Source organism: Enterobacter sp. DNB-S2 (assembly GCF_019443845.1).
Taxonomy (GTDB): domain Bacteria; phylum Pseudomonadota; class Gammaproteobacteria; order Enterobacterales; family Enterobacteriaceae; genus Enterobacter; species Enterobacter asburiae_B.
Genome location: NZ_CP050520.1, coordinates 2,624,851 through 2,738,990, shown reverse-complemented (window position 1 = coordinate 2,738,990; position 114,140 = coordinate 2,624,851). Strand labels below are relative to the sequence as shown.

109 protein-coding genes and 2 pseudogenes (2 of these 111 only partly in view) are annotated in these 114,140 nt (G+C 56.3%); 74 read left to right on the top strand and 37 right to left on the bottom strand.

The window, feature by feature from the left end:
* On the top strand, positions 1–120 hold the end of the coding sequence (locus HB664_RS13070) for a GntR family transcriptional regulator (protein ID WP_219939573.1). Its footprint begins 567 nt before the window's first position; 120 of the gene's 687 nt are visible here — the last part of the coding sequence; its start codon lies off the left edge, out of view; its stop codon occupies positions 118–120.
* A 33-nt stretch (positions 121–153) separates the two neighbouring features.
* Here the strand turns inward: HB664_RS13070 and HB664_RS13065 are convergent, their stop codons facing one another.
* Positions 154–585: a universal stress protein gene (locus HB664_RS13065; protein ID WP_033145406.1), complete on the bottom strand. Its 432-nt coding sequence runs from the start codon at positions 583–585 to the stop codon at positions 154–156.
* 288 nt (positions 586–873) lie between these two features.
* On the opposite strand from HB664_RS13065, the gene ydfZ reads away from it, so the two are divergent.
* Positions 874–1,077, top strand: coding sequence for a putative selenium delivery protein YdfZ (gene ydfZ / locus HB664_RS13060; protein WP_014883679.1), 204 nt, complete (start codon positions 874–876; stop codon positions 1,075–1,077).
* 43 nt (positions 1,078–1,120) lie between these two features.
* Here the strand turns inward: ydfZ and HB664_RS13055 are convergent.
* The 3 genes and pseudogenes from HB664_RS13055 to HB664_RS13045 form a co-directional block, all read right to left on the bottom strand.
* Positions 1,121–2,047 (bottom strand): annotated as a pseudogene (locus tag HB664_RS13055) (mannitol dehydrogenase family protein); the annotation flags it as partial.
* A pseudogene (locus HB664_RS13050) lies at positions 2,047–2,652 on the bottom strand (bifunctional D-altronate/D-mannonate dehydratase); the annotation flags it as partial. The pseudogenes HB664_RS13050 and HB664_RS13055, both read right to left, overlap by 1 nt.
* 110 nt (positions 2,653–2,762) lie before the next feature.
* Positions 2,763–3,089 carry a YnfA family protein gene (locus tag HB664_RS13045; protein WP_021241222.1) on the bottom strand — a complete coding sequence of 109 codons (327 nt, stop codon included), beginning with the start codon at positions 3,087–3,089 and terminating at the stop codon, positions 2,763–2,765.
* Positions 3,090–3,241: 152 nt separating this feature from the next.
* Here HB664_RS13045 and HB664_RS13040 point away from each other — a divergent pair, with 152 nt between their 5' ends.
* On the top strand, positions 3,242–3,580 hold the full coding sequence (locus HB664_RS13040) for a DUF1283 family protein (protein ID WP_023311550.1): 339 nt from the start codon (positions 3,242–3,244) through the stop codon (positions 3,578–3,580).
* Entirely contained in the window at positions 3,580–4,140 is a 561-nt protein-coding gene (gene speG, locus HB664_RS13035) for a spermidine N1-acetyltransferase (RefSeq protein ID WP_023311549.1), read from the top strand. Before HB664_RS13040 ends, speG begins: the two co-directional genes overlap by 1 nt.
* A gap of 17 nt (positions 4,141–4,157) precedes the next feature.
* On the opposite strand, the gene HB664_RS13030 is transcribed toward speG, so the two are convergent.
* The gene (locus tag HB664_RS13030) at positions 4,158–4,868 is read right to left on the bottom strand and encodes a YnfC family lipoprotein (protein ID WP_033145401.1); all 711 of its coding nucleotides are present in this window, start codon (positions 4,866–4,868) and stop codon (positions 4,158–4,160) included.
* Positions 4,869–4,972: 104 nt separating this feature from the next.
* Between HB664_RS13030 and HB664_RS13025 the strand changes: the two genes are divergently transcribed.
* The 3 genes from HB664_RS13025 (at position 4,973) to dmsD (ending at position 8,517) form a co-directional block, all read left to right on the top strand.
* Positions 4,973–5,239 (top strand): DUF1161 domain-containing protein, encoded by a 267-nt coding sequence (locus HB664_RS13025; RefSeq protein WP_029739394.1) that lies wholly within the window; start codon positions 4,973–4,975, stop codon positions 5,237–5,239.
* Between the two features lie 131 nt (positions 5,240–5,370).
* Positions 5,371–7,809 carry a selenate/tellurate reductase subunit YnfE gene (ynfE, locus tag HB664_RS13020; protein ID WP_219939572.1) on the top strand — a complete coding sequence of 813 codons (2,439 nt, stop codon included), beginning with the start codon at positions 5,371–5,373 and terminating at the stop codon, positions 7,807–7,809.
* A gap of 93 nt (positions 7,810–7,902) precedes the next feature.
* Positions 7,903–8,517 (top strand): Tat proofreading chaperone DmsD, encoded by a 615-nt coding sequence (gene dmsD / locus HB664_RS13015; RefSeq protein ID WP_033145399.1) that lies wholly within the window; start codon positions 7,903–7,905, stop codon positions 8,515–8,517.
* A gap of 39 nt (positions 8,518–8,556) precedes the next feature.
* Here dmsD and HB664_RS13010 read toward each other — a convergent pair whose 3' ends face one another.
* Together HB664_RS13010 and HB664_RS13005 are read right to left on the bottom strand one after the other, a co-directional pair.
* Positions 8,557–10,272 (bottom strand): SulP family inorganic anion transporter, encoded by a 1,716-nt coding sequence (locus HB664_RS13010; RefSeq protein WP_219939571.1) that lies wholly within the window; start codon positions 10,270–10,272, stop codon positions 8,557–8,559.
* Positions 10,273–10,441: 169 nt separating this feature from the next.
* Positions 10,442–10,867 carry a VOC family protein gene (locus HB664_RS13005; RefSeq protein WP_219939570.1) on the bottom strand — a complete coding sequence of 142 codons (426 nt, stop codon included), beginning with the start codon at positions 10,865–10,867 and terminating at the stop codon, positions 10,442–10,444.
* A gap of 252 nt (positions 10,868–11,119) precedes the next feature.
* Here HB664_RS13005 and HB664_RS13000 point away from each other — a divergent pair, with 252 nt between their 5' ends.
* Positions 11,120–11,668, top strand: a complete 549-nt coding sequence (locus tag HB664_RS13000; RefSeq protein ID WP_258235783.1) for a hypothetical protein — start codon at positions 11,120–11,122, stop codon at positions 11,666–11,668.
* 122 nt (positions 11,669–11,790) lie between these two features.
* Here HB664_RS13000 and HB664_RS12995 read toward each other — a convergent pair whose 3' ends face one another.
* Entirely contained in the window at positions 11,791–12,627 is an 837-nt protein-coding gene (locus HB664_RS12995; RefSeq protein WP_219939569.1) for a MipA/OmpV family protein, read from the bottom strand.
* A 202-nt stretch (positions 12,628–12,829) separates the two neighbouring features.
* On the opposite strand from HB664_RS12995, the gene HB664_RS12990 reads away from it, so the two are divergent.
* The 3 genes from HB664_RS12990 (at position 12,830) to HB664_RS12980 (ending at position 15,512) form a co-directional block, all read left to right on the top strand.
* The gene (locus HB664_RS12990) at positions 12,830–13,507 is read left to right on the top strand and encodes a response regulator (protein WP_039262676.1); all 678 of its coding nucleotides are present in this window, start codon (positions 12,830–12,832) and stop codon (positions 13,505–13,507) included.
* Positions 13,507–14,895, top strand: a complete 1,389-nt coding sequence (locus HB664_RS12985; RefSeq protein ID WP_047061713.1) for a HAMP domain-containing sensor histidine kinase — start codon at positions 13,507–13,509, stop codon at positions 14,893–14,895. The genes HB664_RS12990 and HB664_RS12985 overlap by 1 nt, the downstream gene beginning before the upstream one ends.
* 137 nt (positions 14,896–15,032) lie before the next feature.
* Positions 15,033–15,512, top strand: a complete 480-nt coding sequence (locus HB664_RS12980) for an Rrf2 family transcriptional regulator (RefSeq protein ID WP_029739386.1) — start codon at positions 15,033–15,035, stop codon at positions 15,510–15,512.
* 98 nt (positions 15,513–15,610) lie between these two features.
* On the opposite strand, the gene oqxB is transcribed toward HB664_RS12980, so the two are convergent.
* On the bottom strand, positions 15,611–18,766 hold the full coding sequence (gene oqxB, locus HB664_RS12975; protein ID WP_047061712.1) for a multidrug efflux RND transporter permease subunit OqxB: 3,156 nt from the start codon (positions 18,764–18,766) through the stop codon (positions 15,611–15,613).
* Between the two features lie 23 nt (positions 18,767–18,789).
* Positions 18,790–19,965 carry an efflux RND transporter periplasmic adaptor subunit gene (locus HB664_RS12970; RefSeq protein ID WP_023335530.1) on the bottom strand — a complete coding sequence of 392 codons (1,176 nt, stop codon included), beginning with the start codon at positions 19,963–19,965 and terminating at the stop codon, positions 18,790–18,792.
* Between the two features lie 336 nt (positions 19,966–20,301).
* Here HB664_RS12970 and HB664_RS12965 point away from each other — a divergent pair, with 336 nt between their 5' ends.
* The 4 genes from HB664_RS12965 to HB664_RS12950 all read left to right on the top strand — a co-directional run bounded on the left by HB664_RS12965 (position 20,302) and on the right by HB664_RS12950 (position 25,501).
* On the top strand, positions 20,302–20,655 hold the full coding sequence (locus tag HB664_RS12965) for a helix-turn-helix domain-containing protein (RefSeq protein WP_039262679.1): 354 nt from the start codon (positions 20,302–20,304) through the stop codon (positions 20,653–20,655).
* A gap of 70 nt (positions 20,656–20,725) precedes the next feature.
* Entirely contained in the window at positions 20,726–21,043 is a 318-nt protein-coding gene (locus HB664_RS12960) for a YebG family protein (RefSeq protein WP_143347093.1), read from the top strand.
* Between the two features lie 1,914 nt (positions 21,044–22,957).
* Positions 22,958–24,586, top strand: coding sequence for an autotransporter outer membrane beta-barrel domain-containing protein (locus tag HB664_RS12955; RefSeq protein WP_165356695.1), 1,629 nt, complete (start codon positions 22,958–22,960; stop codon positions 24,584–24,586).
* A gap of 714 nt (positions 24,587–25,300) precedes the next feature.
* A complete protein-coding gene (locus tag HB664_RS12950; RefSeq protein ID WP_219939568.1) occupies positions 25,301–25,501 on the top strand; it encodes a helix-turn-helix domain-containing protein in 201 nt (66 codons plus the stop codon).
* Positions 25,502–25,569: 68 nt separating this feature from the next.
* On the opposite strand, the gene HB664_RS12945 is transcribed toward HB664_RS12950, so the two are convergent.
* The gene (locus HB664_RS12945) at positions 25,570–26,181 is read right to left on the bottom strand and encodes a helix-turn-helix transcriptional regulator (RefSeq protein ID WP_219939567.1); all 612 of its coding nucleotides are present in this window, start codon (positions 26,179–26,181) and stop codon (positions 25,570–25,572) included.
* Between the two features lie 14 nt (positions 26,182–26,195).
* A complete protein-coding gene (locus HB664_RS12940) occupies positions 26,196–26,825 on the bottom strand; it encodes a hypothetical protein (RefSeq protein WP_219939566.1) in 630 nt (209 codons plus the stop codon).
* Between the two features lie 352 nt (positions 26,826–27,177).
* Here HB664_RS12940 and HB664_RS12935 point away from each other — a divergent pair, with 352 nt between their 5' ends.
* From HB664_RS12935 to clcB, 7 genes are all read left to right on the top strand, one after another.
* Complete coding sequence (locus tag HB664_RS12935; RefSeq protein ID WP_219939565.1) at positions 27,178–27,801, top strand: glutathione S-transferase family protein; 624 nt, start codon at positions 27,178–27,180, stop codon at positions 27,799–27,801.
* 155 nt (positions 27,802–27,956) lie between these two features.
* The gene (locus tag HB664_RS12930) at positions 27,957–28,694 is read left to right on the top strand and encodes a YoaK family protein (RefSeq protein ID WP_219939564.1); all 738 of its coding nucleotides are present in this window, start codon (positions 27,957–27,959) and stop codon (positions 28,692–28,694) included.
* A 276-nt stretch (positions 28,695–28,970) separates the two neighbouring features.
* Positions 28,971–29,681 carry an osmoprotectant ABC transporter permease OsmY gene (osmY, locus tag HB664_RS12925; protein ID WP_047061706.1) on the top strand — a complete coding sequence of 237 codons (711 nt, stop codon included), beginning with the start codon at positions 28,971–28,973 and terminating at the stop codon, positions 29,679–29,681.
* Between the two features lie 18 nt (positions 29,682–29,699).
* Positions 29,700–30,599 carry an osmoprotectant ABC transporter substrate-binding protein OsmX gene (gene osmX / locus HB664_RS12920; RefSeq protein ID WP_023327329.1) on the top strand — a complete coding sequence of 300 codons (900 nt, stop codon included), beginning with the start codon at positions 29,700–29,702 and terminating at the stop codon, positions 30,597–30,599.
* 8 nt (positions 30,600–30,607) lie between these two features.
* Positions 30,608–31,255, top strand: a complete 648-nt coding sequence (gene osmW / locus HB664_RS12915; RefSeq protein WP_006808875.1) for an osmoprotectant ABC transporter permease OsmW — start codon at positions 30,608–30,610, stop codon at positions 31,253–31,255.
* Positions 31,255–32,403 (top strand): osmoprotectant ABC transporter ATP-binding protein OsmV, encoded by a 1,149-nt coding sequence (gene osmV, locus HB664_RS12910; RefSeq protein WP_219939563.1) that lies wholly within the window; start codon positions 31,255–31,257, stop codon positions 32,401–32,403. Before osmW ends, osmV begins: the two co-directional genes overlap by 1 nt.
* Positions 32,404–32,504: 101 nt before the next feature.
* Positions 32,505–33,815, top strand: a complete 1,311-nt coding sequence (gene clcB, locus HB664_RS12905; protein ID WP_219939562.1) for a voltage-gated ClC-type chloride channel ClcB — start codon at positions 32,505–32,507, stop codon at positions 33,813–33,815.
* On the opposite strand, the gene bioD is transcribed toward clcB, so the two are convergent.
* The 3 genes from bioD to HB664_RS12890 all read right to left on the bottom strand — a co-directional run bounded on the left by bioD (position 33,750) and on the right by HB664_RS12890 (position 36,823).
* Entirely contained in the window at positions 33,750–34,445 is a 696-nt protein-coding gene (gene bioD, locus HB664_RS12900; protein WP_023311511.1) for a dethiobiotin synthase, read from the bottom strand. The genes clcB and bioD overlap by 66 nt on opposite strands.
* A 130-nt stretch (positions 34,446–34,575) precedes the next feature.
* Complete coding sequence (gene mlc, locus HB664_RS12895) at positions 34,576–35,796, bottom strand: sugar metabolism global transcriptional regulator Mlc (protein ID WP_023311510.1); 1,221 nt, start codon at positions 35,794–35,796, stop codon at positions 34,576–34,578.
* Positions 35,797–35,890: 94 nt separating this feature from the next.
* A complete protein-coding gene (locus HB664_RS12890; RefSeq protein ID WP_087822472.1) occupies positions 35,891–36,823 on the bottom strand; it encodes a LysR family transcriptional regulator in 933 nt (310 codons plus the stop codon).
* A 121-nt stretch (positions 36,824–36,944) separates the two neighbouring features.
* Between HB664_RS12890 and HB664_RS12885 the strand changes: the two genes are divergently transcribed.
* The 8 genes from HB664_RS12885 (at position 36,945) to HB664_RS12850 (ending at position 43,672) form a co-directional block, all read left to right on the top strand.
* Entirely contained in the window at positions 36,945–38,198 is a 1,254-nt protein-coding gene (locus tag HB664_RS12885) for an MFS transporter (protein WP_219939561.1), read from the top strand.
* A 173-nt stretch (positions 38,199–38,371) separates the two neighbouring features.
* On the top strand, positions 38,372–38,854 hold the full coding sequence (locus HB664_RS12880; RefSeq protein ID WP_219939560.1) for a type VI secretion system tube protein TssD: 483 nt from the start codon (positions 38,372–38,374) through the stop codon (positions 38,852–38,854).
* Positions 38,855–38,867: 13 nt separating this feature from the next.
* A complete protein-coding gene (locus HB664_RS12875) occupies positions 38,868–39,317 on the top strand; it encodes an STM2901 family protein (protein ID WP_219939559.1) in 450 nt (149 codons plus the stop codon).
* A complete protein-coding gene (locus tag HB664_RS12870) occupies positions 39,317–39,646 on the top strand; it encodes a DUF1493 family protein (protein ID WP_087822471.1) in 330 nt (109 codons plus the stop codon). Before HB664_RS12875 ends, HB664_RS12870 begins: the two co-directional genes overlap by 1 nt.
* A 101-nt stretch (positions 39,647–39,747) precedes the next feature.
* Positions 39,748–41,235: a carboxypeptidase M32 gene (locus HB664_RS12865; RefSeq protein WP_182071229.1), complete on the top strand. Its 1,488-nt coding sequence runs from the start codon at positions 39,748–39,750 to the stop codon at positions 41,233–41,235.
* 171 nt (positions 41,236–41,406) lie between these two features.
* Positions 41,407–41,931, top strand: a complete 525-nt coding sequence (locus HB664_RS12860) for a thioredoxin fold domain-containing protein (protein WP_232960369.1) — start codon at positions 41,407–41,409, stop codon at positions 41,929–41,931.
* Between the two features lie 174 nt (positions 41,932–42,105).
* Positions 42,106–42,570 (top strand): acid resistance repetitive basic protein Asr, encoded by a 465-nt coding sequence (gene asr, locus HB664_RS12855; RefSeq protein ID WP_069302731.1) that lies wholly within the window; start codon positions 42,106–42,108, stop codon positions 42,568–42,570.
* A gap of 280 nt (positions 42,571–42,850) precedes the next feature.
* Positions 42,851–43,672, top strand: a complete 822-nt coding sequence (locus HB664_RS12850) for a serine protease (protein WP_219939558.1) — start codon at positions 42,851–42,853, stop codon at positions 43,670–43,672.
* Position 43,673: 1 nt separating this feature from the next.
* On the opposite strand, the gene HB664_RS12845 is transcribed toward HB664_RS12850, so the two are convergent.
* The 3 genes from HB664_RS12845 to mdtJ all read right to left on the bottom strand — a co-directional run bounded on the left by HB664_RS12845 (position 43,674) and on the right by mdtJ (position 46,598).
* A complete protein-coding gene (locus tag HB664_RS12845) occupies positions 43,674–45,836 on the bottom strand; it encodes a bifunctional diguanylate cyclase/phosphodiesterase (RefSeq protein ID WP_219939557.1) in 2,163 nt (720 codons plus the stop codon).
* An 83-nt stretch (positions 45,837–45,919) separates the two neighbouring features.
* A complete protein-coding gene (mdtI, locus tag HB664_RS12840) occupies positions 45,920–46,249 on the bottom strand; it encodes a multidrug/spermidine efflux SMR transporter subunit MdtI (RefSeq protein WP_024909144.1) in 330 nt (109 codons plus the stop codon).
* On the bottom strand, positions 46,236–46,598 hold the full coding sequence (mdtJ, locus tag HB664_RS12835) for a multidrug/spermidine efflux SMR transporter subunit MdtJ (protein WP_029739354.1): 363 nt from the start codon (positions 46,596–46,598) through the stop codon (positions 46,236–46,238). Before mdtJ ends, mdtI begins: the two co-directional genes overlap by 14 nt.
* Before the next feature lie 422 nt (positions 46,599–47,020).
* Here mdtJ and HB664_RS12830 point away from each other — a divergent pair, with 422 nt between their 5' ends.
* Entirely contained in the window at positions 47,021–48,055 is a 1,035-nt protein-coding gene (locus tag HB664_RS12830) for an AI-2E family transporter (RefSeq protein ID WP_194399080.1), read from the top strand.
* 98 nt (positions 48,056–48,153) lie between these two features.
* Here the strand turns inward: HB664_RS12830 and HB664_RS12825 are convergent, their stop codons facing one another.
* Positions 48,154–49,179, bottom strand: coding sequence for an LLM class flavin-dependent oxidoreductase (locus HB664_RS12825; protein WP_048980463.1), 1,026 nt, complete (start codon positions 49,177–49,179; stop codon positions 48,154–48,156).
* Between the two features lie 195 nt (positions 49,180–49,374).
* Between HB664_RS12825 and HB664_RS12820 the strand changes: the two genes are divergently transcribed.
* Positions 49,375–50,268 carry a PhzF family phenazine biosynthesis protein gene (locus HB664_RS12820; protein ID WP_064672387.1) on the top strand — a complete coding sequence of 298 codons (894 nt, stop codon included), beginning with the start codon at positions 49,375–49,377 and terminating at the stop codon, positions 50,266–50,268.
* Positions 50,269–50,345: 77 nt separating this feature from the next.
* Positions 50,346–50,693: an HNH nuclease YajD gene (gene yajD, locus HB664_RS12815; protein ID WP_003857471.1), complete on the top strand. Its 348-nt coding sequence runs from the start codon at positions 50,346–50,348 to the stop codon at positions 50,691–50,693.
* Between the two features lie 28 nt (positions 50,694–50,721).
* Here the strand turns inward: yajD and HB664_RS12810 are convergent, their stop codons facing one another.
* Positions 50,722–51,507: a MipA/OmpV family protein gene (locus HB664_RS12810; RefSeq protein ID WP_219939556.1), complete on the bottom strand. Its 786-nt coding sequence runs from the start codon at positions 51,505–51,507 to the stop codon at positions 50,722–50,724.
* A gap of 124 nt (positions 51,508–51,631) precedes the next feature.
* Here HB664_RS12810 and HB664_RS12805 point away from each other — a divergent pair, with 124 nt between their 5' ends.
* The 4 genes from HB664_RS12805 (at position 51,632) to HB664_RS12790 (ending at position 57,821) form a co-directional block, all read left to right on the top strand.
* Positions 51,632–52,327: a response regulator gene (locus HB664_RS12805; protein ID WP_219939555.1), complete on the top strand. Its 696-nt coding sequence runs from the start codon at positions 51,632–51,634 to the stop codon at positions 52,325–52,327.
* Positions 52,324–53,520, top strand: coding sequence for a cell wall metabolism sensor histidine kinase WalK (locus HB664_RS12800; RefSeq protein ID WP_219939554.1), 1,197 nt, complete (start codon positions 52,324–52,326; stop codon positions 53,518–53,520). The genes HB664_RS12805 and HB664_RS12800 overlap by 4 nt, the downstream gene beginning before the upstream one ends.
* Positions 53,521–53,598: 78 nt before the next feature.
* The gene (locus HB664_RS12795; RefSeq protein WP_219939553.1) at positions 53,599–54,747 is read left to right on the top strand and encodes an efflux RND transporter periplasmic adaptor subunit; all 1,149 of its coding nucleotides are present in this window, start codon (positions 53,599–53,601) and stop codon (positions 54,745–54,747) included.
* Positions 54,744–57,821: an efflux RND transporter permease subunit gene (locus HB664_RS12790; RefSeq protein ID WP_219939552.1), complete on the top strand. Its 3,078-nt coding sequence runs from the start codon at positions 54,744–54,746 to the stop codon at positions 57,819–57,821. Before HB664_RS12795 ends, HB664_RS12790 begins: the two co-directional genes overlap by 4 nt.
* 22 nt (positions 57,822–57,843) lie before the next feature.
* Here the strand turns inward: HB664_RS12790 and HB664_RS12785 are convergent, their stop codons facing one another.
* Positions 57,844–58,611 carry an arylamine N-acetyltransferase gene (locus HB664_RS12785; RefSeq protein ID WP_219939551.1) on the bottom strand — a complete coding sequence of 256 codons (768 nt, stop codon included), beginning with the start codon at positions 58,609–58,611 and terminating at the stop codon, positions 57,844–57,846.
* A gap of 96 nt (positions 58,612–58,707) precedes the next feature.
* Here HB664_RS12785 and HB664_RS12780 point away from each other — a divergent pair, with 96 nt between their 5' ends.
* The gene (locus HB664_RS12780; protein WP_219939550.1) at positions 58,708–60,162 is read left to right on the top strand and encodes a PLP-dependent aminotransferase family protein; all 1,455 of its coding nucleotides are present in this window, start codon (positions 58,708–58,710) and stop codon (positions 60,160–60,162) included.
* On the opposite strand, the gene HB664_RS12775 is transcribed toward HB664_RS12780, so the two are convergent.
* Positions 60,134–61,018 carry a LysR family transcriptional regulator gene (locus tag HB664_RS12775; protein WP_214575647.1) on the bottom strand — a complete coding sequence of 295 codons (885 nt, stop codon included), beginning with the start codon at positions 61,016–61,018 and terminating at the stop codon, positions 60,134–60,136. The genes HB664_RS12780 and HB664_RS12775 overlap by 29 nt on opposite strands.
* A gap of 135 nt (positions 61,019–61,153) precedes the next feature.
* Between HB664_RS12775 and HB664_RS12770 the strand changes: the two genes are divergently transcribed.
* On the top strand, positions 61,154–62,134 hold the full coding sequence (locus tag HB664_RS12770) for a nitronate monooxygenase family protein (RefSeq protein ID WP_094935355.1): 981 nt from the start codon (positions 61,154–61,156) through the stop codon (positions 62,132–62,134).
* Positions 62,135–62,173: 39 nt separating this feature from the next.
* Here HB664_RS12770 and HB664_RS12765 read toward each other — a convergent pair whose 3' ends face one another.
* Entirely contained in the window at positions 62,174–63,229 is a 1,056-nt protein-coding gene (locus HB664_RS12765) for an SDR family oxidoreductase (RefSeq protein WP_219939549.1), read from the bottom strand.
* Between the two features lie 97 nt (positions 63,230–63,326).
* Between HB664_RS12765 and HB664_RS12760 the strand changes: the two genes are divergently transcribed.
* On the top strand, positions 63,327–64,214 hold the full coding sequence (locus HB664_RS12760) for a LysR family transcriptional regulator (RefSeq protein WP_219939548.1): 888 nt from the start codon (positions 63,327–63,329) through the stop codon (positions 64,212–64,214).
* An 83-nt stretch (positions 64,215–64,297) separates the two neighbouring features.
* On the top strand, positions 64,298–64,567 hold the full coding sequence (locus HB664_RS12755) for a hypothetical protein (protein WP_058840731.1): 270 nt from the start codon (positions 64,298–64,300) through the stop codon (positions 64,565–64,567).
* 12 nt (positions 64,568–64,579) lie between these two features.
* Here the strand turns inward: HB664_RS12755 and umuC are convergent, their stop codons facing one another.
* A complete protein-coding gene (gene umuC, locus HB664_RS12750; RefSeq protein ID WP_214578850.1) occupies positions 64,580–65,842 on the bottom strand; it encodes a translesion error-prone DNA polymerase V subunit UmuC in 1,263 nt (420 codons plus the stop codon).
* Positions 65,826–66,260 (bottom strand): translesion error-prone DNA polymerase V autoproteolytic subunit, encoded by a 435-nt coding sequence (gene umuD / locus HB664_RS12745; RefSeq protein ID WP_023335488.1) that lies wholly within the window; start codon positions 66,258–66,260, stop codon positions 65,826–65,828. Before umuD ends, umuC begins: the two co-directional genes overlap by 17 nt.
* A gap of 287 nt (positions 66,261–66,547) precedes the next feature.
* Between umuD and HB664_RS12740 the strand changes: the two genes are divergently transcribed.
* Positions 66,548–66,748 carry a hypothetical protein gene (locus tag HB664_RS12740; protein WP_023311485.1) on the top strand — a complete coding sequence of 67 codons (201 nt, stop codon included), beginning with the start codon at positions 66,548–66,550 and terminating at the stop codon, positions 66,746–66,748.
* Positions 66,749–66,793: 45 nt separating this feature from the next.
* Here HB664_RS12740 and HB664_RS12735 read toward each other — a convergent pair whose 3' ends face one another.
* Complete coding sequence (locus tag HB664_RS12735) at positions 66,794–67,660, bottom strand: aldo/keto reductase family oxidoreductase (RefSeq protein ID WP_048976938.1); 867 nt, start codon at positions 67,658–67,660, stop codon at positions 66,794–66,796.
* A 144-nt stretch (positions 67,661–67,804) separates the two neighbouring features.
* Between HB664_RS12735 and HB664_RS12730 the strand changes: the two genes are divergently transcribed.
* On the top strand, positions 67,805–69,466 hold the full coding sequence (locus HB664_RS12730) for a methyl-accepting chemotaxis protein (protein WP_064672375.1): 1,662 nt from the start codon (positions 67,805–67,807) through the stop codon (positions 69,464–69,466).
* Between the two features lie 27 nt (positions 69,467–69,493).
* On the opposite strand, the gene smrA is transcribed toward HB664_RS12730, so the two are convergent.
* Together smrA and HB664_RS12720 are read right to left on the bottom strand one after the other, a co-directional pair.
* A complete protein-coding gene (gene smrA / locus HB664_RS12725; protein WP_047061681.1) occupies positions 69,494–70,057 on the bottom strand; it encodes a DNA endonuclease SmrA in 564 nt (187 codons plus the stop codon).
* A gap of 354 nt (positions 70,058–70,411) precedes the next feature.
* The gene (locus HB664_RS12720) at positions 70,412–71,323 is read right to left on the bottom strand and encodes a LysR family transcriptional regulator (protein WP_219939547.1); all 912 of its coding nucleotides are present in this window, start codon (positions 71,321–71,323) and stop codon (positions 70,412–70,414) included.
* A gap of 175 nt (positions 71,324–71,498) precedes the next feature.
* Here HB664_RS12720 and HB664_RS12715 point away from each other — a divergent pair, with 175 nt between their 5' ends.
* The 7 genes from HB664_RS12715 (at position 71,499) to uspE (ending at position 78,672) form a co-directional block, all read left to right on the top strand.
* A complete protein-coding gene (locus tag HB664_RS12715) occupies positions 71,499–72,809 on the top strand; it encodes a M20 family metallo-hydrolase (protein WP_219939546.1) in 1,311 nt (436 codons plus the stop codon).
* On the top strand, positions 72,809–74,254 hold the full coding sequence (locus HB664_RS12710) for a M20 family metallopeptidase (protein WP_214538336.1): 1,446 nt from the start codon (positions 72,809–72,811) through the stop codon (positions 74,252–74,254). Before HB664_RS12715 ends, HB664_RS12710 begins: the two co-directional genes overlap by 1 nt.
* 41 nt (positions 74,255–74,295) lie before the next feature.
* The gene (gene abgT, locus HB664_RS12705) at positions 74,296–75,822 is read left to right on the top strand and encodes a p-aminobenzoyl-glutamate transporter (RefSeq protein WP_094935361.1); all 1,527 of its coding nucleotides are present in this window, start codon (positions 74,296–74,298) and stop codon (positions 75,820–75,822) included.
* 10 nt (positions 75,823–75,832) lie between these two features.
* Positions 75,833–76,348 (top strand): methylated-DNA--[protein]-cysteine S-methyltransferase, encoded by a 516-nt coding sequence (gene ogt / locus HB664_RS12700; protein ID WP_039262722.1) that lies wholly within the window; start codon positions 75,833–75,835, stop codon positions 76,346–76,348.
* A 183-nt stretch (positions 76,349–76,531) separates the two neighbouring features.
* Entirely contained in the window at positions 76,532–77,284 is a 753-nt protein-coding gene (fnr, locus tag HB664_RS12695; protein WP_006174991.1) for a fumarate/nitrate reduction transcriptional regulator Fnr, read from the top strand.
* Between the two features lie 145 nt (positions 77,285–77,429).
* On the top strand, positions 77,430–77,612 hold the full coding sequence (locus HB664_RS12690; RefSeq protein WP_014883604.1) for a hypothetical protein: 183 nt from the start codon (positions 77,430–77,432) through the stop codon (positions 77,610–77,612).
* A 109-nt stretch (positions 77,613–77,721) separates the two neighbouring features.
* Positions 77,722–78,672: a universal stress protein UspE gene (gene uspE / locus HB664_RS12685; protein ID WP_023335478.1), complete on the top strand. Its 951-nt coding sequence runs from the start codon at positions 77,722–77,724 to the stop codon at positions 78,670–78,672.
* Positions 78,673–78,792: 120 nt separating this feature from the next.
* On the opposite strand, the gene pntB is transcribed toward uspE, so the two are convergent.
* Together pntB and pntA are read right to left on the bottom strand one after the other, a co-directional pair.
* Positions 78,793–80,181, bottom strand: coding sequence for a Re/Si-specific NAD(P)(+) transhydrogenase subunit beta (gene pntB, locus HB664_RS12680; RefSeq protein WP_024909329.1), 1,389 nt, complete (start codon positions 80,179–80,181; stop codon positions 78,793–78,795).
* 10 nt (positions 80,182–80,191) lie between these two features.
* Positions 80,192–81,721: a Re/Si-specific NAD(P)(+) transhydrogenase subunit alpha gene (pntA, locus tag HB664_RS12675; RefSeq protein ID WP_023311474.1), complete on the bottom strand. Its 1,530-nt coding sequence runs from the start codon at positions 81,719–81,721 to the stop codon at positions 80,192–80,194.
* Between the two features lie 535 nt (positions 81,722–82,256).
* On the opposite strand from pntA, the gene ydgH reads away from it, so the two are divergent.
* From ydgH to folM, 3 genes are all read left to right on the top strand, one after another.
* Positions 82,257–83,201: a DUF1471 family protein YdgH gene (ydgH, locus tag HB664_RS12670; RefSeq protein ID WP_033145347.1), complete on the top strand. Its 945-nt coding sequence runs from the start codon at positions 82,257–82,259 to the stop codon at positions 83,199–83,201.
* Between the two features lie 185 nt (positions 83,202–83,386).
* Positions 83,387–84,769, top strand: coding sequence for an amino acid permease (locus HB664_RS12665; RefSeq protein ID WP_048980409.1), 1,383 nt, complete (start codon positions 83,387–83,389; stop codon positions 84,767–84,769).
* 39 nt (positions 84,770–84,808) lie between these two features.
* A complete protein-coding gene (gene folM, locus HB664_RS12660; RefSeq protein ID WP_047652168.1) occupies positions 84,809–85,531 on the top strand; it encodes a dihydromonapterin reductase in 723 nt (240 codons plus the stop codon).
* Here the strand turns inward: folM and HB664_RS12655 are convergent.
* Positions 85,528–85,863 (bottom strand): GlpM family protein, encoded by a 336-nt coding sequence (locus tag HB664_RS12655; protein WP_219939545.1) that lies wholly within the window; start codon positions 85,861–85,863, stop codon positions 85,528–85,530. The two genes, folM and HB664_RS12655, sit on opposite strands and share 4 nt — an antisense overlap.
* Positions 85,864–85,991: 128 nt before the next feature.
* On the opposite strand from HB664_RS12655, the gene rstA reads away from it, so the two are divergent.
* The 4 genes from rstA (at position 85,992) to tus (ending at position 89,599) form a co-directional block, all read left to right on the top strand.
* Positions 85,992–86,708: a two-component system response regulator RstA gene (gene rstA / locus HB664_RS12650; protein WP_021241154.1), complete on the top strand. Its 717-nt coding sequence runs from the start codon at positions 85,992–85,994 to the stop codon at positions 86,706–86,708.
* A gap of 253 nt (positions 86,709–86,961) precedes the next feature.
* Positions 86,962–87,222 carry a hypothetical protein gene (locus tag HB664_RS12645; RefSeq protein ID WP_033145345.1) on the top strand — a complete coding sequence of 87 codons (261 nt, stop codon included), beginning with the start codon at positions 86,962–86,964 and terminating at the stop codon, positions 87,220–87,222.
* Positions 87,223–87,297: 75 nt separating this feature from the next.
* Entirely contained in the window at positions 87,298–88,596 is a 1,299-nt protein-coding gene (gene rstB / locus HB664_RS12640) for a two-component system sensor histidine kinase RstB (RefSeq protein ID WP_033145344.1), read from the top strand.
* A 73-nt stretch (positions 88,597–88,669) separates the two neighbouring features.
* The gene (tus, locus tag HB664_RS12635; RefSeq protein ID WP_033145343.1) at positions 88,670–89,599 is read left to right on the top strand and encodes a DNA replication terminus site-binding protein; all 930 of its coding nucleotides are present in this window, start codon (positions 88,670–88,672) and stop codon (positions 89,597–89,599) included.
* Here the strand turns inward: tus and fumC are convergent, their stop codons facing one another.
* Positions 89,600–90,994, bottom strand: coding sequence for a class II fumarate hydratase (gene fumC / locus HB664_RS12630; protein ID WP_219939544.1), 1,395 nt, complete (start codon positions 90,992–90,994; stop codon positions 89,600–89,602).
* Positions 90,995–91,176: 182 nt separating this feature from the next.
* Positions 91,177–92,823, bottom strand: a complete 1,647-nt coding sequence (gene fumA / locus HB664_RS12625; protein WP_029740299.1) for a class I fumarate hydratase FumA — start codon at positions 92,821–92,823, stop codon at positions 91,177–91,179.
* A gap of 199 nt (positions 92,824–93,022) precedes the next feature.
* Between fumA and manA the strand changes: the two genes are divergently transcribed.
* On the top strand, positions 93,023–94,207 hold the full coding sequence (gene manA, locus HB664_RS12620; protein ID WP_219939543.1) for a mannose-6-phosphate isomerase: 1,185 nt from the start codon (positions 93,023–93,025) through the stop codon (positions 94,205–94,207).
* 214 nt (positions 94,208–94,421) lie between these two features.
* On the top strand, positions 94,422–95,954 hold the full coding sequence (locus HB664_RS12615; protein ID WP_143347159.1) for a YdgA family protein: 1,533 nt from the start codon (positions 94,422–94,424) through the stop codon (positions 95,952–95,954).
* Positions 95,955–95,993: 39 nt separating this feature from the next.
* Here HB664_RS12615 and HB664_RS12610 read toward each other — a convergent pair whose 3' ends face one another.
* Together HB664_RS12610 and HB664_RS12605 are read right to left on the bottom strand one after the other, a co-directional pair.
* Complete coding sequence (locus HB664_RS12610; RefSeq protein WP_196354522.1) at positions 95,994–96,848, bottom strand: alpha/beta fold hydrolase; 855 nt, start codon at positions 96,846–96,848, stop codon at positions 95,994–95,996.
* A gap of 15 nt (positions 96,849–96,863) precedes the next feature.
* The gene (locus HB664_RS12605) at positions 96,864–97,844 is read right to left on the bottom strand and encodes an MBL fold metallo-hydrolase (RefSeq protein WP_219939542.1); all 981 of its coding nucleotides are present in this window, start codon (positions 97,842–97,844) and stop codon (positions 96,864–96,866) included.
* 107 nt (positions 97,845–97,951) lie between these two features.
* On the opposite strand from HB664_RS12605, the gene HB664_RS12600 reads away from it, so the two are divergent.
* Positions 97,952–98,848 (top strand): LysR family transcriptional regulator, encoded by an 897-nt coding sequence (locus tag HB664_RS12600; protein WP_219939541.1) that lies wholly within the window; start codon positions 97,952–97,954, stop codon positions 98,846–98,848.
* A 2-nt stretch (positions 98,849–98,850) separates the two neighbouring features.
* Here HB664_RS12600 and HB664_RS12595 read toward each other — a convergent pair whose 3' ends face one another.
* Positions 98,851–99,879, bottom strand: coding sequence for a Mal regulon transcriptional regulator MalI (locus HB664_RS12595; protein ID WP_219939540.1), 1,029 nt, complete (start codon positions 99,877–99,879; stop codon positions 98,851–98,853).
* A 177-nt stretch (positions 99,880–100,056) separates the two neighbouring features.
* On the opposite strand from HB664_RS12595, the gene malX reads away from it, so the two are divergent.
* From malX to add, 3 genes are all read left to right on the top strand, one after another.
* The gene (gene malX, locus HB664_RS12590; RefSeq protein WP_219939539.1) at positions 100,057–101,649 is read left to right on the top strand and encodes a maltose/glucose-specific PTS transporter subunit IIBC; all 1,593 of its coding nucleotides are present in this window, start codon (positions 100,057–100,059) and stop codon (positions 101,647–101,649) included.
* Between the two features lie 48 nt (positions 101,650–101,697).
* Complete coding sequence (locus tag HB664_RS12585; protein WP_219939538.1) at positions 101,698–102,870, top strand: MalY/PatB family protein; 1,173 nt, start codon at positions 101,698–101,700, stop codon at positions 102,868–102,870.
* A gap of 96 nt (positions 102,871–102,966) precedes the next feature.
* Positions 102,967–103,968: an adenosine deaminase gene (add, locus tag HB664_RS12580; RefSeq protein ID WP_033145337.1), complete on the top strand. Its 1,002-nt coding sequence runs from the start codon at positions 102,967–102,969 to the stop codon at positions 103,966–103,968.
* Between the two features lie 53 nt (positions 103,969–104,021).
* Here add and HB664_RS12575 read toward each other — a convergent pair whose 3' ends face one another.
* Positions 104,022–105,062, bottom strand: a complete 1,041-nt coding sequence (locus HB664_RS12575; protein WP_094935205.1) for an oxidoreductase — start codon at positions 105,060–105,062, stop codon at positions 104,022–104,024.
* Positions 105,063–105,305: 243 nt separating this feature from the next.
* Here HB664_RS12575 and blr point away from each other — a divergent pair, with 243 nt between their 5' ends.
* The 11 genes from blr to dtpA all read left to right on the top strand — a co-directional run.
* A complete protein-coding gene (gene blr, locus HB664_RS12570; RefSeq protein WP_168112406.1) occupies positions 105,306–105,431 on the top strand; it encodes a division septum protein Blr in 126 nt (41 codons plus the stop codon).
* 231 nt (positions 105,432–105,662) lie between these two features.
* Positions 105,663–105,878: a transcription modulator YdgT gene (gene ydgT / locus HB664_RS12565; protein WP_219939537.1), complete on the top strand. Its 216-nt coding sequence runs from the start codon at positions 105,663–105,665 to the stop codon at positions 105,876–105,878.
* An 86-nt stretch (positions 105,879–105,964) separates the two neighbouring features.
* A complete protein-coding gene (locus HB664_RS12560) occupies positions 105,965–106,405 on the top strand; it encodes a DUF2569 domain-containing protein (protein ID WP_063441734.1) in 441 nt (146 codons plus the stop codon).
* A gap of 76 nt (positions 106,406–106,481) precedes the next feature.
* Complete coding sequence (gene rsxA, locus HB664_RS12555) at positions 106,482–107,063, top strand: electron transport complex subunit RsxA (protein ID WP_014883581.1); 582 nt, start codon at positions 106,482–106,484, stop codon at positions 107,061–107,063.
* Positions 107,063–107,641: an electron transport complex subunit RsxB gene (gene rsxB / locus HB664_RS12550; protein WP_023311378.1), complete on the top strand. Its 579-nt coding sequence runs from the start codon at positions 107,063–107,065 to the stop codon at positions 107,639–107,641. Before rsxA ends, rsxB begins: the two co-directional genes overlap by 1 nt.
* Positions 107,634–109,781: an electron transport complex subunit RsxC gene (rsxC, locus tag HB664_RS12545; RefSeq protein WP_219939536.1), complete on the top strand. Its 2,148-nt coding sequence runs from the start codon at positions 107,634–107,636 to the stop codon at positions 109,779–109,781. Before rsxB ends, rsxC begins: the two co-directional genes overlap by 8 nt.
* Positions 109,782–110,834, top strand: a complete 1,053-nt coding sequence (gene rsxD / locus HB664_RS12540) for an electron transport complex subunit RsxD (RefSeq protein WP_219939535.1) — start codon at positions 109,782–109,784, stop codon at positions 110,832–110,834.
* A 10-nt stretch (positions 110,835–110,844) separates the two neighbouring features.
* Positions 110,845–111,465: an electron transport complex subunit RsxG gene (gene rsxG, locus HB664_RS12535; protein WP_048977465.1), complete on the top strand. Its 621-nt coding sequence runs from the start codon at positions 110,845–110,847 to the stop codon at positions 111,463–111,465.
* A 2-nt stretch (positions 111,466–111,467) separates the two neighbouring features.
* On the top strand, positions 111,468–112,154 hold the full coding sequence (locus HB664_RS12530; RefSeq protein WP_219939534.1) for an electron transport complex subunit E: 687 nt from the start codon (positions 111,468–111,470) through the stop codon (positions 112,152–112,154).
* Positions 112,151–112,786 carry an endonuclease III gene (nth, locus tag HB664_RS12525; protein ID WP_219939533.1) on the top strand — a complete coding sequence of 212 codons (636 nt, stop codon included), beginning with the start codon at positions 112,151–112,153 and terminating at the stop codon, positions 112,784–112,786. The genes HB664_RS12530 and nth overlap by 4 nt, the downstream gene beginning before the upstream one ends.
* A 591-nt stretch (positions 112,787–113,377) precedes the next feature.
* Positions 113,378–114,140, top strand: the 5' portion of a protein-coding gene (gene dtpA / locus HB664_RS12520; RefSeq protein ID WP_033145330.1) for a dipeptide/tripeptide permease DtpA. Its footprint extends 746 nt past the window's final position; the window shows 763 of its 1,509 coding nt (coding positions 1–763); the start codon lies at positions 113,378–113,380; its stop codon lies off the right edge, out of view.

Sequence of the window (114,140 nt, the reverse complement as noted above, 5' to 3'; positions counted from 1 at the left end):
GCGCTGGAAAAACGCGACCCGGACGGTGTGGTAAAAGCGATGACGCTGCATCTGCAGGAAATTAGCGAATCCGTGCAGCTTATTCGTCAGGAAAATAGCGAGTGGTTTAGCGAAGAGTAATATGCGCCGCCCCTTTCGGGTGCGGCGAGGTGATTAGCGAACGACTAACACCGGGATCGTGGCGTAGCGCAGAATAGATTCCGCATTTGAACCCAGCAGATGCGTGGAGATGCTCGGATTTTTCGACCCGATGACAATCGCATCATATTTCCCCTCCTTGCTCAGCTTGATAATTTCATCCCGGACGTTGCCAAAACGCACCATGCTGTGAATATTCTCAGGGGCAATATCGAACAGTCTTTTTAACTCGTTCATTTTCTTGCCGGATTCTGCGGTCATATACTCTTCAAATTTTTTAATATCGGCGTTGAAACCGCGCAGCAGAGACCGGCTGCTGGCAGGCAGAATATTGACCAGGGTAATCGACGCGCCCTCAGCCTTCGCAAGGCTTGCCGCGTGGCGAACCGCTTTGTCGCTCAAATCCATTTCAAACACGTCTACAGGCATCAAAATGTTCTTATACATAAGCCTGACTCCTTATTCCGATGAAAGGGTTATTTCCTGCACACAGGATGACATCCGGAATATAAACCAACCCTCAACGCTTCCCTGTCGAAACTATCAATTAATGAAAATAACGGTCCACTTTGTAAATTACCGTCCTGAACCGTCAGCGCCCGACGAAATAAAGAAAAAAGTGTGAGTTTGATCAAAAACAAAAACATGAAGCGCGGACAGGCGTATTTATATGCCCCGTGAACGGCATAACCCGAAATAGCGCCGTAACGAACAGGTTAGAGAGGAGAAAATACCATGATGACATACGACCGTAACCGCAATGCAATCACCACCGGCAGCCGCGTCATGATTAGCGGCACGGGCAAAACCGGCGTGATTAAAGCGATCCACAGCGACGGGCTGGATGCCGCGCAGGTGCGCCGCAGCAAAACGGTTGAAGTGGAAGGATGCGAAGGTAAGTTCGAACCGATTGAGCTGATTCGCCTGGGAATGCACTAAGCTGTGCGCAGCCATGCCGCCGCGCACGGCGGCATGTGCTGAACTACCGTTGAGACGCGTACTGCGCGACGGTCGCTTTCGCGCCTTTTTGCAGCAACGACCGGTACGCGGCTATCACCGCAGCCACAAAGCGCGGCTCCTTCGGTAACTCGTTACCAAAGATGGCCTCAATGCCGAGCAGCGCGTTAACCCGACTTTCCCCTTCCGCACTTCCCTTCACCGCCGCCTGAATCACCGCCAGCTGCGGATCGCTCACGTCAATGGCGTTACCCTGCTCGTCAATGCCGCCGACATAACGCATCCAGCCAGCCACCCCCAGCGCCAGCAGCGGGAAAGGCGTCTGGTGCACCAGGTGCCAGCGCACGGAGTCCAGCATACGCTGCGGGAGCTTCTGGCTGCCGTCCATCGCGATTTGCCATGTCCTGTGGCGCAGGGCCGGGTTGCTGTAGCGGGCAATCAGGAGATCGGCATAGCGACCTAAATCAACGCCCTTCACTTTCAGCGTGGGCGCCTGCTCGTTAAGCATCAGCGCACGCGCGGCGAAGCGGTAGTTCTCATCTTCCATACAGTCGTTGATATGCGGGTAGCCAGCCAGATAGCCCAGGTACGCCAGGAACGAGTGGCTACCGTTGAGCATGCGCAGCTTCATTTCTTCAAACGGGATCACGTCTGACACCAGCTCGGCTCCGGCCTTTTCCCACTCGGGACGTCCTGCCACAAAGTTATCCTCGATCACCCACTGGCGGAACGGTTCACAGGCGACTGCCGCCGGGTCACGCACGCCGGTCAGCTGTTCGATTTTATCCAGCGTATCGGGCGTGACCGCCGGCACGATGCGATCCACCATGGTTGACGGGAAGGTGACGTTAGCCTCGATCCAGTCCGCCAGCTCGCCGTCTACCGCACGGGCGTACGCGCAGGTCACATTGCGCATCACGTGGCCGTTCTCCGGCATGTTGTCGCAGGACATTTACTGCGCACCGCGTCGAACAGCTTCGGTGTGAAATCGAGGTATTTTTCGGTGGACCAGAGCTGCTCTTCCGGCCAGTCGCCTTTGGTCGCAGGCTCGTAGGCCAGCCCCTTCCCTTTGGCCATGCCGTAGGTGGTTTTCATACCCGGCACCCCGCACTGAACGCGGATCGCCTTAAAGCCCATCTCTTTATGGCGGGCGTAATCTTCCAGCACGTCGTCAATGGTGTGACCGGTCGTGTGGCAGTAAACCATCACGCCTTCGCGGGATGCGCCGCCCAACAGCTGGTAGAGCGGCATGTTGGCCGCTTTGGCTTTGATGTCCCACAGCGCCATGTCCACGGCGGAGATGGCCGACATGGTGACCGGGCCGCGACGCCAGTAGGCGCCTTTATAGAAGAACTGCCAGATGTCTTCGATGCGGTGCGCATCGCGGCCAATCAGCTGCGGGCAGAGATGGTCTTTCAGGTAGGAAGCCACGGAGAGTTCTCGCCCGTTCAGCGTAGCGTCACCGAGGCCGACAATCCCCTCATCGGTGGTGATTTTAAGGGTGACAAAGTTCCGCCCCGGGCAGGTAACAAACACGTCAGCCGCGACAATCTTCATAATTCCTTTCCTTACATCATTCGTTGTGATGCTGGAAACTTACCCACTAACCAGACTACCATACAAGTATAATGATCATAAAATCCGCTAACGATCACAAAACCGGGGCCTCAGGCCCGCCCCCATCCCGCCACAATAATCAGCATTCCGCACAGGGCAATCAGCGCGCCGGCCCAGTCGTACGCGCTGAGCTTGACGCCGTCCACCACGCGTAGCCACAGCAGCGCGGTACAGACATAGACACCACCGTAAGCGGCGTAGACGCGGCCGCTGGCAGCCGGATGCAGCGTTAACAGCCAGACAAACAGGGCCAGCGCGACGCTTGCCGGGATGAGAAGCAATACGGATCCCCCCTTCTTCAGCCAGAGCCAGGGCAGGAAGCAGCCGATGATTTCGCATAGCGCGGTGGCAAAAAAAAGCAGCGTCGTTTTGAGCATATTTCACGTCAGGTGAGGATTTATTTAGACATCATACCTGATGATATCCTTTACTTTTCCATACTTGCACCGCGGGTATGACGTCTTTTCGCTTTGGTGTAGAATCTGTTCGGGGTAACTTGATTATCTGCACCCGTTTAAAAGGAAACGCTATGACCACATTAAGCAAACGCCTTTGTCTGACAGCCCTGCTGGCGCTGTCATCGTTCGCCTTTGCCGCCTCTGCGACAGCGGAAACCAGCAAGCTCATTATTGAGTCTGGTGACAGCGCGCAAAGCCGCCAGAACGCCGCCATGGACAAAGAACAATGGAATGACACCCGCAGCCTTCGTCACAAGGTCAACAAACGTGCTGAAAAAGAGTGGGACAAAGAAGATGTCGCTTTTGACGCGCGCGATAAGTGTCAGCAAAGTGCAAACGTCAACGCCTACTGGGAGCCAAACACCCTGCGCTGCCTGGATCGCCGCACTGGCCGCACGGTAGCACCATAATGTCGGCGCCCTGCGACGTTAAGCTCCGTCCGCTGGAGCGTGAAGACCTGCGCTTCGTCCACCAGCTCGACAATAACGCCAGCGTGATGCGCTACTGGTTCGAAGAGCCGTACGAGGCTTTTGTTGAGCTGTCCGATCTCTACGATAAGCACATTCACGATCAGAGTGAACGTCGTTTTGTGGTGGAGTGTGAAGGCGAAAAAGCCGGTCTTGTGGAGCTGGTTGAAATCAACCATGTTCACCGTCGGGCGGAGTTTCAGATCATTATTTCCCCTGAGCATCAGGGAAAAGGCCTTGCCTCACGGGCAGCGAAGCTGGCGATGGATTACGGATTCAACGTTCTGAATCTCTACAAGCTTTACCTGATTGTGGATAAAGAGAACGAGAAAGCGATCCATATCTACCGCAAGCTGGGCTTTATGGTGGAAGGCGAGCTGATTCACGAATTCTTTATCAACGGCGAATACCGCAATACCATTCGCATGTGCATCTTCCAGCATCAGCATCTTGCCGGGCACAAGCCGTCAGGCGCCAGCCTGCTGAAACCGACCGCGCAGTAACCTGCGCGGTTTTACTCTCAGTAATATTCAATCGTGTTTTTGATGGTGTATTTGTGCTCAACGGCAGGTTTGACGCTATCGTCCGTGATCGTCAGATCGCAGCTCACCGGATTATTGTGTCGATCGTAGTCGCAGCTCTGCTTCACGTTGCCCAGCGGCTTGTCATTCAACATGCTCACTGCCGAGTAATCCATTCTTTTGCGAACGTCTTTAGACGGCGTCGACTGGACGGACAGGTGCTGATCCCCCGAGACGGTGGTTTTGCCCAGCGGGTAGCCATCCGCATCGTAACGATACTTCACTTCCATCTCTTTGCCGTGCGCCGCCACCACAAAACCGTTGTCGTCGGTATCCCACGTTATCCCGGCTGACGGCAGTTCGGCCAGCTGGCATTTCCCCTGCAGCTTCACTTTTCGCTGCTGGGTTTCCGCATCAAGGTAGTAATTGGCATCCAGCACCAGCGCCACGCCGGTATTGGCCTCCAGGTCGTGCAGTTCCAGGGTATCGAAACACCCTTCCGCCGACACGGTGCCGGTCACCCGTTTGGACACTTCGCCCTTCTCGTTGAGCAGCGTCTGGGTGAAGTCTTTCACCGGGCCGCGCAGCGGATCAAAATCAAATTCGTTCGAGAAACTCGCCATCTCGGGCGTAAACGACAGCGGCGCGGAGCTGTTATCGCACCCCACCAGTGTTGCTGCCAGTAGCGTTATCGCTGCGTATTTCTTCACATTTATTACCGTACAGGGAGATTATTCCCAATCATATTAGCAAATACAGTTGTTTACACGAAGCCTGCTAAAATTAATCTCTACACAGAGAAAAGGAGCTAGAGATGAAACGGTTACCCTGGATTACCGCCCTGCTGTTAATGAGTGCCTCAACGGCCGCGCTGGCGGCACCGGATTCCTGCGAGCGCGTGAAAAGCGACATTCAGCAGAAAATTATCAACAACGGCGTGCCTGAATCAGGTTTTACGCTGAGCATTGTGCCGAACGATCAGGCTGACCAGGCGGGCACGCAGGTGGTAGGCCACTGCGCCAATGACACCTTTAAAATTTTGTACACCCGCACAGGCAACGGGGCTGCTGAAGCGCAGTAATTTACCCTCAATCCCCTTTGATTTGATGAGGATTAAGATTTAATACCCCCAAATCAGTAACACTCACCCCATCATTAGCCCGGTTATCATTTCGGGAAAAATAATACGTAATTATAATGATGGGGTGAGCCATGTCCGATACTGAACATCACGGCGGAATTAGCCGTCGAACTCTCGTGAAATCTACGGCAATAGGGTCTCTGGCGCTGGCCGCCGGCGGGATCTCGCTTCCTTTCGGCTTAAAAAGCGCCGCCGCGGCGGAGAAGAACGCCGTCCAGCCTGCTGGAGATAAAGTGGTGTGGGGCGCCTGCTCGGTCAACTGCGGCAGCCGCTGCGCGCTGCGTCTGCACGTCCGCGACGACGAAGTGTACTGGGTCGAAACGGATAACACCGGTGAAGATATTTACGGTAACCATCAGGTGCGCGCCTGCCTGCGCGGACGTTCTATTCGCCGTCGGATCAATCACCCTGACCGTCTCAACTACCCGATGAAACGCGTGGGCAAACGCGGTGAAGGCAAGTTCGAGCGCATCACATGGGATGAAGCGCTGGACGCCATCACCGCCAGCCTGAAAGAGGTGGTCAGCAAATACGGCAACGAAGCAGTTTACATCAACTACTCTTCCGGCATCGTCGGCGGCAATATCACCCGCTCCTCCCCTTACGCTTCGCTGGTGGCGCGCCTGATGAACTGCTACGGCGGTTTCCTGAGCCACTACGGCACCTACAGCACGGCGCAAATCGCCTGCGCGATGCCCTACACCTACGGCAGCAACGATGGCAACAGCACCTCGGATATTGAAAACAGCAAACTGGTGGTGATGTTCGGCAATAACCCGGCGGAAACCCGCATGAGCGGCGGTGGGATCACCTATTATCTGGAGCAGGCCCGCGAGCGATCCAATGCGCGCATGATCGTCATCGACCCGCGCTATACCGATACGGCAGCCGGACGCGAAGATGAATGGATCCCGATCCGTCCGGGTACCGATGCCGCGTTGGTGGCGGGAATCGCGTGGGTATTGATCGACGAAAACCTGGTCGACCAGCCGTTTCTGGATAAATACTGCGTGGGCTATGACGAAAAAACGCTGCCGGAAGGCGCGCCCGCTAACGGCCACTACAAAGCGTACATTCTCGGCCAGGGCGATGACAACACGGCGAAAACGCCGGAGTGGGCCTCACGCATCACAGGCATTCCCGCGGATCGCATCATCAAGCTTGCTCGTGAAATCGGCTCCGCGAAACCGGCCTATATCTGCCAGGGCTGGGGACCACAGCGCCAGGCGAACGGCGAGCTGACGTCGCGCGCCATCGCCATGCTGCCGATCCTCACCGGAAACGTAGGAATCAACGGCGGTAACAGCGGCGCGCGCGAGTCGACCTACACCATTACCATCGAACGTATGCCGATACCGGATAACCCGGTCAAAACGCAAATCTCCTGCTTCAGCTGGACGGACGCCATCGCCCGCGGGCCGGAGATGACCGCCTTACGCGACGGCGTGCGTGGTAAGGATAAGCTGGACGTGCCGATTAAGTTCATCTGGAACTATGCGGGCAACACCATCATCAACCAGCACTCTGATATCAATAAAACTCACGAGATCCTACAGGATGAAAGCAAGTGCGAAATGATTGTCGTCATCGACAACTTCATGACCTCGTCAGCGAAGTACGCCGATATCGTGTTGCCGGACCTGATGACCGTCGAGCAGGAAGACATTATTCCTAACGATTACGCCGGGAACATGGGCTACCTGATTTTCCTCCAGCCCGTGACCGCACCGAAGTTCGAGCGTAAGCCGATCTACTGGATCATGAGCGAAGTGGCGAAACGCCTCGGGCCGGATATCCATCAGAAATTCACCGAAGGACGCACGCAGGAACAGTGGCTGCAGTTCCTGTATGCCAAAATGCTCGAGAAAGACCCTAAGCTTCCGTCCTATGACGAGCTGAAAAAAATGGGCATTTATAAGCGTAAAGATCCGAACGGACACTTTGTGGCCTATAAAAATTTCCGCGAGAACCCGGAAGCCCATCCGCTGAAAACGCCATCGGGCAAGATTGAGATTTACTCCAGCAAGCTGGCGGAGATTGCGGCTACCTGGGAGCTGGAAAAAGATGAGACCATCAGCCCTCTGCCCGTCTACGCGTCGACCTTTGACGGCTGGGATGCGCCCGAGCGCGCGCAGTTCCCGCTGCAGCTGTTTGGCTTTCACTTCAAGGCCCGTACCCACTCGAGCTACGGTAACGTCGACGTGCTGAAAGCGGCCTGTCGCCAGGAGGTGTGGCTTAATCCTGTCGATGCTGCAAAACGCGGCATTAAGAACGGCGATACGGTGCGCGTATTTAACGATCGCGGCGAGGTGCGAATTGAAGCGAAAGTCACGCCACGCATCATGCCCGGCGTGAGCGCCATGGGCCAGGGAGCGTGGCATGATGCCAATATGAATGGCGATCGTATCGATCACGGCTCATGCATCAACACGCTGACGACCCATCGACCTTCTCCGCTGGCAAAAGGCAACCCGCAGCACACCAATCTGGTGCAGATTGAGAAGGTGTAGAGGGTGAAACGCGAGACCCTGGTTTATTCTGTGGTCAGTATTATCGGTTAACACAGTCGCGCGGGCGTCATCCGCGCGAGCAAGGAAGGTTTAATGAAAGACGTCTCACATCGTGAATCGTTCGCGTTCAGCGCCCGGGTGCTGGGCGCGCTGTTTTATTTCGCTCCCGACAGCGAGCAGGCCGCGCCGCTGGTGAAAGCGCTCACCGCTGGCGAATGGGTTCAGGACTGGCCCCTGCCTTCGGAAACGCTGCAGCCGGTTGCCGATACGTTTGCTTCATCTTCCGATGAACCGCTGGCGGACGCCTGGCAACGGCTGTTTATTGGTCCGTATGCCCTGCCCGCTCCGCCGTGGGGTTCCGTCTGGCTGGACCGTGAATCCGTATTGTTTGGCGACTCGACCCTCGCGCTGCGCCAGTGGATGCGGGAGAACAATATCGCGTTTGAGATGCAGCAGAATGAGCCGGAAGATCATTTCGGTACTTTGCTGCTGCTGGCGGCGTGGCTGGCCGAGAACGGCCGCGAGCCGGAGTGCAATCAGCTTCTGGCGTGGCACCTGCTGCCGTGGAGCACCCGCTTCCTGTCGGTGTTTGTCGACAACGCCGGGCATCCGTTTTATGCCGCGCTGGGCAGGCTTGCGCAGCTGACGCTCGCGGACTGGCGATCCGGTCTGCTTATTCCGGTTACGGAAAAGACGCTGTATCGCTAAGGGTGTGGCTTGCTCGCGGTTGGCGGGCAAGCCTTTAGCTTATACCTCGCCACCTGATTCAATCGCACTCTCTTTGCTTTGAATGAACCGAAGTGCCAGATAGAGGTCTGGCGCCAGAATCATGTCATCATCATTCATCGTTGGTCGGCTATCTTTAAACCAGCGCGTTAATTCCGTTTTTCTGCCCGCAAGGATTAACGTAATTTCTCGACCTTTCAGATCGCGCTTTAACTCATTTATGGTTGCCAGAACGCTGATATCTGAATAGGTGAAGCAAGCAACGGCATCAATGACCACCCATTTAGGCTGTACTGCTGCACCATCAACCAGGTTCAATACCCGACGTTTAAAATAAGCCACGTTAAAATAGGTCAACGGGGAGTTAAATCGATACATCAGCACGCCCGGGACCATTTTAATATCGGTTGTATTCCCTAATGAGTGAATCATTCCATCTTCGTCGGTTCCCAGTAAGTGCTCAGAGGGACGAAACACCGTACGCAGGAACTGTAACAGGCCAAGCAACACCGCAAGGCCGATCCCCTGGATAACGCCGATAATTAACACACAGCCAAACGTGAAAAAGGCCAGGCGAAATGCCTGTTTATTTCTTCGCCTCAGATTCCATAACCCGCGCAGATCAATTAATGACCAGGATGCGTACATCAGAACAATTCCTAATGCAGATACCGGAATAAATTGTAATGGCTGAGTGAAAAACACCACCACGATACCGATGAGTAAGGCTGCGACGATGGAAACCAGCTGGCTTTTCCCACCCACTGAATCATTAACCGCTGTCCGGGAATCGGCTCCACTGATAGCAAACCCATGAGATAACCCAGACATAATGTTCGCAATACCCAGCGCTCTGAACTCTGCATCAGCATTAATTTCATAGCCATTTTTCGCGGCGAAACTGCGGGCGGTCAGCATCAGGCTGACAAAACTGACCAACGCCAGGTTCAGTGCCGGGATCACTAAATCACGCATCGGACCGGGCTGGAACGCGCCCCAGTTAACGACGGGTAAACCAGGCTGGAAGCCTTCACCCCCAATAGTGGCAATACCGTACTGTTGCGCAGATGTCGCCCATACCAGTAGCGTTGTCATCACAATGGCAATCAACGGTGCCGGCCAGTGGCTGCGATACGTTTTGATCGCCATTAAAATAATTAACGTTAAAAGTGATATGCCAACGGTTAATAAATGGCTGTCTGAAAGACGGCCTGGCAAGGCCATTATTTTCTCAATAACCTGCGCTTCGTCGAGTTTTATCCCCAACACCTTGCCTAATTGCCCGACAATAATCGTTACGGCAACGCCATTAAGCAAACCCGTAAGGATGGGATGAGAAAGTAAATCGGCAAGTGCGCCCAGACGAAATTTACTGGCAAGCAGGCACCACCCGCCCATCATCAACGTCATGATAATGGTCAGCTGCCAGTGCAGTTCGGAATTACCTGCAGAAAGCGGAAACACGACGGCCGCGATCACCGCGCAGGTCGTGGCATCAGGGCCCACAATAAGCTGACGTGAAGAACCAAAGAGTGCATACGCTATCATCGGTAAAACGCAGGAATAGAGCCCCACTATTGCCCCAACACCCGCCAATTCAGCATAAGCAATAGCCACGGGTAGCGCGACAGCCGCAACGGATAACCCGGCTTTAATATCATGTTTTAGCCAGCTTTTATCGTAGGCTAACAAAGTTTGTAAACCTGGCATGAAGTTTAGCAATTGTTTTCCGAACACGTTGTTCTCCGGATAAGGATATTAGCCACGTCATGCTGGCACACTTCTCAGTGAGGTTCTGGTTTTCAAATGCTCCGGATTAAGGCGCCACTGTTCAGAATCTAATAACAGTTCAACTATTTATTATTCTGACTGGTGTTAAACATAGTTCAAAAACGACCGCTTGTGACTATTCTTCGTCTGGGAACGTATCGGCTTCAGGAGAATAATGCTGAAAAACGCATGCCAGCTTATGCCCGTCAGGATCGCGCAGATAGGCAACATAAAAATCGGGGCCGTATGCGGTTCGTGTCCCTGGCATGCCTTCACTCCTCCCTCCCGCAAGAAGGCCTGCGGCATGGAAACGTCTGACTAGCTCCGCGTTAGCTGCACGGAATGCGAACATTGTCCCGTTTCCCGCCGTTGCGGGTTGTCGGTCAAATGGAGGACAAATACAGAAGCTAAACCCCTCATCCGGATTATTTTCATCTCCCCACATTGCCCAGTCCTCGGTCCAGGCAGGCAAACGTGAATAGCCAAGCACGTTAAAAATAGCGTCATAAAACGCCGCGGCGCGCTGAAGATCCTTTGTACCTATGGTGATATAAGTCAGCATCTTGTCACATCCTCTTTGCCGTTTTCTGAACAGCGATTATACCTCAGAGGCTATGATTTTAGCGGCGGCAAAAGGCTGATTTTCACTCCTGTAAGCGCGTGGGGTAAGGGTTCGCAGAACATGTTCTATGTAATTTTAGCCCCCAATCCGTGACGTGAATATCTCGAGTTTTGGTATGTATGCTAAAATTTATCCAGCTGAAGACCGAAAACAGTCCTTATAATTTCAGTACGTTAGCCAAAGTGAGCGAATATGGATAATATTCCACATAAGCAGACAGTTCGGAAAAGATGCCCCACATGGCTGTGGTGCGGAAGTTTTTATCTTTTTACGTTGCATTCCTCTGCAGATGAAATAAATCTGTATTCAATAAACACCGGCTCATACGTTTATCATCTGACCCATAATCGAGGACAATACACGGAGAACTTTGAAAATAAGTTCATATCCGTGGAGAGGAAATTCTCGGATACGTCGAAATACAGTCTTGTGCTAGGGACAATGAAAAACAGCTTTAATGACAGATGCCTGGCTGCCGGCGTAAGAAGAGACTGGGCTGGATGGGATAACGGTTGGGTTTTTAAAGGAATCTATGGATATGTAGGTGAATTTTTCTTTGATACTTTCGATGATTGTGGTGACCATGGTTCATACCATGATTTTAAAAAAGCAACGGGGATAGGATTTTCGCCCTATATATATCATGGGTTCCAGTATAATTTTACGTCTTATTTTGGAATGGATGTGGGCATTATCATACCTTCCGTGTTTGTCATTACGGCACAATGGAGCTTTAGATAAATCCGTCAACCACGTGTGCAGTGCTGTAACTGTCTGCAAAGGGAACCGCCCCGCCATCTCAACCGGAGCGGCTTTAATTACCGCAAGTGCCTGCTCAAAACGTTAAGCCACCGCAGCCAACATCAAAAACAGTACGTTACCTTCAAACTCCCCGTGGGCGACGTTTTGCGTTGAACAATGGGGCTATCACCCGCATCCCCCGTCAGCTGCGTCACGCCCGCTGAGGCAAGGACGCTCCAGCGCGAGGTGAGCCTGTGGGTCCAGTCCAGATTCATCGACCACGCATAAATCCCCGCCCCGGCGTCATGTCGGGCAAATCCCGATGCGCTCGACTGAGCGGCGCTGACGCCGTAGTAGGTCTGCATATACTTGTCGGATCCCCAGCTGCCGGTCAGCGCCAACGTCACCTCATTTTTTGGTGAGGTATAGAACGGGCTGGAAATGCCGAAATGCACCGCTTCACCGTTGTCCCTCTCAGAAACCGGAACCTCTGCCTGCAGCTGCAGGTGAAGCCAGTCGGTCACCCTGTACTCAAGCCCGGGCACAACGATTGCCGAGCCTTTTATCTCGCCCATTCCCCGCAGCTCGTCGCTGCCGGAGCTGATGGAATCGCTGCTCACGTCTTTATCTTTACGCCCAACTCGATAGCTCAGCGCGGCGCTGTAATCAAGATTGCCAAAGTTGTTGCCGTAACCGATCCCTCGCGTGGTGCCGATAAAGAAGCCGTTTGCCATGGCGTACTCCACCACCTGAGCTGCGGAAACGCGGGTTTTATCGGAACCCGAGTAGCGCGGCGCGACGTCCACGCCGCCGCCCAGGGTTAAGACGTTACCCTGGCTCTGCTCTGCCGCAAGTGCAGGCGTGGCCAGTAACGCCAGAACGACGCCCGACACGAGGTTTTTCAGGCTGCGGCCCGGAAGTAAATGGGGGAACGTATGACGCAGTTCGATGTTTCTCATTAAAGAAGCCCTTCTGGATTCAAATGATGACGATGCATGCGGTTAACCGCCAGAACGCCCATTTTGAATACCGACCCTAAGGTTCTTATGAGCCGAACATGAAGAAACACTGAAGCGCGAGCCGACGCTGTAAACCGGGCAGGTTTCCTGATACCGTTTTTTCTTAAGAAGTTCTTCATTCACGGTTGATACAGTTACCAGTGTGAAAATTCTACTAATCGAAGACGACCTGGATCTCGGCAACGGCGTACGTATCGCCCTCTCCGATCAAGGGTTTGACGTCATATGGGTTCGCCGCAAAGAGGATGCGCTGCATCAGCTGGACGTCTGCGTGCCGGAACTTATTTTGCTCGACCTGGGGCTGCCCGACGGCGACGGCATGAGCCTGATGGCGCGTTTGCGTCAGCAGCTCAAGGGGATCCCGGTCATCATTCTGACGGCGCGAGGTACGCTGCAGGATCGGCTGAGCGGGCTGGATGCCGGTGCGGACGATTATCTCGTCAAGCCATTTATTCTCGCCGAGCTGCTGGCGCGGGTGAGAGCCCTGGCGCGGCGCAGCTACGGTTTCGAAAATGAGGCGATAGAAATCCGAGGCTTATCGCTTCATGTTCCGACGCGTCGCGTGACGGTGAGCGCGCGGCACGTAGACCTGACGGCGAGTGAATATGCGCTGCTGGAAACGCTGATGCTGCGCGCTGACCGCGTTATTACGCGACGGTTTCTGGAAGAACGGATATTCGGCAACAAAGAGAACCTCAGCAATGCGCTCGACGTGCATATGGGAAATTTGCGGCGAAAAATCGGCGATGGCTATGTGCGAACGGTGCGGGGCGTCGGGTATGTCATTGATACCGTTTCAGTCCAGAAGGTGACAGGGTAATGCAAAACGTCTGGTACCACCTGAGACGCCCAACGCTGGTACGGCGAATTATTATCGCCCAGTTGCTGCTGCTTACCCTGCTGTGGTGTCTATTTTTAACCTTTATTCTGTGGGAGGACCTGCGCAGCCCTCCCATCCTTACGGGCAGTCATACCTACGACACCCTTTTTACCCTGGTCGAGCGGATGGACGAACACCCGCAGGATCGCACCGCGGTGCTGGAAGCCTTTAGCAAAGCGCTGCGTGAGGGCTATGGCGGCGGCGAAGATCCCGCGCTGTCAATCAACTTCATCGTGCGCAAAAATAACGCGATTATTTTTTCATCGCCTGATGCGCCAACGGGGGTAACCAACACCCGGTTTGGGGAAATGCAGCGTGTTCAGAGCGATGGTCGTACCTGGACCAGCCGAACCCTTAAATCCGCTCATTCCGACGTGGAGGTTACCCTTTTCACCCCGGCCGGCGGCTGGAACTTCTTTATCTACCTGAACTCGCGCGGCTACTACATCATGCCGCTGCTGGTCTGCTTCCCTTTTCTTCTTTTTCCCGCGTGGCTGTCAATCCGCATTGCGATGCGTCCCTGGAACAAGGTGGTCAATGAAATTACGCTACGCACGCCTGACGATCTTTCCCCTTTAAAAGCCGTTCCCGGACACAGGGAGCTTCGCCAGATGGTGGATGCGATCAATGACTTCCTTGCCAGGGTGCGTGAAAGCGCGGAAAGGGAACGGGTTTTCATTGCGGATGCCGCGCACGAGCTGCGTACGCCCCTCGCGGCGATGCGCATCAACGTGGAAGCGCTGCAGTCCTGGGTCATTAGCGAGAGCCAGCAGGAGCTGCTTGCGGGGGTGATTCGCAGCAACAGCCGGGCAGCGCGTCTCGTCAACCAGCTGCTGCTGATGATGCACAGCGAAGCGCGCATTGATACGGAAATGGAGACCGTGCCGCTGACGACGCTCATCCAGGAGCGAATGGCCGAGCTGGAACCGCTGGCGTCTGCGCGCAGGATTGAGCTGGAATTCTTCGCCGAGGATGACATCTGGATCCCCGGCGTCAGGGAACGCCTGGTATCGCTTATTGATAACCTCATTGAGAACGCCGTGAAGTACAGTCCCGAGGGCGGGCGGATTCAGGTCGATGTCTGCATAGCAGATGGCTTCGCGCGGCTTCGCGTTTCAGATGCAGGGCCCGGTATTCCGGTTGAACTGCGCGAGCGCGTGTTCGACCGGTTTTTCCGCGATCCCAATCAGGTGCAAAGCGGGAGCGGGCTGGGGCTTGCCATCGTCAAAGCGGTGGCGCAGCAACACAACAGCAGCGTAAACCTGAGTACTTCCGCTGAAGGTGGCCTGATGGTGACGGTTGACTTCCCGAACCGCACGTTTTGCTAAATCAGAACAGGGAGTTCGATCGCAAATGCCGCAGATTGCTTCAAAATAATTACCGTATTTGTTATATTGTTGTTTATTGCTTATTCACCTCTGCGGTGCCAAAAAGAACAAGATTCACCGCAACCCAGGACAGAGAAATGTTAGATTACCGCTTCCCGACAGCTTTGCAGATGGTTCTCAGCGTAGCGATGGCGGAGCAATTGGGTGAACGTTCCACGAGTGCGATTCTGGCCTACGGCCTGGAAGCGAACCCGAGCTTCATCCGCAAATTGATGGTTCCGCTGACGCGTGACGGCATTATCGTCTCAACGCTTGGCCGTAACGGCTCAATTCATCTTGGTCGCCCGCCGGAAGAGATTACCCTGCGCGACATCTACCTTTCGGTTATCGAAGATAAAAAGCTGTGGGCGTCGCGCCCTGACGTGCCGGCCCGCTGCGTGGTCAGCGCTAACGCCTGCTGGTACTTCAAATCGATATCCGAAGAAGCCGAGGAGGCTTCGTTAGCGGTACTGGCCCGCCATACCGTGGCCAGCGCCCTGGAAGCGGTCAAAAACGCCGATAGCAGCGGATGGGATCCCCTCCCGGACCTTATTGCCCAGTATCAAAAAACGTCTTAACGATCTCGCCGGGTGGCGCTGCGCTTACCCGGCCTACATTCAGATGTAAAAAAAACCGCCTTCACAATGAAGGCGGTTTTTTATTATCGGCAACGTCCCTATGCGGGCAGAACGTCCCTTTCCTCTTTTTTCCCGCGCGTCACGAATTTACGCAGCGTCACGTAAAACACCGGCGTCAGGAACAGACCAAACAGCGTCACGCCCAGCATCCCGGAGAAGACCGTGATCCCGGTGACGCCGCGCACTTCTGCGCCCGCGCCGTGGCCGAGGATCAGCGGAATAGTCCCGGCAATAAAGGCGATGGAGGTCATCACAATCGGACGTAAACGCAGGCGGCACGCCTCCAACGCGGCTTCCATAATGCCTTTGCCCTGAATTTCCAGCTCGCGGGCAAACTCCACGATAAGAATCGCGTTTTTACACGCCAGCCCCATCAGCACCACCAGCCCCACCTGCACGAAGACGTTGTTATCGCCTCCGGTCAGCCAGACGCCAAACAGCGCGGAGAGCATGGTCATCGGCACGATGAGGATCACCGCCAGCGGCAGCGTCCAGCTTTCATACAGCGCCGCCAGGACCAGGAACGCCAGCAGCACCGCGACCGGGAAGACGATCAGCGCCGTGTTGCCCTGCGTCGCCTGCTGGAAGCTCAGGTCCGTCCATTCAATGTTCATCCCGTTTGGCAGGATCTGCTTAGACATCGCGTCCAGCTGCGTCATCGCCTGCGAGGACGAGAGCACGCGCGGGTCGGCATCGCCAATCAGATCCGCCGCCGGGTAGCCATTGTAACGGATCACCGGATCCGGCCCGTAGGTGGTCGTGATTTTCACCATACTGCCAATCGGCACCATTTCGCCCTGACTATTACGGGTGCGTAAATTCGCAATATCTTCAACGCTGTCGCGGAACTGCCCGTCGGCCTGCGCCATCACGCGCCAGGTACGGCCGAACTGGTTGAAGTCATTCACGTACGACGAGCCCAGATAGGTTTGCAGCGTTCCGAAAAGATCGGTCAGCGACACGCCCTGCGCTTTCGCCTTGTCACGGTCGACCTGCACGTCCAGCTGCGGAACGTTAGCCTGGTAGGTTGAAATCGGGAAGTGCATTCCCGGGGTCTGCATAATCGCGCCGGACATGGTGTTCACCGCGTTTTGCAGCGCGCCATACCCCAGACCGCCGCGGTCCTGGATGTACAGAGAATAGCCCGACCCCTGACCCAGCCCTAAAATCGGCGGCGGCAGAATGGAGAAGCCAAAGCCTTCCTGAATTTGCGCGATTTTCGCGTTAATCTCCGCGTTTATTTCCGCCGCAGTATGTTTGCGCTGGTCGAACGGCTTCAGGCCAAAGAAGACCGTCCCGGTATTCGGCGTATTGGTGAACTGCAGCGCGTTCAGCCCCGGGAACGCAACCGCGTAATCCACCCCTTCGGTATTCATCCCGATTTCGCTCATTTTGCGGATCACCGCGTCGGTGCGCGCCAGCGAAGAACCTTCCGGCATTTTCACGCCGCCAATCAGGTACAGCTTATCCTGCGTCGGAATAAACCCGCCGGGCACCGCTTTAAACATCACGCCAGCGGCACAGAGCAGCAGCAGATACACCACAAATACCGAGCCGCGCCGTCCCAGCGTTTTGCCCACCAGCCCCTGATAGCCGTTCGAGCTGCGGTGGAAAAAGCGGTTAAACGGACGGAAAATCCAGCCGAACAGACGATCGATAAGCCGGGTCGGGAAATCTTTCGGCGCGCCGTGCGGTTTTAACAGCAGTGCCGCCAGCGCCGGAGAGAGCGTCAGCGAGTTAATAGCGGAGATGACCGTGGAAATCGCGATCGTCACCGCAAACTGCTTGTAGAACTGACCGGTAACGCCCGAGAGAAACGCCATCGGCACAAACACCGCGCACAGCACCAGCGCAATCGCGATAATCGGCCCGGACACTTCGCGCATCGCCTGATGCGCCGCCGCAAGCGGAGCAAGCCCCTCTTCTATGTTTCGCTCGACGTTTTCCACCACCACGATGGCGTCGTCCACCACGATGCCGATGGCCAGCACCAGCCCGAACAAACTCAGGGTGTTCAGCGAGAAGCCGAGCAGGTAGAGAATGCTGAAGGTACCCACCACCGAAACCGGCACCGCGATCAGTGGAATGATCGACGCGCGCCAGGTTTGCAGGAACAGGATCACCACCAGCACCACCAGCACCACCGCTTCCAGCAGCGTTTGCACCACCGCACGGATCGAATCGCGCACGAAAACGGTTGGATCGTAAGGTGCCGCCCACTTCATGTCCGCAGGGAAGCGCGTGGACAGTTCGTCCATTTTCGCGCGCACCGCGTTAGACAGATCGATGGCGTTCGCCCCAGGTGACTGGAAGATACCAATCCCGACCGCGTCTTTATTGTTCAGCTGGGAACGCAGCGCATAGCTGCCGGACCCCATTTCGATACGCGCCACGTCGCGCAGGCGGACGACCGTACCGTCCTGCGTCGTTTTCAGGACAATATTGCCGAACTCTTCTTCGGTATGCAGACGCCCCTGGGCGTTAATGGAGATCAGGAAATCGCTCTCTTTCGGAAGCGGCTCGGCGCCAAGCTGCCCGGCGGATACCTGCACGTTCTGCTCCTGCATCGCCGTCACCACGTCCGACGCGGTCAGCCCGCGGGCCGCCACCTTGTTGGGATCCAGCCAGACGCGCATTGCGTATTCACCCGAGCCGAAAATCTGGATCTGGCCGACGCCGGGCAGGCGCGCCAGCTCGTCCTTCACCTTCAGCGTGGCGTAGTTACGCATATACAGGGAATCGTACTTACCGTTGGGCGAAAACAGATGCACCACCAGCGTCAGCGTCGGGGACTGTTTCTGGGTGGTAATGCCCAAACGCCGCACGTCTTCCGGCAGACGCGCTTCGGCCTGCGCGACGCGGTTTTGCACCTGCACCTGCGCCTGATCCGGGTCGGTTCCCGGACGGAAGGTGACGGTGGTGACCAGCACGCCGTCGGAGCCCGCAACGGACTTCATGTACATCATGTTCTCAACGCCGTTGATCGCCTCTTCCAGCGGCGTCGCCACCGTCTCGGCAATCACTTTCGGGTTGGCGCCCGGGTACTCCGCGCGCACCTGCACGCTTGGCGGCACGACGTCAGGATATTCGCTCACCGGCAGCAGCGGGATGGCGATTAACCCTGTGATAAAAATCAGAATCGACAGCACCGCGGCAAAAATCGGCCTGTCGATGAAAAAGCGGGAAAAGTCCATGGATGGATTCTCAGGTCAAGGGATCAGTTGAGGGCGCTGGTGGCGGTCATGGCAACGGTTTTCGCGTTAACCGGCATCCCCGGCATAAACACTTTTTGTAAACCCTCGACGATGACTTTATCGCCAGGGTTCAGCCCCTGCCGCACGATGCGTAAACCGTCTGCCAGACGGCCCGGCGTAATGTCACGGCGCTGCGCTTTCCCCTCTTTATCGACGATATAAACGTACTTACGATCCTGATCGGTCAGCACCGCTTTGTCGTCGATAAGCGTGGCTTTGAACTCCGCGCTGCCCGGCAGGCGGACGCGGGCAAAAAGTCCCGGCGTGAACTGACGCTGGGCGTTATCCAGCAGCGCGCGCATGCGGATGGTGCCGGTACTCGGCGTCAGCTGATTATCAAGGAAGTCCACTTTGCCCTGATGGGGATAACCCTCCTCGCCCGTCAGGCCAATCTCAACCGGAAGCGCCGTGTGATTGCTGGACGCCCCCTGCCCGCTGCGGGCCAGATTCTGGTAGTGAAGGTAGGTCGACTCGTCCACGTCAAAGTAGACGTAAACCGTTTTCTGCGAGACCAGCGTGGTAAGAACGCTGGCGGTGTCGCCCGCAGTCACCAGGTTGCCGCTGGTGATCAGCGCCCGGCTGGCGCGACCGTCGATAGGCGCGGTGACTTTGGTGAAGTCCAGGTTGAGCTGCGCCGCGTCAACTGCCGCCTGCGCGGCACGGATATCGGCCTGCGCCTGAGTGGCGGCCGAACGACGCTGCTCCCACTCTTCACGGGAGACAACGTTGGTATTGACCAGCTTATCGGTACGGTTAGCCTCACTCTGCGCCAGGCTGGCCTGCGTTTTAGCTCTCGCCAGGTTCGCCTGCGCCTGTTCCAGCGCCGCGCGATAGGTTCGGTCATCAATCGTGAACAGCACCTCGCCCTTCTTCACTTCCTGGCCGTCGGTGTAATTCACTTTATCAATGTAGCCGGACACGCGCGGACGGAGCTGAACGCTCTCCACCGCTTCAATCCGGCCGTTAAAGCTATCCCACTGGCTAATGGATTTCACCACCACATCAGCAGCGCTGACGGCGGGCGCAGGCGGCGCGGCGTTTTGCGCGACGCTGTTGTCGCATCCGACGAGCAGCACGGAGAGCAACATGACCCCCAGCGCGTTCAGATGAAAGTTACCCCAGGTTTTTTGCAGGCTCATTATTTTTATTCCGGTAATTGTCGCCGCCGGGCAAGACGCAGCAGGAGGCACTGCGCCACTTCCTTTGTCCGGTGGCTGTCTCAAGGCCATTTGTGTCGTTCATCGCCACAAAACTGTAACAGTTGCGAATACACTATCGCGGCGATTGTAGGAAGGCGCTTAACTAAGTGCAAGAATAATTGTTGCACTTTATGTGCTATTTGAGCGTATGTGAAAAGACCCGTTTCGGTCAGGGATTTAAATGCAACAATAAAACTTGCAATTAATACAAAAACGCGCCACCTTTTAATGCAACAGACAAAGATACCTTTTAACAGGCAGCGTGGGAGTAACCCGATGAACACTGGCGCATTTATGCATGATTTACTCGACTGGATCGACAACAACCTGGATAGCCGTCTGGACATTGAGTCCGTTGCCAGGCGATCCGGCTACTCAAAATGGCACCTCCAGCGCCTGTTTAAAGAGCATACGGGCTATCCCCTCGCCGGGTATATCCGTGCGCAAAAGCTGCAAAAATCGGTTGAGCGCCTAACCCGCAGCGATGAGCCGATTCTGAACGTGGCGATCGCGCTGGGCTTCGACTCCCAGCAGTCCTTCAACCGCAGCTTTAAGCGTCAGTATGGTCAGGCGCCCGGGGCGTGGCGGCGGAGTATGGGTGGCCCGGAATCGCAGCAGCTTTGCCAGTGATGCATATTTTGCTGCAACTTCTATCGGGAGCTGCTATACTGTATATAAATACAGTATAGCGAGGTGCACGATGGCTGTTGAAACTAAATTTGTTGTCGTAAGAAAAGGTGAAGAGAAAATGACATTTGCCAGTAAGAAAGAGGCTGACGCTCACGACAAGCTGCTCGATATGGCAGACGCGTTCACCGACTGGCTGTTGCAAAGCGGAATGCAAATGGATGAAACGCAGGCTGAAAATCTTGGCCTGTATCTCGCCGAGCAGAAAGATACCGTGCAGCATATTCTGCGTACCAGCAAGCTTCCCGATCTCAATGCTTCAGCTGCAGCGGGTAAAACAGAATCCGATGCGGCTGACACGAAAAAAATCAGGGCCGTGAAAGCGGCCTGATTGTCAGAAAAACCATCACCGATCCTGGCGCCGTAAGCAGATAACTGCTTACGGCTTTTTTGCTGTCTGTCGGGATCCACTGCTGGTTGATGGTAACAATGTCATTGTTTCATATTCAGAACATAAATAAGGAGATGGCGTGCGCCAGGAAATGAAGGCGAAAATCATCAGGATCTGTGATTCAAAAATTGCCTCTTCAGCAACCTCGTCTCAGCCCTGTAACACGCTAATGGGGGATGGCAGGTGAGGACAAAACCGGAATATGAATCCCCCCGCTCGGTCAGGGCGGGAATTCTTCTACCACAGGCCATGACGACGCGCTCTGTATCCCGTTTCTCCCGAGAGGACAGGACGCCAGCTTACACGTCAACTTTTCGTTCAAAGCAGACATTTTTTCTGCTGCAGTGCGCTTTGTACCGTGAGTTCAAATGCTTAATGAGGTCGCCCGGCGTTTAGCGCGTTCGGTGCCGAATCAGCTCTATCGCACCTTTCCAGGTTAATAATAGAACCTGTAATGCGTCCCGTAATAATAGATGCCGTTCAGTTTATTCTGAACGGAATTTTTCTTTTTATTTTCGTTTTATTAAAGAAATATTAACATCATTTTCGCATTAAAGTGCAATCCTGTTACCTGGATAAACCCAAGGTAATAACGTCAAAAAACGACAACCCTATCAGTCGCTTGTAACAATCATCTGACCTTTTAGGGGAAAAAGTACTAAAGTGGACTTTTTTTTCTGAGTGTTTCTTTTTAATTGTAAGTAAAATTTGCCAACTTTTTAGTCGGCCGCAATTAATATTGCTCGCCGCAATATATCGGTGCCATTTTTATGGCGAAATTATTATCTATGGTGCATTATGGCAAACGCAAAACAGCAGTCTCCAAATACTTTTAAACCAAAAATCAAGGCAATTAATATTGTTATTTTAGGCGCCCTTTATTCCTGGGGTTCCTGCGCATCTGCACAAACCATCAGTGCCGATACCGATGTTACAGGTAAAAATGTTACTGATGGCGTGCTGATAGACACTGCTGGTGTCACTGCCAATATCAATGGCGGTAGCAAAATAAGTAATGCCCCTGATAAAGATAGTGTAACCATTAATCTTACAGATCCTACGAAAGGCGCAACACTGAATGTCAGCGGTACAGGGACCACTATTTCTGGTGGAAAAATTGGTATAGATGTTGCCAGCTCCACAGGGGCTGCGGTTAACGTCACGGATAACGCGTATGTTGAAGGCGTGGAAACCGGTTTATTCGTCCGTAATAATGTTAATGGTCAGGCTAACGCGAACCTGAAGGTTGAAAACTCAACAATCAAGGGTGGGAAAAACGGAGTGTATGTTTGGGAAGCAACGGGAAAAAGTGGCAGCAATATAGATATTTCTAATTCCCTGATAGAGGCCAGCGGTGGCGGTTATGGCGACGCGGCCGTATTTATGAGCGAAGGGAGTAGTGTTGTCCATATCACTAACAGCACGATTAAATCGGACGATCGCGGCATCTCGTCCAATGGTGGTTATTCCGGTATAATGGATATCACGGACTCCACTATTTCAGCTCAGTCTGGCTTAAGATTAACACAAAATAACGGAAGCGCTTATAACATTTCTAACACAACTATAAATGGCGATGATACAGGTGTTTATTATACAGCATCCGGTAATAAAAATACCAATGTAACGCTGTCTAATGGCACCACTGTATTCGGGGCTAAAAATGGGATAGCCACTGAGGATTCTGATAATGAAAATAATATTATCAATATTGATGGCTCCACGGTACGTTCCTCGACCGGCAATGGTATTTCACTGGGCGGCGGTTTCACGTTAAATTCTAGCGCCGGGTCAACGATCGAAGGTGATAAAGCCATCATCCTTAAAGGGGATACCACTGGCAGCACCATCAACGTGAAAGATTCGACCGTCACCGGCAAAACCAATTTGCTGAAGATTTCCGGTACCAGTGCGGTGAATACGGTCGGTTTCAGCGGCTCCACCCTTTCCGGCGCCATCACCAGCTCTTCAGGTGCTGACCAGTCGGTGAACATCGACAGCTCAGCCTGGAACGGCAGTGCCGGGAAAACCGGTACCGGCGCGCTGGCGCTGAATATCAGCAATGGCTCAACCTGGATCAACAACGCGGCCACGGATGTCGATGCCATCAGCCTGACCGGTGCCAGCAACATCGTCATGGACGGCGGGAATATCCACACCGCAAGTCTTTCCGACAGCGCACCGACCACGCTGCTAGCGGCGGCCAGCCCGACGGCGTCAACTATTTACTCCACGTACAACGCGGAAACCGGTTCAGCCTACGTGCTCACGGCCGACAAGGCCACCGGCAGCTTCAATGCCGGCGTGACCTCCAACTCCAGCGGTGCAGCGGGCGATATGACCGGCAACACCATTGTTCAGGTGACGGACGGTTCCGGTGCGACCTTCAACTCCATGCAGAACGATGTCGGGGTTTACCGTTACGAATCACACAGCGTGGCTAACGCTGACGGGTCAACCAGCGTGATCCTCGATAACTTTACGCCAGAACCGACGCCAGAACCGACGCCTGGCCCGAACCCGAACCCAAACCCGAACCCGAATTCGCGCACGCTCTCGACCGCCGCGCAGGCTGCGGTGAATACCCGTGCGGCAGCGATGAGCATCTGGAGCGACGAACAGGATGCGCTGAACCGCCGTCTGGATCACGAGCGCCTCACCGGCAGCAGCGACGGCACGGTGAACGCCTGGGGCAGCTACTACGGCGGCTACCACCGTCAGCAGATGGAGCAGACCAGTACTGCCTACGATCAGACCAACAACGGCTTTATGTTAGGTGCTGACAAGCGTGTCGATATCGCCCCGGGCAACCTGCTGTTCGGTTTTGCCGCCACCCGCGGGTATTCGGATGTGAACATGCATGACGGCGGCAGTGCAGGCACAGATGTCGACAGCTACGGCGCCTCACTGTATACCTCACTGCGTCTGAACAACGGTCTGTTCTTTGATGCCAGCATCAAGGGTACGCACCTGAAAAACGACATCAGCGTGACGTCTCTGGACGGCGGTCATACTACCGGCGACTATAACAACAATGGCTTCGGCGGGGCTTTCAAAACGGGCTACCACAAGCAGTTTAATGCCTGGTATATCGAACCTTATGCCCAGATTTCATATGCACGCTATAACAGCGTCGACTATAAGCTGAAAAATGGCCTGCACACGAAAGATGACGGCAGCACGTCACTGGGTCTGGAAGGCGGTGTGAATGCCGGTATGGCGATGGCGCTGAACAATGGCACCGAGGTCCGTCCGTATGTGCATCTGGCCGTTGCGGGTGAAACCGAGAACGGCAACACGATGGACATCAACGGCGAGAAAATCAACGACAGCACCGACGGTTCACGCGGCATCGTTGGCCTGGGCGCGGATGTGAAACTCACCAAAAACCTGAGCGGCTGGGCCGGGGCGAACTATGCCAAAGGTCAGGATAACTATGAGTCACCGTGGATGCTGAATGCCGGTGTCGGCTACACCTGGTAATAAATGACACGAACGAAAACCGGGCATGATGTTATGCCCGGTTTTTTTTACGAAAAGCCTGCAAAGATAACGTCCTTTTACAAAGCTTCCGCATGCACAAAAAGATAACACGTTCCTGCGCAGCCAGCTTTCTCCCCCGCTCCTGCCGCCCTCACCTCAGCAACCCATCGCAATCCAGCAACCAAAGAGCCCTGCCTGCAGATACATCAGGTTGGTTCATAAACACGGTTTTATGATAATAGCGGACAAATAAAGAAATTTAGTCTGATGTAACAACCAGAACACAATCCTTTTAAGGACTTACAAAAGAGACTTTTTTAACTTCCTCAGTATCATCTTTTAAGATCTGCAAGGAGCTCCAGATAATAATATTACGGAATTTGTTTCAATTAATTATTGTGGAGTCAGGATTGAAAGCCACATTACCTATATTAACTGGCTGCGTTGCTATTGCCCTCATTCATAATACCTTCGACACTGTCAATTTTCGCGGCACCCGTTTTTAGATAAAGCAGCAAAAAAAGAAGTTTCATTAATCGTGCGCAACCCGTTCAGTGCACCGTATTTAATTGAGGCGGTAGTGAAAAACTTTAACAACGACGTGCACAAATCCCCCCACCTCATCATTCTTCCTTTCTGTGATCAGGAAGGCGAGAAAACAGGAATTATCGATACTGCCTCAGCAGTTAGTTGATAATACTGAATTTAATTGCCATGATGAATGAAGATGAGGCGTTGAGTGCTTATGTCAACGTCAGTGATTATATTCTAGAAAAAACCCGACTTTCACGCAGTCGTGTTATGAAAATACTGGGCGATTTATGTATCGGTGGTTATATAGAGATTAATCGAGGTATTCTGATAAAAATTAATAAATTACCTGAAAAATATCAAACGCTTTTAACGGATAATTAACACAGGGCCGTTACATCTGACAAACAATACCGGAGGATAAATTACCTGACGTAAGAACAGCCGCCGCATCATTGCGGCGGCTGGAGCTTTTGTATCGCTTTGCGCAGTTGCAGATCATTCTTGACCCCCAGCTTAAACATAATCTTTCGCTTATGGGTACTGATCGTTTTCTGACTTCGAAACATTTCGCGTGATAATTCAATCCCGGTTTTACCGCTTTTCAGGCCAATAAGTACTTTTTTTTCTGCATCGGTAAAAATCATACCGTCGGTTATATTATTCTCCTGCTCCTGCAGTCGCAGGAAGTGAGCACTGATATAACGTTGTTTTTTCATACTGTGTTTTATCAGCTCACGCAGTTCCAGCAGACGTTCATCCACACAAAGCAGTGAACACCGGTATGATCTCATGAGCTGATGCGCCAGCTTCTCCTGACATGCAGAGAGCATAACCAGAGCAGTTCCTTCACCTGGCCGGCAGAGACTTTCGTACTCCGCGGCGGAGATATCAGTAAGCGTGTCATATGCAGTGAAATCAAGCAAAGCCAGATGTGCATTATCATGCCGAACAACTTCATAATTCCATTCGGGATTTTGTTCGCGAAAAGCCTTCAGGCTGGATAGAAACCCGTTCAGTAGAGTCGGATGAACCACACGGGAACAAACAGTAAAAGTAAACATAGTTCTCCAGATGTTCAGACTGAATAGATCTGATCCAAACGGTTAAGCAGATCCAGCCAACTGGCTGACTTTTGCAGGCTCAGACGCAACCGGATGTTTTGTTTATGGGTGAAGACCGTTTTATATCCCATATGGCGCAGACTGGCGATCTCATAGGCACTCAGACCTCGGGCGCAGTCGATAAGAATATTCAGTTCAGAGTGTGTGAGCCTATTTTTTCTATTCATGTTATTTACTTGCGGGGAGCGTAAAGGCAAATATCCTGAACTGAAATTTTTGGATAACATGCGCTGAGCGAGTTCTTCTTCCAAATAATTTTCGCAGAGTAGCGTCTGTACACCAAGCTGGTACATCAGTCTGATAAGCAGGTCATCCCGTTTTGCGACCCATACGATAATTTCTTTTCCCTGCATTATCAGATGGTGAATTAACCGTAATAGAGAATATATTTCCTCACCGGCACCACTAACGCCTGCAGCGAATAAAGACATTTGATCATTAAAAGGGGGTACCTCCTCTATTAGCGCATCTGGTTCAATCTCTAACAGAGAGCCATTGACGGCCTGGATGCTGTTTTTAGCCGCATTGCGAAACAGTGGCCGAGGTTCATAAAGTATAATTTCTGTTATTTTTTGCTGTAACATCGTATTATTTATAAATATAAGTCAATATAGATAATATTAGATAAACATGCTGCAATATTGGAGTGGTTTTGTGTCCAATAAAGGATGTCAATTGCATATAATTATTTTCCAGGGGATTCCCGGGGCGGAATTTATTTTTTCGGCAGGAAAACGGTGGTCGCTGGCTTTGTACCATCGACAACTCCTGCGGTACGAGCGCGGGGCAGTTGTCAGCGACGGCAAAAAGATCGGCATCCGCCGGAAGTGGTCGATTGGGCAAGACAGTACATCCCACTAAATTTTGCCCCAACCTTCCCCGCGCAACTGGTGTATTGTTTTTAGACAATTCATTCCTCTAAAGGACACCTGCGCAATGATCACCATCCTCGGCAAAACCACCTCCATCAACGTTCGTAAAGTGCTCTGGACCTGCGAAGAAGCAGGCCTCGAATATCTACAGGAAGATTACGGCAGCGGTTTTGCCTCAACGGAAACGGATGCCTTCCGCGCGCTGAACCCCAACGCCATGGTGCCGGTGCTGATCGATGACGATTTCGTTCTGTGGGAGTCCAACGCCATCTGCCGATACCTGGCGCGCAAGGCCGGACGTCACGATCTGCTGCCCGCAGAACCGCAGGCCTGCGCCAACGTTGAGCGCTGGATGGACTGGCAGGCAACCGAATTTAACAACGCCTGGCGCTATGTCTTCCCGGCGCTGGGGCGTAAAAACCCGGACTTTAACGATCCAGAACGTATTGCGGCGGGAATAAAAGAGTGGAACCACTGCATCACCATTCTGGAAATCCAGCTGCAGCGCACCGGGGCCTTTGCGGCGGGCGAGACGTTTACCCTTGCGGATGTCGTGCTTGGGCTGTCGGTGAATCGCTGGAAAATGACGCCCTTTGATAAGCCCGACGTGCCCGCGATCGAGGCCTGGTTTGAACGCCTTAACCAGCGACCGGCGTTTTTGCGTCACGGAAATAACGGCATGATTTAAAGTATTCTCGACTCCATTTTGAGTAAGGATATTTTAATTAATTACTAAACCCTGAAAGTCGTCAGAGGGAATAATAATTAAGCCATATCCTGGACAGCCCGTTGCGCCGCTTTGCTAGCCTGAATATTCAGGCAAAGCTCAATCTGGAGGTATTCTTGCTGATTAGACTCAAGAAAGAACGAACGCATAAGGAGGATCGCCGGCTTGCTCTCTGGCTGGCGACCTCGGCAGGTTTGCTGAATGCCATCGCTCTCGGGGCATTTGGTTTTTTCCCCTCACACATGACCGGCAACACCTCCCAGTTATCCAGCGAAGTCTCTTCCACCGATCTGAGCGATATGATTTTCTTCGGCTCGATTATTCTCTCTTTTGTCGCAGGCGCCATTGTTGCGCGCATGATTGTGATATGGGGAATTATCCATAACGTCAGGCTGGTTTTTTGCCAGATCCTGTTTGTCGAAGGGTTATTACTGACCGGCGTCTCCTTCTACGAGATGTATTTTCATGCCCTCACCAGCAACCGCGTGATTATTCTTTTTCTGTGCGGACTAATGGGCATTCATAACTCCACCTCCACGCAGCTTTCCGGCGGACGGGTGAGATCGACGCACATTACCGGCACGCTGACGGACGCGGGGATATCCCTGGCCTCGGTACTGATGGCGATGCTGCGCAGGGATTACTCCAAAGATACGGCGGCGCAAAAAAGCCAGCTAACAACCCACTTAACCACCCTTTTCTCGTTTATTTCGGGCGGCATCGCGGGGCTGCTGCTGTTCAGATGGATCGGGTTTAACGCCATGCTGGCGCTCGGGTTGATGCTAGCCGTGGTCGCTATCGTTTCAATTATCACCGTCTCGATGCGGGTTCGACGGGTTCGTGCCTCTCTCTGAAGTTAATGACCGATATCCGGCGTATGAGCTCTTTAGATGTGACACCGTCACATCTAAAAATTCGCTTTAGGACTATTCTGCCTGACCCTCAATCAGCCCTTATGCCATAAGGCTTAACCCAAGGTTGTCACTGTTTTCATAGGGTTACTGATTTTACCCCTTCGCTGGAACCCTTCCCAAACGCTTGCTATAGGTGAAATACCCCTGCCGAAACATGGCATAACAACAGGCAACCGGTGGTTGCTATAACGCATGCGCACAGGGAGACACACCGCAATGCACCCATTACTCAAACGTTCGCTGCTGTTTGTCGGCGCTATTATCGTGGTCCTCGCCCTCCTCGTCTGGGGTATCGGGATGGAGACGATTAAGGCGCGCCAGGTTGACCTGGTTTATCTCGGGCAACAGCACATGATTCTGGTTTTCTCATCGATGTTTTTTGCCCTGCTGGTCGGTATTCCAGCCGGCATTCTGCTGAGCCGCCCGGCCGCGCGGGGTATCGCCGAATATGTGATGCAAATTTTTAACGTCGGCAACACGCTCCCGCCGCTGGCCGTACTGGCGCTGGCGATGGTGGTGATTGGCATCGGCGATACGCCCGCCATCATCGCCCTGTTCCTCGCCTCGCTGCTGCCGATCGTGCGCAATACCTACGCCGGGCTGTGCTCGGTACCGCCGTCGCTGCTGGAAGCGGCAAACGGCATCGGGATGACCAAATGGCAGCGTCTGCGTCAGGTTGAACTGCCAGCCGCCTGGCCGGTCATGCTCTCGGGGATCCGCATCGCCACCGCCATAAACGTCGGTACCGCGCCGCTGGCGTTCCTGATTGGCGCCAGCAGCTACGGCGAGCTGATTTTCCCCGGTATTTACCTGAACGATTTCCCGACCCTGATCCTCGGCGCGGCGGCCACCGCCCTGTTCGCCCTGATCCTCGACACCCTGCTGGCGGCGCTGGGTCGCGTAATGAGTCCCCATCTCGCTCGATAACTATAACAAGGAGCTTTTATGAGACTGTTTTCCGGCCTGACGGCGCTGTGTGCCGCGGCGCTGTTCACCAGCCAGGCGATGGCGGCCCCGCTGATTCTGGCGACCAAGAGCTTTACCGAGCAGCATATTCTCTCGGCGATGACCGTGCAGTACCTGCAAAAGAAAGGTTTTCAGGTCCAGCCGCAAACCAACATTGCCACGGTGATCTCCCGCAACGCGATGATCAACAAGCAGATTGACATGACCTGGGAGTACACCGGCACGTCCTTGATTATCTTTAACCATATCAACAAGCGCATGTCGCCGCAGGAGTCTTACGAGACGGTGAAACGCCTGGACGCAAAGCACGGTCTGGTCTGGCTCAAGCCCGCCGACATGAACAACACCTACGCTTTCGCCATGCAGCGCAAGCGCGCCGAGGCGGAACACATCAACACCATGTCGGAGATGGTGGCGAAGATTGAGCAGATCCGTAAAACCAACCCGGACAAAAACTGGCTGCTGGGATTAGACCTGGAGTTTGCCGGGCGCAGCGACGGCATGAAGCCGCTGCAGGCGGCCTACAAGATGGATCTGGACCGCCCGCAAATCCGTCAGATGGACCCCGGTCTGGTCTATAACGCGGTGCGCGACGGCTTCGTTGACGCCGGTCTGATTTACACCACCGACGGGCGCGTGAAAGGCTTCGACCTCAAGGTGCTGGAAGACGATAAAGGCTTCTTCCCGAGCTACGCGGTGACGCCGGTGGTGCGTAAGGACACGCTGGAGGCGAACCCCGGTCTGGAAGAGGCGCTCAACACCCTCTCGGCGCAGCTCAACAACGACGTTATCACCGAGCTGAATAAGAAGGTGGATATCGACCATCAGTCACCGCAGCAGGTCGCCCGCGATTTCCTGCGTAGCAAACAGCTGCTGTAGGAGGCGCTATGGAGACGATTCACTACATTCTCGACAACTGGGATTACCTCTTAACCCTCACCCTTCAGCACCTGTGGCTGGTGGCGCTGGCCGTAGGTTTAGCCATCATCATCGGCGTACCGCTGGGCATTCTGATTGTCCGCCATAAGTGGCTGGCAACGCCGGTGCTGGGGATTGCCACCATCGTGCTGACCATTCCGTCCATCGCCCTGTTTGGGCTGATGATCCCGCTGTTTTCGCTGATCGGTCAGGGTATTGGCGCCCTGCCCGCGATCACGGCGGTGTTTCTCTACTCGCTGCTGCCGATTGTGCGTAATACCCATACGGCGCTCGACAGCCTGCCGCCGGGCCTGCGCGAAGCCGGGCGCGGCATCGGCATGACCTTCTGGCAGCGGCTGCGCTGGGTTGAAATCCCGATGGCGCTGCCGGTGATTTTCGGCGGGATCCGCACCGCCGTGGTGATGAATATCGGCGTGATGGCGATTGCCGCCGTGATCGGCGCGGGCGGTCTGGGCCTGCTGCTGCTCAACGGCATTGGCGGAAGCGATATTCGCATGTTGATTGCGGGCGCGCTGATGATTTGTCTTTTAGCGATTGTGCTCGACTGGCTGCTGCACCGTCTGCAGGTGGTTCTGACTCCAAAGGGGATTCGATAATGATAAAACTGGAAAACCTCACCAAACAATTTTCACAGAAGCACGGCCAGACCTTTAAGGCCGTCGACAACGTCAACCTGACCGTGCCCGAAGGGGAAATGTGCGTCCTGCTCGGCCCGTCCGGCTGCGGGAAGACCACCACCCTGAAGATGATTAACCGCCTCATTACCCCGAGCAGCGGGACGATCCTGATCAACGGTGAAGACACCAGCGGGATGGACACCGTCACCCTGCGCCGCAACATTGGCTACGTTATCCAGCAGATTGGCCTGTTCCCTAACATGACCATCGAAGAGAACATCACCGTCGTGCCGCGCATGCTGGGCTGGGATAAAGCGCGCTGCAAAACCCGCGCCGAAGAGCTGATGGATATGGTGGCGATGGATCCGCATAAGTTCCTCAACCGCTACCCGCGCGAGATGTCCGGCGGCCAGCAGCAGCGTATCGGCGTGATCCGCGCCCTGGCGGCGGATCCTCCGGTACTGCTGATGGATGAACCCTTCGGCGCGGTGGACCCGATCAACCGCGAGGTGATCCAGAACCAGTTCCTGGAGATGCAGCGCAAGCTGAAAAAAACCGTCATGCTGGTCAGCCACGATATCGACGAAGCCCTGAAGCTCGGCGACCGTATTGCGGTGTTCCGTCAGGGGAAAATCGTGCAGTGCGCCAGCCCGGATGAGCTGCTGGCGAAACCGGCGAACGAGTTTGTCGGCTCGTTTGTCGGTCAGGACCGGACGCTGAAGCGTCTGCTGCTGGTATCGGCGGGCGACGTCACCGACCAGCAGCCGACCATTACGGTGCGGGGCTCTACTCCGCTTCCCGAAGCCTTTGCGACCATGGATGATAACGACATTCGGGCCGTTACGGTGGTTGACGAGCACGGCAAACCGCAGGGCTTTGTGAAGCGTCGCGAAGCGCGTAACGCCAGCGGTACCTGCGCCGACATCCTGCATCCGTTCCGCATGACCGGCAAGGCGGAAGACAACCTGCGCGTGGTGCTTTCACGTCTGTATGAGAGTAATACCAGCTGGATGCCGATCGTGGATGAGGACGGTCGCTACAACGGCGAGATTTCGCAGGACTATATTGCCGAGTACCTGAGCTCCGGGCGTACGCGCCGGGCGCTGAATATTCATAGCGACAGCTAACCTTTCTGGCCGGGCATCGCCCGGCTTTTCGCACGCAGACCTTTTGCTAACCCCGCGATTTCCCGCCACAATATCGTATCGTCCCCGTTAAAACGCGACCCATGCAACGTCTTCATACCTACCCCGACATCCGCGCGATGTTTCGTCGTCTGCTGATTGCCACCGTCACCGGCGTGCTGGCCGCGCTGGCCGTTGCGGTATTCCGCCACAGCATGTACCTGCTGGAGTGGCTGCTTCTCAGCAACGACAGCGGCAGCCTGGTGAATGCGGCCGCGTCGCTCTCGCCCTGGCGACGCGCATTGACGCCAGCGCTGGGTGGGCTGGCTGCCGGACTGCTGCTCTGGGGATGGCAGCGTCTGACCGCGCAGCGGCCTCATGCCCCCACCGATTACATGGAAGCGCTGGAGACCGGAGACGGCCAGTTTGACTACGGCGCCAGCCTTGTGAAATCCCTTGCCTCGCTGCTGGTCGTGGCCAGCGGAAGCGCCATCGGGCGTGAAGGGGCGATGATCCTGCTTGCCGCCCTCGCCGCCTCCCTTTTCGCCCGGCGCTTTACGCCCAAATCCGAATGGAAATTATGGATAGCCTGCGGTGCCGCCGCCGGGATGGCCAGCGCCTATCACGCGCCCTTAGCCGGAAGCCTGTTCATCGCGGAAATTCTGTTTGGCACGCTGATGCTGGCCTCGCTCGGCCCCGTGGTTATCGCGGCGGTGGTGGCGCTTCTTACGACGCAGCTCCTGGCACCGGGCGCGGGTACGCTCTACGCGGTCCATCTGAGCGGCCTCCTTACCGCGGCCGATTATGCTCTTCTCGTCGCGATGGGGCTGGTGGCGGGCCTCTGCGGACCGCTGCTGATGTGGCTGATGGATGTCAGCCACGGGCTTTTCCTGCGCCTCAAGCTTTCGCCGCCGTGGCAATTAGCGCTAGGCGGTGCGATCGTCGGGCTGCTGTCTCTTCTCACGCCGAAGGTGTGGGGGAATGGCTACAGCGTGGTTCAGGCTTTTCTGCTCGCCCCGCCGCTGCTGTCGGTCATTGCCGGGGTGTTTGTTTGTAAACTGCTGGCGGTACTGGCGAGCAGCGGATCGGGCGCGCCCGGAGGGGTGTTTACGCCCACGCTGTTTGTCGGTATGGCAACAGGAATGCTGTTCGCGCAGCTTTTCGCGCTGTGGCTGCCGGGCTCTGAGACGGCGATTTTGCTGGGTCTGGCGGGGATGGCAACGCTACTTGCCGCGACCACGCATGCGCCCATTATGTCAGCGCTGATGGTCTGTGAAATGACCGGGCAGTATTTTTTACTGCCCGGCCTGCTGGTCGCCTGCGTGGTGGCGTCCGTGCTGTCGCGGACGTTACGCCACGACTCGGTCTACGGTCAACACGCCACCGAGGGCAGAGAGATCGATGTACTGCGCTAGCTCGCGCTGCTCGGCGCGGGGCAGATAAGGCAGTTCACCCACCAGCGGCCCGGGCAGCTTTTTGCTCAGCACGTCGATGATCTCGGCGTAGTGCGCCAGGCCCGGGTTGATGCGGTTTGCTACCCAGCCAATCAGCGGCAGGCCGTCATTGGCGATCGCCTGCGCCGTCAGCAGCGCGTGGTTGATGCACCCTTCCTGGATACCCACCACCATTACCACCGGAAGCTGTTCCTGTACGACCCATTCAGACAGCGGGCGCAAATCATTCATCAGGCTGCGCCAGCCGCCCGTCCCTTCCACCACCACGTGGTCAACCTTCTCGCTCAGGTTCGCCAGGCCGTCGGACAACAGGGGATAATTAATCAGGCCGCTGTGCGCTACGCTGCTCTCCTCTTCGCTTAACGCAATGGGATTGACCGCGTGATAAGGCAGTTCCAGCGACGAGACGCTTTGCAGCACCAGGGCGTCTTTATTACGCAATCCCTCTGGCGTCTCTTTACTGCCTTTTGCGACCGGTTTGTACCCTGCCACGCGTTTACCGCTTGCTGCCAGCGCCTGCAGCAATGCGCGGGATACGACGGTCTTGCCGACAGAGGTATCTGTACCAGTAACAAAGAAACGCTTAAGCATGACTCACTCCACCTCTTGGGTATGCTTCGAAAATATAAACCAGGTAAATAATTCAGTGGAGGAAGTCTACGGGATGCGTGCGCTACCCGGCTTGAGATAGCGCAATTTTTCTTACATCTGCGGAAAAGAGTTAACCCTGCAGCAGGCGGATCAACAGCGAGCCGTTATACATGGCATCTTTGACCAGCGCCGCGCCGGCCATGGTTCCCTGGTTGGAAAACTGGGTGCTTTCTACCGCAATATTTTTGCTGTAGGCGGGAAGCGACTGCTGATGGATGCAGGCCGAAATCGCCGGGAAGAGGATCTCCGCCGCCTGGCTCAGCGGTGAGCCAATAAGGATTTTTTGCGGGTTGAAGAGGTTCACCATAATGGCCAGAATGCGGCCAACGTTATTCCCCACGCCGGTAATAATGTCCTTCGCCAGCAGATCGCCCTGGCGCGCGGCGGCGCAGAGGGAATCCACCGTCAGGGGTTGTCCGTGCAGCGAGGAGCTCATGGACTGGCTGAGCCGGACCTGCGCAAGCTCCAGCACGCTTTCCACGCTGGCAATGGTCTCCAGACAGCCGTGGTTTCCGCAGTAGCAGCGCTTGCCGTACGGGTCGACCTGGGTATGACCGATTTCCACCAGGCTACTGCTCCCGGCGTGGAGAAGACGTCCGTCGGTAATCACGCCCGCCCCAACGTTATGGTCGATGACCACCTGAATCACATCCCGCGCGCCGCGCGACGCGCCAAACAGCGCTTCCGCCATTGTCCAGGCGCTGATGTCATGCTGGATATAGACCGGTACGCCGGTATGGTTTTTCAGCACCTCGCCCAGCGGCATCTCTTTGACATCGTCGTAAAACGGCATGCGGTGAACAATCCCGTTTTCGGTATCAATAATGCCCGGCATGGTGATGGCAATCGCCGTTAAGCGTTCAAGCCGCTGCTGATGGCGGATAAAGAAGTGATCGATATGCGAGACAATCGCGTCGAGGAGCGGTTCCTCCGCGTTGAGCGGCAGTTCAAGCCGGTCTTCCACCACCAGCTTGCTGCTCAGGTCGCGCAGCGCAAGGAAGATCTCCCCCCGGCTGATGCGCAGTGACAGGTAGTGCCAGGCTTCCGTTTCAACCACCAGCCCGACAGCAGGACGACCGCGGCTGCCCGGCTCCTGAATTTCCGTCTCCTGAACCAGGTGCGCTTCCAGCATCTCGCGGACAATCTTGGTGATACTGGCAGGTGCCAGTTGTGCCAGGCGCGAAAGATCGATACGCGAAACCGGACCAAGCTGATCAATCAGGCGATACACCGCGCCAGCGTTGGTCTGCTTAATCTGATCGATATGCCCTGGCTGACTATCAGCAACCACCTCGTACTCCCTTATTTTCGAGCTTCGAAATAAACTGTTTGCTATGGTGAAGCACTTGCATGGCCGTCGTCAAATATTTACTTAGCCATGTGATTTACCGCACATTTTTACCCTCTTTTGCGTGAAAATGCCGCCCGGCAGAGGCGCTCATTAGCTGCTGTTTGAAGCGCTGTGCGGCGTGGCTCTGTTCACGGTGTTTTGACCACACCAGCCACATTTCGGAAACGGCATCCTCTTCGGCGATGGTCACCCAGCGCATTTCGCGCAGCTGCACCCGCTTAAAGGAGGCCGGAAGAATAGACACGCCCAGACCGGCCGCGACCAGGCCGATAATGGTCATCGCTTCCCCTACTTCCTGGGTGATGACCGGGGCAAGATCGTAGCGGCGCATCAACCCCAGGATATCGTCATACAGGCCCGTCCCGACCTGCGGGTCAAAAAAGACAAACGGCTCTTTTGCCAGCTCTGCCAGCGAAACCGACGGACGCGACGCCAGCGGGTGATCGTGCGGGATCATAGCCATCAGCGGTTCGCGCAGGATCACCTCCCACGCCAGCGTGTCCGGCAGCTGGGTGTTACGCATCAGCCCCAGATCCAGCGCTCCCTCATTCAGCGGTGCAATCTGCTCGCGGGTGTTGATTTCGCGCGTCTGAATGTGAACATCCGGAAAGTGGCGACGAAATGACGATAGGGTCTCCGAGACGGCGCTGATAAACGGCGCGGACGAGGTAAACCCGATCCGAAGCTCTCCGGCTTCCCCGAGATAGAGCCGCTCTGCACGGGCGGCGGCGTCATCAACCATGCTCAGAATTTGTCGGCTGTCGATCAGGAACTGTTTACCCGCCGCCGTCAGGCTCACGCTGCGGTTGGTGCGGGCCAGAAGGCGCGCCCCGACCTGCTGCTCCAGGATTTGAATCTGCTGGCTTAACGGTGGCTGAGAGATATTCAGGCGTGCCGCCGCGCGGCCAAAATGCAGCTCCTCGGCGACGGCGACAAAGTAGCGAAGATGACGCAGCTCGATATTCATATTTTTAAAGTATCATTTGAGATTATTAATATATTAGACAGAATATTTACATTTTCCTACCCTGAACAGGTGGTCATACCCGTCACCAGAAATCACGGGGATGTTTAAGCAAGGAAACAGTGTGAGCCGTACAACGACTATTGATATCGATCCGGCCAGCGATATCAATGATTTACCCGCAGCACCGCAGCCGGTCCAGTTCATTAAACGTGGTACCCCCCAATTTATGCGCGTCACGCTGGCGCTCTTTTCCGCCGGTCTGGCGACCTTCGCCCTGCTCTATTGCGTTCAGCCGATCCTGCCCGTTCTCTCACATGAGTTTGGCGTATCGCCTGCCAGCAGCAGCGTTTCGCTCTCTGTTTCTACCGGCATGCTGGCGATTGGCCTGCTCTTTACCGGGCCGCTGTCCGACGCCATTGGCCGTAAACCGGTGATGGTAACCGCGCTGATGCTGGCGTCGGTCTGTACGTTACTCTCGACCATGATGACCAGCTGGCACGGTATTCTGGTGATGCGCGCGCTGATTGGGCTCTCGCTCAGCGGCGTGGCGGCGGTCGGGATGACCTACCTCAGCGAGGAGATCCACCCGAGCTTTGTTGCTTTCTCTATGGGGCTTTACATCAGCGGGAACTCGATTGGCGGAATGAGCGGCCGCCTGCTGAGCGGGGTCTTTACGGATTTCTTTAACTGGCGTATTGCGCTGGCGGTCATCGGGTGTTTTGCGCTGGCATCAGCGCTGATGTTCTGGAAAATTCTGCCGGAATCGCGTCATTTCCGCCCGACATCGCTGCGCCCGAAAACGCTGTTTATCAACTTCCGCCTGCACTGGCGCGACAAAGGTTTGCCGCGACTGTTTCTGATGGGATTCCTGCTGATGGGCGCCTTCGTCACGCTGTTTAACTATATTGGCTACCGCCTGATGCTCTCCCCGTGGCATCTGAATCAGGCCGTTGTCGGTTTGCTTTCTGTGGCCTATCTCACCGGCACGTGGAGCTCGCCGAAAGCCGGGGCGATGACCGCACGCTATGGACGCGGGCCGGTACTGCTGGTCTTCACGGGCGTGATGTTACTCGGCCTGCTGCTGACGCTATTATCCTCGCTGTGGTTCATCTTTACCGGGATGCTGCTCTTCTCCGCCGGGTTCTTCGCCGCCCACTCGGTCGCCAGCAGCTGGATTGGCCCGCGCGCGCGTCGCGCCAAAGGACAGGCATCATCGCTGTATCTGTTTAGCTATTACCTGGGCTCCAGCATCGCCGGGACCCTCGGCGGCGTGTTCTGGCATAACTACGGCTGGAACGGCGTGGGCGGGTTTATCGCGCTGATGCTGTGCGCGGCGCTGCTGGTGGGGAGAAGCCTGCATCAGCGTTTGAAATAAACAAACGCTATCCCCCGCATATCAGCTAATGTACGGGGGAGCGTTTCTCATGTTAGCTAAACTTAATTCAGTATTAAGTAAAACGAATTCTTTATAACCATTTTGTGCATTCAGCTCTCTTCCCTCTCTCTGTAAGCTCATCGACTTCATCGTATGAAAAGAGGGATTTTAAAATGGCCATACCAGGCAATATGTGGTTGTTCGATGGCGGTGGTGCGCTTATCAAAGGCGGTTGTGATGTGCAGCACAGGGAATACAGCATTGAGTTCAAAGGATTTCACCACAATCTTTCGACGCCAACCGATAACCTGACGGGTAAACCTACGGGTAAACGCATCCACTCCCCAATGATGATCGTAAAGGAATTTGATTACTCATCACCCTATCTCTACAAAGCGGTCGCGACAGGTCAGGCTCTGCAAAAAGCCGAACTTAAATTCTACAAGATTAATGACGCAGGTCTTGAAGCGGAGTATTTCAATATTCTTCTGGAAGGCGTGCGGATTGTTTCAGTATCACCTGCAATGGCTGCGCCGGGCGACAATAATAACAACCACCTCGAAACGGTTGAATTGCGCTATGAGAAAATTACGTGGAAACATAACGACGGCAATATCATTTTCTCTGACGCATGGAATGAACGGGCGACAGCGTAACTGGGGTACTGGTATGGATACTACGGAAGAGATTAACGGAACCTATTTCTACAGAGGTCATTCAGACGTCACTCCGGGCGAGTTACTTGAGATCATTTTTCTTGAGGAGTTTTGTATGGAGCTGGGGATAGATGCCGTTTCAGGCGCGGCTATTTTAGGCGGACAACCGTGGCTAACTACTCGGGCAAAACCTGAAGGCGCTACCCTGGGGACAAGCGTTGTTTCAAAGTACGCCCGAATAATTTTACGGGACGCTCGTCTTCCTTTCGGGATTAAAATTCCCACTCCCGTGGGAGTCAGGATGCAGCCAACTAACAAACTCGCAGCGGTAATTGGTCGCTATATCCCCTGGCTTGGATGGGCCTCACTTGCACTGACTCTTCATCGAGTTTCAACGCGTACACGAGAGAAATACAATTTGATCGTACGACCAAAAGACCGCATAGCGTGGACATCTTTCTAATGAGCATCGTAGACGACGTGTTATTTATGTTTCGGGATGAAATTCCTGGTTATCTGGATAACGACTGGAAAGAAGTTCCTCTGGAACTGGATTCTGATTTATTCGATTCACCGGGCGATGACCTACACGATGCATTAACCCGATACGAGAAAGAGTTCAACGTCGATTTGTCTGGTGTGGATTGGTCTCGCTATTTTCCCTGGCAGAATACGCCCTTGTTAAAGCGCTGGTTCAGGTTAAAGCGGGAAGAAATTGAGGCAACCCGCATACCGTTGACCGTAAGAATGTTTGCAGAGTCGGCAAAAGCAGGAAAGTGGCTCTACGACTGACTAATAAGGGGCTTCGCGCCCCTTGCATCAAAAGTGCACTAATCCTCCATAATTCGCGGTACACTTCCTCAATACTCCCAAAACGATAAGGAAGAACAAGAATGGAAAAATCATCGGCTTATCAGGCACTCACCCGCACCTTCCAGCGTCTCTCCCGCTTCTCCCACCTCTCCTCCATCGCCAGCTGGGATATGTTCACGATGATGCCGCCGGGCGGCAGCGCCGCGCGCGGTGAAGCACTCGCGGAGATGAGCGTCCTGCAACATCAGATCCTGACCGATAAAAAAGTCGGCGACCTGTTAGCGGCGGCGGCAGGTGAAGATCTTAATGATGTCGAACAGGCCAACCTGCGCGAAATGACGCGCCACTACCAGCAGGCCACTCTGCTGCCGGAATCGCTGGTGGAAGCCAAATCCCTGGCGGGCAGCAAGTGTGAACACGCCTGGCGTACTCAGCGCCCCGCTAACGACTGGCAGGGTTTTTCCGCCAACCTGAAAGAGGTGGTCAAACTCAGCCGCGAAGAGGCTCGCCTGCGGGCCGAAGCCAAAGGCTGTACGCCGTACGACGCGCTGCTGGACATTTTTGAACCCGACATGACCAGCGCGCGTCTGGACGTTCTGTTCGGCGATATGAAGTCCTGGCTCCCGGACCTGCTGGCAAACGTGGTCGAAAAACAGGCTCAACGGTCGTTTATTCCGCCGCAAGGCCCCTTCCCGACGGCAACACAGCGTGAACTGGGCCTGGAAGCCATGAAGATGCTCGGCTTCGATTTTAACGGCGGTCGCCTGGACGTGAGCGCGCACCCGTTCTGCGGCGGCGTCCCGGAAGACGTGCGCATCACCACGCGCTATGACGAAGATGAGCTGCTCAGCGCGCTGTTTGGCGTGATCCACGAAACCGGACACGCCCGCTACGAACAAAACCTGCCGCGCGCGTGGGCAGGACAGCCGATTGCCCTGGCGCGCTCAACCGCGATCCATGAGTCACAGAGCCTGTTCTTTGAAATGCAGCTGGGGCGCAGTGAAGCCTTCCTCAGGCATCTTCTCCCTGCGGTACACGCCCGCTTTGGCAGCCAGGCGGCGTTCAGCGAAGAGAACTTTATTGCCTGGAACCAGCGCGTAAAACCAGGCTACATCCGCGTCGATGCGGACGAAGTGAGCTACCCGGCACACGTGGTGCTGCGCTATGAGATTGAGCGTGCGCTGATCAACGGCGAGATCGAGGTGGACGATATTCCCGCCCTGTGGGACGAGAAAATGCAGGCCTGGCTCGGATTATCTACCAAAGACAACTACCGCAACGGCTGTATGCAGGACATCCACTGGACCGATGGCGGTTTTGGTTACTTCCCGTCATACACGCTTGGCGCTATGTACGCCGCGCAGCTGTTCCATGCCGCCCGAACCGCACTGCCGGGTCTGCAGGCCTCCATCGCTGAAGGCGATTTTTCCGCACTCTTTGAGTGGCTGCGTCAGAACATCTGGCAGCACGGCAGCCGTTTCAGCACGTCGCAATTAATCACCCAGGCGACGGGTGAAGATCTGAATATCCGTTACTTCCGCGAACATCTGACCTCCCGTTATCTTTAATCCCTCTGCCGGAGCCTGCTCCGGCACTCTTCTCACCCTTTTCAATAAGAATATGATTTAGCACATGTTGTCATGATTGCGTCGGGTGTATGAATGCGTGTCCTTCCGACACAATTAGACTGCCATCAGGTCAGGATTAAAAAAATAAAGGGATGAATGATGAAAGGCATAATGAAAACGATGTTAGCCATTCTGTGTGCGACCAGTTTAAGTACTTTCGCAGCCACGGATAATACCCCGCAAGACGCGTTCAACGATATTACCCGCTCTCTTGCAGACCTCCAGCCCATCACGTTTCAGGCTCCTGCTGAAAAATATAAGCTGCTGGTGTTTATTGATAACCAGTGCATTTACTGCAGCAACGTAGTGAAAAGCGTTAAGCAATATACGGATGCCGGTTTGACGATGTCGTTTCTGACCGTTGCCCCCAACGCCATTCGCGACTCGGTAATTGAAGATATGGGGCGCGTCTGGTGTTCAACCGATAAGGTCAAAAGCCTGCAACAAGCGATGGCAGGATTTTTACCGGATAACGACACCACCACAGCCTGCTCCGATCTGATCGCGCGGCAATCTGCCCTGGCAGAACGTTTGGGTATTAGCATCACCCCGGTAATGGTGGTGATCGAGCCTGAATCACGGACGATTATAGGCAGTCAGTCTCCGGCGGCTATTCTGGCCACACTGAACAAATAACAGAGGCCCGTACGAGCAGCGGCGTTTGGCCTGTTCGTACACTTTCCTCCCCTCTGTACATTCCGTTACACGCCGATACCAATCACTCACGGAAACCTCGAATTTACAGGGATATAGTTATTTCAACGGCCCCGCAGTGGGGTTAAATGAAAAACCAAATTCGAGGGTATGAGAATGAATAAAGTATTAGCTCTGGTTGTTGCCGCTGCTATGGGTCTGTCTTCTGCTGCATTTGCTGCTGACACTACCGCAACTGCTGCACCGGCTGCGGCGCCTGCTGCAACCACCACCGCTGCGCCAGCAAAAGCGGTTCACCATAAGAAACATCACAAAGCTGCAGTGAAAAAAGAAGCCGCTGCGCCAGCAACCGCAGCACCAACCGAGCAGAAAGCTCAGGCTGCCAAAAAGCACCACAAGAAAGCCGCTAAACCGGCTGTAGAACAGAAAGCGCAGGCTGCTAAAAAGCACCACAAAAAAGCCGCTAAACCGGCTGTAGAGCAGAAAGCTCAGGCTGCTAAAAAGCACCACAAAAAAGCGACCAAACCGGCTGTAGAACAGAAAGCTCAGGCTGCTAAAAAGCATCACAAAAAAGCAGTAAAACACGAAGCTGCTAAACCAGCTGCACAGCCAGCTGCGTAAGAGTACAAGCTTAACCGTGCCCTTCGGGGCACGTTGGTAAACCGGCGCTGAACCGGAACAGGTTCCGCGCCGTTTTTTTATTTCCGGAGGGCGTATGCTGCGACGCTATCGGTTTGAGCTGATTCTTATCCTGCTTATTTTATGCGCGCTCATCGCCAGCCATTTTTATCTTTCCTGATTGTAGCACGCTGATTTTACTCCCACTTTAGCGCTGTCCCGTCTATAGTATTTTCATAGGGTTCACTTTTAATAATCATAATTACCCCCACCAGAGTGTGATATGCGTAAATCTGTTGTGTTGTTACTGGGAACGTTTGGTGTTTTTTCTGGATTCTCACATGCGGATGATGGCGGTGATGACACCATTAGCGCGAAAGAGCTAAAGACGCTTTTTTTCGGTCATGACGATCGTACGCGCGTCGCCGATCCCACCCAGACCCCCTGGGATGCTATAGGTCAACTGGAAACCGCCAGTGGTAACTTATGCACCGCGACGCTGATCACCCCGCAGCTTGCCCTGACGGCAGGCCACTGCCTGTTAACGCCGCCAAACGGCAAGCCGGATAAAGCGGTTGCCTTGCGGTTTGTGTCGCAAAAAGGGACCTGGCGCTATGAAATCCACGGCATTGAAGGACGGGTCGATCCGTCTCTCGGCAAACGCCTGAAGCCGGATGGCGACGGCTGGATAGTGCCACCGGCGGCCGCCTCATGGGACTTTGGCCTGATCGTTTTACGCTACCCGCCTTCGGGCATTACGCCGCTGCCGTTATTTGACGGCGACAAGGCCGCCCTCACCGCCGCGCTGAAAGCCGCCGACCGAAAGGTGACGCAGTCAGGCTATCCTGTCGATCATCTGGATACGCTTTATACGCACAGCGACTGTATTGTGACGGGCTGGGCGCAAACCAGCGTACTCTCGCATCAGTGCGATACGTTGCCGGGTGACAGTGGTTCGCCGCTGATGCTGAAAACCGACAATGGCTGGCAGTTGATTGGTGTCCAGAGCTCTGCCCCGGCGGCAAAAGACCGGTGGCGCGCCGATAACCGCGCCTTGTCCGTTACCGGTTTCCGCGACCAGCTGGAAGCGCTGGCGCAGCAGTAAATCAGCAGCGTCTGACCTTACGTAACGCTTTGATTGACTCAATTGGCATCGGCTGGCTGAACCAAAAACCCTGCAGTTGATCGCAGCCAGCCAGCCGCAGCAGTTTCATTTGCTTCTCGGTTTCCACCCCTTCTGCCACCACCGCCATGCCCAGCGCATTGGCGATCCGCACCGTACCGCTCACCAGCGCGGCCGCCTGTTCATCGTTATCCACCAGCCCGGCCAGGGATTTATCGATCTTGATGGTGTCGAAGTTAAAACGCCGCAAATAGCCAATGCTGGAATAGCCGGTGCCAAAGTCATCCAGCGCCACCGCCGTACCCAGCGCTTTAAGATTCGCTATCGCCATGCGGGCACGCTCCGGATTTTCCAGTACATACGACTCCGTAACCTCAAGCTGCAGCCGGTTGGCCGGGAAACGGGTGCTCTCCAGCACGCTGGCCACTTTTTCTTCGAAGGCAGGATCGCGAAATTGCGCGGGGGAGATATTCACGGAGAGCTTTAATTCACCGTACGGCTGCAGATCCTCACATGCTCGCTGCAATACGAACTGACCCAGCTTGTAAATCAGACCGCTGGTCTCCGCAATGGCGATAAAGGTATCCGGACCCAGCGGCCCCTCCGGGCGACGTGGCCAGCGGACCAGCGCTTCGACGCTGCTCATTGTCTGACTGCGGGCGTCAACGATCGGCTGATACCAGACCTCAAACTCATCGCGCTCCAGACCGCTGCGGATCTGATTTTCAATCGCCAGCTTGCGTTCCCGGACGCTGTTCAGCTCCGCGTCGTAGTGGGTAATACGCCCTTTCCCGCTCATTTTGGCGTGATACATGGCAATATCGGCACGGCGAAACAGTTCGGAACTGTTGCATTCCTTCAGAGTTCCGCTGGCGATGCCGATGCTGGCACCGATATGGATGGTGCGTTCCCCCAGCTGAACCGGGGTGGTGAGAAAATCCAGCACGGAAACGGCAAAGGCGGTAGCCTGCGCCTCTGCATCATCTCCGCCGATGGTCATGGCAAACTCATCCCCGCCCATGCGCGCCAGCATCCCGCCCGGCGGCACGCGTTCATTCAGCGTTTTCGCTATCGCCACGATGAGGTCGTCCCCCACGCTGTGGCCGTAGATGTCATTCACATCTTTAAAACCGTCCAGATCGATAAACACCACGCTTTTGACGTCGGTATCGCCGCGTAAACGCACCCGATCAAGCGTTTCTATAAGCGCGCGTCGGTTCGGCAGATGGCTTAGCCAGTCCGTTCTTGCAACCAGACGCGCCTGGCTTTCGCCGCGCGCGAGTTTGTACAGCCCCACGCTACTCACCAGAATGAAGAGCAGAATCAGCCCCGACACCAGCACCACAATCTGCCTGATATCAGACGATGCCGCCCGGGCGGCCTGTGCGCCCGGGAGCCGCGCCTGCCAGTTCAGATATCCGACTAACTCCCCTGCCGCACTGTGCAGCGGCATACTGTGATCGTTGATTTTGCCTGGGGTAAAATGGAGGTTATCGATCTGAAAGGTGCCGCCCAGGTCGGATAATATTCTGGCGTTCAGATGGCGGGTAATCACCAGATAGCGGCGCGTTCCGTCGTGGACCTGTAAGCTGCCGACCATCGGGCGAATCAGCCCAATGCCGACAAAGGCCACGCCGTTGCGCGTCTGGCTGATCCCCGCATAGATATTTTTTTCGCCCGCAAGCTCGCGCCCGTGCTGGTCGATAAGCGCTTTGAGGCCTTTACCAAAGAAGTCGAGGTTTTTTTCGTTAAAGGGCCGGCTTTGAAACGATCCCCAGAGGACGTTGAAATGCTCATCCAGCACGAAGGTGCCGTCATAGAGGTTATTGATTTTAAAGCCAGTACCCCAGGTGTTGTACAACCAGTCGGTATCGAGCGTGGGACGGTAGGCCTCCCGCACCGCATCGTCCCAGACGGCGTTATCAAGCACCAGAGAGGAGACGCGGTTAACCGATGTCTGAATAGACCCCTGCACGGAAAGCGCCGTGCGGTGTTCATCAATTTCGTTGGTTTTGGTGCTGATAAGATGCAGGGATAGATAGAGCAGTGCGACGATGGAGATGATTAAGCCGATGCCCGCCATGAAGACCAGGGCAAACAACGTTCTCGCATTGGGAATATTGCGCCAGCTTAATGTGCGATACATCAGCCATCCTCTTCATGTTTTGCTTTTCTAAGCGTAATACAGGCAGCGAATTTCGCTGCCTGTAAATCATGGCGAGAGGTCTGTCAGGCGAGTTTTATCATGATCATGCCGGCAAGCAGCAAGATGAGCCCCATCCAGCCCTTGTTGTTTAAGCGCTGGCCGAAGAGTACCCAGCCAGCGGCCAGGGTAGCGGCGATACCAAAACCGCCCCACAGCGCATAGGCCACCGAAAGATCGATCCCTTTTACCGCCTGGGACAGCGCGCTGAACGCCCCCAGAACCGCGGCAATCGACATCAGGCCGTAGAGTTTACGGCGAAAACCATCCGAGAATTTCAGCAGAACGTTCGCCAGGATCTCCAGCACGATGGCGAGCCCCAGCCATGCCGCATGAACCCACTCAAACTGTTGCATGGTTCTGCTCCTTCTGCTGTTTGCCAGGCTTACGGGTACCCGATTTAATCAGCACAATACCCGCAACCAGCGTCGTTAATCCGGCGACCTTCATTGTTGTTAATGTTTCGTCAAATATCAGCACGCTGAACAGCGTAATCAACAAAATACCGATCCCTTCCCACAGTGCATACGCGACGCCCAGCGCAATTTTTTTCACCGCAAACGAGAGGAAAATATAAGAAAGTGAAATCATCACCAGCATCAAAATAAAACCGGTGTTGCCATCGCTGACGCTTGCCCATTTCATAGACAGCGTGCCGGTAATTTCAGCGATGATAGCCAGCGCTAATAGGATCCAGTAAAACATGTTTTTCTCCTGCTTGAGAATATAATCCATCGTGGCTCGCTGCGTGCAGCAAACCAAAAAAATACGAATTGAAATCAGATAGCTAAGCGCTTAGCGCCAGCTCAGGCAGAAGACGTGACTATAGTGCGGTGCGCCAGTGTTGCTCACCAGAAAGCAGGCAGAAAGAAGTGGAGTAGACAGCGGTATTGTTTGAAGAGTACGTCCTGAACATATTGTCCATAAAATTACAATTATCCGCGTTGTTGCTTCTCGTCTTTGCGGATGAAAATTGTCCTCAGTAGTTAAACACACCAGATTTGTACCATAAGCCAGGATTTTACTCAAAGTCTTTGCAATTCTTTACCCATACCGTTTGATTTTGGTTAGTTTATTGCAACGCCTTTCACCTTTATTATAAATATAAAGAAAAATTCGGAGTCACCATGGCTAAACCCATTATTACCCTGAACGGGTTAAAAATTGTCATCATGCTGGGCATGCTGGTGATCATACTGACGGGCGTTCGTTTTGCCGCCGACATTATTGTGCCTTTTATTCTGGCCCTTTTTATCGCGGTGATCCTTAACCCGCTGGTGCAGCGCATGACGCGGCTACGCATCCCGCGCGTGCTGGCGATTACGCTGCTTATCAGCATCATCATTGTAGCGATGGTCTTGCTGGTGGCGTATCTGGGGACCTCGCTCAATGAACTGGCGCGAACGCTGCCGAAGTACCGCTCTTCGCTGGCGATACCGCTGCTGCAGCTGGAACCCTGGCTGCAGCGCGCGGGCATCGAAGTCTCGGTTGAGGAACTCCTGAAATATATCGACCCCAACGCGGCCATGACGATCGTCACCAGCCTGCTGGCGCAGCTTTCCAATGCCATGACCTCCATTTTCCTGCTGTTTTTAACGGTGGTGTTTATGCTGCTGGAGGTGCCGCAGCTGCCGGCAAAGCTGCAGCAGATGATGGTCCGTCCGGTTGAAGGAATGGGAGCGATTCAACGCGCGCTGGACAGCGTCTCCCGCTATCTGGTGCTGAAAACGGCGATTAGCCTGGTCACGGGCGGTGTTGTCTGGGGAATGCTTCTTGCGCTGGACGTTCGCTTTGCGTTTGTCTGGGGGTTACTGGCGTTTGCGCTTAACTACATTCCCAACATCGGCTCCGTGCTGGCGGCGATCCCCCCTATCCTTCAGGTGCTGGTTTTCAGCGGGCTTTATGACGCGCTGATCCTGCTGGCCGGCTATCTGGTCATCAACCTGGTCTTCGGTAATATTCTTGAGCCACGCATGATGGGTCGGGGGCTGGGACTCTCCACGCTGGTGGTCTTTTTGTCCCTGATTTTCTGGGGCTGGCTTCTCGGGCCCGTTGGGATGCTGCTCTCCGTCCCGCTGACCATTATCGTCAAGATTGGTCTGGAACAGACGGCGGGCGGGCAAACTATCGCCGTGCTGCTGAGCGATATGAGCCATAAATAGCGCTGACAGGAGGGACGTATTGCCCCTCCTGTCTTCGCGATAAGCGCCCGGATAGTTACAGATTGAGAATCACGCCACGCGCTATCCCTGCGTGCCAACTACTCGCGCCAGCCCATTGCCGGTGCGACGTGTTTGAGAATGGATTCAATCACGTGCGCATTGTAATCCACACCGAGCTGGTTCGGCACGGTCAGTAATAACGTATCGGCTTCGGCAATCGCGTCGTCCTTTTTCAGCTGTTCGATCAGCTTGTCCGGCTCCGCCGCATAGCTGCGCCCGAAGATGGCGCGCGTTTTCTCATCAAGGTAGCCCACGCTATCGCTGTCGTTGCGGCTGGCACCGAAATACATCCGGTCGCGGTCGTCCATTAGCGCAAAAATGCTGCGGCTGACCGACACCCGCGGCTGGCGCGTATGCCCTGCCTCTTTCCAGGCCTGACGGTACGCGCGGATCTGTTTTGCCTGCTGAATATGGAACGGCTCGCCGGTCTCATCGTCCTTCAGGGTTGAACTTTGCAGGTTCATTCCCAGCTTTGCGGCCCATACGGCCGTCGCATTGGAACCGGCGCCCCACCAGATACGCTCGCGTAGCCCTTCAGAATACGGCTCCAGACGCAGCAGCCCCGGCGGATTCGGGAACATAGGCTGCGGATTGGGTTTGGCAAACCCTTCACCGCGCAGCACCTCAAGCAGCACCTCGGTATGACGGCGCGCCATATCCGATTCGTTTTCCCCTTCCTGCGGGACATAGCCGAAATGGCGCCAGCCATCAATGACCTGCTCCGGCGAACCGCGGCTGATGCCAAGCTGCAAACGACCGCCGGAAATCAGATCCGCCGCGCCCGCGTCTTCGGCCATGTACATCGGGTTTTCATAGCGCATGTCAATTACGCCGGTACCGATTTCGATGGTTTTCGTTTTTGCGCCAATGGCCGCCAGCAGAGGGAATGGCGAGCTAAGCTGTCGGGCAAAGTGGTGCACGCGGAAATAGGCGCCGTCTGCCCCCAGCTCTTCAGCCGCCACGGCTAAATCAATGGACTGCAGCAGCGTGTCTGCCGCCGAGCGCGTGCCGGACTGCGGTGAAGGCGTCCAGTGACCAAAGGATAAAAACCCGATCTTTTTCATAACCATGTGTCCTGAGAATGCTTTGCGTCCTATACACTTTACGCATTACCCGGTAAGAATAAATGCCGTTTATTTAACGGAAAGCATCAAATAAATTGACTGAATTTTTTTCAGGTCCGTCAGGTAAAAAATGGCTGGTTATCGGTTTGATTTAACGTTACTACTCTATGTCAGGATTTTTACACCGGACAGAAAATGAAGAGACGCTATGTTGTTGCGGATGTTTTTACTGACACCCCGTTTCAGGGTAACCCTGTCGCCGTCGTACTCGATGCGGAGGGTATGAGCAAAGCACAAATGCAGCAGGTCGCCGTTGAATTTGGCTACAGCGAAACCACGTTCGTTCTGCCGCCAGACAATCCCTCCAGTACGGCACGCGTGCGAATTTTTACGCCCTCGCGCGAGATCCCCTTCGCCGGGCACCCGAATGTTGGAACTGCGTACGTGCTGGCCTATCACGCCGCGATGAATCATCAGCCCCTGCCTGAAACGCTGCACTTCGAGGAAATAGCCGGTCTGGTGCCAGTACGCCTGCTGCGTGACAACGATACCGTGACTGGCGCAGAACTCCTGGTGCCTGAGGCACTCTCCTGCCGCTCTGAAGTAAGCCCGGAAAGCGTGGCTGCCTGCTTATCCCTGAACGCAGAAGATATCCGTACCGCGGTACATATGCCTGTTGTCGCGTCGGTAGGTCTGCCCTTCCTGATAGCCGAGCTGGCTTCTCGCGAGGCGCTTCGTCGGTGCGTGCCGAATTTACAGGGTTTTCGCGCAACGTTACCGCTGGATGGCGCGGTTTCCCTCTATGCCTATACCCTGGATACGGATCCCGATGAACCTCACGATATGCAGGCCCGCATGTTTACTCCCCGCATGACAGAAGATCCTGCAACAGGTAGCGCGACCGCCGCTACAACGGCGCTGCTGGCGTTGCACCGCAATAAAACGACGCTTAACCTTAACGTCAGTCAGGGCGTTGATATGGGGCGAGCAAGCGTGCTGTTCGCGGGATACGATGCCTCGTCAGGAAAGGCGGTGGTTCGCGTAGGGGGAAAATGTGTGATTACGCTTGAAGGCGCATTTTCACTCTAACGGAGCAATGGCGTTTACCTTTACGGCACCCGATGGGCTATATTGGCACACTATTTTTATCACAGGTAAAACCGGCAATGGCTTTGATCCCCAAAAACTACGCGCGGCTGGAAAGCGGCTATCGCGAAAAAGCATTAAAAATCTATCCCTGGGTCTGCGGACGCTGCTCGCGCGAGTTTGTCTATTCCAATCTGCGTGAACTCACGGTTCATCATATCGATCACGACCATACCAACAACCCGGAAGATGGCAGCAACTGGGAGCTGTTGTGCCTGTTTTGCCACGATCACGAACATTCGAAATACACCGAAGCGGATCAGTACGGCACCACCGTGGTCGCCGGGGAAGACGCGCAAAAAGACGTGGGCGTCGCCACGTTTAACCCGTTTGCCGATTTAAAAGCGATGATGGATAAGAAGAAATAATCCTCTCGTCCCCTCGTGCTTCTCGAATTTAAAATGTCCAGGTGATAGCGGCGGTTGCAGCTCCCTCATTGCGCCGCATCACGATCGGGCTGTTATTCGCACGATCGCCCAGCCAGCTATAGTCCGCGCTCAGCACCGTTCCCCAGTGGGCATCGAACTGATGGCTCCAGGTCAGGCTGGTGTCGACGCCATAGAATCCACCCGGCGCAGCATAGCGGCGATAGCCGGTGCGGCGGCTCTGCTGCTCGCTGACCCCATACCAGGTATTCAGATAACGGCTGTCGCCAAACAGGGCCGCAGACTGAAAGGCGACCGTGTCCTGATTATTTTGTACCGGGATTAGCGTAACGGAAGCCTGATAGCTTGCCCCCTGGCTGTCCGTTAACGGCAGCGTCGCTTTGCCTTCCATACTCAGCCATGGCGCGGCCTGCCAGCCGACGGCAAGGCCGGTATTCAGGGTGGCATCAATGTCCCCCATCCCTTTCAGATTGTTTGCGCCCTCACGCCAGCCAGAATTTTTATCAGCCCTTCCGAAGTCGTAGCCCAGCGTGTGTTCAAAATACCAGCCGCTGTCGTTTTGCAGGTCATATCCCACCCCTTTTTGCGCATCAATAAAGAAAGCGCCTTTACGACCCTGCAGCACCGGAACCACCTGCCACACCTGCTTGTCTGAGCCTGAGTAACGTGGGGCATACTGTCCCCCCAGCCCGACGGTTAAGGAATCGGACACGGAGCCATCATCCGCCTGCGCGCCGGAAGCCACGGCCATCAGAAGCGGGACGGACATATACAGGACTTTTTTTATCGCTATCATACTGCTCTCCATATGGACGCTGGCGCCTCCTGATACGGGGGCGGCCACACAACGTTGGCGCAGTATGATTTGGCTGAATCAATGAATCGTCGGGATAGTGTTAAGAAATGGTCAAGGTGAACGGATGTTGTCCAGAAGAGTGCTGATTATTGAAGATGACGCCGATGCGGCCGGCGTGCTCGAGGCCTATTTACGGCGGGAAAATTACGACGTGACCATTACCGGAGACGGTCATTCCGGACTGGATTTGGCGCAGCGGTGGAAGCCCGACCTCATCCTGCTGGACGTGATGCTGCCGGGGCTTAACGGCACCGAGGTGCTGGCTGGCCTGCGTCGTAAAAGCGATGTGCCGGTGATCATGGTCACGGCCATGGGGGATACTCCGGACCGCATTGGTGCCCTGCGGTACGGTGCGGATGATTACGTTGTGAAGCCTTATCATCCGGGGGAAGTGGTGGCTCGGGTGCAGGCGGTGCTGCGGCGCAGCAGTAAAAAAGAGACGGACGAAGCGATCCTTCGCTGGCAAACGCTCGAGGTGGACGTGGCCGCCATTGTGGCGAGCGTGGATAACGGCGGCGACGCGCCCGTGATGCTCGATCTTACGCCAACGGAATTCTCGCTTCTGGCAACGCTGCTGCGTTCTCCGGCGCACCCGTTCTCCCGCCAGTATTTACTGGAGCACTGTTTGCCGGAAAGCGAGGCGCTGGAGCGCGTGGTGGACACCCATATTTATAACCTGCGTAAAAAACTCGAAGCGGCGGGGATCTCAGGCGTACTGATCAACGTTCGCGGCGTGGGTTACAGGTTCAGACAGCCATGATTAAAAATCAGCACTCCTCTCTGTGGCGCTGGATTTGCGCGCGCATCCTGGCGCTGGCTATCGGCAGCGTGATCGTCATTGCCACCTGCATGTGGCTGCGCTATGCGGTTCAGAACTACTGGATAATGGGCAAAATGCCAGCGGCGGTCCGCCAGGAGTTTCTGACGCTCAGCCAGAACCCGCAGGCCAATCCGGCCCGCTTCCACTCGATTGTGGACACCTGGTGGGGCCTGAGCTATTCCACGCCGTCTATCGCCTCAGCCGACTGGGCCACGGTGGCCCTGCTGGTGCTGGTGATGATCCCGTTTATCGTGGTGATGGGGCTCAAACACGCCCGGCCGCTGGCGCTGCAGTTCAGCCGCCTTCGCGATGCGGCAAAGGATGTCGCCGACGGGGAGTTTGGCCGCCAGGCGGAACTTATCAAGGATGCGCCGGCTGAAATGGTCAGCTTTGCGACCGACTTTAACTCCATGACGGGACAGCTCGCCCGCTATGAAAAAGAGCTCCGCGCCTCGCACGTTGCGATGGCGCACGAGCTGCGCTCGCCCCTGACGGCCGCCATTGGGCGTCTGCAGGGCATGTTAGACGGCGTGTTTGACGCCAGCCCGGCGCAGCTCGGCATGGTGATGAAACAGCTCCAGCACCTCAACCGCCTCACCGATGAGCTTCACCTTCTCTCGCTCGCCGACGCGGGTAACCTCGTGCTGGAGGACCAGCCGTTTTGTCTGGATGAGCTGATTCAGGAGCGGGCTGCCTGGATCATGCCCCAGGCTGACGCGCATCATTTCCGGATAACGCTTCGCAACCCGCGCACCAGCCCCTTCAGAGGCGATGCGTTCCGTCTTGGACAGGTCGTTACCATCCTCATGGAAAATGCGCTACGTTACGGACGCGAGGGCGGCCATCTCGAGGTGGCGCTGCACTACGCCAGCGGGCATTACATCCTCGAATTCACCGATGACGGGCCGGGGGTCTCGCCCCAGTTTTTACCGGAAATGTTTAAACGCTTTAGCCGCGAGGAGCAGTCCCGCGCGCGGCATTCCGGCGGCAGCGGCCTCGGTTTGTCCATCGCCCGGGCGATTTGCGAGGCGCATGGGGGTGAGATTAGCGCGTCATTACCGGAAACCGGCGGCCTCGCCGTGCGCATTTTATTGCCCTGGCATCCGTCCGGTAATGAAAATCTTCACTCTTGATAAAGCCTTGACAGAACATCGAATATTTCTCGACGTAGCGCGCATTTAATAACGCCATTCCCTTTATGGAGCGGCGTTATGTCAGACGAATTTTTTCTCTCCCTCCGCCACTGCCTGCATCATTTGTACGGCGTGGCGCGCACCCTTTCCTGGCTGCATTTTCTTCCCCTGGCCCTGCTTGCGCTGGCGATTTTTCCGCTGACCGGCTGCGGTGATAAACACGAAAATAAGCCCGATCCTGCGCGAGCGGTACGCTACGTCGTCGTTGGCACCGCCCAAACCCTTCCCGCGCTGGAAAGAACCGGTGAGATCCATGCCCGCGATGAAACGACCCTGAGCTTTCGGACCGGGGGCCGGATACTGACGCGCAGCGTTGATATTGGCGACCGGGTCACTGCCGGACAGCTGCTGGCCACGCTTGACAACACGACCGGGCAAAACCAGCTCGACAGCGCGGCGGCCGACTATGAAGGTGCTAAAGCCTCGGCGCAGGTCGCCGCGCTTAACGTCAGTCGAATGCAAAAGCTCATGCCAACGGGCGCGATAGCCCGCACGCAGCTCGACAGCGCCCGTGCGGACTGGCTTGTCGCCCGCGCGCGCTTAAAAAGCAGCGAGGCCGCGTGGCGAAATGCCCGCGAAAGCCTCGGCTGGACGCGCCTGATCGCGCCGCAGGCGGGCGTCATCACCGCCGTGAACGCTTCTGCGGGGCAGGTTGTCAGCGACGGTCAGTCCGTGCTGACGCTGGCAACGAGTGAAGCCCGCGACGTGGCGTTTGATATTGCCACTCCGGATGCGATCCCGCCTCTGGATAAGGCGGAGTTGCGGGTTTCCCTCCTCAGCGACCCGTCGGTGCAGGCGTCTGCCGTGCTGCGGGATATCACGCCGCAGGCCGATCCTCAGACCCGCACCTGGCGCGTCAGGGCCACCCTGCAAAACCCGCCGGCGGCCATGGCGCTGGGCGCTAGCGTTACCGTCACGTTGCCATCGTCAGCCCCGCGCGGCTACACCCTTCCCGCCTCGGCGCTGACCCGCGTCGGCGACAAACCGGCCGTTTTTGTGATTACTCCGCAGTCGCGGGCGCAGCTGCGCGCGGTGGTGCCCGTCGGCTATACGGCCTCCTCCGTCATTATTTCCTCCGGCCTTGAGCCGGGCGACCGGGTGATTACGGCGGGCGTGAGCACATTGCGGTCCGGCGAGCCGGTGGTTGTCGGAGAGGTTCAGCCATGAACACAGGACCGGAAGCCAAATTTAACCTCTCCGCCTGGGCGCTGAAGAACCAGCAGATGGTCAGCTTTTTCATGCTGCTGGTGATTGCGATGGGCGTGTTTTGCTATGAGAAGCTGCCGCGTAACGAAGATCCGGCTTTTACCATTAAAACGGCCGTCGTCTCCGCGCAGTGGCCGGGAGCAACCGTGGCGGATACCACCCGCCTGCTGACCGATACGCTTGAAAAAAAGCTGCAGGAAACACCCTGGCTGGACTATCTCGAAAGTGAAACCCGGGCCGGACGCACCGTTATCCACGTCAACCTCCGTGACGATACGCCCCCGCAGAGCGTGCCGGATATCTGGTATCAGGTTCGCAAAAAAATGCGGGACATCGCGCCGTCCCTGCCCGAAGGGGTGCAGGGCCCTGCCGTGGACGACGAATTTGACGACACGTTCGGCACAATTTACGCCTTTATTCCCGAAGGTTTCACCCTGCGCGAGGTGCGGGATCGCGCAGAAACAATTCGTCGAGAGCTGATGTCCCTGCCGGATATAGGCAAAACCACCCTGCTGGGCGAACAGCAGGAGCAGTGGGTTCTCGCCTTTTCTCCGGCGCGCCTGGCCGGGATGGGGCTCGATATTCAGGCGGTTGCCGACGCCCTTCGGGCGCAAAACGCCGTTGTCCCGGCAGGAACGATGCGTACCGAAAAAGAGAACATGGCGATAAAGGTCAGCGGAGCGCTCACGACCGAAGAGAGCTTACGCGCCGTCACGCTGCACGTGAACAATCGCTATATTCCGCTGACCGACATTGCCACCGTTACCCGGGAAATCGCCGAGCCACCGGCCCCGGCCTACCGGGTGAACGGCAAACCGGCTATCGGGCTGGCGGTGTCGATGGCGCCAACGGGCAACATGCTGCGTTTCGGCGCTGCGCTGAATGCCAGAATGGCGGCCCTCAGCGCCGGGCTGCCGCACGGTATCGAGATGGTGAAAGTTGCCGACCAATCAGCGGTGGTCAGTGACGCGGTAAGCGGGTTTATCCGGGTGCTTATCGAAGCCGTTGTTATCGTGCTGGCGGTTTCATTTGTCTCGCTGGGGTTACGGGCCGGACTGGTGGTGGCGACGGCCATTCCGCTGGTGCTCGCCATGACGTTTGCCGGCATGATGCTCGCCGGTATTGGCCTTCAGCGTATCTCGCTCGGGGCGCTGATCATTGCCCTGGGCCTGCTGGTGGATGACGCCATGATCGCCGTCGAAACGATGGTCTCCCGGCTGGAAGCGGGGGATTCCCGTCGGCACGCGGCCACCCATGCGTTCAAAACGACGGCCTTCCCGATGCTCACCGGTACTCTGGTGATGATTGCCGGCTTTATTCCCGTTGGTTTTGCGGCCTCCAGCGCCGGTGAATACTGCTTTTCCCTGTTTGCGGTGGTGCTCATTGCCCTGCTCTGCTCCTGGGCTGTCGCGATCCTGTTTTCCCCGCTGACGGGCACGTGGCTGCTGCCGGAAAAAGTCAGACATCACGCGGCAGGCCCCGGCAGGATCGCGCGCGGGTACGGACGGCTTTTATGCCTGGCACTGCGCCACCGGCTCGCTACCGTGCTGATTGCGCTTGCCGCGCTGGGGCTGTCAGCGTACGGCACAACGTTTATGCAGGGCGAGTTTTTCCCCGCTTCGGACCGGCCTGAGCTGCTGGTCAGCCTGACGCTTCCGGCCAACGCGTCGCAGCCGGAAACGCTAAGAGAGGTGGAAAAGCTGGAAAAGGCGCTGGCAGGCAACGGCAACATCGATCGCTATTCGACGTACGTCGGGTCGGGCGCCATCCGTTTTTACCTGCCGATGGACGTGCTGCTGGAAAATGAAAATATCGCCCAGATGGTCGTGGTGGCTAAGGATCTTGAGGCGCGGGATCGTCTGCATGCTCGGCTCAACAGGATCCTGGCGACGCAGTTTAGCGACATCATCACGCGCGTGTCGCCCCTCGAGCTGGGGCCGCCCGTCGGCTGGCCCATCAAATACCGGGTGAGCGGGCCAGATTATCTGCAGGTTCGGGCGTTGGCGAACCGTCTCACGGACGCGATTGGCCGGTCTCCGTTCTCACGCGACGTTAACCAGACGGCCGGAGAGCCGGAGAGGGTCATCACCCTTAAGGTGAATCAGACGGCGGCCAGAGCGGCGGGAGTATCGTCAGAAAGCCTCGCCCGCACGCTGAACACCGTCTGGTCCGGCAGCGTTGTTACCTCCATCAGGGATAACGACCGCCTTGTCGACGTGGTGCTGCGGGCCACGGACGATGCACGTCACAGCACCGCCACCCTCTCCTCGCTCACGATTCAGGGGAATGACGGTAAAAAAATTCCGCTCAGCGCCGTCGCGACGCCGGTCTGGGGCGTGGACGGTCCGGTCGTCTGGCGTCGGCAGCGCGTGCCCTTTATCACGGTGCAAACGGATCTTGCCCCGGGGCTGAAGGCTGAAGCGGTATCCGCGGCGCTGCGTCCGGCGGTCGACAAGCTGCGCGCGAGCCTGCCCGCAGGTTACAGCATTGAAGAAGGCGGCGCGGTTGCCGAATCGGACAAGGGGAACAGCTCCGTCTTTACCGTTCTTCCGGTAACGCTGGTCATCATGCTGTTGCTGCTGATGCTTCAGCTGCGGCGTTATTCCCGGATGCTGCTGGCCCTCCTGATGGCCCCGTTTGGCTTGCCGGGGATCGTGCTGGCTATGCTGCCCGGCGGCACGCCGATGGGGTTTGTCGCGCTGCTGGGCGTCATCGCTCTGGCGGGAATGATCGTGCGCAACGCGGTGATACTGATTAGCGAGGTTGACAGCAATCTTGCTCAGGGAATGGCAAACGATGCCGCGATTATGGCGGCCGCGGAGCACCGGGCCAGACCCATCTGTCTGACCGCCTGCGCCGCCATTCTGGGCATGATCCCGATCTCTCATCAGGTCTTCTGGGGGCCAATGGCCTATGCGATTATCGGCGGGCTGCTGGTCGCGACGCTGGTGACGCTGACCGTATTACCCGCGTCGTTTAGCCTGCTGTTACAGTGGGGAGCTCAGCGCAACGCCACAGAAGACGGACTGCGCTGAGGCTCCACCGTTTCCCGGCAGATTACGCGGCGGTCAGCGCAAAACGGTCTTTCAGGACATGGCGGATTTCATCCTCCGCCAGTTTCCGCGTTTCAGTGCCGTTCGCCGTGATGGTTTTCAGCATATCGCCCAGCAAAATCTGGCGTCCCTCCGGGCTGTGTTGCACCACCACCCGCTTCTGCACAAAGATGGCATCCGGGTGCGTGGAGTTAAGGTAGTTGGCCGGAACGAAGTCAATCCATTCCTGAGGGGTGAGATCAAAGCCGTACTGCCGGGCCCACTCTCCCTCAACCTTCGCCTCAAGCAGATACTCGCCCTCCGCGCTGCGGCTCAGTCGGAACGTGTCGAAATCCTGCGTGATATCCACATCAAGCGTGTCCAGCGCCATCGGCGCACGAATGCCGTAGCTGCCGAACCCGAGGTCGCAAAGCCACTGTCGGCTATCTACCTCAGCGACGATCGCCATGTGGGTTTTCGGCCGCCGCGCGGGGTAGAACATCGGGCGCGCCGCCACGAAGCGGTAAGGGATCCCTAACGCCTCCAGCGCCATGGCAAAAAGCCCGTTTACCTCATAGCAGTAGCCGCCGCGCCCCTGCGTTAACACCTTATCGGCGATATCGTCTGGCGCCAGCGAGACAACTTTGCCCGCCTGCACGTCCAGATTTTCAAAGGGAACGGAAAAGAGCTGATGACGCATCAGCGCATGCAGGGTGGCCGTATCGGCAGCCGCCGGTCCGGTATAGTTTATGCGGTTGAAATAGGTGGAAATGTTGAAGTTATCGCTGTGCATAATGCCTCCTTGTCCTGAACATGCCGGACACTATAGATGGCGCGCATCAATGGCTGTATAGTCAGTTTTATCGAAAATTAGCCTGAACAGTTACCCATGTCTGCCCCGTCCCAGTCCGCTCCTCACTATCGCCGTATTGCGGATATGCTGCGTCTTACCATTACGTCCGGCGCGCTGCGCGCCGGTGACAGGATGATCTCCGCGCGCAAACTGGCCGAACGCGAGCGCGTTAGCCTTCCGACGGCGCTGGAGGCCCTTCGCTGCCTTGAGGCTGAAGGGCTGATCGTTGCGCGCCCGCGTTCAGGCTATTACATCCGCCAGACCAGCCAGCCTGCGCGCGCGGAGCCCGTGCGCTCCACGCCGGGCCCGGTCCCCGTCACCCTGTCCGCCGTGGCCCGGTCGCTGTTCAGCAGTGCAGAAGCCCGGCTGATCCCGCTGGGCGCCGCCCTGCCCGATCCCGCGTGGCTGCCGGGAGATGCCCTGCAGCGGGCGTTGCACTCTGCGGGCCGTCGTCTGGACGCGCATGGACAGAGCTACAGCCTGCCTCCGGGAAGGCGGGATTTGCGAAGCAAGATTGCCGCGCGCTCTGCCCAGTGGGGAGCCCGGTTCGGCGCGGACGATCTCATTATTACCGCAGGCGCGACGCAGGCGCTGCGCCTGGCCCTTCGGGCCGTGTGCCAGCCGGGTGACGTCGTGGCGATTGAGCAGCCAGCCTACTTTGGCACGCTCCTGCTGCTGGAGGATTTAGGCCTGAAGGCCTTAGCGATCCCCACCGACCCTGTGGAAGGCCTGCTGCTGGAACCGCTGGCGGACGCTATTCGCTGCCACCACCCCGCGGCCGTTCTGGCCTCGCCCACGGTGCAAAACCCGCTGGGTGCCAGCATGCCCGTCGCGCGCAAGCAGGAACTGGTTGCCCTGCTTGAAGAGGCGGGTATTCCCTTGATTGAGGACGATGTTTACGGTGATCTGGTCGGCGAGGGGCAACGCCCTCCGGCCTGCAAGGCGTTCGACCAGAGCGGGAATGTGATCTACTGCAGTTCCCTGTCCAAAACGCTTGCGCCCGGATGGCGAATCGGCTGGATCGCCGCCGGACGTTACTCCCCGCAGGTCTTACAGGCCCGCATGGCCGGAGAATGGGCTGGCGCCCCGCTGCTGGAAGCGGCGACGAGCGACGTTCTGGCGAGCGGCGACTACGATCGCCATCTGCGGCGGCTGAAGCGCCGGATCGCAGAGGGCGTTCGCGCCGTCGTGGCGCAGGTCAAGGCGAGCTTTCCGCCCGGTACGCGCGTTAACGTGCCCGCTGCCGGTTTCCTGCTGTGGGTTGAACTGCCTCAGCGGGTCAACGCGCTGGAGGTGCATCGTCGCGCGCTGGCGCTGGGCATTGGCGTCAGCCCTGGCCCCCTGTTTTCCCCTGCAGCCGAGTTAACGCACTTTCTGCGGCTGAACTGCGCAAACGAACCCACGCCCCGCCTGCTGAACGCCGTGGAACAGATTGGCGCGCTGTGTCACGAGCTGGCCGCTTTCACACCAGACTCTCCAGCCACTCGGTAAAGACCCGCACCTTGCGGGAGAGGTGGCGGTGTGGGTAGAGCAGTGACAGCTTGCGGTCCGGCGAACGATAGTCCGGCAGGACTTCAACCAGAAGACCGCGGTCAATGTAAGGCTGGAGAAAGAGATTCATCCCCTGCATTAACCCCAGCCCGGCCAGACCTGCCGCGATGTAAGCTTCGGAGTTATCCACGACAAGCTTACCGGGCAGGGTAATTTCCGCGATGCCTTCTGGCGTGGTAAACGTCCACGGATGAATTTGTCTGCTGCGGTTATTAATCCAGTTGATGGCCTGATGTTTGCGTAAATCATCCGGCGTTTCTGGCGTACCGTGCTTTGCCAGCCAGGCCGGGCTGGCGCAGGTCGTGATTTTGATGTTCCCGATTTTACGCGCGATGTAGTCACCGTCCTCCAGCTCTCCCACGCGCAGCACGCAGTCCAGGCCATCCCGCAGCATATCCCGACGGCGGTCAGAGCTGCTCAGAATGATGTCGATCTCAGGATGCTGACGATAAAAATCAGGCAGATTAGGTATCACCCGCAGCGTGGCAAAAGAGACCGGCATATCCACACGCAGCTGGCCGTGTATTGCCCGGTCCGTACCAAACGACTCCAGCAATTCGTCCGCCTGCGCCAGCAGGGGTTTACTCCGGCGATAAAAGGCTTCCCCATCCGGGGTCAGGCTAATCCGACGCGTTGTGCGCTGCAGTAGCCGCGTGCCGCTGTGCTGCTCCAGAAGCTGTAACGCTTTGGTGACTGCCGGACGATGGATCTGCAGATTCTCCGCCGCCTGGCTAAGACTGCCTGACTCGACAATTTCAATAAAAATTCGAATAGATTCAAAGAGGTTTATTTGCATAAGGAATGCTTTTGCCGCGAGCAGAATAATATTATTGTTATTACTTTTATAACAGTGATGAATCTTTTTGGCTATTTTTCCTAACAATCCTGCGCCCTACACTCTTCCCCATTCAAACGTAAGGGAGAGTCTGCTATGAAAAATAACCGTATTTGTCAGATCCTGAGCATCGAAAAACCTGTTATTCAGGGCCCGTTATCCTGGCTCACGGATGCCCGTTTAGTTGCTGCGGTCAGCAATGCCGGAGGGCTCGGCGTGCTGGGGCCCAATGCCGGTTTAACCGCCGACACCGCGGTCTCCACGCCGGAAGAAACCGCCGAAAAAATGCGCGAAGAAATTCGTAAAACCAAACGGCTGACCGAGAAACCCTTTGGCGTGAACCTGATCCCCACGGCCGTTAATGACGTATGGACAGGGCCTATTCTTCAGGTGGTGAAAGACGAAGGCGTCAGGGCCGTGGTGTATACGGGCTACGGGGAAGGCAGCATTATTCCCGCGCTGTTCCGCGAGTTAAAAGAGGCGGGTATCGCTATTATCTACCGCGATATCAACCCAACGCCTGAGAACACCCGCCTCGCAGAAGAAATGGGGGCTGACATTATCGTCGCCACCGGTTTTGATGAGGGCGGGACGTTACCCGCTACGGTGCTTGGCACCTTTTCCATCGTGCCGCTGATTGCCGATGCCGTGAAGCACATCCCGGTGATGGCCGCGGGCGGCATTACCGACAATCGCTCCGCCAGAGCGGCCCATGCATTGGGTGCGGAAGGCGTGTTTGCCGGGTCGGTCTTTATCAGCACGGAAGAAAGCCGCGTGCCGCAGGGGGTCAAAGAGAAAATCGTTGCCGCCAACGGTCTCGATTTGCTGCTTTTCCGCACCGTGCCCCATTACTACCGCGCTCTTCCCGGCAAGCTGGCGGAAAAACTGGCGGCGATGGATAAAGCTGGCGCAAGCAACGACGCGCTGGGCAAGGCGATGGGAGGATTACGGGGCCTGCGCCTGGGCATGCTGGAAGATAATACCGATGAAGGCTATATCGCGCTCGGCACGGGGATTGGGAACATCCGCAGCGTGAAAAGCGTGGCCGAGGTTGTGAATGCGTTAACGGTTGAGTAAGCACCCGGCGTCCTGGCCTGCCCCAGGACGCCCGGCTCATCAGGGAATAATCCGCGCGGCTCTCAGCTGCGCGAACAGGCTGAAAAACATCTCATCGGTCGCCTGCATTTGCGTGAAGCCCGCCCTGCGCAGCTTGCTCCCGTCACCAAACATGTCGTAATTCCAGCCAAAGACAAAATCGGCAAAATGCCCGTCGCTCAGCTGCAAAATATCCGCTTCCACCAGCCGTTCTTCGGCAAGCTCGCGCCATACGCCGCGATAGTCGTTAAACAGCTGATGAAATGACAGACTCACCGGCGGCGCAGAGTCCAGTTCAAACCAGCGTGCGATGCGCGGCCACAGCTCGCTCCAGCGCCAGATATCGCCATTGTTCACGTTGAACGCCTGATTCTGTGCCGCAGGTGACGCGGCGGCCCACACCGTGGCCTCGGCCAGCAGCCCGGCGTCGGTATGGTCGACGATGCTGTGCCAGGCCTGTTCCGAACCGGGGAAGCGCAGCGGTAAACCCTGCGCCCTGCACAGGGAGGCGTACAGGGCGATGCTCAGCGCAAGGTTCATGGCATTGCCCGGTACCGGGCTCCCCACCACGCCCGGCCTGATGGCATTCCAGTGCCAGTCTTTCCCCCGCTGAAACTGGCTGAGCCACGCGAGCTGCGCGGCGTTAAATTCGGCACCCGGCACGCCGGGATCGCTTTCCCGCGCCGGGGTTTTAAACGGCCCCAGATGCGCACCATAGACTTTGTACCCCTGCATCAGGCTGACCGTCTGCAAAGGTGCCGTTTTTTCGAGGGTGCTGACCAGATTGCGCAGCATGGTGACGTTCGGCTCAACCATGTCCGTCCAGTTCGCCGCGTTCGCCCAGGCGCTGTAAAAGATGTGGGTAACACCGTTCAGGGCGTGCAGCGCCCTTGCGGTGTCCTGCGCATCCAGTAAATCGACGTTCACCATGGGAATGCCGTCCGGATGGGTTACCTCGCGGCGACTGAGGCCGATTACCTCCCACTGATGGTGCAGAAGCGTGCTGACCAGCTGTCTGCCGACAATGCCGCTGGCGCCCGCGACCAGGGCGACGTTGTGTTGCTGCATCTTATTCATGGTGTTTCTCCGGAAAGGGTGACAGACGCAGTGTGATCTATTATTTTTTCTGGAGATATCCCCTGAAACCGATGGCACTTATAAGCAGAATCATTAAATGAATAATAAGCTCACCGCCATTTCCACCTTTCTACGCGTCGCTGAAGCCGGCTCGTTTTCGGCGGCCGCCCGTCAGACCGGGATTAAGCAGTCCGCCGTCAGTCAACAGATCGCGGCACTTGAGGATGAGCTTGGCGTGGTGCTGCTGCACCGTACGACGCGTACGATGAAGCTGACCGAACAGGGTGAACGTTACCGGCGTGATATGCAGCTTGTGCTGGACGCCATGGGGGAAGCGGAGAGGCGTTTACATCCTGCCGACCATCGCGTTCAGGGACGCGTCCATGTCCAGTTGCCGAGCGGCCTGGGGCAGATCATTTTGCCGCATCTGCTGGCGCTGCAGCACCTGCATCCCGAACTGCAGCTGATGCTTTCCCTGGATGACCGCCTTGCCGATCTGGTAACGGAGGGCGTGGATGTCGCGATACGGCTGAGCAGTGAGCCTCCGCAGGCGCACGCGGCTCGCGTGCTGGCGCGTATTGAAGCCGCGCTGTTTGCCGCTCCCGGTTTTCAGGCGGTACACGCCGTCAGCGAGCTGACCACGCTGCCACACGTACGGTTCAGCGGTGTTCCGCTGGATGCCCCTCTGCGCCTGATTTCCGACGAGGAAACGGTCGAGGTCAACGTGGATACCGTTTTCCGTGCTAACACCAGCGACGCGCTGCTGCAGGCGCTGGAGTCCGGCATCGGTATCGGCGGCATGCAGCGACCGCTCGTGGCCAGGGCGCTGCAGGCGGGCACGCTGGTACCGGTGCTGCCCCACTGGCGGTTACCCGATCGCTTCCTCTATGCCGTCTACCCTGACGCCCGCTTTATTCCGCAGCGCGTCAGAAAGGTCGTCAGCGTGATCGAGCAGTTACTGCCTGAAATAATAAAGAAAAAATGATTGTTTCCGCCGTAAATGACGTGCATTTTTTAACCACCAGGAATAGAGTGTTTTTACCGTATCCTCCTCTTTCTGGAGCACTTATGCCGGATTACTGTTTTTTCCAAAAAGGCCCGAACCTCATTGCGATCGAGAGCGCAAACACCGATGCGGCCGCTCAGCTCATCGCTCAGGGGTTTGAAAAACAGTTTGAGGAGATTGGCGCCGCGGATGAAAAAGAGGCGCTTACTCGGCTTGCCGATATCCGTAAAAATAATGAGATCGATCGCCATAACTTCCTGGCCGGTGCGGGCCAAATGCCGTGGATTGGCGTGCTGACGGCTGCGGCAACCTGGTTGACGCAAAAGAAATAACTTAACTATCCTCTACCTCGCCACCGGCAAATCGGCGTACCGCGTCGTATAGGCCGGTGACAGCATCTCACGCTTCATCGCCCAGGATTTCTCAATACCCTGCCCGGCAAACCATATCTTCCCTTTGCCGGAATGATTCAGGCTGTCCATCATCTCCATCAGCGCCGCGCTGTTGGCGCGCAGGCGATTATCGTCAAACAAATTAAGCTGGGCGACGCCGCTGCTGAAAAAGTCCGCAAGCATGACCCCGGCTTTCATATAGCGATAGCCGTCGAGCCATATACGCCCCAGCGCCTCCGTGGCGGCGCGGATGATATCCCGTGAGTCATTGGTAGGCGTCATCAGGGTGACGGAAGCCTGATTGCCGTAATAAATTTCGTTGTCCGCGTGCGGGCTGGTGCGCACAAATACGCTGATAAAACGACAGTATTGATGCTCGCCGCGCAGTTTTTCCGCAGCGCGTTCCGCGTAGGCGCAAATGGCCTGGTGCATCTCTTCATATTGGGTAATACGGTGTCCAAACGAACGGCTACAGATGATTTGCTGCTTGGTGGGGGTGAACTCCTCCAGATCAAGACAGGGCTCACCGCGCAGCTCGCGGGCCGTCCGTTCCAGTACCACGTTGAAATGTTTGCGGATGACCCAGGACGACGCTTCCGCCAGCTCCAGCGCCGTGGTGATCCCCATCGCGTTCAGTTTTTTCGTGATGCGCCGCCCTACCCCCCACACCTCCTCTACCGGAACCTTTGCCAGCAGCTTACGCTGCCGCTCGCGGCCTGAGAGATCGACCACGCCGCCCGTGCTGGCCCAGCGTTTCGCCGCATAGTTGGCCAGCTTCGCCAGCGTTTTGGTCGGAGCAATACCGACGCCAACGGTTAAGCCAGTATTTTTAAAGACCTGCGTGCGCATCTGGTGACCGAACGCTTCCAGCGACAGGCAGTGGCTGACTCCTGAAACGTTCACGAACGCCTCATCAATTGAGTAAATCTCGATTGCCGGGGCGAGATCGGTCAGCGTCTGCATGACCCGACTGCTGAGATCGGCATACAGCGCATAGTTCGAGCTAAAGACGTAAACTTTTGACGGATATAGCTTTTCTTTGAATTTAAAATACGGCTCACCCATTTTTATGCCGAACTGCTTTGCCTCCCGCGACAGCGAAATAATGCAGCCGTCGTTATTGGACACCACCACGATGGGTTTCCCCTGCAGATCGGGGCGGAAGACCCGCTCGCAGGAGGCGTAAAAGCTATTCACATCAACCAGCGCGAACATGTTTATGCGTTTTGAGGGTGTGGGTGACGACGCCGAAGATCTGCAGCTCCTCTTCGGACTGAAAGGTAATCGGCTGATAGCGGGCATTATGCGGCAGAAGTCTCAGAACCGGACGGGTCTGTAGCTCTTTCACCGTAAACTCACCGGCGACCGACGCCACGACGATATCCCCGTGTTCGGCATTTAACGAACGATCGACCACCAGCAGATCGCCGTCGCCGATCCCCGCCCCAATCATGGAGTCTCCACTCACCTTGATAAAATAGGTCGCACTGGGGTGTCTGACTGCCAGCCGGTTAAGATCGAGACGATCCTCCACATAATCCTGCGCCGGGCTGGGAAAACCACAGGCCACGCGTTCTAAAAACAAAGGTAATTCAATGATTTGTTTTGGGTGATAAGAAAAGAGAGTGTCCATAATGTCTTTCTCGCCAGATACTGTATATAAACACAGTATTACGGATTATGGACAAGGATCAAGGTCATTTCCAAAGGCGAACCCAAACGCGTTGAAGTTTGAGCGGTTTTAATTTAGCAACATTGCCCGCCGTTAACAGGCCTGACAGCATAAGTCATATAAAAGTCATCTAATTTATGACTTATAAAAAATAACATCACTATGCAATAACTACATGTTGACTTTAAAGTCAGATAAAAGCATATTTTACGGCACGAATTAACAAGACTTACTGGAGAATATTTTCCATGCCAGCCCGTGACTATCCAGACAAGCGTGTTGCACGCGGTCTGGCAAAGGAGGCCGATCTCAGGATGTTGAGCGCCCGCATCGATCCCGATCTGATGGAGTACATCAGAACCACCGCCTTTGAGACGCGTAAGAGCAAGCAGGAGATTGTGGCGGAAGCGTTAGCGCTTCACAGGCAGAAAAGTCAGACAGGAGCCTAAGCGCGCAAAGCCGGAAGCACCCTCCAGGCTTTGCGCGCGTCACTTTTAATCCCTCAGCGAATTCAGCGTTTCCAGTGCTTCAGGCGGCAAACGCAGCTCCCCCGCCGCGAGGTTTTGCCGCAGATGCGCTACGGAAGAGGTGCCCGGGATCAGCAGAATATTCGGGGAACGCTGCAGCAGCCATGCCAGCGCAACCTGCATTGGCGTGGCGCCCAGTGAATCCGCGACGGCCTTCAGCCCGGAAGATTGCAGTGGCGTAAAGCCTCCCAATGGGAAGAACGGCACATACGCGATCCCCTGCTGCGCCAGCAGATCCACCAGCGCGTCGTCACCCCGGTTAACAATGTTGTACATGTTCTGCACGCACACCACCGGGACCATTTTCTGGGCTTCCGCAACCTGGGTGGCCGTGACGTTGCTCAGCCCAATATGACGCACCAGCCCCTGCTGCTGTAATTCGGCCAGGGTGGAGAGCGGTTCAGCAATTGACCCTTCCGCCGGCCCGTGCGCGCTAAACATGATCCTGAGATTCACCACGTCCAGCACGTCCAGCTGCAGATTACGCAGGTTGTCATGCACCGCCTGAGTCAGTTCCTGCGCGGAAAAGGCCGGCAGCCAGGCACCTTTGTCGTTGCGACGGGCGCCAATCTTGGTGACGAGCGTCAGATCGTCCCGATAAGGGTGAAGCGCCTCGCGGATCAGCTGGTTAGTGACATGAGGACCATAAAAATCACTGGTATCAATGTGGTTCACCCCCGCCGCCACCGCTTCGCGCAGCACGTCCAGCGCGGCCTGCTTATCCTTCGGTGGACCAAAGACGCCCGGCCCGGCGAGCTGCATCGCACCGTAGCCCAGTCGTTTTACCGTCCGCGTCCCGAGCGCGTACGTCCCGCTTTTATCAATGCTGCTCATGTTAACCTTCCTCATAAAAATGATCCGGATTTACAACAGGTTCCTCACCGGAGCCCTTAGTTAAGCGCGAGTTAAATTAAAGTTTAAATTCTATACGACGATAGTATTGGTGTACCTCTGCATCCTTTCTAACGGACGACCGCTATGCTGAAAAATTTGCACGTGATTACCGGTATTATCTTTGCCCTCACCATATTCTGTCTGTTGCAAGTTGTCACGGGAGGGTTGTTCTACTCTGCCGTCAGCAACGATCGCCATAACTTCCAGAATTCCGGCGTGCTCAATGCCCAGCAGGAAAGCCTGAGCGACAGCGTGAACACGCTGGTGAAAACGCGCGTCACCGTCACCCGGGTGGCGATCCGCTACCTGAAAAACCAGCGCGATCCGGCTTCCCTTGCGGCGATCAATAAACTGCTTGGCACCGCAGCCGACTCGCTGGCAAAAGCCGAAGCCTATAACAAAGAGTGGCAGAAGCTGCCGCAGGTTAACGGCCAGGAGGCGGCATTAACCGACGAGATGCAGAAGTCCTGGAACCAGATGCACGAAGTGATGCGCTTATCGATTGAGTATCTGCGTGCCGACAACTACCAGGCCTATGGCGATCTGGATGCCCAGCAGGCGCAGGACGAGATGGAAGCGGTCTATAACCGCTGGCGCGCCGAAAACAACACCCTGCTGAAGGCCGCAACCGAAGAGAACCAGAGCAGCTTCACGCAGATGCAGTGGACGCTGGCGGCGATTCTGCTGGCCGTTATCGCGGTTCTGGTGGTCATCTGGCAGGGTTTACAGCACCTGCTGTTAAAACCCCTCCACTCCATTATGAACCATATTCGCGCCATTGCAGGGGGGGACCTGACGCAAGAGATCGCTATCTCCGGTCGCAACGAGATGGGCCAGCTGGCCGCGGGCCTGCATGAGATGCAGCAGTCGCTGGTGACCACCGTCAGCGCCGTACGGGGAAGTACGGATTCCATCTACACCGGCGCAGGCGAAATTGCCGCGGGAAGCAACGATCTTTCCGCCCGCACCGAGCAGCAGGCCGCCTCGCTCGAAGAGACCGCCGCCAGCATGGAAGAGCTGACCGCGACGGTTAAGCAGAACTCCGATAACGCCCGTCAGGCCACGCTGCTGGCGAAAAACGCTTCTGAAACGGCCGCGCGCGGCGGTCACGTCGTGGATAACGTGGTTCGCACCATGAACGAAATCGCCGACAGTTCGCAGCAAATTGCGCATATTACCGGCGTGATCGACAGCATCGCGTTCCAGACCAACATTCTGGCGCTTAACGCCGCGGTGGAAGCGGCACGCGCCGGGGAACAGGGCCGTGGTTTTGCGGTTGTTGCAGGTGAAGTCCGTACGCTGGCGAGCCGCAGCGCGCAGGCGGCGAAAGAGATCAAAGGGCTTATCGAGAACTCCGTCAGCCGGGTGAATACCGGTTCTGAGCAGGTTAGCGAGGCTGGCACCACCATGAAGGAAATTGTCGCCGCCGTCACCCGCGTGACCGATATCATGGGTGAGATTTCATCAGCCTCTGACGAGCAGAGCCGCGGTATTGAGCAGGTGAGTCTGGCCGTTTCGCAGATGGACAGCGTGACGCAGCAAAACGCCGCGCTGGTGCAGGAGTCCGCCACGGCGGCTGCGGCACTGGAAGATCAGTCCGAGCAGCTGCGCCAGGCGGTAGCCGCGTTTCGTCTGAACGGCAAAGAAAAAGCGGTCGCCCCGCGCCCGGCCAGTCTGAAAACGCCACAGCTGCTGCGTCCGGCAACGACAACCGCCGCCACCGACAGCAACTGGGAAACGTTCTGAGTCTCAGGCGGGCGAGGAGATCGCCCGCTAGCGGCTGCGCTTGGCGTGCCGCTCCCAGTTATCCCGTTTTGCCTCATCTGATTTTCGCAGTGAAACATAACATGCCCCGCTGCCGCCGTGATGCGGCAACGCCACGCAGAAGGCCTGCACTTCCTCGAACTCCGTTAACCAGCGCGCCAGATAGCTGCGCACCACGTTGGGATGCGAGTTCTGCTCGCGCCCTTTCCCGTGAATGATGATCAGATTGCGTAACCCGTCGCGTCCGGCCTGGCGAATAAAAGAATAGAGCATCTGACGGCAGCGTTCGGCGGGCTGACGCAGGAGGTTTAAGCTGGCCTGGCGGGCATATTTCCCCGAGCGCAGCTTATCGATAACGCCCTGCTGTACCCCTTCGCGCTGGAACGCCAGCGGTTCTTCCAGGGGAAGCATGTCAAGAAAATCCAGCGTCAGGAAGTTATCCAGCTGTTCGCTATCCACCTCCTCGCGCGTCCGCGTATTGCGGCTGGGCTGCCAGTGAATATCCGCGCAGCGCTTCAGGGGCTGGACATCTTCCATGGCGTCAAGAAAAAATGATTTGTCGTCAGGGTTCATGGACATCCTCCGGCTGCATCTGAGGACTGTACTATACCTGCGCCAGGGACCGGCCTCAATCACCGTTACGGGGCAATGCGCGGCAATAATATTAACCTGATGAATATATATAGTAATTATTAAATAGATTTAAATCAGACTTAACTAAAATTTCAGCAAAGGTAAAATACGTGATTTATGTTAAAATTTCGTGAAATCAATCACTCGCCCGCCTTTCATTTTTCAGAAAAGGTGTTATACCTAAATATACCTGCCTCATGGAAATAATACCCAGGATTGGCGAAAGGACGCACTGCTGTGTGTACTATAGGGTCTGTCTGATGTCGGGCAGATCCTGTTTTTTTTATCTGTATTTCACGCGACGATTATTTTTCTCGCTTCCCTTCTGAACTGCGTAATTAATGACTCAGCAAGGGGCGTCTGACGTGAATCACGGCGCTGAATTAAATAATAGGCCGCTTTAGGGAGCGACTCGACAACCGGCAGCATGACCAGACGGTGCGCCAGCAGCGGGTCACAGCCTAGCTCCTGCGGTAATATGCTTAAAAAATCACTTTGCGCGACCAGGCTAATACAGGAAGAAAATGTTTCGCAAACCACACCAATTCGCGGTATTTGCGAACGATCGCTAAATACCTCCTCTAATTGCTTATAATAACTTCCCCGCGGCGTCGGCATTGTCCAGTTATAATGCAGAAGTTCATTAATTGACGTTGCCCCCATTGCCGGGTGACCTTCCCGACAAAATACCGCAAACGGTTTTTCGAAGAGCTTTTCAAACGTAAATTCCTGGTCGTAAGGCCCCTGATAATAGGTGTTGATGGTGAAGTCCAGTTCGCCCTGGCGTAATTCATTGATCATCGACACCAGCTGCCCTTCCATAATCCGCACCTTGACCTGCGGATGCTGCGCATGAAAGCGGGTGATAACGGCGGGCATCAGCGTGCGTGAAACGCTGGCCCCCATCCCGATGTTGATCTGCCCGGCCAGCTCCCCCTGCCGTTGACGGATGTCATCCTGCGCCGCGCGCAGCTCTTCCAGAATCAACCTGGCGCGCTGGTAAAAACCCTCACCGCATTCGGTCAACGCGACGCCTTTACTCCTGCGCACGAAAAGCTGCGCCGCCATGCCCTCCTCCAGCTCTTTGATGGATTTGGTCAGCGCCGGCTGGGAAAGATTCAGCGTCCTGCTGGCACCGCGAATGCTGCCCTGACGCGCTACCTCAACAAACGCCCGGATTTGATGAAATTTAATCTGGAATGTCATAGCCCGACCGATAACCGTTGTTTATCAGAGTAAAGAAACTGTCATCTACTTTAATGGAAAGGGATGTGCGAGGGTAATTCCTGAACGGTTAAAACTGTGAAAAATCGGTTAGTGATAAGTAAAAACTATCACAGCGTGAAGCAGTTCACATATTTTAATGATGACAGGAACAGATATGGACACACTGGCGCAGTACATCCAGACACTATCCCCGCAGATGAGCGCATGGCGTCGCGATTTTCACCATTTTGCGGAATCCGGCTGGGTAGAGTTTCGAACGGCCGCGAAAGTCGCGGAAATCCTCGACTCGCTGGGCTACGAACTGGCGATGGGCCGCGACGTCGTCGATGCCGAAAGCCGGATGGGGCTGCCCGATGCCGCTACCCTGGCGCAGGAGTTTGCCCGCGCGCGGGCGCAGGGCGCGCCTGAGAAATGGCTGGCGCCGTTTGAAGGCGGGTTTACCGGCATTGTGGCGACCCTCAATACCGGCCGCCCTGGACCGACCCTGGCGTTTCGCGTCGACATGGATGCCCTTGATTTAAGCGAAGCGCTGGATGAAGGCCATCGCCCGTTCCGCGACGGGTTTGCCTCCTGCAACGCGGGCATGATGCACGCCTGCGCGCACGACGGCCACACCGCTATTGGTCTGGGGCTGGCGCAGGTGCTTAAGCAGAATGGCGCGCAGCTCAACGGCACCATCAAGCTGATCTTCCAGCCAGCCGAAGAAGGCACCCGCGGCGCGCGCGCCATGGTTGCCGCCGGCGCGCTGGACGACGTGGACTATTTCACGGCTATTCATATTGGTACCGGCGTCCCTGCCGGAACGGTGATTTGCGGCAGCGATAACTTTATGGCCACCACCAAGTTCGACGTGAACTTTACCGGCGTTGCCGCACACGCGGGCGGTAAGCCGGAGGACGGACGTAACGCCCTGCTCGCCGCCGCGCAGGCCGCCCTCGCCCTGCACAGCATCGCCCCGCACAGCGACGGCGCCTCCCGGGTGAACGTCGGGGTGATGCAGGCGGGCAGCGGACGCAACGTGGTGCCCGCCAATGCCCTGATAAAGGTTGAAACCCGCGGCGAAACCGAAGCGATTAATCAGTACGTCTTTGAACGCGCGCAGGCGGTCATTACCGGCGCAGCGGCGCTCTACGGCGTGCGCGCCGAAATGCGCCTGATGGGTGCCGCGACGTCCAGCGCGCCGACACCGGCGTGGGTGGATTACCTGCGCGAACAGGCGAGCCAGGTTTCCGGGGTTATTCACGCCATCGACAAGGTGAAAGCGCCAGCGGGTTCCGAAGACGCCACGCTGATGATGGCCCGCGTGCAGGAGAACGGCGGCATGGCGTCCTATATGGTGTTCGGCACGGATTTGAGCGCCGGACATCACAACGAAAAATTCGACTTCGATGAGCAGGTCATGGCGATTGCCATTGAAACGCTGGCGCGAACTGCGCTCAATTTCCCGTGGACGCGAGGTGTGTAATGCAGGAGTACTACGCTTTTATTGCCGATGCGATCGACACGCGATGTCGGACGTTAACCGATATTGCCGATGCGATTTGGGATCGTCCTGAAACCCGCTTTGAAGAGTTCTGGTCCGCCGAGCGGCTCGCCAGCGAGCTTGAGGCCGAGGGCTTCACGCTGACGCGCGAGGCCGGCGGTATTCCAAATGCCTTTATCGCCAGCTTCGGCAGCGGGAAACCGGTCATCGCCCTGCTGGGCGAATACGACGCGCTGGCCGGGCTAAGCCAGCAGGCGCACTGCGCGACGGCGCAATCCGACACGCCGGGAGCCAACGGCCACGGCTGCGGGCATAACCTCTTAGGCACCGCGGCGCTTGCGGGCGCGGTGGCGGTGAAAAGCTGGCTGGAGCAGCACGGCGGCAGCGGAACGGTGCGTTTTTATGGCTGTCCCGGCGAGGAAGGTGGCTCCGGGAAAACCTTTATGGTGCGCGAAGGCCTGTTTGATGACGTCGATGCCGCCGTCACCTGGCACCCGGAAGCCTTCGCCGGGATGTTTAACGTCAGCACGCTGGCGAATATTCAGGCCGCCTGGCGTTTTCACGGCGTGGCGGCACACGCGGCCAACTCCCCCCATCTGGGACGCAGCGCGCTTGACGCCGTGACGCTGATGACCACCGGCACAAACTTCCTCAACGAACACATCATTGAGAAAGCGCGCGTCCATTACGCCATCACCGACACCGGCGGGATTTCGCCCAACGTGGTGCAGGCGCAGGCGGAGGTGCTGTACCTGATCCGCGCCCCGGAGATGGCCGATGCGCAGCAGATCTACGAACGCATCGAAAAAATCGCCCAGGGCGCGGCGATGATGACCGAAACCACCGTCGAGTGCCGCTTTGATAAAGCCTGCTCCAGCTACCTGCCGAACCGCACGCTTGAAGCGGCGATGTATCGCGCGTTGCAGCACTACGGCACGCCGCTCTGGACGGAGGAGGAACGCGCCTTCGCCCGCGAGATCCGCGCCACCCTGACGCCCAACGATCTGCAAAACAGCCTGAAAAATATTGCCGCGACGGGCGGTGACGCGGGTAAAGCCTTTGCCCGGCGCCATCAGGAGACGCTGCTGGTGGATGAAGTCGCGCCCTATGCCATCACCGACAACGTGCTGGCGGGTTCAACCGACGTGGGCGACGTCAGCTGGAAAATGCCGGTCGCCCAGTGCTTCAGCCCTTGCTTTACCGTCGGCACGCCGCTGCACACCTGGCAGCTGGTGGCGCAGGGCCGTACCTCCATTGCCCACAAAGGCATGCTGCTGGCCGGAAAAGTGATGGGCGCAACCGCGCTCAATCTGCTGCAGGACGCGGCGCTGCTGAAAAAATGCCGTGAAGAGTTCGAACAACAAATACAAGAAAAACCGTACGTGTGTCCGATCCCACAGGGCGTGACACCGTCACCTTTAAAATAAAAAAACACAACACAACAACACAACACTCCCGAGGAACGCCCATGAGTATGTCATCCATACCTTCGCATTCCCCATCCGGTAAGCTCTATGGCTGGGTTGAAAGGATCGGCAATAAAGTGCCGCACCCTTTCCTGCTGTTTATCTATCTGATTGTGATTTTAATGGTCGCCACCGCCGTGCTCTCCGCCTTTGACGTGAGCGTGCGCAGCCCGGCTGACGGCAGCCTGGTGGCGGTGAAAAACCTGCTCAGCGTTGACGGGCTGCACTGGTTTTTACCCAACGTCATCAAAAACTTCAGCGGCTTCGCCCCGCTGGGCGCCATTCTGGCGCTGGTTTTGGGCGCCGGGCTGGCTGAACGCGTGGGCTTGCTGCCCGCATTAATGGTGAAGATGGCTTCTCACGTCAGCGCGCGTTACGCGAGCTATATGGTGCTGTTTATCGCCTTCTTCAGCCATATCTCCTCCGACGCCGCGCTGGTGATCATGCCGCCGATGGGGGCGCTGATTTTCCTCGCCGTCGGGCGTCATCCCGTGGCAGGCCTGCTGTCGGCGATTGCGGGCGTGGGCTGCGGATTTACCGCTAACCTGCTGATCGTCACCACCGACGTGCTGCTCTCTGGCATCAGCACGGAGGCGGCGAAGACCATTGATACGGCCATGCACGTCAGCGTGATCGACAACTGGTACTTTATGGCGAGCTCAGTGATTGTCCTGACGATTGTCGGCGGGCTGATTACCGATAAAATCATCGAGCCGCGGCTGGGTAAATGGGAAGGCCGTAGCGATGAAAAGCTGGAAACCCTGAGCAAAGAGCAGCGCTTCGGCCTGCGCGTGGCGGGCGTTGTCTCGCTGGCCTTTATCGCGCTGGTGGCGCTGATGGTGGTGCCGGAAAACGGTATATTGCGCGATCCGGTTAAACATACCATCCTGCCGTCGCCGTTTATTCAGGGCATCGTGCCGCTGATTATCCTCTTCTTCTTTGTCGTTTCGCTCGCCTACGGTATCGCGACCGGTAAGATCCGCCGTCAGGGCGATCTGCCGCAGCTGATGATCGAGCCGATGAAGGAGATGGCGGGCTTTATCGTGATGGTGTTCCCGCTGGCGCAGTTTGTGGCGATGTTTAACTGGAGCAATATGGGCAAGTTTATGGCCGTGGGCCTGACCGACGCGCTGGAGGCGGCCGGGCTAAGCGGCGTACCGGCGTTTGTCGGCCTGGCGCTGCTGTCATCCCTGCTGTGCATGTTTATCGCCAGCGGCTCCGCCATCTGGTCGATTCTGGCCCCGATCTTCGTACCGATGTTTATGATGCTGGGTTTTCATCCTGCGTTTGCCCAGATCCTGTTCCGCATCGCGGACTCCTCGGTGATTCCGCTGGCGCCGGTTTCGCCGTTTGTTCCGCTGTTTTTAGGCTTCCTGCAGCGCTATAAACCCGAGGCCAAACTGGGTACCTACTATTCGCTGGTTTTACCCTACCCGCTTATCTTTTTAGGGGTATGGCTGGTGATGCTGGTGGCATGGTATCTTGTCGGCCTGCCGATTGGGCCGGGGATTTACCCGAGGCTGAACTAAAGGAATGAGGATGCTGAGATTACTCGAAGATAAGATTGCGACGCCGCTCGGGCCGCTGTGGGTGATCGCGGACGAGCAGTTCTGCCTGCGCGCCGTCGAATGGGAAGAGCACAGCGACCGGATGGAAGAACTGCTCAATGTTCACTACCGCTCGCAGGGGTATGAACGTATCCGCGCCACCAACCCGGGCGGGCTGAGCGACAAGCTTGCGGCCTATTTCGAAGGCGATCTCAGCATCATTGATACTCTGCCGACCGCCACGGCAGGCACGCCTTTTCAGCGCGAGGTGTGGCAGGCGCTGCGGTCGATTCCGTGCGGGCAGGTGATGCATTACGGCCAGCTCGCGGAACAGCTAGGCCGCGCGGGGGCCGCACGCGCGGTGGGTGCCGCCAACGGCTCTAACCCGGTCAGCATCGTGGTGCCCTGCCATCGCGTCATTGGCCGCAACGGTACCATGACAGGCTATGCCGGCGGCGTGCAGCGCAAAGAGTGGTTACTGCGTCACGAAGGGTATCTCCTGCTCTAGCTCCCAGGCTTTTTGTGCTTAATTTTCTACCGGTTAGGCTAAAAATCCATAATCAAGCTGTGGAATTTCAAGAAGATGGCGACACGTTGCCGTCTCTTGTCCTTATTGAGGGTTTGTCAGGCTTACGTACTTACCAAAAAGATGTTAAAATTGACCAATATCAATTAAGGCTTGAGCAAACCTATGATCCCGGAAAAGCGAATTATACGACGCATTCAGTCTGGCGGTTGTGCTATCCATTGCCAGGATTGCAGCATCAGCCAGCTCTGTATCCCGTTTACCCTGAATGAGCATGAACTCGATCAGCTTGATAATATCATCGAGCGCAAAAAGCCTATTCAGAAAGGGCAGACGCTGTTTAAAGCGGGAGACGAACTGAAATCGCTCTATGCTATCCGTTCTGGCACCATCAAAAGCTACACCATCACCGAACAGGGTGATGAGCAGATCACCGGCTTCCATCTGGCGGGTGACCTGGTGGGCTTTGATGCCATCGGCACGGGCCATCACCCGAGCTTTGCTCAGGCACTCGAAACCTCAATGGTTTGCGAAATCCCGTTTGAAACCCTGGACGATCTGTCCGGTAAGATGCCTAACCTGCGTCAGCAGATGATGCGTCTGATGAGCGGTGAGATCAAAGGCGATCAGGACATGATTCTGCTGCTTTCTAAAAAGAACGCAGAAGAGCGCCTGGCCGCGTTTATCTACAACCTCTCCCGCCGCTTCGCCGAGCGTGGCTTCTCGCCGCGTGAATTCCGTCTGACGATGACGCGTGGCGATATCGGCAACTACCTGGGTCTGACCGTGGAAACCATCAGCCGTCTGCTGGGCCGTTTCCAGAAAAGCGGGATGCTGGCCGTTAAAGGTAAATACATCACTATCGAAAACGGTGAAGCGCTTGCCGTTCTTGCCGGGCACGCCCGCAACGTGGCGTAACTCTCCGCATGTTGATGACCAGACCATAAATTCTTGTGATTTATTGGTCTGGTGTAATCACTTCCGTTTCAAGAAATTTTCACCGTAGCACGTCCCCACACAGCGCCCGAAAGGTTCTCGTTGAGGTTATGAATTGAGAGAAAGTTTGTTTTTCGTTTCAGTCGTGATTGCCTCTGTGACCTTTATCTTCATCTGGATCATGCTTGTCGGCCCGATGAAGGGGGAAGAAAAAACCTACGTCCAGGATTCCACGACCTTTGCGATAGCGGTGATGGTGCTGCTGTTTATTGCGTTTATCGCGGTGACGACGACGGTACTTTTCCTCTGATAAATTTTCATGAATTATTGATCTGGCAAAACCTCCCCTCTGTTTCATTCAGGATATATAGGTTACTCTTTTAATTACAGACTGTGGTGACAGTAGTAAGGAGACCTGTATGGCCAAGTATCAAAACATGCTGGTAGCTATCGATCCGAATCAGGACGATCAGCCGGCATTACGACGTGCTGTGTATTTACATCAACGGATTGGTGGCAAAATCAAAGCGTTTTTGCCGATCTATGACTTCTCGTATGAGATGACCACCCTTCTGTCGCCTGACGAGCGCACCGCTATGCGTCAGGGCGTCATCAGCCAGCGTACCGCGTGGATCCGTGAACAGGCGAAGTATTACCTGGAAGCGGGCGTGCCCATTGATATTAAAGTGGTCTGGCATAACCGACCTTTCGAAGCCATCATCCAGGAAATTGTCGCCGGTGGGCACGACCTGCTGCTGAAGATGGCGCACCAGCACGACAAGCTGGAATCCGTGATCTTCACTCCGACCGACTGGCACTTGCTGCGCAAATGCCCTTGCCCGGTCTGGATGGTGAAAGACCAGCCGTGGCCTGAAGGCGGGAAAGCCGTTGTGGCGGTAAACCTCGCGAGCGAAGAGGATTACCACAATTCGCTGAACGAGAAGCTGGTGAAGGAGACCATCCAGCTTGCCGATCAGGTGAATCATACCGAAGTGCATCTGGTTGGCGCCTATCCGGTCACCCCGATTAACATTGCTATTGAGCTCCCTGAATTTGACCCGAGCGTGTACAACGACGCGATCCGCGGTCAGCATCTGCTGGCCATGAAAGCGCTGCGCCAGAAATTCAGCATCGATGAGAAAATGACTCACGTGGAAAAAGGGCTGCCTGAAGAGGTGATCCCGGACCTGGCGGAACACCTGCAGGCGGGGATTGTGGTGCTGGGCACCATTGGCCGAACCGGTATTTCTGCCGCCTTCCTCGGCAATACCGCCGAACAGGTGATCGACCATCTGCGCTGCGACCTGCTGGTCATTAAGCCGGATGAGTATCAGACGCCGGTTGAGCTGGACGATCCTGAAGACGATTAACGCCTGACGCCAGGCGGCGCAGGCTTGCCGGGCCAACAAAACCGTAGGCCGGGTAAGCGTCAGCGCCAACCGGCAATAAAAAAACCGCCGAATTCGGCGGTTTTTTAGTTTCAACGCAACTTACAGTGATTTCAGAATCGCATCCACGCTGGCTTTAGCATCGCCGAACAGCATGTGGGTGTTCTCTTTGAAGAACAGCGGGTTCTGAACCCCGGCATAGCCGGTATTCATGGAGCGTTTAAACACAATCACGTTCTGCGCCTTCCACACTTCCAGAACAGGCATACCGGCGATTGGGCTACCCGGATCGTCCTGTGCAGCAGGGTTAACGGTATCGTTAGCACCAATGACCAGCACGGTGTCGGTGTCGGCGAAATCATCGTTGATCTCATCCATTTCCAGCACGATGTCGTAAGGCACTTTCGCTTCCGCCAGCAGCACGTTCATGTGGCCAGGCAGACGCCCTGCCACCGGGTGAATACCAAAGCGAACCTTGATCCCGCGCGCGCGCAGCTTCTCGGTGATTTCCGCAACCGGATACTGCGCCTGCGCCACCGCCATGCCGTAGCCCGGAGTGATGATCACGGAGTGCGAGTTTTTCAGCATGTCTGCGGTATCTTCCGCAGAAATTTCACGGTGCTCCCCCACTTCTTCATCCGCACTGGAAGAAGAACCATCGGTCCCGAAACCACCGGCGATAACGCTGATGAACGAGCGGTTCATCGCCTTACACATGATGTAAGACAGGATCGCACCGGAAGAACCCACCAGCGCACCGGTGACGATCAGCAGGTCGTTGCTCAGCATAAAGCCTGCCGCCGCTGCCGCCCAACCGGAGTAGGAGTTCAGCATCGAGACAACCACCGGCATATCCGCACCGCCGATGGATGCCACCAGGTGCCAGCCAAACGCCAGCGCGATGATGGTCATTACCAGCAACGCCAGTACCTGCAGGCCCACGCTTTCGGTACGCACGAAGACCACCAGCAGAACAAACGACACAACCAGCGCCGCGAGGTTCAGCTTATGACGGTTTGGCAGCATCAGCGGTTTAGAGGAGATCTTCCCGCGCAGTTTGCCGAACGCCACAATAGAGCCGGTGAAGGTCACCGCACCGATGAAGATACCGAGGAACACTTCCGTCAGGTGGATGTTCACCAGAATCGGTTCCAGACCCGGCTCGTGATACAGGTAGCTGTTGAAGCCCACCAGCACCGCCGCCAGACCCACGAAGCTGTGCAGGATAGCAACCAGCTCCGGCATCTCGGTCATTTCAACGCGTTTTGCCAGGCGAATACCAATCGCGCCGCCGATGATCATCGCCACCAGGATCCACGCCACGTTGCCGGTATCCGGCCCGAAGATGGTGGCAATCAGCGCAATCGCCATCCCGGCGATACCAAAGTTATTACCCTGCTGAGACGTTTCGTGTTTGGAAAGCCCCGCCAGACTGAAAATAAACAGGATTGCAGCAACAATGTATGCAGCTGTCACTAATCCTCCAGACATATGCTACCCCTTAGCCTTTACGAAACATTTTCAGCATGCGCTGAGTCACGGTGAAACCACCGAAAATATTGATACTGGCGATCAGCACCGCGATAAAGCTCAGGAAGCTGATCCAGCCGCCGTGACCAATCTGCAGTAACGCCCCCACCACGATGATCCCGGAGATGGCGTTGGTTACCGACATCAGCGGCGTATGCAGCGCATGAGAGACGTTCCACACCACGTAGTAGCCTACGACGCAGGAGAGCGCGAAGACGGTAAAGTGGCCGAGGAACTCTTTTGGCGCAACGTCAGCCAGCCAGCCGAACAGAATAATCACCAGCGCCATGATCGCGTATTTGCGCCACGGAGAAGCCGGTTTAGCGGGTTCTTTTGGCTCAGGCGCCGCTTTCGTTGCCGCCTGAGGCTGAGCAGAAACCTGAATAGGCGGCGCAGGCCAGGTAATTTCACCTTCACGGACCACCGTGACGCCGCGCACCACCACATCGTCGAAATCAACGGTGACGTTGCCGTCTTTCTCTTTGCAAAGCAGCTTCAGCAGGTTGACGAGGTTAGTGCCGTAGAGCTGAGAAGACTGCGTTGGCAGGCGGCCCGGCAGATCGGTATAGCCGATCACCTTCACGCCGTTAGCGGTCGTGGTTACCTGATTTGGAACGGTATATTCACAGTTACCGCCGTTTTGGGCGGCCAGGTCGACAATCACGCTGCCCGGCTTCATGGAGTCAACCATCTCACGGGTGATCAGCTTCGGCGCCGGTTTACCCGGGATAAGCGCGGTGGTGACAATAATGTCGACATCTTTCGCCTGAGCGGCGAAGAGTTCCATTTCGGCTTTGATGAAGGCTTCGGACATTACCTTCGCGTAACCATCGCCGCTGCCTGCTTCTTCCTTGAAGTCCAGCTCAAGGAATTCGGCGCCCATACTCTGGACCTGTTCTTTTACTTCAGGACGGGTGTCAAAGGCGCGTACGATAGCGCCCAGGCTGTTTGCCGCACCGATTGCGGCAAGGCCCGCCACGCCTGCGCCAATCACCATCACTTTCGCCGGAGGGACTTTACCCGCGGCGGTGATTTGACCGGTAAAGAAGCGACCAAACTCGTGGGCTGCTTCAACAATGGCGCGGTAGCCGGCAATGTTTGCCATGGAGCTTAAGGCATCCAGCGACTGCGCGCGCGAAATGCGCGGCACAGAGTCCATTGCCATCACGGTCACGCCGCGGGCCGCCAGCTTCTCCATCAGCTCCGGGTTTTGCGCAGGCCAGATGAAGCTCACCAGGGTCGTTCCCGGATTCAGCAGCGCAATCTCACTCTCTTCCGGTGCGTTGACCTTCAGAATCACCGGCGACTGCCAGACGTCAGCACCGTCGACCACTTCCGCGCCAGCCTGGATAAAGGCCTCGTCATCGAAACTCGCCAGTTTGCCCGCGCCGCTTTCAACCGCGACCGTAAAACCCAGTTTAAGCAGTTGCTCCACCGTTTTCGGTGTTGCCGCTACGCGGGTCTCATTGGCTAACCGTTCTTTTGGTACCCCAATACGCATAGTTTTCCCTTCCATCGGTTTTTGATGATGGTTTATCGATAAATGCCCGCGGTTTGTATCAATTTTCGCCATCGCGCGAGCGACGAGAGATGATTAACCCCGGAAAATAAAACAGTAACAAACTGTCTATAACCTACTGAAAATAGCGCCCGTGATCTACCGCCAGAAAACACTATTTCTTACTTTATCTGTGAAAAATAAGCGATCGGCGTCACTGACAGTGATATTTACCTTAAATTCACTGCCAGAACCGATAAATCGCGCAAGCGAAGCGGTAAAAACATGATATAGCGCCATGACAGAACAACTTATTAACATTAAATTAACTTGTAAAAGTCATATGCTTTATCAGTTTTACTTGTCAAACGCGTGTTTTTTCAACATATCACTAAATGTTATCGAATTCGGTGATTCAGTAAGCACAGGCAGTGAAAAATGGCGCAGACAGCGACGGGTTTTAAATGCAATAATCGGGACCGTCTCAAATTAACAACAATACCAGTACATGGTTTGCGCAAGGCGAAGGATCATTTTTATGAAGCTTAAGAACACACTCCTGGCGTCCGCACTTCTTTCCGCGACCGCCCTGTCTGCGAATGCCGCAACAGAGTTAACGCCGGAGCAAGCGGCAGCGTTAAAACCTTTTGACCATACGGTCATTGTGGGTCGTTATAATTCTATTGGCGACGCTGTCGCCGCTGCATCAAAAGCCGCTGATAAAAACGGGGCGGCCTCGTTTTATGTCGTTGACCAGTCCGATTACGGCAACAGCGGTAACCTGCGCGTGACCATCGCGCTGTTCAAAGACAATGCGCCAAAAGCTGACGCACCGAAAAACCGCGTGATCAACGGTGTTGTTGAACTGCCGAAAGATCAGGCGATTGAGCTGGAACCATACGACACCGTCACCGTTCAGGGCTTCTATCGCAGCCAGCCTGAAGTGAACGATGCCATCACCAAAGCCGCGAAAGAGAAAGGGGCCTACTCTTTCTTCATCGTGCGTCAGGTCGATGCTAACCAGGGTGGCAACCAGCGTATTACCGCGTTCATCTATAAAAAAGATGCGAAAAAACGTGTTCTGCAGAGCCCGGATGCCATCCCGGCAAATTCAGAAGCAGGTCGCGCGGCGATAGCGAAAGGCGGCGAAGCAGCGAAGAAAGTTGAAATTCCAGGCGTAGCAACGACGGCTGCCCCAAGCGCTGAAGTGGGCCGTTTCTTCGAAACGCAGTCCACGAAAGGTGGTCGTTACTCCGTTACGCTGCCTGACGGTACCAAAATTGAAGAGCTGAACAACGCCACTGCAGCGCAGATGGTGCCGTTCGACAGCATCAAGTTTACCGGCAACTACGGCAACATGACGGAAGTCTCTTACCAGGTCGCGAAGCGTGCGGCGAAGAAAGGGGCGAAGTACTACCACATCACCCGCCAGTGGCAGGAACGTGGTAACAACGTGACCATCAGCGCCGATCTGTACAAGTAACAAAATCGTTGACGAAAGGCGGCGCAATGCCGCCTTTTTTTGTTACTTTTTTTGAATTTCTGCCTCACGTCATTGCATGCATTCGTTACACTCCGTAAAATCCCGCGCCTTAGTGTGATCCACCATTTTTATGCGCCTGAGCGAAATAATTATTCTGGATTTTGACCTTTCATAACAGGAAGCCAATGGAAAAGAAACTTGGCCTGAGTGCTCTGACTGCACTCGTTTTAAGCTCAATGCTGGGTGCAGGCGTATTCAGTTTGCCGCAAAATATGGCGGCCGTTGCCAGCCCATCCGCGCTCATCATTGGCTGGGGCATTACGGGTGTCGGCATACTGCTGCTGGCCTTCGCCATGCTCCTGCTCACCCGCATTCGCCCGGATCTGGACGGCGGCATTTTCACCTATGCGCGTGAGGGTTTCGGCGAGCTGATTGGCTTCTGTTCCGCGTGGGGATACTGGCTATGTGCCGTTATCGCCAACGTCTCCTACCTGGTGATCGTCTTCTCGGCGCTCAGTTTCTTTACCGATACGCCTGAGCTGCGCCTCTTTGGCGACGGAAATACCTGGCAGTCTATTGTGGGCGCCTCGGTGTTATTGTGGTTCGTCCACTGGCTGGTGTTACGTGGCGTACAAACGGCCGCCAGCATCAACCTGGTGGCGACGCTGGCGAAACTGGTTCCGCTCGGCCTGTTTATCGTTCTGGCCTTTATTGCGTTCCGTATGGACATCTTTAAGCTCGATTTCACCGGTATCGCGCTGGGCGTGCCCGTCTGGGAGCAGGTGAAAAACACGATGCTGATTACCCTGTGGGTGTTCATCGGCGTTGAAGGCGCGGTCGTGGTTTCTGCCCGGGCCAGGAATAAACGCGATGTGGGCCGCGCCACGCTGCTGGCAGTTCTGGCCGCGCTGGGGGTCTATCTGCTGGTCACGCTGCTGTCGCTGGGCGTGGTGGCGCGTCCTGAGCTGGCTGAAATGCGTAACCCGTCAATGGCGGGCCTGATGGTGAAAATGCTCGGCCCCTGGGGCGACGTGGTGATTGCCGCAGGGCTGATCGTCTCCGTCTGCGGCGCTTACCTGAGCTGGACCATCATGGCGGCTGAAGTGCCTTTCCTGGCCGCGACGCACAAGGCGTTTCCACGTCTGTTCGCCCGTCAAAACCAAAACAGCGCGCCGTCGGCATCGCTCTGGCTGACCAACATCAGCGTTCAGGTCTGTCTGGTGCTGATCTGGCTCACAGGTTCAGACTATAACACCCTGCTAACCATCGCCTCGGAGATGATTCTGGTACCCTATTTCCTAGTAGGTGCGTATCTGTTAAAAATTGCCACACGCCCGGCGCATTATGTCGTGGGTGTCGGAGCCTGTATTTACGGCCTGTGGTTGTTGTATGCTTCCGGGCCTATGCATCTGCTGCTGTCGGTAGTGCTGTACGCACCGGGTCTGCTGGTGTTTATCTACGCCCGCCGGACGCATCAGCTGGAGAACGCGCTGAAGCGCCGTGAGATGGCCTTAATTGGATTGTTACTGGTTGCTGCCCTACCGGCAACCTGGATGTTAATGGGATAGCATCGCCTTTCCCATTGTTGAACTGTAAAGGAGAATACGATGGGAAATGCACCGCTTCGCCCAATACTGATTACCGGTGGAGGCCGCCGTATCGGCCTCGCCCTCGCCCATCACTTTCTCAACCTTCGCCATCCGGTCATTGTCAGCTACCGTACGGAATACCCGTCGATTGAAGGGTTACGCAAAGCCGGGGCGGTCTGCATTCAGGCTGATTTTTCGACCGATGAAGGCATTCTGGCTTTCGCGGAAAAGGTAAACGCCACCACGACGGGACTGCGCGCCGTGATCCATAACGCCAGCGCATGGCGTGCCGAAAAACCCGGTACGTCACTCAGCGAAACGCTCTCCGCCATGCTGCAGATCCACGTCAATGCCCCTTATCTGCTTAACCACGCTCTGCAGGATCTGCTGCGCGGCCATGGGCACGCGGCGGGCGATATTATTCACTTCACCGATTATGTAGTTGAGCGCGGCAGCGACAAGCACATCGCCTACGCGGCCAGTAAAGCCGCACTGGATAATATGACGCGCTCGTTCGCCCGCAAGCTCGCGCCCGAGGTGAAGGTAAACGCCATCGCCCCGGCGATGATTTTGTTTAACGAAAACGATGATGCGGAGTATCGCCAGCAGGCGCTGAATAAGTCGCTCATGAAAATCGCGCCGGGCGAGAAAGAGGTAATCGACCTCGTGGATTACCTGCTCACCAGCTGCTACGTCACGGGCAGAACCTTTGCCGTGGACGGCGGCCGCCCGCTGCGCTAGTGAAAACGGCTCCAGAAGAAAATTAGCACCCAGGCGCTGAGTCCCCAGCAGACCACCGCCCCGCTCAGCGCCAGGGGAAGACGCAGAAAACCGGTGAAATACCACAGCGAAAGCAGGTAGAGAAAATACGGAATGATAGACCACATGCCAAACACGATGGTCGTGCGTAACGCTTCCGTACCCCGCTCAGAAGCCACGATATAGTGGGCAATTAGCGCAAAGGTCGGAAACAGCGGGATTAGCCCGGCAATGTAGTAGTTTTTCGTTTTTGCCAGAATGCCAATCAGTAACACCACCAGCGCGCCCAGTGCGGCTTTGATTATCAGCCCCATACTTTTCCCTATAACAATCAAGTAACAATATGAGCCAGAATAACGGAACCGGCGTTAATTTTGAAAGATTAATGGAAGGTTAAGGTTCCGCGGTGTATGTTGGCTTTTTTCACGAAAACAGACGCTGTATGAATAAGATTGTTTATGTTGAAGACGAACCCGAGGTCGGGCAACTGATCGCCGCCTATCTGGGTAAACATGATATGGACGTCATTGTTGAACCTCGCGGCGATCGTGCCGAAGAGGTGGTCGTCCGTGAAAACCCGGATCTGGTACTGCTGGATATTATGTTGCCAGGCAAAGACGGCATGACGCTCTGCCGTGACCTGCGCGCCCGGTGGGAGGGCCCTATCGTCCTGCTCACCTCACTGGACAGCGATATGAACCACATTTTGTCGCTGGAGATGGGCGCCAATGACTACATTCTGAAAACCACACCGCCTGCCGTCCTGCTTGCCCGCCTGCGCCTTCATTTGCGCCAGCACGCCAGCATCGAACGCGAAGCGCCCGCGCCGTCTCTGACGCCGCACAAAGCGATGCGCTTTGGTACGCTGTCTATTGACCCCATTAACCGCCAAGTGCTGCTCTCCGGCGAGCTTATCGCCCTCTCCACCGCAGACTTTGACCTGCTGTGGGAGCTGGCAACGCACGCCGGGCAAATCATGGACCGCGACGCGCTGCTGAAAAACCTGCGTGGCGTGAGCTATGACGGAATGGACCGCAGCGTTGACGTGGCGATTTCGCGTCTGCGCAAAAAGCTGCAGGATAACGCTACCGAGCCCTACCGCATTAAAACCGTGCGTAACAAGGGTTATCTGTTTGCCCCGCACGCCTGGGAAACCTGATTCCGTTACCTGGCTAGCATAACGTGCGCGAAATGAAGGTATTACGCAGCAATGCCCTCTCTTTCGCGCGTTTATTTTTACGTTTGCGCAACAATTAACTTGCTAAGCACGCGAACTATCCCATAATTAAATCTTCATCCATTCTTTCTACAGCCAGCACTGCCCCGGCGACATGCAGACTCTTTTTTCACCGTGAAGCTCTCACGATACCTCTCCCATAAAATCTTGAAATGAGGATTTAAGCCCATGAAATATGTATAGCTACAGTCAGGTAGAAGCCATCAAAACCAATCTTGAATGGATTGTTAATCAGGCTGCGCTTAGCCATTCCTCCCCCTCACGCGCCGATCAAAAAGCGCTCTTTGATCTCCTTGAGCTCATCCAGACTTACGAAATACTTCTGGATTTAATTAACGAATTCGGTACCGATGTGATTGATATGCACATTGCGGAAGGACTGGCCGTAACGGAAACACTCATCGCCAAGGTAAAAAACAGCGCAATTGCCATGTAACGCGCTCCACAGACATGAAAATATCGACGGGTTTTCATGTATATTCTGCACAAAGCGTTTCTTCGGTGAGATCCAATGAAAAAGCTGTTTGTGCAGTTTTATCTTTTGCTGTTTGTCTGTTTCCTGGTCATGACCATGCTGGTCGGGCTGGTCTATAAATTCACCGCCGAACGTGCGGGCAGGCAGTCGCTGGACGATCTGATGAAAAGCTCGCTCTATCTGATGCGCAGCGAGCTGAGAGAGATCCCGCCGCACGACTGGGCGAAAACCCTCAAAGAGCTGGATCTGAACCTGTCGTTCGATTTACGCATCGAGCCGTTAAAAGATTTTGAGCTGGATCCGCCCGCCATGCAGCGTCTGCGCGACGGGGACATCGTCGCACTGGACGAGAAATACACCTTTATCCAGCGTATTCCGCGCAGCCATTACGTGCTGGCCGTCGGGCCGGTGCCCTATCTCTATTACCTGCACCAGATGCGTCTGCTGGACATGGCGCTGATGGCCTTTATCGCCATTTCGCTCGCGTTTCCGGTCTTTATCTGGATGCGCCCGCACTGGCAGGACATGCTGAAGCTGGAATCCGCCGCGCAGCGTTTTGGCGAAGGGCATTTTACCGAACGCATTCACTTCGACAGCGGTTCCAGCTTTGAACGTCTGGGCGTGGCCTTTAACCAGATGGCCGATAACATCAATGCCCTGATCGCCAGTAAAAAGCAGCTGATCGACGGGATTGCGCACGAGCTGCGCACGCCGCTGGTCCGCCTGCGCTATCGTCTGGAGATGAGCGAGAATCTGACGGAAGCGGAGTCTCAGGCGCTTAACCGCGACATCGGCCAGCTTGAGGCGCTGATTGAGGAACTGCTGACCTACGCGCGCCTCGATCGTCCGCAAAACGAACTGAACCTCAGCACGCCGGACCTGCCTGCCTGGCTGCAAACCCACATCGATGACGTTCAGAGCGTAAACCCGCAGCGCACGCTGTTAACGCGCGTCACGCCGGGTGATTACGGCGCGCTCGATATGCGCCTGATGGAGCGCGTGCTGGACAATCTGATGAACAACGCCATGCGCTACAGCGAAAGTACGCTACAGATCGGACTGGATTTGCAGGGCAATCAGGCCAGCCTGACGGTGGAGGATGACGGTCCGGGGATTGCCCCGGAAGCGCGAGAAACCGTGTTTGAACCGTTTGTCCGACTCGACCCCAGCCGCGATCGCGCCACTGGCGGATGCGGCCTGGGGCTGGCGATTGTTTACTCTATCGCGCAGGCGATGGGCGGCACGGTGCATTGCGAAGAGAGCGAGCTCGGCGGCGCGCGCTTCTGCTTTAGCTGGCCGGTATACCATAACATCGCCCTTCCCGTCCCTGCCTGACCTTAACCGCACGCTGGCCTAACCCGGCGTGCTGTGCTATATCATAAGTATGTTGTAACTAACGAGAGTGCTTATGGCGACCTACGATCTCCTCGAACGGCTGAACAGCACGTTTCGGGAAATAGAACACGAGCTCCTGACCCTGACCGAACGTTTGCAGAGCTGCCGTCTGCTGGCCGCGCGCGTCTTTACCCTGCCCGAGGTTGCCAAAGGGGCCGAGCACGACCCGCTGGACACCATCGCGGTTGAACAGCACATCGGCAGCGCCGCCCTTGAGCTGACGCTGAAGCACTATCGCCGCCTGTTTATCCAGCAGCAGTCAGAAAACCGCAGCAGTAAGGCCGCCGTGCGTCTGCCTGGCGTGATCTGCCTGCAAACCGATGCGACAACGCGCGACGCGCTGGAAAGCCAGATTACCCACATCAACACCCTGAAAGCGGCCTTTGAAAAGATCGTTACCGAAGAGTCCGGCCTCGCCCCTGCCGCCCGGTTTGAATGGGTGCACCGTCAGCTTCCGGGGCTGATTACCCTGAACGCCTATCGCACGCTGACGGTACTGCGTCATCCCGCCACGCTGCGCTTCGGCTGGGCGAATAAGCACATCATTAAAAACTTCACCCGGGATGAGATTCTGGCGCAGCTGGAAAAAAGCCTGAAGACGCCGCGCACCGTCGCGCCGTGGTCGCGCGAGCAGTGGATTGAGCGCCTGGAGCAGGAGTACCACAGCATCGCCTCACTCCCGGCGGACGCGCGCCTCAAGATAAAGCGTCCGGTGAAGGTACAGCCTATCGCCCGCGTCTGGTATTCAGGCCAGCAAAAACAGGTTCAGTATGCCTGCCCTACGCCGCTGATTGCGCTCTATGATGCCGATCGGGGGGCCATCGTGCCGGATATTGGTGAGCTTTTGAATTACGATGCGGACAATGTCCAGCACCGTTACAGACCTCAGGCGCAGCCGCTGCAGCTGATTATTCCGCGGCTGCACCTGTACGTGGCGGGATGACTATTTCAGGCTGCCGACCATCGCTTCCGGGCGAACCCAGGCGTCGAACTCCGCCTCCGTCAGATAGCCCAGCGCCAGGGCGGAGGCTTTCAGCGTCAGCCCCTCTTTGTGCGCTTTTTTAGCGATCTCGGCGGCCTTGTCGTAGCCGATATGGGTATTCAGCGCCGTCACCAGCATCAGGGATTCATTCAGCAACTGGCTGATACGTTCGCGATTCGGCTCAATCCCTACCGCACAGTGCTCGTTAAAGCTCTCCATACCGTCCGCCAGCAGACGAATCGATTGCAGAACGTTGTGGATCACCATCGGGCGATAGACGTTCAGCTCAAAGTTGCCGGACGCGCCGCCCAGGTTGACGGCCACGTCGTTGCCCAACACCTGGCAGCAGAGCATGGTCATGGCTTCGCACTGGGTCGGGTTCACTTTACCCGGCATGATGGAGCTGCCCGGCTCGTTTTCCGGAATGCTGATTTCACCGATGCCGCAGCGCGGACCCGAGGCCAGCCAGCGCACGTCGTTGGCGATTTTCATCAGCGAGGCCGCCAGCCCTTTCAGCGCGCCGTGGGTGTGGACCAGCGCATCGCAGGTCGCCAGCGCTTCGAACTTGTTGGGCGCCGTGACGAACGGCTGCCCGGTGATGTTTGCCAGCTCCTCCGCCACGCGCACCGCGTATTCTGGATGGGTGTTTAACCCGGTCCCGACCGCCGTCCCGCCGAGCGCCAGCTCCGCCAGGTGCGGCAGGCTGTATTCAATGTGCTTCAGGTTATGTTCCAGCATCGCCACCCAGCCGGAAATCTCCTGGCCGAGCGTCAGCGGCGTGGCGTCCTGCAGGTGCGTACGGCCAATTTTGACGATGTCGCGGAAGGCCTGCGCTTTCTCGTCGAGCGTGGATTTCAGCACGTTGAGCTGCGGGATAAGCTGCTCGCGGATAGCAATCACCGCCGCCACGTGCATCGCCGTCGGGAAGACGTCGTTAGAACTCTGGCTTTTGTTGACGTCATCGTTCGGATGGATCTTACGCTCCATGCCGCGCACGCCGCCCAGCAGTTCGCTGGCCCGGTTTGCCAGCACTTCGTTCATGTTCATGTTGCTCTGGGTGCCGGAACCGGTCTGCCAGATGGCGAGGGGGAATTCATCGGGATGCTTACCCGCCAGCACTTCGTCGGCGGCGTTGATGATGGCGGTCGCTTTGTCTGCCGTCAGCAGGCCTAAATCCTGATTCACTTTCGCGGCGGCGCGTTTGGTGAGCGCCAGCGCCTGAATCAGCGAGACGGGCAATTTTTCGGTCGAAATACGGAAGTGCTCCAGCGAACGCTGGGTTTGCGCGCCCCAAAGCTTGTCGGCCGGGACGTCGATGGCGCCCATCGAGTCTTTCTCATGGCGTACCGTGGTCATTACTTTCTCCTTGATAACAAAAGAGGGATTGCTCACATGCTTAAGGGATAAGTATTGATGACTTCTGAGAAACGATATGGCGCTTTGTGCGCTCTTTTTGGTGTCGGGTTTCGGCTGCGCCTTACCCGAGCTACGAGAATATAGGCCGGGTAAGCGTCAGCGCCACCCGGCAATTTACAGAATTACTTCACGCACGCCGAACACTGGGACGACTGGATCTGCTTGAAGAAGTCGTTGCCTTTGTCATCCACGAGGATAAACGCCGGGAAATCTTCCACTTCAATTTTCCAGATCGCTTCCATACCCAGTTCCGGGTATTCCACGCACTCCAGGCTCTTGATGCTGCCCTGCGCCAGAACCGCAGCCGGGCCGCCGATGCTGCCGAGGTAGAAGCCGCCGTGCTTGTGGCAGGCGTCCGTCACCTGCTGGCTGCGGTTGCCTTTCGCCAGCATGATCATGCTGCCGCCGTTGGCCTGCAGCTGGTCAACGTACGAGTCCATACGCCCTGCCGTGGTTGGGCCTAACGAGCCGGACGCGTAGCCTTCAGGCGTTTTTGCCGGGCCTGCGTAGTAGATCGGATGATCTTTAATGTACTGCGGCAGCCCTTCGCCGTTGTCCAGACGCTCTTTCAGCTTCGCGTGCGCGATGTCGCGGCCCACGATGATCGTGCCGTTCAGCGAGAGACGGGTCGAGACCGGATACTGCGAAAGCTGCGCCAGAATCTCTTTCATCGGACGGTTCAGGTCGACGCGAACCGCTTCCCCCTCGCCCGCTTTGCGCAGCTCTTCCGGGATGTATTTGCCCGGATTGTTTTCCAGTTTTTCGATCCACACGCCTTCGCGGTTGATCTTCGCCTTGATGTTGCGATCCGCAGAGCAGGACACGCCCATCCCGACCGGACAGGATGCGCCGTGACGCGGCAGACGGATCACGCGCACGTCGTGGGCAAAGTATTTGCCACCAAACTGCGCGCCGAGGCCCAGGTTACGCGCTTCTTCCAGCAGTTCCTGCTCAAGCTGCACGTCGCGGAACGCCTGGCCGTGCTCGTTACCTTCGGTAGGCAGGCCGTCATAATATTTGGTTGAGGCCAGCTTGACGGTTTTCAGCGTGCTTTCCGCCGACGTACCGCCAATCACAAACGCGATATGGTACGGCGGGCACGCCGCGGTGCCGAGGGTGCGCATCTTCTCAACCAGGTAGTTCTTGAGCTTGCCCGGGGTGAGCAGCGCCTTGGTTTCCTGGTAAAGATAGGTTTTGTTGGCCGAACCGCCGCCCTTGGCGATACAGAGGAATTTGTACTCGTCACCGTCGACGCTGTAGAGATCGATCTGTGCCGGCAGGTTGGTGCCGGTGTTGACCTCTTTGTACATATCCAGCGCCGCGTTTTGCGAGTAGCGCAGGTTATCTTCGGTGTACGTGTTGTAGACGCCGTGCGCCAGGGCCGCTTCGTCACCGCCGCCGGTCCAGACGCGCTGGCCTTTTTTACCGACGATGATCGCCGTGCCGGTGTCCTGACAGGTAGGCAGAACACCTTTAGCCGCGATGTCTGAGTTACGCAGGAACTGCAGGGCAACGTATTTATCGTTTTCGCTGGCCTGCGGGTCGCTGAGAATATCGGCAACCTGCTGCTGGTGCGCCGGGCGGAGCATAAACGAGGCGTCGTGGAAAGCGTGCTGCGCCAGCAGCGTCAGCGCCTGCGGATCCACCTTGAGGATCTCTTGTCCTTCAAACTCAGAGACGGAGACGTGATCGCGGGTTAACAGGTAATACTCGGTCCGATCCTTACTGAGGGGGAAAGGATCCTGATAATGGAAGGGTTTATTCGACATTGGTCTCTCACTTACTGCTTCGGTCTGTTTATTCAGGGCAGATGTTCCGCTGCCCGGCTTAAAAGCGAGTCAGCTTATCCTACACAATTTTTTAACAAAAACTGAGACTAGTACGACTTTTTACATCCACAGGTTACTTCCATGAGGTTTATTGCTTTAATACCCGGAGTTAATTCCACAATTGAATCAGGGCTTGATAATGCAAAAACTCATTAACTCAGTGCAAAACTACGCCTGGGGAAGTAAAAGTGCGTTAACGGATCTCTACGGTATCGCGAACCCGAACAACCTGCCGATGGCAGAACTGTGGATGGGGGCGCACCCGAAGAGCAGCTCAAAAATTGAAGACGCCAGCGGCCAGGTTCGCAGCCTGCGTGACGTGATTGACGCCGATAAAGCCGCGCTGCTGGGCGACAAGGTGGCTCAGCGCTTCGGCGAACTGCCGTTCCTGTTCAAGGTACTGTGCGCCGACCAGCCGCTCTCCATCCAGGTTCACCCAAACAAGAAAGCCTCTGAAATCGGCTTTGCGAAAGAGAACGCGGCGGGAATTCCTTTAGACGCCGCCGAGCGTAACTACAAAGATCCTAACCACAAGCCGGAGCTGGTCTTTGCGCTGACCCCGTTCCTGGCGATGAACGCGTTCCGCGAGTTTTCAGAGATCGTTTCCCTGCTGCAACCGGTCGCGGGTGCCCACAAGGCTATCGCCCACTTCCTTGAAAACCCGAACGCGGACGCGCTGAGCCAACTGTTTGCCAGCCTGCTGAATATGCAGGGTGAAGAGAAATCTCACGCGCTGGCGGTGCTGAAAGCGGCTCTGGGCAGCCAGCAGGGTGAACCGTGGGAGACTATCCGCCTGATCTCCGAATTCTACCCGGACGACAGCGGTCTTTTCTCCCCTCTGCTGCTGAACGTGGTGAAGCTCAACCCGGGCGAAGCGATGTTCTTGTTCGCTGAAACCCCGCACGCCTACCTTCAGGGCGTGGCGCTGGAGGTAATGGCTAACTCCGATAACGTGCTGCGCGCGGGCCTGACGCCGAAATACATCGATATTCCTGAACTGGTTGCCAACGTGAAGTTTGTGGCGAAACCTGCCGCGGAGCTGCTGACTCAGCCGGTGAAAAACGGCGCAGAGCTGGACTTCCCAATTCCGGTTGAGGATTTTGCTTTTTCCCTGCACGACCTGAGCCAGGCCGAAGCCGTCATCGCGCAGGAAAGCGCGGCGATTCTGTTCTGCGCCGAGGGCGAAGCGACGCTGCGCAAAGGCGAACAGCGTCTGGTGCTTAAGCCCGGTGAGTCAGCATTCGTTGCAGCCAGTGAATCACCGGTCAGCGTAAGCGGCACCGGTCGTCTGGCGCGCGTTTTCAATAAGCTATACCCTAAATAATTCGAGTTGCATGAAGGCGGCGACGCAGCGAATCCCCAGGAGCGTACATAAGTACGTGACTGGGGTGAGCGAGGAAAGCCAACGCACAGGCAACTTGAAGTATGACGGGTATTAGGGACTTACTGATTTTTTTAACAACTCTTGCTAAGCTAGTTGCAGGCTTAATATCTCCAGGCGGTTTTTACCGCCTGGTTTCATTTTAGGGATAGTCGCAATGAAAAAATCGGTCGTAGCGGTTGGAGTGATTGTAGCGTTAGGCGTGGTCTGGACGGGTGCCTCCTGGTTTACCGGGAAACAGCTGGAAGGCCGTCTGGCTGAGATGGTGGCGCAGGCTAACGGAGAGATTAAGCGCAGCGCGCCGGAGGCGGGCCTTGAGCTGAGCTACCAGAATTATCATCGCGGCGTGTTTACCAGCCGTATGCAGCTGGTGGTGAAACCGGTGGCCGGTGCTGAAAATGGCTGGCTGAAACCGGGCCAGAGCGTGGTGCTGGACGAGGTGGTGAGCCACGGTCCGCTGCCGCTGGCGCAGCTGAAGTCCTTTAACCTGATCCCGTCGATGGCTTCTGTTCATACCGTGCTGGTGAATAACGACGTCACCAAACCGCTGTTTGACCTGGCGAAGAATGAATCGCCTTTCGACATTAATACCCGAATTAGCTATGCCGGTGACACGAGCTCCGATATTGCCCTGAAAGCGCTGAACTACGAGAAAGAGAATGAGAAAGTCGCCTTCAGCGGCGGCCACTTCAAACTCGATGCTGACCGGGACGGAAACGTGTTCTCCCTGACGGGTGAAGCGGAAAGCGGCCTGGTCAATGCGGTGAACGAATATAACCAAAAGGTTCAGCTCACCTTCAACAACCTGAAAGCCGACGGCAACAGCCGAATGACCGATTTCCAGGAGCGTATCGGCGATCAAAAACTGTCTCTCGACAAGGTTGCCATTGCGGTTGAAGGAAAAGAGATGGCCGTGCTGGAAGGTATGGACGTCAACGGCAAATCCGACGTTTCCAAAGACGGTAAGAGCATCAATACCCAGCTGGATTACACGCTGAAGAGCCTGAAAGTGCAGAATCAGGATCTGGGCACCGGCAAACTGTCGCTTAAGATCGGCAATATCGACGGCCAGGCGTGGCACGAGTTTAGCCAGAAATACAGCAAAGAGAGCCAGGCGCTGCTGACCGATGCCGCACTCCAGCAGAACCCTGAAGTGTACCAGCAGCAGGCGATGGCGGTACTGTTCAACAACCTGCCTGTCCTGCTGAAAGGCGAGCCGGTGATCACCGTTGCGCCGCTGAGCTGGAAAAACAGCAAAGGCGAAACCAGCTTTAACCTGTCGCTGTTCCTGAAAGATCCGGCAACCGCAACGGGTGAACCGCAGACGCTGGCGCAGGAAGTGGATCGCAGCGTGAAGTCGCTCGACAGCAAGCTGACCATCCCGATGGATATGGCGACCGAGTTTATGACCCAGATTGCGAAGCTGGAAGGCTACGGCGATGAAGACGCTGGCAAGCTGGCGAACCAGCAGGTGAAAGGTCTGGCGGCCATGGGCCAGATGTTCCGCATCACCAAAGTGGAAAACAACACGATCTCCACCAGCCTGCAGTACGCCAACGGCCAGGTAACGCTCAACGGCGACAAGATGCCGCTGGAAGACTTTGTCGGCATGTTTGGTATGCCGACGCTGGGGATGCCGGAACCGGCTGCACCGGCAGCGCCAGCCGAACCGGCGGCACCGCAGCAGTAAACAGCAAAACCCCTCACATGAGGGGTTTTTTATTGCCCGCTAACTTTTCCATCCAGCAAGGAAATCCAGCAGAAGCGCGTTCACTTTCTCTGGCTGCTCCTCCTGCGGCAGATGGCCGCACTCATCAATCCCCTGCGCCCGCAGGTTCTCCGCCATTTCGGCCCAGACGCTTTCCATATCGAAAAGCTTGCCGACCGCATGAAAATCATTACCCCACAGCGACATTACCGGGCAGGTGATTTTCACCTCAGCGTCAGCCATATCCTGCGCCACATCCTCTGCGTTGGCGCGATAGTCAGCCATTGCGCCACGCACGGCACCCGGTGCCTGATACGCCCGAACATAGGTGTCAAACGCCTCGCCGCTGATGGTCGAGGGATTGTAGGTCCAGTCCGAGAAAAAGTGGCGCAGCCAGATATGCTCCCGACCCGCAATCAGCGCTTCCGGCAGGTCTGGCACAAGATGAAACAGGAAGAACCAGTACGCACGCGCAATCGACGCATTCAGATCGCGCGCCACAATACGCGTTGGCACGTTATCCATCACCACCAGTCGATCCACCAGCTCAGGGTAATCTTTTGCAAACCGCGTCGCGACGCGCGCGCCGCGATCGTGCCCTACCAGCACCACTTTCTGTAAACCCAGCACACGCATCAGTTCCCGGATGTCCCGCGCCATGTTGCGCTTATCATAGCCAGAAGCAGGTTTATCCGTTTCGCCATACCCGCGTAAATCCGGTGCAATCACGCGGTAGTGCCGGGACAGTACGGGTATCTGGTAGCGCCAGGCATAGTTTGTTTCAGGAAAACCATGCAGGAGAATAACCGGTGCGCCTTCACCCTCTTCAACCACAAACTGACGGATACCGTTTGCCATTACGGTGTAACTTTTCATGCTCGTCACCTCACTTTATTTCAGCAGAGGCACGTTGGCCGCACGTTGATAAGGACCGTAATTGACAGGATTCCAGCTATAGCCCTGCTGCCAGGCGGTGATATGCCCGATACCGGGGAAAGGCAGATGTGCCGCAGCCATCCACTCACCGTCTTTCGCCAGCGCGTTAAACTCCTGCGCCCGGGATGAGATGGCTTTTTTCGGATCGACATCAAAGCGAATAGACACTTCAGGGTGCGGGAACTGGACGGCAGGAGCATGAATCAAATCCCCAATGAAGTTGATAGCCGTTCCCTGCGACGCGAAGCGATAAACGGTACTGCCAGGCGTATGCCCGATGGCATATGCCGTCTGGACTTCCGGGATAGGCGAAGCTGGCGGGACGAAGGTTTTAAGGTGCCCGGCGGCTTTATACGCAGACAGCGCATTCCTGGCGATAGCGAAATACTCTCTCGCATTAGCCGGCGCGCTCGCTTCTTTTGCGGGGTCAAGCCAGTAGTCGGCCTCCCCCTGCGGTACGTAGACGGTAGCATTGGGGAACAACGCCTTACCCTCTGCATCGCTCAGGCCGCATACGTGGTCAAGATGCAGGTGGGTCAGGAAAATGGTATCAACCTGCTCGGGACGGTACCCTGATGCGTTCATATTGCTGACCAACTGGCCGGCCGTTTCCGCCATGCAGTGGCCCCCCCCGCTGTCAATCATGACCAGGTGTTTACCGGTATTCACCAGAAAGGCGTTAAAGGCGGTAGGCATGCGTTCGGCATCAACTTTGTGTTGAGCCAGCAGTTCGCGAACCTTGTCGCCTGAGAGCCCGTGTAGTAAGGCAGGCGAAAGATCGTTATAGCCGTCGAACAGCGCCGTTACCTCATATTCCCCGACCGCCAGACGATAATAGCCCGGAACCTGCTGTTTCACCTGTGCCGGGGCATCTGCCCACGATGTGCTTGCCAGGAGCAGGCCGCTGAGCGCCAGAACCGTTTTCAACTTTTTCATCTTCACTCCAGATTGATATTTTTCAGGTTGTGAAGAGACTATGGCAGCGTAACGATAAATAATGTAGATATGTACTTTGATAAGTCAGCATAACGAAAATCGATGCAATGAAACTGGAAGATGTTGAAGTGTTTGTCGAAGCCGTCAAGGCGGGTAGTCTGGCGGGAGCCGCGCGTCGGCTCTCTGTGAGCGCCATGGCGGCGTCACGGTCTCTTAATAATCTTGAGGCTGAACTGGGGGTCAGGCTGGTGCACCGCACCACGCGTTCCCTGTCACCCACCAGCGATGGGGCCGTTTTTTTGCCCCATGCGCAGGCGTTGCTGGAAGATAAAAATAACGCGCTTGCCGATCTGTTTCCCGAAGGGACGCACCTTACCGGACGCCTGCGTATTACCGCCTCAGCGGGGTTTGGCCGTAAGATCGTTGCTCCCATGCTGACCCGGTTCATGCAGCAACATCCCGCCCTGCAGGTCGATTTACTCGCCACCGACGAACAGGTTGATATTGTCCGAAAAGGCATAGACGTGGCGTTACGCATTGCGCCGCTGCGCGATAACCGGCTGGTTGCCCATCGCCTGTGTCACAACCCTCGCGATCTCTGCGCCAGCGCGGCGTATCTTGCCGCGAATGGCTATCCAAAATCGTTTAACGATCTGGCGGCACACAGCTGTCTGACCACGTCAGATACCGTCCACTGGTCATTCGAACAGGGTGAACAGCGCTACAAACAAAAGGTGTCGGGCCGATTCTCCGCGAACTCCGTTGAGGCCATTTTCGAAGCCTGCCTCGGAGGGTTGGGGATCGCCAATTTATCTCGCTGGTACGTAGAGCCGGCGTTCAGTGAGGGTAAACTCGAGCGGATCGTCCTTGAAGACGCCCAGCCGGAATCGCTGGCCGTTTGGGCGGTCTACCCGACCTCACGGCTGATCCCGGCAAAAGTAAGAAAATTTGTGGAAGCGCTGGAAGCCGAACTGTTGCTCAATCCGCTGACGCAACCCACCTGATATTATTTCACCGTCACCAGCCGCGCCGCCACAATCTGGTGCCCGGCCTGAACGTCCGTGTTGTCGATGCGCTGCATGATCCTGTCCGCCAGCGTGTAGCCCATCTCCCGCGCAGGGGTGGTAGCCCAGACGATCGGCAGATCGTCGAGCGCGTTTTCACCGACGTCGGCGAACGCCCCGAGCGCCACCTGATGGCCGAAGAAGGTTTCCACCCCGCCCTCGCCGCTCTGACGCCCGGCGCGGATCAGGCCAAACCAGGCGCCCATGGCAATCACATCGTTGTAGCAAATCACGGCGCTGATCGTCGGACTGCTGCGCAGCAGCGCGGCTATCGCTTCCGCCACTTTCTTCTGGCTGGATTCACACTCCACGACCCATTCGCTGTGGAACGGCAGGCCGTATTTAATCAGCGTCGCGCAGTAGCCGCCGACCCGCTCGGCGCGGGTCAGGGACGAACTTTTCCCGCCGAGCCACGCAATGCGCTGGTGTCCGCGACGAATAAGATGCTCGGTCAGCATTTGCGCGGCCTGCATGTTATCCGGGCGCAGCGTATCGGCCTCGTCCAGATAGCTGGCACGCGAAGCAAACACCAGCGGCACGCCTTTTTCGGCGGCGCGCTCGCACAGCTCGCTGCCCACGCCCGACGCCCCGGCGACGATCACCCCGTCAACACCCTGATTCAGCAGCATATCGAGCCGGGAGAGAAGCTGATCGGGCTCGCGACCGCCGTGCAGAAGAAAGACCATCCGCCCCTGCGCTTCAAGCGCTTCGGTTAACCCTGCGGTCAGCTCCGCATAGAAAGGTGACGTCAGGTCGCGGACAATCAGGCCAATCACCCCGCTTTGCCCGCCGCGCAGCGCCGACGCCTGACGGTTACGCACAAAACCCAGCTGCTCAACCGCCTCGTTAACCCGCTGACCAGTCGCAGGAGAGATGCGCCCTTTTCCGCTTAGCACCAGAGAAACGGTGCTGACGGAAACGCCCGCCGCCAGCGCGACATCGTTGATGGTGATTTTTTTCGCTACAGCCATGTGTTGGCGTGACTCCCTGAAATGAGATCGGTAAAACGTTTTATCAATACGTTATCTTTATACTACCAGTCAAAGCCTGAGAATGTGATTTAGCGCGCACTAAACTTTGATAAAACGTTTTATCTTCTCGCAGCATTGAAGCAGGCAAACTGATTTTAACAATAAAGGAGTCGTTTTATGACGGCGAAAGCAGCACAAAAAATATCGCTGTGGGAATTTTTCCAGCAACTGGGTAAAACCTTTATGCTGCCCGTGGCACTCCTCTCGTTCTGCGGGATCATGCTTGGGATCGGCAGCTCGCTGAGCAGTAAAGACGTCATCACGCTGATCCCGTTCCTCGGTACCCCGATGCTGCAGGCGATCTTCATCTGGATGAGTAAAGTCGGCTCCTTTGCGTTTAGCTTCCTGCCCGTGATGTTCTGTATTGCTATCCCGCTGGGTCTGGCGCGCGAGAACAAAGGCGTCGCGGCGTTTGCCGGGTTTGTGGGCTACGCCGTGATGAACCTGGCGGTTAACTTCTGGCTGACCGCGAAAGGCATTTTGCCGACCACCGACGCTGCCGTGCTGAAAGCCAACAACATTCAGAGCGTGATCGGTATCCAGTCTATTGATACCGGGATACTCGGGGCAGTGATCGCAGGGGTCATTATCTGGATGCTGCACGAGCGCTTCCACAATATCCGGCTGCCGGATGCCCTGGCCTTCTTCGGCGGTACCCGCTTTGTGCCGATTATCACCCTGGTGGTGATGGGCCTGTTTGGTCTGATCATTCCGCTGATCTGGCCGGTCTTCGCGATGGGCATCAACGGCATCGGCCGCATCATCAACGGCGCGGGAGATTTCGGTCCGATGATCTTCGGCACCGGCGAGCGTCTGCTCCTGCCGTTTGGCCTGCAGCATATTCTGGTGGCCCTGATTCGCTTCACCGAAGCGGGCGGTACCATGGAGGTGTGCGGTCACGACGTGAGCGGCGCGCTGACCATCTTCCAGGCGCAGCTGAGCTGCCCGACCACCCACGGCTTCTCGGAAAGCGCCACCCGCTTCCTGTCCCAGGGTAAAATGCCTGCGTTCCTCGGCGGCCTGCCGGGCGCCGCGCTGGCGATGTACCACTGCGCGCGCCCGGAAAACCGTCATAAAATTAAAGGCCTGCTCATTTCCGGCGTGATCGCCTGCGTCGTGGGCGGTACCACCGAGCCAATCGAATTCCTGTTCCTGTTCGTCGCACCGGTGCTGTACCTCATCCACGCGGTTCTTACCGGTCTGGGCTTTACCGTGATGGCGGTGCTGGGCGTGACCATCGGCAACACCGACGGCAACGTGATCGACTTCGTGGTGTTCGGGATCCTGCACGGCCTGTCCACCAAGTGGTACCTGGTGCCGGTCGTGGCGGCTATCTGGTTTGCGGTTTACTACGGCATCTTCCGCTTCGCCATCACCCGCTTTAACCTGAAAACGCCTGGCCGCGATACCGATACGGCGAGCAGCGTTGAACAGGCGGTTGCCGGGACCGTGGGCAAATCCGGCTACAACACACCGGCCATTCTGGCGGCGCTGGGCGGCGCGGATAACATCACCTCGCTCGATAACTGCATCACCCGCCTGCGTCTGTCGGTGGCGGATATGTCAAAAGTGGATACCAACGCCCTGAAAGCCAACCGGGCCATCGGCGTGGTACAGTTAAATCAGCACAATTTGCAGGTGGTTATCGGCCCGCAGGTCCAGTCGGTGAAGGATGAGCTGGCAACCCTGATGCGAACAGTTGAAGCCTGATGCCTCAGCCCCCTCTCATGAGGGGGTTTTACTTTAAGGACTCACGTCATGTTTGATTTTTCTACCGTCGTGGATCGACACGGCACCTGGTGTACGCAGTGGGACTACGTCGCCGACCGCTTTGGCGCGGCCGATCTGCTGCCCTTCACCATCTCGGATATGGATTTAGCCACTGCGCCCTGCATTACCGACGCGCTGCATCAGCGCATCAATCACGGCGTGCTGGGCTACAGCCGCTGGAAGAACGATGAGTTTCTCGCCGCCGTCGCGCACTGGTTCCAGCAGCGCTTTAACAGCCAGATTGATACGGAAACCGTCGTTTATGGTCCTTCCGTTATCTACATGGTGTCAGAGCTGATTCGTCTCTGGTCACACCCCGGCGACGGCGTAGTGGTGCACACCCCGGCATACGACGCGTTTTACAAAGCTATTGAAGGGAATGCGCGTCATGTGGTGCCCGTGGAGATGGAAAAGCACGCAGCAGGCTGGCAGGGGAATATGGCTGCACTGGAAGCGGCCCTGGCGAAACCTGAAAACAAGATTTTACTGCTGTGCAGCCCGCAAAACCCAACCGGCAAGGTCTGGACGCGGGACGAGCTGACGCACATGGCTGAACTGTGCGCACGCTATGACGTGGCGGTTATCAGCGATGAAATTCATATGGATATGGTGTGGGGAGAGCATCGTCACACGCCGTGGAGCGCGGTGGCGCGCGGCAAATGGGCGCTTCTCAGCTCCGGCTCGAAAAGCTTTAATATTCCAGCGCTGACGGGCGCTTACGGCCTGATTGGCGATGAACAGAGCCGTAACGGTTATCTCAGCGCGCTAAAAGGCCGGGACGGACTCTCTTCCCCTTCCGTGCTGGCGCTGACGGCGCATATCGCCGCCTATCAGCAGGGAGCGCCGTGGCTGGATGCCCTGCGGGGCTATCTGGAAGAGAATCTGTTGTATATCGCGCAGGAAGTAAACCGCGCCTTTCCGAAACTGAACTGGCAGCCGCCCGAAGCGACCTACCTGGCCTGGATTGACCTGCGCCCCCTGAACATTGACGATCGGGCGCTGCAAAAAGTGCTGATCGAGCAGCAAAAAGTCGCCATCATGCCGGGATATACCTACGGCAAAGAGGGAAACGGCTTTGTTCGCCTGAACGCCGGCTGTCCGCGCAGCAAGCTTGAACAAGGGGTGCAACGCCTCATTGCCGGGATTAACACGCTCCTGTAATCAATTTGCGCAACGGAATATTCCCTTGCGCAAATAGCTTTTTACCCCGTTTTGTTTTTATAATATGGCGCACTTTAACCAGAAAAGAGTGCGACCATGATTGATACACGCCTGCCTTTAACTGATATTCATCGTCACCTTGACGGTAACATTCGTGCCCAAACCATCCTCGATCTTGGCCGCCAGTTCAATTTAACGCTTCCTGCGCAGACGCTTGAGTCGCTGATCCCGCACGTACAGGTAACCTCCAATGAACCGGACCTGGTCAGCTTCCTGAGCAAACTCGACTGGGGCGTGAAGATGCTGGCCTCGCTGGATGCCTGTCGCCGCGTGGCGTTTGAGAACATTGAAGATGCGGCCCGTAATGGCCTGCATTACGTCGAGCTGCGCTTCTCGCCGGGCTATATGGCGATGACCCACAGCCTGCCCGTTGCAGGCGTGGTGGAAGCCGTGATTGAAGGCGTGCGCGAAGGGTGTAAAACCTTCGACGTTCAGGCCCGTCTGATTGGCATTATGAGCCGTACCTTCGGCGAAGCCGCCTGCCTGCAGGAGCTTGAAGCGCTGCTGGCCCATCGCGATGCCATCACCGCCGTCGATCTGGCCGGTGACGAGCTGGGCTTCCCGGGCAGTCTGTTCCTCTCCCACTTCAACCGCGCGCGCGATGCCGGCTGGCACATTACCGTGCATGCGGGTGAAGCGGCTGGCCCGGAAAGCATCTGGCAGGCCATCCGCGAGCTGGGCGCCGAGCGTATCGGTCACGGCGTGAAGGCGGTAGAAGATCGCGCCCTGATGGATTTCCTGGCGGAGCAGCGTATCGGGATTGAGTCGTGCCTGACGTCTAACATTCAGACCAGCACCGTGGCAACGCTGGCGCATCATCCGCTGAAAACGTTCCTTGAGCACGGCGTGCTGGCCTCGCTGAACACTGACGACCCGGCGGTTCAGGGCGTGGATATCATCCACGAATACAACATCGCCGCACCGCAGGCGGGTCTGAGCCGTGAGCAGATCCGTCAGGCGCAGATCAACGGGCTGGAGATCGCCTTCCTGACGCCTGAAGAGAAACAGGCGCTTAAAGATAAAGTGGCTCGCGGTTGAGCATTTGCCGGGTAGCGGCTACGCCTTACCCGGCCTACAACAGCCCTTAAAGCTTATGCCAGACAGAGCGTGGCGCGATGTTTGGCAGATTCAATACCCAGCTCAATCAGTTCCATAATCTGAATCGCCTGGCCGGCCGGAACCGGATTTTCGCCCGTGCCGTTCAGCGCATCGCGAATGCCCGCATAATAGGCCGGATAGTTGCCCGGGATCGTCAGCAAGGTCTCCTCTACCAGTTCCTCGCCTTCAACCCGCGTGACCACGCCGTCGCGCATATCATAGCCCCAGTCTTCCTGCGGCAAACGTTCACCGCTTTTCAGCCGGTCCTCCTGCGGATCGAGGCCAAACTTCACGTAGCTCCCGCGCGTGCCGTGAATGATGTAGCGGGCCGATTCCGCGGCCGCGACCATCGTGCCGTGCAGCACAATCCGCCGCTGCGGGTAGCTGAGCACCGCGTGGAAGTAATCGGTCGTCTGCGCTCCGGGCCGGAGCTGGGCCAGATCGACCGTCATGCTCACCGGCAGACCAAAAAGATTGACGGCCTGATCCAGCAGATGCGGGGCTAAATCGTACCAGATACCGCTGCCCGGACCGGCCTGCTCGCGCCAGCGGTTTCGTACCTGCGGCCGGAAGCGGTCAAAGTGCGATTCAAAAAAGAGGATCTCCCCTAGCGTGCCTTCACTGAGAAGCCTTTTTACCGTCAGAAAGTCGCTGTCCCAGCGGCGGTTATGGAACACCGACAGCAGCCTGCCCAGACTCTTTGCCAGCGCATCCAGCTCGCGAGCCTGAGACAACGTGACGGTAAAGGGCTTATCGACAACCACGTGCTTACCGGCCTCCAGCGCGGCCTTTGCCAGCGGAAAGTGGGTGTCGTTCGGGGTGGGGATAACGATTAAATCAATATTTGGATCGTTGAAAAGGTGTTTTGGCTCAGAGACAACCGGCACGGAAGGCCAGTCGGCATGGACTTTAGCGGCATCGCTGCTGGATACCGCAGCCAGGGTCATCCCCGGCGTCCCGGCTATCAGAGGCGCATGAAACGTTTTGCTCGCGTACCCATAGCCGATAAGCCCAACGCGGATATTATCACTCATAGTGCCGTCCTCTTTTATGACGTTCTTATTTCACACTGGCTAGCCTGGCATTACCACAGATTAATAATGTGCCATATGACTTAAAATAGCAGGTTGTAGGGGTTGTTTTTGTTACATAGTATTAACCCACTGATTTTGTTTAAGGGAACCGTTCCCAAAGCGCTTGCCGTCGGGGAAACGTCGCTGTAACATTTGCGACCTGTATTTATGGATAAAGTACAACTACGAATCATGACGTCAATTATTAATCGAATCATTGAATTAGCGGGATGGATTGTCCTTGGGGTTTCGGTCATTTTGCTGGGCGTTGCCAGCCATATCGATAACTACCAGCCGCCGGAGCCTGTCACAGTCGCCCAACCTAAGTAACCGGTTACTGCAATAAAGAGTGACATAATATGTCAGTTACTTATTGCCAGCCCTGGTGAACACGGTTAACCTTCTCTTCCAGGCATCGTCTGATGCCTGAATTTCAGCAAAGAAAACTCCTAATTTCGTCGCGTTACCTGAGTGGGCTGTTTACGTCTTTATTAATCCGTTTATTATTCGAACGAATTACCTTAACTGGTATTACTCACTTTTATATGGAAACTTATTAATATGACAGTTCAGGACTATTTATTAAAATTTCGCAAGATCAATTCGCTTGAGAGCCTGGAAAAACTGTTTGACCATCTGAACTACACCCTGTCGGATAATCAGGACATCATTAATATGTATCGCGCCGCTGACCATCGCCGTGCGGAGCTGGTTTCCGGGGGGGGTTTGTTCAACGTGGGTGAAGTGCCTAAGTCCGTATGGCGTTACGTTTTATAAGAAAGTAGCCATCCGCGCGAAATGTTATATACTCTCCGCCCTGCAAACTGGCTGTACAACATTTCGCGCAGATTATGGGAGAGTTCATGACCGCAACGCCTGGAGATCGCATTGGAGGCTGGTTAATCGCCCCACTGGCATGGCTGCTGGTTGCCTTATTAAGCGCATCGCTTGCGCTGCTGCTGTATACCACCGCACTAATTACCCCTCACGCCATCCAGACACTGATGTCGCAAAGCGTGCTGAATATTGCGCTGTGGTTTGTGTCGTTCGTTTTCGCAATTGGAATGTGGTACTACACCCTGTGGTTGACCATCGCCTTCTTTAAGCGCCGCAAAAGTGTACCTAAACACTACATTATCTGGCTGCTGATTTCGGTTCTGCTGGCGGTGAAAGCCTTTGCTTTTTCGCCCGTATCAGACGCTCTGGCCGTTCGTCAGCTGCTTTTCCCGTTACTGGCCGCCGCGCTGCTGGTCCCCTATTTCAAGCGTTCGACGCGGGTAAAAAACACCTTCGTGAACCCGTAATAACCTTACAGATAACCTGTTGTCGCCTGCGTGAGTTTGTCCGATAATAGGCGGCTTTTTTATTTCAGGCTAAATAATGACCGATTACTTACTGCTCTTTGTCGGCACCGTGCTGGTTAACAACTTCGTTCTGGTGAAGTTCCTTGGCCTGTGCCCGTTTATGGGCGTGTCCAAAAAGCTGGAAACGGCGATGGGCATGGGGCTGGCGACAACCTTCGTCATGACGATGGCGTCCATCTGCGCGTGGTTGATTGATACCTGGATCCTCATCCCGCTGGGGTTAATCTATCTTCGTACGCTGGCTTTTATTCTGGTCATTGCGGTTGTTGTGCAATTTACTGAGATGGTGGTGCGTAAAACCAGCCCGGCCCTCTATCGCCTGCTGGGTATCTTCCTGCCGCTGATCACCACCAACTGTGCCGTTCTCGGCGTTGCGCTGCTGAACATCAACCTTGGCCATAACTTTATGCAGTCGGCGCTGTACGGTTTTTCCGCCGCCGTCGGTTTCTCATTTGTTATGGTCCTGTTCGCGTCGATTCGCGAGCGTCTGGCGGCAGCGGATATCCCTGCGCCCTTCCGCGGTAACGCGATTGCGCTGGTGACCGCGGGTTTAATGTCTCTGGCCTTTATGGGCTTTAGTGGTCTGGTGAAGTTGTAATGAATGCTATCTGGATTGCCATCGCCTCTATCAGCGTCCTGGGGTTGGTGTTTGGCCTTATCCTGGGTTACGCCTCCCGCCGTTTCGCGGTAGAGGACGATCCTGTTGTTGAGAAAATTGATGAGCTGCTGCCGCAAAGCCAGTGCGGGCAGTGCGGCTACCCAGGCTGCCGTCCCTACGCTGAAGCGGTAGGCATTCAGGGTGAAAAAATTAACCGCTGCGCCCCCGGCGGCGAAGCGGTGATGCTGAAAATCGCGGCCCTGCTTAACGTCGATCCGCAGCCCGTTGATGGCGATGCGGAGGTGCAGGAGCCGGTTCGCGCCCTCGCCGTGATCGACGAAGCCAACTGCATCGGCTGCACCAAATGTATTCAGGCCTGCCCGGTTGACGCCATTGTCGGCGCCACCCGCGCCATGCACACCGTCGTGGCGGACCTCTGCACCGGCTGTAACCTCTGCGTGGCCCCCTGCCCGACGCAATGTATCGAGCTGCGCCCGGTTGAAACGACTACCGAAAGCTGGAAGTGGGATCTTCAAACCATTCCGGTTCGCATCATTCCTGTGGAACAACATGCTTAAGTTATTTTCTGCTTTCAGAAAAGAGAAGATTTGGGACTTTGACGGCGGTATCCATCCGCCAGAGATGAAAACCCAGTCCAACGGCACGCCGCTGCGTCAAATTCCGCTGGCGACGCGTTACGTCATGCCGCTCAAACAGCATATTGGCGCTGAGGGCGAGCTGTGCGTGAAAGAAGGCGATACGGTTCTTCGCGGTCAGCCGCTGACCTTTGGCCGTGGACGTATGCTGCCGATACACGCCCCTACCTCCGGTAAAGTGGTGGCGATTGCCCCTCATACGGTGGCTCATCCGTCCGCGCTGTCGGAGCTGAGCGTGATCATTGAAGCCGACGGCGAAGACCGCTGGATTGAACGTGACGGCTGGAGCGATTACCGCAGCCAGAGCCGCGAAGCGCTTATCGAGCGTATTCATCAGTTCGGCGTCGCCGGGCTGGGCGGCGCGGGCTTCCCGACCGGCGTCAAGCTGCGCGGCGGTGGCGATAACATCCAGACGTTGATTATCAACGCCGCCGAGTGCGAGCCGTATATCACCGCAGACGATCGTCTGATGCAGGATTGCGCCGCTCAGGTGGTGGAAGGCATCCGCATCCTGGCGCACATTCTTAAGCCGCGGGAAGTGCTGATTGGTATCGAAGACAATAAACCGCAGGCCATCTCGATGCTGCGCGCCGTGCTGGCGGGCAGTCATGATATTAGCCTGCGCGTTATCCCGACCAAGTACCCTTCTGGCGGCGCAAAACAGCTGACGCAAATTCTCACCGGCAAGCAGGTGCCGCACGGCGGACGCTCTTCGGATATCGGCGTGCTGATGCAAAACGTCGGCACCGCCTATGCGGTGAAACGCGCGGTGATTGACGGCGAGCCGTTGACCGAGCGCGTGGTGACGCTGACCGGCGAGTCGGTTTCCCGTCCTGGCAACGTCTGGGCGCGTCTGGGTACGCCGGTGCGCCATCTGCTGGAACAGGCTGAATTTTGCCCGGCCAGCGACCAGATGGTGATCATGGGCGGCCCGCTGATGGGCTTTACGCTGCCGTGGCTGGACGTTCCGGTAGTGAAAATCACGAACTGTCTGCTCGCTCCTTCCCCAACCGAAATGGGTGAAGAGCAGGAAGAGAAAGGTTGCATCCGCTGCAGCGCCTGTGCCGATGCCTGCCCGGCGGATCTACTCCCGCAGCAGCTGTACTGGTACAGCAAAGGCCAACTGCACGACAAAGCAAAATCACATAATCTGGCCGACTGCATTGAATGCGGCGCCTGCGCCTGGGTCTGCCCAAGCAACATTCCGCTGGTGCAATACTTCCGTCAGGAGAAGGCCGAGATTTATGCCATCTCCATGGAAGAAAAACGCGCCGCAGAAGCCAAGGCACGTTTCGAAGCGCGTCAGGCGCGACTGGAGCGCGAAAAAATCGCCCGTCAGGAACGCCATAAGCAGGCCGCCGTTCAGCCTGCCGGGAAAGATCAGGATGCGATCAACGCCGCACTGGCGCGCGTTCGCGAGAAAAAAGCCGATGCCGCCCAGACGGTGGTGATCCAGGCCGGGGAAAAACCGGATAACAGCGAAGCGATTGCCGCCCGCGAAGCGCGAAAGGCTGCGGCTCGCGCGCGTCAGGCGGAAAAAGCGCAAACGGTTCAGGCAGATACTGAGATCGACCCGCGTAAAGCGGCCGTTGAAGCGGCGATAGCCCGGGCCAAGGCCCGCAAAGCTGGAGAGCAGCAGGTAGTCGTCGAGCAAGAAGCGGTCGACCCACGCAAAGCCGCCGTTGAAGCGGCGATTGCTCGCGCCAAAGCCCGTAAGGCTGCGCAGCAGGCGCCAGAGGCAGTATCAGAAGCAGAAGCACCCCCGATCGACCCGCGTAAAGCCGCCGTCGAAGCAGCGATTGCCCGCGCCAAAGCCCGCAAGGCTGCGCAGCAGGCGCCAGAGGCAGTGTCAGAAGCAGTGTCAGAAGCAGAAGCACCACCGGTCGACCCGCGTAAAGCCGCCGTCGAAGCAGCGATTGCCCGAGCCAAAGCCCGTAAGGCTGCGCAGCAGGAAGAGCAGTCGCAGGCCGCCAACGATGACCCGCGCAAGGCCGCCGTCGCCGCCGCCATTGCGCGCGTTCAGGCGAAGAAAGCCGCACAGCAAGCCGTTAACGAGGATTAAATGGTTTTCAGAATCGCAAGTTCCCCCTACACCCACAACCAGCGTCAGACATCGCGCATTATGATGCTGGTCTGCCTGGCCGCGCTGCCGGGCATTGCCGTTCAGTGCTGGTTTTTCGGCTGGGGAACCCTGTTCCAGATAGCCCTGGGCTGCGCCAGCGCCGTCGCGGCGGAAGCACTCGTCCTGAAGCTGCGTAAGATGGCGGTGTCACGCATTCTGGCTGACAACTCAGCGCTGCTGACCGGCCTGCTGCTCGCCATCAGTATTCCGCCGTTTGCCCCGTGGTGGATGGTCATGCTCGGTACCGTGTTTGCCGTGATCATTGCCAAACAGCTGTACGGCGGGCTCGGCCATAACCCGTTTAACCCGGCGATGATTGGCTACGTGGTGCTGCTAATCTCCTTCCCGGTGCAGATGACCAGCTGGCTGCCGCCGCACGAGATTGCGGCCACGGTTCCGGGCTTTATGGATGCCCTGCACGTTATCTTTACCGGCCATACGGCGCTCGGCGCTGATATGAACGCCCTGCGCATGGGCGTGGACGGTATCAGCCAGGCGACGCCTCTCGATACCTTTAAAACGTCCCTGCATGCCGGGCACAGCGTTGATCAGATCATGAAATCCGCGATTTACAGCGGCATGCTGGCGGGTGCAGGCTGGCAGTGGGTCAACCTGGCGTATCTTCTGGGCGGCCTGTTCCTGCTGCAGCAAAAAGCCATTCGCTGGCATATTCCGGTCAGCTTCCTCGTGACGCTGACGGTTTGCGCGACGCTGGGATGGGTCTTCTCTCCTGAATCACTCGCCAGCCCGCAGATGCATTTGCTCTCCGGTGCGACCATGCTAGGTGCCTTCTTTATCCTGACGGATCCGGTCACGGCGTCAACGACTAACCGCGGCCGCCTGATCTTCGGCGCGCTGGCGGGCCTGCTGGTATGGCTCATCCGCAGCTTTGGCGGTTACCCGGACGGCGTCGCGTTTGCCGTCCTGCTTGCCAACATTACCGTTCCGCTCATCGACTATTACACGCGTCCGCGCGTGTACGGCCATCGCTAAGGGTTTCGCCATGTTAAAAACGATGCAAAAGCACGGCGTCACGCTGGCTGTCTTCGCCGCGGTCCTGACCGGGCTGACGGCCCTGGTTAACACGTTAACCAAAACGACCATCGAAGAGCAGGCTTCAAAGCAGCAAAAGGCGCTGTTCGATCAGGTGATCCCGTCAGATTTCTACGATAATGATCTGCAAAAAAGCTGCTTTGTGGTAGACGCGCCCCAGCTTGGGAAAGGCGCGCACCGCCTCTTTATCGCCCGTAAAGGGAATAGACCGGTAGGCGCGGTGATGGAAGCGACGGCGCCCGACGGCTATTCCGGGGCCATTCAGCTGCTTGTCGGCAGCGATTTCTCCGGCACTATTCTGGGTACTCGCGTGACGGAACATCATGAAACGCCGGGCCTGGGCGATAAAATTGAAACCCGTCTGAGCGACTGGATTTTGCACTTCGCCGGTAAAGTTATCCATGGCGAAGGTGATACCGCGTTTGCGGTGAAGAAAGATGGCGGCGAGTTCGACCAGTTCACCGGCGCGACCATCACGCCGCGCGCCGTGGTGAACGCCGTAAAACGAGCCGGGCTGTATGCTGAAACGCTGCCCGCGCAAATCAACAATCTTCCGGCCTGTGAGGAGTAATCATGAGCCAGGTTAAAGAGGTTATTGTCCAGGGGTTGTGGAAGAACAACTCCGCGCTGGTCCAGCTTCTGGGGATGTGTCCCCTGCTGGCGGTAACGTCCACCGCCACCAACGCGCTCGGTCTGGGTCTGGCAACCACGCTGGTGCTGACGCTGACCAACCTCTCCATCTCCGCCCTGCGCCGCTGGACGCCGTCGGAAATTCGTATTCCGATTTACGTCATGATCATTGCGTCGGTGGTCAGTATCGTCCAGATGCTGATTAACGCCTACGCGTTCGGTCTGTACCAGTCGCTCGGGATCTTTATTCCCCTTATCGTCACCAACTGTATCGTCGTTGGCCGTGCGGAAGCGTTCGCGGTGAAAAACAGCCCCGCCATGTCGGCGCTGGATGGTTTTTCCATTGGAATGGGCGCCACCTGCGCCATGTTCGTGCTGGGCTCGCTGCGCGAGATCCTCGGTAACGGTACGCTGTTTGACGGCGCAGATGCGCTGCTGGGCGGCTGGGCCAAAGCGCTGCGCGTTGAAGTGTTCCACACCGATACGCCATTCCTGCTGGCAATGCTGCCCCCTGGCGCGTTTATTGGCCTTGGCATGATGCTGGCGATAAAATACCTGATTGATGAGAAACGTAAGCGCCGCGCGGCTGAGCTTAGCGTTCTGGAAGGGACACCCGAGAAGGCTTCATGAATAAAGAAAAGCGCATTGCGATCCTGACCCGTCTGCGGGACGAGAACCCGCACCCGACGACGGAGCTGAATTTTACCTCCCCGTTTGAGCTGCTGATCGCGGTGTTGCTCTCTGCACAGGCGACCGATGTGAGCGTCAATAAAGCCACTGCCCTGCTCTATCCGGTCGCCAATACGCCAAAAGCCATGCTGGAGCTGGGCGTGGAAGGCGTGAAGTCCTATATCAAAACCATCGGCCTGTTTAACAGCAAAGCCGAGAACGTCATTAAGACCTGCCGGATCCTGCTGGAACAGCACGGAGGCGAAGTACCGGAAGATCGCGCCGCGCTGGAAGCCTTACCGGGCGTGGGGCGTAAGACCGCGAACGTGGTGCTCAACACCGCGTTTGGCTGGCCGACCATCGCCGTGGATACGCATATTTTCCGCGTCTCTAACCGGACTAACTTCGCGCCGGGGAAAAATGTTGAGCAGGTCGATGAGAAGCTGTTAAAGGTGGTTCCGGACGAATTTAAGGTTGACTGTCATCACTGGCTGATTCTGCACGGCCGCTATACCTGTATTGCCCGTAAGCCTCGCTGCGGCTCCTGCATTATTGAAGATCTCTGCGAATACAAAGAAAAAGTGTATCCCTGATCGTCACAAACCCTTACCAAAAGAAGGGCTACCAGACACCCTTCTTTTGGCCGTTATTTGTCCGTCTTTCATTCCCCCTGACCTGTCACTTGTTCGGTTGTTTAACGCTCAAACAGGTTAATACTTTTTTCATAGCCAAAAATTTCTATACATCTGTGATCGCGATCACCCTGATAACTTCATGTTGAATTTTTGTTGTCAAAATCCGCCTAAACCCTTTGTCTGACAAGATACTCTCCTTCCACCACCGAAGATAAGACCAGCTATTTTTCAGAATATGGCCCATATCACTGCATTAAGCAGTAAATAGCAGAACATATCGCCAAAAGCCGGTCGCGGTGGGTTAATGCCAGTCGAAAAAACTACCTTTACTCATCGTATGAAATTTAACGCTGAATAACATTTATATGAACCGACGATTATACCACCTCAGATATATGTAACAGATTATTACAAACGTATTGCCAGATGGGGCAGGATAGTGAACATTACCCGCCGTTTCTCCTCCCAATATAACTATAAGGCGTATGGACTACGGCCATCGCGCTATGAACACCCCCGTTAATATGGGATGTAAAAAAAGAGGTATATGTGTCTACTGCAAACAATAAACCAACAGATGAAAGCGTGAGTCTTAACGCTTTTAAACAGCCTAAAGCGTTCTATCTCATCTTCTCTATCGAGTTATGGGAGCGTTTTGGTTATTACGGCCTGCAAGGGATCATGGCGGTTTACCTGGTAAAACAGCTGGGTATGTCCGAAGCCGATTCCATCACGCTGTTCTCTTCCTTTAGTGCTCTGGTGTACGGTCTGGTCGCTATTGGCGGCTGGCTGGGTGATAAAGTCCTCGGGACTAAACGCGTCATCATGCTGGGCGCCATTGTCCTGGCGATCGGCTATGGTCTGGTTGCATGGTCAGGGCATGATGCCGCTGTCGTGTATATGGGTATGGCGACGATTGCCGTCGGTAACGGTCTGTTCAAAGCGAACCCGTCCTCCCTGCTTTCTACCTGCTATAACAAAGACGATCCGCGCCTGGACGGTGCATTTACCATGTACTACATGTCCATCAACATCGGTTCGTTCTTCTCGATGCTGGCAACCCCATGGCTTGCGGCGAAGTTCGGCTGGAGCGTGGCGTTTGCGCTGAGCTTCGTGGGCATGCTGATCACCGTGGTCAACTTCCTGTTCTGCCGCAGCTGGGTTAAAGACTACGGTTCAAAACCTGACTTCGAGCCTGTGCATATGGGCAAACTGCTGGCCACCATCGTGGGCGTTGTTGTCCTCGCGGCAATCGCCACCTGGCTGCTGCACAACCAGGGTATCGCCCGTGCCGTTCTGGGCGTGGTTGCGC

Excerpts from the sequence above, each read along its gene's own strand:
- HB664_RS13065 (WP_033145406.1), bottom strand. The coding sequence starts at position 585 with ATGTATAAGAACATTTTGATGCCTGTAGACGTGTTTGAAATGGATTTG.
- ydfZ (WP_014883679.1), top strand. The coding sequence starts at position 874 with ATGATGACATACGACCGTAACCGCAATGCAATCACCACCGGCAGCCGC.
- HB664_RS13045 (WP_021241222.1), bottom strand. The coding sequence starts at position 3,089 with ATGCTCAAAACGACGCTGCTTTTTTTTGCCACCGCGCTATGCGAAATC.
- HB664_RS13040 (WP_023311550.1), top strand. The coding sequence starts at position 3,242 with ATGACCACATTAAGCAAACGCCTTTGTCTGACAGCCCTGCTGGCGCTG.
- speG (WP_023311549.1), top strand. The coding sequence starts at position 3,580 with ATGTCGGCGCCCTGCGACGTTAAGCTCCGTCCGCTGGAGCGTGAAGAC.
- HB664_RS13025 (WP_029739394.1), top strand. The coding sequence starts at position 4,973 with ATGAAACGGTTACCCTGGATTACCGCCCTGCTGTTAATGAGTGCCTCA.
- ynfE (WP_219939572.1), top strand. The coding sequence starts at position 5,371 with ATGTCCGATACTGAACATCACGGCGGAATTAGCCGTCGAACTCTCGTG.
- dmsD (WP_033145399.1), top strand. The coding sequence starts at position 7,903 with ATGAAAGACGTCTCACATCGTGAATCGTTCGCGTTCAGCGCCCGGGTG.
- HB664_RS13005 (WP_219939570.1), bottom strand. The coding sequence starts at position 10,867 with ATGCTGACTTATATCACCATAGGTACAAAGGATCTTCAGCGCGCCGCG.
- HB664_RS13000 (WP_258235783.1), top strand. The coding sequence starts at position 11,120 with ATGGATAATATTCCACATAAGCAGACAGTTCGGAAAAGATGCCCCACA.
- HB664_RS12995 (WP_219939569.1), bottom strand. The coding sequence starts at position 12,627 with ATGAGAAACATCGAACTGCGTCATACGTTCCCCCATTTACTTCCGGGC.
- HB664_RS12985 (WP_047061713.1), top strand. The coding sequence starts at position 13,507 with ATGCAAAACGTCTGGTACCACCTGAGACGCCCAACGCTGGTACGGCGA.
- HB664_RS12980 (WP_029739386.1), top strand. The coding sequence starts at position 15,033 with ATGTTAGATTACCGCTTCCCGACAGCTTTGCAGATGGTTCTCAGCGTA.
- oqxB (WP_047061712.1), bottom strand. The coding sequence starts at position 18,766 with ATGGACTTTTCCCGCTTTTTCATCGACAGGCCGATTTTTGCCGCGGTG.
- HB664_RS12970 (WP_023335530.1), bottom strand. The coding sequence starts at position 19,965 with ATGAGCCTGCAAAAAACCTGGGGTAACTTTCATCTGAACGCGCTGGGG.
- HB664_RS12965 (WP_039262679.1), top strand. The coding sequence starts at position 20,302 with ATGAACACTGGCGCATTTATGCATGATTTACTCGACTGGATCGACAAC.
- HB664_RS12960 (WP_143347093.1), top strand. The coding sequence starts at position 20,726 with ATGGCTGTTGAAACTAAATTTGTTGTCGTAAGAAAAGGTGAAGAGAAA.
- HB664_RS12950 (WP_219939568.1), top strand. The coding sequence starts at position 25,301 with ATGATGAATGAAGATGAGGCGTTGAGTGCTTATGTCAACGTCAGTGAT.
- HB664_RS12945 (WP_219939567.1), bottom strand. The coding sequence starts at position 26,181 with ATGTTTACTTTTACTGTTTGTTCCCGTGTGGTTCATCCGACTCTACTG.
- HB664_RS12940 (WP_219939566.1), bottom strand. The coding sequence starts at position 26,825 with ATGTTACAGCAAAAAATAACAGAAATTATACTTTATGAACCTCGGCCA.
- HB664_RS12935 (WP_219939565.1), top strand. The coding sequence starts at position 27,178 with ATGATCACCATCCTCGGCAAAACCACCTCCATCAACGTTCGTAAAGTG.
- osmY (WP_047061706.1), top strand. The coding sequence starts at position 28,971 with ATGCACCCATTACTCAAACGTTCGCTGCTGTTTGTCGGCGCTATTATC.
- osmX (WP_023327329.1), top strand. The coding sequence starts at position 29,700 with ATGAGACTGTTTTCCGGCCTGACGGCGCTGTGTGCCGCGGCGCTGTTC.
- osmW (WP_006808875.1), top strand. The coding sequence starts at position 30,608 with ATGGAGACGATTCACTACATTCTCGACAACTGGGATTACCTCTTAACC.
- osmV (WP_219939563.1), top strand. The coding sequence starts at position 31,255 with ATGATAAAACTGGAAAACCTCACCAAACAATTTTCACAGAAGCACGGC.
- clcB (WP_219939562.1), top strand. The coding sequence starts at position 32,505 with ATGCAACGTCTTCATACCTACCCCGACATCCGCGCGATGTTTCGTCGT.
- bioD (WP_023311511.1), bottom strand. The coding sequence starts at position 34,445 with ATGCTTAAGCGTTTCTTTGTTACTGGTACAGATACCTCTGTCGGCAAG.
- HB664_RS12890 (WP_087822472.1), bottom strand. The coding sequence starts at position 36,823 with ATGAATATCGAGCTGCGTCATCTTCGCTACTTTGTCGCCGTCGCCGAG.
- HB664_RS12880 (WP_219939560.1), top strand. The coding sequence starts at position 38,372 with ATGGCCATACCAGGCAATATGTGGTTGTTCGATGGCGGTGGTGCGCTT.
- HB664_RS12875 (WP_219939559.1), top strand. The coding sequence starts at position 38,868 with ATGGATACTACGGAAGAGATTAACGGAACCTATTTCTACAGAGGTCAT.
- HB664_RS12870 (WP_087822471.1), top strand. The coding sequence starts at position 39,317 with ATGAGCATCGTAGACGACGTGTTATTTATGTTTCGGGATGAAATTCCT.
- HB664_RS12865 (WP_182071229.1), top strand. The coding sequence starts at position 39,748 with ATGGAAAAATCATCGGCTTATCAGGCACTCACCCGCACCTTCCAGCGT.
- HB664_RS12860 (WP_232960369.1), top strand. The coding sequence starts at position 41,407 with ATGAAAACGATGTTAGCCATTCTGTGTGCGACCAGTTTAAGTACTTTC.
- asr (WP_069302731.1), top strand. The coding sequence starts at position 42,106 with ATGAATAAAGTATTAGCTCTGGTTGTTGCCGCTGCTATGGGTCTGTCT.
- HB664_RS12850 (WP_219939558.1), top strand. The coding sequence starts at position 42,851 with ATGCGTAAATCTGTTGTGTTGTTACTGGGAACGTTTGGTGTTTTTTCT.
- HB664_RS12845 (WP_219939557.1), bottom strand. The coding sequence starts at position 45,836 with ATGTATCGCACATTAAGCTGGCGCAATATTCCCAATGCGAGAACGTTG.
- mdtI (WP_024909144.1), bottom strand. The coding sequence starts at position 46,249 with ATGCAACAGTTTGAGTGGGTTCATGCGGCATGGCTGGGGCTCGCCATC.
- mdtJ (WP_029739354.1), bottom strand. The coding sequence starts at position 46,598 with ATGTTTTACTGGATCCTATTAGCGCTGGCTATCATCGCTGAAATTACC.
- HB664_RS12830 (WP_194399080.1), top strand. The coding sequence starts at position 47,021 with ATGGCTAAACCCATTATTACCCTGAACGGGTTAAAAATTGTCATCATG.
- HB664_RS12825 (WP_048980463.1), bottom strand. The coding sequence starts at position 49,179 with ATGAAAAAGATCGGGTTTTTATCCTTTGGTCACTGGACGCCTTCACCG.
- HB664_RS12820 (WP_064672387.1), top strand. The coding sequence starts at position 49,375 with ATGAAGAGACGCTATGTTGTTGCGGATGTTTTTACTGACACCCCGTTT.
- yajD (WP_003857471.1), top strand. The coding sequence starts at position 50,346 with ATGGCTTTGATCCCCAAAAACTACGCGCGGCTGGAAAGCGGCTATCGC.
- HB664_RS12810 (WP_219939556.1), bottom strand. The coding sequence starts at position 51,507 with ATGATAGCGATAAAAAAAGTCCTGTATATGTCCGTCCCGCTTCTGATG.
- HB664_RS12805 (WP_219939555.1), top strand. The coding sequence starts at position 51,632 with ATGTTGTCCAGAAGAGTGCTGATTATTGAAGATGACGCCGATGCGGCC.
- HB664_RS12800 (WP_219939554.1), top strand. The coding sequence starts at position 52,324 with ATGATTAAAAATCAGCACTCCTCTCTGTGGCGCTGGATTTGCGCGCGC.
- HB664_RS12795 (WP_219939553.1), top strand. The coding sequence starts at position 53,599 with ATGTCAGACGAATTTTTTCTCTCCCTCCGCCACTGCCTGCATCATTTG.
- HB664_RS12790 (WP_219939552.1), top strand. The coding sequence starts at position 54,744 with ATGAACACAGGACCGGAAGCCAAATTTAACCTCTCCGCCTGGGCGCTG.
- HB664_RS12785 (WP_219939551.1), bottom strand. The coding sequence starts at position 58,611 with ATGCACAGCGATAACTTCAACATTTCCACCTATTTCAACCGCATAAAC.
- HB664_RS12780 (WP_219939550.1), top strand. The coding sequence starts at position 58,708 with ATGTCTGCCCCGTCCCAGTCCGCTCCTCACTATCGCCGTATTGCGGAT.
- HB664_RS12775 (WP_214575647.1), bottom strand. The coding sequence starts at position 61,018 with ATGCAAATAAACCTCTTTGAATCTATTCGAATTTTTATTGAAATTGTC.
- HB664_RS12770 (WP_094935355.1), top strand. The coding sequence starts at position 61,154 with ATGAAAAATAACCGTATTTGTCAGATCCTGAGCATCGAAAAACCTGTT.
- HB664_RS12765 (WP_219939549.1), bottom strand. The coding sequence starts at position 63,229 with ATGAATAAGATGCAGCAACACAACGTCGCCCTGGTCGCGGGCGCCAGC.
- HB664_RS12760 (WP_219939548.1), top strand. The coding sequence starts at position 63,327 with ATGAATAATAAGCTCACCGCCATTTCCACCTTTCTACGCGTCGCTGAA.
- HB664_RS12755 (WP_058840731.1), top strand. The coding sequence starts at position 64,298 with ATGCCGGATTACTGTTTTTTCCAAAAAGGCCCGAACCTCATTGCGATC.
- umuC (WP_214578850.1), bottom strand. The coding sequence starts at position 65,842 with ATGTTCGCGCTGGTTGATGTGAATAGCTTTTACGCCTCCTGCGAGCGG.
- umuD (WP_023335488.1), bottom strand. The coding sequence starts at position 66,260 with ATGGACACTCTCTTTTCTTATCACCCAAAACAAATCATTGAATTACCT.
- HB664_RS12740 (WP_023311485.1), top strand. The coding sequence starts at position 66,548 with ATGCCAGCCCGTGACTATCCAGACAAGCGTGTTGCACGCGGTCTGGCA.
- HB664_RS12735 (WP_048976938.1), bottom strand. The coding sequence starts at position 67,660 with ATGAGCAGCATTGATAAAAGCGGGACGTACGCGCTCGGGACGCGGACG.
- HB664_RS12730 (WP_064672375.1), top strand. The coding sequence starts at position 67,805 with ATGCTGAAAAATTTGCACGTGATTACCGGTATTATCTTTGCCCTCACC.
- smrA (WP_047061681.1), bottom strand. The coding sequence starts at position 70,057 with ATGAACCCTGACGACAAATCATTTTTTCTTGACGCCATGGAAGATGTC.
- HB664_RS12720 (WP_219939547.1), bottom strand. The coding sequence starts at position 71,323 with ATGACATTCCAGATTAAATTTCATCAAATCCGGGCGTTTGTTGAGGTA.
- HB664_RS12715 (WP_219939546.1), top strand. The coding sequence starts at position 71,499 with ATGGACACACTGGCGCAGTACATCCAGACACTATCCCCGCAGATGAGC.
- HB664_RS12710 (WP_214538336.1), top strand. The coding sequence starts at position 72,809 with ATGCAGGAGTACTACGCTTTTATTGCCGATGCGATCGACACGCGATGT.
- abgT (WP_094935361.1), top strand. The coding sequence starts at position 74,296 with ATGAGTATGTCATCCATACCTTCGCATTCCCCATCCGGTAAGCTCTAT.
- ogt (WP_039262722.1), top strand. The coding sequence starts at position 75,833 with ATGCTGAGATTACTCGAAGATAAGATTGCGACGCCGCTCGGGCCGCTG.
- fnr (WP_006174991.1), top strand. The coding sequence starts at position 76,532 with ATGATCCCGGAAAAGCGAATTATACGACGCATTCAGTCTGGCGGTTGT.
- uspE (WP_023335478.1), top strand. The coding sequence starts at position 77,722 with ATGGCCAAGTATCAAAACATGCTGGTAGCTATCGATCCGAATCAGGAC.
- pntB (WP_024909329.1), bottom strand. The coding sequence starts at position 80,181 with ATGTCTGGAGGATTAGTGACAGCTGCATACATTGTTGCTGCAATCCTG.
- pntA (WP_023311474.1), bottom strand. The coding sequence starts at position 81,721 with ATGCGTATTGGGGTACCAAAAGAACGGTTAGCCAATGAGACCCGCGTA.
- ydgH (WP_033145347.1), top strand. The coding sequence starts at position 82,257 with ATGAAGCTTAAGAACACACTCCTGGCGTCCGCACTTCTTTCCGCGACC.
- HB664_RS12665 (WP_048980409.1), top strand. The coding sequence starts at position 83,387 with ATGGAAAAGAAACTTGGCCTGAGTGCTCTGACTGCACTCGTTTTAAGC.
- folM (WP_047652168.1), top strand. The coding sequence starts at position 84,809 with ATGGGAAATGCACCGCTTCGCCCAATACTGATTACCGGTGGAGGCCGC.
- HB664_RS12655 (WP_219939545.1), bottom strand. The coding sequence starts at position 85,863 with ATGGGGCTGATAATCAAAGCCGCACTGGGCGCGCTGGTGGTGTTACTG.
- rstA (WP_021241154.1), top strand. The coding sequence starts at position 85,992 with ATGAATAAGATTGTTTATGTTGAAGACGAACCCGAGGTCGGGCAACTG.
- HB664_RS12645 (WP_033145345.1), top strand. The coding sequence starts at position 86,962 with ATGTATAGCTACAGTCAGGTAGAAGCCATCAAAACCAATCTTGAATGG.
- rstB (WP_033145344.1), top strand. The coding sequence starts at position 87,298 with ATGAAAAAGCTGTTTGTGCAGTTTTATCTTTTGCTGTTTGTCTGTTTC.
- tus (WP_033145343.1), top strand. The coding sequence starts at position 88,670 with ATGGCGACCTACGATCTCCTCGAACGGCTGAACAGCACGTTTCGGGAA.
- fumC (WP_219939544.1), bottom strand. The coding sequence starts at position 90,994 with ATGACCACGGTACGCCATGAGAAAGACTCGATGGGCGCCATCGACGTC.
- fumA (WP_029740299.1), bottom strand. The coding sequence starts at position 92,823 with ATGTCGAATAAACCCTTCCATTATCAGGATCCTTTCCCCCTCAGTAAG.
- manA (WP_219939543.1), top strand. The coding sequence starts at position 93,023 with ATGCAAAAACTCATTAACTCAGTGCAAAACTACGCCTGGGGAAGTAAA.
- HB664_RS12615 (WP_143347159.1), top strand. The coding sequence starts at position 94,422 with ATGAAAAAATCGGTCGTAGCGGTTGGAGTGATTGTAGCGTTAGGCGTG.
- HB664_RS12610 (WP_196354522.1), bottom strand. The coding sequence starts at position 96,848 with ATGAAAAGTTACACCGTAATGGCAAACGGTATCCGTCAGTTTGTGGTT.
- HB664_RS12605 (WP_219939542.1), bottom strand. The coding sequence starts at position 97,844 with ATGAAAAAGTTGAAAACGGTTCTGGCGCTCAGCGGCCTGCTCCTGGCA.
- HB664_RS12600 (WP_219939541.1), top strand. The coding sequence starts at position 97,952 with ATGAAACTGGAAGATGTTGAAGTGTTTGTCGAAGCCGTCAAGGCGGGT.
- HB664_RS12595 (WP_219939540.1), bottom strand. The coding sequence starts at position 99,879 with ATGGCTGTAGCGAAAAAAATCACCATCAACGATGTCGCGCTGGCGGCG.
- malX (WP_219939539.1), top strand. The coding sequence starts at position 100,057 with ATGACGGCGAAAGCAGCACAAAAAATATCGCTGTGGGAATTTTTCCAG.
- HB664_RS12585 (WP_219939538.1), top strand. The coding sequence starts at position 101,698 with ATGTTTGATTTTTCTACCGTCGTGGATCGACACGGCACCTGGTGTACG.
- add (WP_033145337.1), top strand. The coding sequence starts at position 102,967 with ATGATTGATACACGCCTGCCTTTAACTGATATTCATCGTCACCTTGAC.
- HB664_RS12575 (WP_094935205.1), bottom strand. The coding sequence starts at position 105,062 with ATGAGTGATAATATCCGCGTTGGGCTTATCGGCTATGGGTACGCGAGC.
- ydgT (WP_219939537.1), top strand. The coding sequence starts at position 105,663 with ATGACAGTTCAGGACTATTTATTAAAATTTCGCAAGATCAATTCGCTT.
- HB664_RS12560 (WP_063441734.1), top strand. The coding sequence starts at position 105,965 with ATGACCGCAACGCCTGGAGATCGCATTGGAGGCTGGTTAATCGCCCCA.
- rsxA (WP_014883581.1), top strand. The coding sequence starts at position 106,482 with ATGACCGATTACTTACTGCTCTTTGTCGGCACCGTGCTGGTTAACAAC.
- rsxB (WP_023311378.1), top strand. The coding sequence starts at position 107,063 with ATGAATGCTATCTGGATTGCCATCGCCTCTATCAGCGTCCTGGGGTTG.
- rsxC (WP_219939536.1), top strand. The coding sequence starts at position 107,634 with ATGCTTAAGTTATTTTCTGCTTTCAGAAAAGAGAAGATTTGGGACTTT.
- rsxD (WP_219939535.1), top strand. The coding sequence starts at position 109,782 with ATGGTTTTCAGAATCGCAAGTTCCCCCTACACCCACAACCAGCGTCAG.
- rsxG (WP_048977465.1), top strand. The coding sequence starts at position 110,845 with ATGTTAAAAACGATGCAAAAGCACGGCGTCACGCTGGCTGTCTTCGCC.
- HB664_RS12530 (WP_219939534.1), top strand. The coding sequence starts at position 111,468 with ATGAGCCAGGTTAAAGAGGTTATTGTCCAGGGGTTGTGGAAGAACAAC.
- nth (WP_219939533.1), top strand. The coding sequence starts at position 112,151 with ATGAATAAAGAAAAGCGCATTGCGATCCTGACCCGTCTGCGGGACGAG.